The sequence below is a fragment of the Pseudoxanthomonas sacheonensis genome (assembly GCF_010093305.1).
GTDB classification, from domain to species: domain Bacteria; phylum Pseudomonadota; class Gammaproteobacteria; order Xanthomonadales; family Xanthomonadaceae; genus Pseudoxanthomonas_A; species Pseudoxanthomonas_A sacheonensis.
This window is the reverse complement of the sequence record NZ_PDWS01000006.1, coordinates 54,914-170,256: the sequence shown is the minus strand read 5'-3', so window position 1 is coordinate 170,256 and position 115,343 is coordinate 54,914. Positions and strand designations below refer to the sequence as shown.

Annotated in this window: 94 protein-coding genes and 3 pseudogenes (1 of these 97 cut by a window edge); 46 read left to right on the top strand and 51 right to left on the bottom strand. The window is 65.1% G+C overall.

What is annotated here, in order from left to right; all coding sequences use genetic code 11:
* Positions 1 to 99 precede the first annotated feature (99 nt).
* Both putA and CSC73_RS07725 read left to right on the top strand, forming a co-directional pair.
* Positions 100 to 3,399, top strand: a complete 3,300-nt coding sequence (gene putA, locus CSC73_RS18455) for a bifunctional proline dehydrogenase/L-glutamate gamma-semialdehyde dehydrogenase PutA (protein ID WP_246197422.1) — start codon at positions 100 to 102, stop codon at positions 3,397 to 3,399.
* Positions 3,400 to 3,494: 95 nt separating this feature from the next.
* Positions 3,495 to 4,655 (top strand): GGDEF domain-containing protein, encoded by a 1,161-nt coding sequence (locus CSC73_RS07725; protein ID WP_163839861.1) that lies wholly within the window; start codon positions 3,495 to 3,497, stop codon positions 4,653 to 4,655.
* A 214-nt stretch (positions 4,656 to 4,869) separates the two neighbouring features.
* Here CSC73_RS07725 and CSC73_RS07720 read toward each other — a convergent pair whose 3' ends face one another.
* Complete coding sequence (locus CSC73_RS07720) at positions 4,870 to 6,234, bottom strand: OmpP1/FadL family transporter (RefSeq protein WP_163839860.1); 1,365 nt, start codon at positions 6,232 to 6,234, stop codon at positions 4,870 to 4,872.
* A gap of 234 nt (positions 6,235 to 6,468) precedes the next feature.
* Here CSC73_RS07720 and CSC73_RS07715 point away from each other — a divergent pair, with 234 nt between their 5' ends.
* Together CSC73_RS07715 and CSC73_RS07710 are read left to right on the top strand one after the other, a co-directional pair.
* Positions 6,469 to 7,161 (top strand): rhomboid family intramembrane serine protease, encoded by a 693-nt coding sequence (locus CSC73_RS07715; RefSeq protein ID WP_093289802.1) that lies wholly within the window; start codon positions 6,469 to 6,471, stop codon positions 7,159 to 7,161.
* Positions 7,162 to 7,357: 196 nt separating this feature from the next.
* Positions 7,358 to 7,678, top strand: a complete 321-nt coding sequence (locus tag CSC73_RS07710; RefSeq protein WP_163839859.1) for a DUF1820 family protein — start codon at positions 7,358 to 7,360, stop codon at positions 7,676 to 7,678.
* A 94-nt stretch (positions 7,679 to 7,772) separates the two neighbouring features.
* Here CSC73_RS07710 and CSC73_RS07705 read toward each other — a convergent pair.
* The 3 genes and pseudogenes from CSC73_RS07705 to gpmI form a co-directional block, all read right to left on the bottom strand.
* A pseudogene (locus CSC73_RS07705) lies at positions 7,773 to 9,080 on the bottom strand (S41 family peptidase); the annotation flags it as partial.
* A gap of 252 nt (positions 9,081 to 9,332) precedes the next feature.
* Positions 9,333 to 10,595 (bottom strand): murein hydrolase activator EnvC family protein, encoded by a 1,263-nt coding sequence (locus CSC73_RS07700; protein WP_163839857.1) that lies wholly within the window; start codon positions 10,593 to 10,595, stop codon positions 9,333 to 9,335.
* Complete coding sequence (gene gpmI / locus CSC73_RS07695) at positions 10,592 to 12,136, bottom strand: 2,3-bisphosphoglycerate-independent phosphoglycerate mutase (protein ID WP_163839856.1); 1,545 nt, start codon at positions 12,134 to 12,136, stop codon at positions 10,592 to 10,594. Before gpmI ends, CSC73_RS07700 begins: the two co-directional genes overlap by 4 nt.
* Positions 12,137 to 12,329: 193 nt before the next feature.
* Here gpmI and CSC73_RS07690 point away from each other — a divergent pair, with 193 nt between their 5' ends.
* The 3 genes from CSC73_RS07690 (at position 12,330) to CSC73_RS07680 (ending at position 15,335) form a co-directional block, all read left to right on the top strand.
* Entirely contained in the window at positions 12,330 to 12,992 is a 663-nt protein-coding gene (locus CSC73_RS07690) for a DUF4097 family beta strand repeat-containing protein (protein WP_163839855.1), read from the top strand.
* A 102-nt stretch (positions 12,993 to 13,094) separates the two neighbouring features.
* On the top strand, positions 13,095 to 14,792 hold the full coding sequence (locus tag CSC73_RS07685; protein WP_163839854.1) for a M28 family metallopeptidase: 1,698 nt from the start codon (positions 13,095 to 13,097) through the stop codon (positions 14,790 to 14,792).
* Positions 14,793 to 14,945: 153 nt separating this feature from the next.
* Entirely contained in the window at positions 14,946 to 15,335 is a 390-nt protein-coding gene (locus CSC73_RS07680) for an MAPEG family protein (protein ID WP_163839853.1), read from the top strand.
* 77 nt (positions 15,336 to 15,412) lie between these two features.
* Here the strand turns inward: CSC73_RS07680 and CSC73_RS07675 are convergent.
* A pseudogene (locus CSC73_RS07675) lies at positions 15,413 to 16,087 on the bottom strand (pseudouridine synthase); the annotation flags it as partial.
* A gap of 155 nt (positions 16,088 to 16,242) precedes the next feature.
* On the opposite strand from CSC73_RS07675, the gene CSC73_RS07670 reads away from it, so the two are divergent.
* Positions 16,243 to 19,032: a M16 family metallopeptidase gene (locus tag CSC73_RS07670; protein WP_163839852.1), complete on the top strand. Its 2,790-nt coding sequence runs from the start codon at positions 16,243 to 16,245 to the stop codon at positions 19,030 to 19,032.
* A 67-nt stretch (positions 19,033 to 19,099) separates the two neighbouring features.
* Here CSC73_RS07670 and CSC73_RS07665 read toward each other — a convergent pair whose 3' ends face one another.
* The 12 genes from CSC73_RS07665 to CSC73_RS07610 all read right to left on the bottom strand — a co-directional run bounded on the left by CSC73_RS07665 (position 19,100) and on the right by CSC73_RS07610 (position 32,264).
* Positions 19,100 to 19,477 (bottom strand): hypothetical protein, encoded by a 378-nt coding sequence (locus CSC73_RS07665; protein WP_163839851.1) that lies wholly within the window; start codon positions 19,475 to 19,477, stop codon positions 19,100 to 19,102.
* A gap of 109 nt (positions 19,478 to 19,586) precedes the next feature.
* Positions 19,587 to 21,245 (bottom strand): ubiquinone biosynthesis regulatory protein kinase UbiB, encoded by a 1,659-nt coding sequence (gene ubiB / locus CSC73_RS07660; RefSeq protein WP_163839850.1) that lies wholly within the window; start codon positions 21,243 to 21,245, stop codon positions 19,587 to 19,589.
* Entirely contained in the window at positions 21,242 to 21,874 is a 633-nt protein-coding gene (locus tag CSC73_RS07655; protein ID WP_163839849.1) for a ubiquinone biosynthesis accessory factor UbiJ, read from the bottom strand. The genes ubiB and CSC73_RS07655 overlap by 4 nt, the downstream gene beginning before the upstream one ends.
* Positions 21,875 to 21,954: 80 nt before the next feature.
* The gene (locus tag CSC73_RS07650; protein WP_163839848.1) at positions 21,955 to 22,116 is read right to left on the bottom strand and encodes a DUF1328 domain-containing protein; all 162 of its coding nucleotides are present in this window, start codon (positions 22,114 to 22,116) and stop codon (positions 21,955 to 21,957) included.
* A gap of 77 nt (positions 22,117 to 22,193) precedes the next feature.
* Complete coding sequence (gene oleD, locus CSC73_RS07645; protein ID WP_163839847.1) at positions 22,194 to 23,183, bottom strand: 2-alkyl-3-oxoalkanoate reductase; 990 nt, start codon at positions 23,181 to 23,183, stop codon at positions 22,194 to 22,196.
* Positions 23,180 to 23,575, bottom strand: coding sequence for an endonuclease domain-containing protein (locus CSC73_RS07640; RefSeq protein ID WP_163839846.1), 396 nt, complete (start codon positions 23,573 to 23,575; stop codon positions 23,180 to 23,182). The genes oleD and CSC73_RS07640 overlap by 4 nt, the downstream gene beginning before the upstream one ends.
* 125 nt (positions 23,576 to 23,700) lie before the next feature.
* The gene (oleC, locus tag CSC73_RS07635; protein ID WP_163839845.1) at positions 23,701 to 25,350 is read right to left on the bottom strand and encodes an olefin beta-lactone synthetase; all 1,650 of its coding nucleotides are present in this window, start codon (positions 25,348 to 25,350) and stop codon (positions 23,701 to 23,703) included.
* 95 nt (positions 25,351 to 25,445) lie between these two features.
* Positions 25,446 to 26,369 (bottom strand): alpha/beta fold hydrolase, encoded by a 924-nt coding sequence (locus CSC73_RS07630; protein WP_246197416.1) that lies wholly within the window; start codon positions 26,367 to 26,369, stop codon positions 25,446 to 25,448.
* Positions 26,369 to 27,544, bottom strand: a complete 1,176-nt coding sequence (locus CSC73_RS07625) for a Fic family protein (protein WP_163839844.1) — start codon at positions 27,542 to 27,544, stop codon at positions 26,369 to 26,371. Before CSC73_RS07625 ends, CSC73_RS07630 begins: the two co-directional genes overlap by 1 nt.
* Positions 27,545 to 27,676: 132 nt before the next feature.
* Positions 27,677 to 28,693, bottom strand: a complete 1,017-nt coding sequence (locus CSC73_RS07620) for a 3-oxoacyl-ACP synthase III (RefSeq protein WP_163839843.1) — start codon at positions 28,691 to 28,693, stop codon at positions 27,677 to 27,679.
* 195 nt (positions 28,694 to 28,888) lie between these two features.
* Positions 28,889 to 29,209 (bottom strand): DUF4156 domain-containing protein, encoded by a 321-nt coding sequence (locus CSC73_RS07615; protein ID WP_163839842.1) that lies wholly within the window; start codon positions 29,207 to 29,209, stop codon positions 28,889 to 28,891.
* Positions 29,210 to 29,393: 184 nt separating this feature from the next.
* Complete coding sequence (locus tag CSC73_RS07610; protein ID WP_163839841.1) at positions 29,394 to 32,264, bottom strand: M16 family metallopeptidase; 2,871 nt, start codon at positions 32,262 to 32,264, stop codon at positions 29,394 to 29,396.
* Positions 32,265 to 32,369: 105 nt separating this feature from the next.
* On the opposite strand from CSC73_RS07610, the gene CSC73_RS07605 reads away from it, so the two are divergent.
* From CSC73_RS07605 to trmL, 3 genes are all read left to right on the top strand, one after another.
* Positions 32,370 to 33,101, top strand: a complete 732-nt coding sequence (locus tag CSC73_RS07605) for an SDR family oxidoreductase (protein WP_163839840.1) — start codon at positions 32,370 to 32,372, stop codon at positions 33,099 to 33,101.
* A 386-nt stretch (positions 33,102 to 33,487) separates the two neighbouring features.
* Complete coding sequence (locus CSC73_RS07600; RefSeq protein WP_163839839.1) at positions 33,488 to 33,865, top strand: hypothetical protein; 378 nt, start codon at positions 33,488 to 33,490, stop codon at positions 33,863 to 33,865.
* 107 nt (positions 33,866 to 33,972) lie between these two features.
* Positions 33,973 to 34,467, top strand: coding sequence for a tRNA (uridine(34)/cytosine(34)/5-carboxymethylaminomethyluridine(34)-2'-O)-methyltransferase TrmL (gene trmL, locus CSC73_RS07595; protein WP_163839838.1), 495 nt, complete (start codon positions 33,973 to 33,975; stop codon positions 34,465 to 34,467).
* A gap of 70 nt (positions 34,468 to 34,537) precedes the next feature.
* Here the strand turns inward: trmL and CSC73_RS07590 are convergent, their stop codons facing one another.
* Positions 34,538 to 35,521 (bottom strand): ornithine cyclodeaminase family protein, encoded by a 984-nt coding sequence (locus CSC73_RS07590; RefSeq protein WP_163839837.1) that lies wholly within the window; start codon positions 35,519 to 35,521, stop codon positions 34,538 to 34,540.
* The gene (locus CSC73_RS07585; protein ID WP_163839836.1) at positions 35,518 to 36,654 is read right to left on the bottom strand and encodes an aminotransferase class I/II-fold pyridoxal phosphate-dependent enzyme; all 1,137 of its coding nucleotides are present in this window, start codon (positions 36,652 to 36,654) and stop codon (positions 35,518 to 35,520) included. Before CSC73_RS07585 ends, CSC73_RS07590 begins: the two co-directional genes overlap by 4 nt.
* Positions 36,655 to 37,211: 557 nt before the next feature.
* On the opposite strand from CSC73_RS07585, the gene CSC73_RS07580 reads away from it, so the two are divergent.
* Positions 37,212 to 37,802: an outer membrane beta-barrel protein gene (locus tag CSC73_RS07580; RefSeq protein ID WP_163839835.1), complete on the top strand. Its 591-nt coding sequence runs from the start codon at positions 37,212 to 37,214 to the stop codon at positions 37,800 to 37,802.
* Positions 37,803 to 38,059: 257 nt separating this feature from the next.
* Here the strand turns inward: CSC73_RS07580 and CSC73_RS07575 are convergent, their stop codons facing one another.
* The 5 genes from CSC73_RS07575 to CSC73_RS07555 all read right to left on the bottom strand — a co-directional run bounded on the left by CSC73_RS07575 (position 38,060) and on the right by CSC73_RS07555 (position 41,309).
* Positions 38,060 to 39,085, bottom strand: coding sequence for an NAD(P)H-dependent glycerol-3-phosphate dehydrogenase (locus CSC73_RS07575; RefSeq protein WP_163839834.1), 1,026 nt, complete (start codon positions 39,083 to 39,085; stop codon positions 38,060 to 38,062).
* Positions 39,086 to 39,180: 95 nt separating this feature from the next.
* Positions 39,181 to 39,693 carry a protein-export chaperone SecB gene (gene secB / locus CSC73_RS07570; protein ID WP_163839833.1) on the bottom strand — a complete coding sequence of 171 codons (513 nt, stop codon included), beginning with the start codon at positions 39,691 to 39,693 and terminating at the stop codon, positions 39,181 to 39,183.
* A gap of 130 nt (positions 39,694 to 39,823) precedes the next feature.
* The gene (locus CSC73_RS07565; RefSeq protein WP_163839832.1) at positions 39,824 to 40,258 is read right to left on the bottom strand and encodes a rhodanese-like domain-containing protein; all 435 of its coding nucleotides are present in this window, start codon (positions 40,256 to 40,258) and stop codon (positions 39,824 to 39,826) included.
* Positions 40,259 to 40,369: 111 nt separating this feature from the next.
* Complete coding sequence (locus CSC73_RS07560) at positions 40,370 to 40,798, bottom strand: hypothetical protein (protein WP_163839831.1); 429 nt, start codon at positions 40,796 to 40,798, stop codon at positions 40,370 to 40,372.
* Between the two features lie 31 nt (positions 40,799 to 40,829).
* On the bottom strand, positions 40,830 to 41,309 hold the full coding sequence (locus tag CSC73_RS07555) for a YiiD C-terminal domain-containing protein (RefSeq protein ID WP_163839830.1): 480 nt from the start codon (positions 41,307 to 41,309) through the stop codon (positions 40,830 to 40,832).
* 16 nt (positions 41,310 to 41,325) lie between these two features.
* On the opposite strand from CSC73_RS07555, the gene CSC73_RS07550 reads away from it, so the two are divergent.
* The 3 genes from CSC73_RS07550 to CSC73_RS07540 are packed head-to-tail and all read left to right on the top strand — an operon-like array spanning position 41,326 to position 44,438.
* Positions 41,326 to 42,084: a uroporphyrinogen-III synthase gene (locus CSC73_RS07550; RefSeq protein ID WP_163839829.1), complete on the top strand. Its 759-nt coding sequence runs from the start codon at positions 41,326 to 41,328 to the stop codon at positions 42,082 to 42,084.
* 42 nt (positions 42,085 to 42,126) lie between these two features.
* Entirely contained in the window at positions 42,127 to 43,161 is a 1,035-nt protein-coding gene (locus CSC73_RS07545; protein WP_425502286.1) for a uroporphyrinogen-III C-methyltransferase, read from the top strand.
* Positions 43,158 to 44,438, top strand: a complete 1,281-nt coding sequence (locus CSC73_RS07540; RefSeq protein WP_163839828.1) for a heme biosynthesis HemY N-terminal domain-containing protein — start codon at positions 43,158 to 43,160, stop codon at positions 44,436 to 44,438. The genes CSC73_RS07545 and CSC73_RS07540 overlap by 4 nt, the downstream gene beginning before the upstream one ends.
* A 1-nt stretch (position 44,439) precedes the next feature.
* Here CSC73_RS07540 and CSC73_RS07535 read toward each other — a convergent pair whose 3' ends face one another.
* From CSC73_RS07535 to CSC73_RS07525, 3 genes are all read right to left on the bottom strand, one after another.
* Positions 44,440 to 45,141 (bottom strand): hypothetical protein, encoded by a 702-nt coding sequence (locus CSC73_RS07535; protein WP_163839827.1) that lies wholly within the window; start codon positions 45,139 to 45,141, stop codon positions 44,440 to 44,442.
* Positions 45,142 to 45,152: 11 nt separating this feature from the next.
* A complete protein-coding gene (locus CSC73_RS07530; protein ID WP_163839826.1) occupies positions 45,153 to 46,169 on the bottom strand; it encodes a DUF4349 domain-containing protein in 1,017 nt (338 codons plus the stop codon).
* A 124-nt stretch (positions 46,170 to 46,293) separates the two neighbouring features.
* Positions 46,294 to 47,574, bottom strand: a complete 1,281-nt coding sequence (locus CSC73_RS07525; RefSeq protein ID WP_163839825.1) for an acetyl-CoA C-acetyltransferase — start codon at positions 47,572 to 47,574, stop codon at positions 46,294 to 46,296.
* 101 nt (positions 47,575 to 47,675) lie between these two features.
* On the opposite strand from CSC73_RS07525, the gene CSC73_RS07520 reads away from it, so the two are divergent.
* On the top strand, positions 47,676 to 48,581 hold the full coding sequence (locus tag CSC73_RS07520) for a hypothetical protein (RefSeq protein WP_163839824.1): 906 nt from the start codon (positions 47,676 to 47,678) through the stop codon (positions 48,579 to 48,581).
* Positions 48,582 to 48,660: 79 nt separating this feature from the next.
* On the opposite strand, the gene CSC73_RS07515 is transcribed toward CSC73_RS07520, so the two are convergent.
* The 6 genes from CSC73_RS07515 to glnA form a co-directional block, all read right to left on the bottom strand.
* Complete coding sequence (locus CSC73_RS07515; protein ID WP_163839823.1) at positions 48,661 to 49,221, bottom strand: superoxide dismutase family protein; 561 nt, start codon at positions 49,219 to 49,221, stop codon at positions 48,661 to 48,663.
* A gap of 301 nt (positions 49,222 to 49,522) precedes the next feature.
* Positions 49,523 to 50,983 (bottom strand): nitrogen regulation protein NR(I), encoded by a 1,461-nt coding sequence (gene ntrC / locus CSC73_RS07510; RefSeq protein WP_163839822.1) that lies wholly within the window; start codon positions 50,981 to 50,983, stop codon positions 49,523 to 49,525.
* Positions 50,973 to 52,070, bottom strand: coding sequence for a two-component system sensor histidine kinase NtrB (locus CSC73_RS07505; protein ID WP_163839821.1), 1,098 nt, complete (start codon positions 52,068 to 52,070; stop codon positions 50,973 to 50,975). The genes ntrC and CSC73_RS07505 overlap by 11 nt, the downstream gene beginning before the upstream one ends.
* Before the next feature lie 37 nt (positions 52,071 to 52,107).
* Positions 52,108 to 53,655: an ammonium transporter gene (locus CSC73_RS07500; RefSeq protein WP_211840840.1), complete on the bottom strand. Its 1,548-nt coding sequence runs from the start codon at positions 53,653 to 53,655 to the stop codon at positions 52,108 to 52,110.
* Positions 53,656 to 53,674: 19 nt separating this feature from the next.
* Positions 53,675 to 54,013 (bottom strand): P-II family nitrogen regulator, encoded by a 339-nt coding sequence (locus tag CSC73_RS07495; protein WP_163839820.1) that lies wholly within the window; start codon positions 54,011 to 54,013, stop codon positions 53,675 to 53,677.
* A gap of 229 nt (positions 54,014 to 54,242) precedes the next feature.
* The gene (gene glnA / locus CSC73_RS07490) at positions 54,243 to 55,652 is read right to left on the bottom strand and encodes a type I glutamate--ammonia ligase (RefSeq protein WP_093289746.1); all 1,410 of its coding nucleotides are present in this window, start codon (positions 55,650 to 55,652) and stop codon (positions 54,243 to 54,245) included.
* Positions 55,653 to 56,080: 428 nt separating this feature from the next.
* Here glnA and CSC73_RS07485 point away from each other — a divergent pair, with 428 nt between their 5' ends.
* The gene (locus CSC73_RS07485; protein WP_170299059.1) at positions 56,081 to 56,935 is read left to right on the top strand and encodes an undecaprenyl-diphosphate phosphatase; all 855 of its coding nucleotides are present in this window, start codon (positions 56,081 to 56,083) and stop codon (positions 56,933 to 56,935) included.
* Between the two features lie 147 nt (positions 56,936 to 57,082).
* The gene (locus tag CSC73_RS07480; protein WP_163839819.1) at positions 57,083 to 57,901 is read left to right on the top strand and encodes an META and DUF4377 domain-containing protein; all 819 of its coding nucleotides are present in this window, start codon (positions 57,083 to 57,085) and stop codon (positions 57,899 to 57,901) included.
* Positions 57,902 to 58,003: 102 nt separating this feature from the next.
* On the opposite strand, the gene CSC73_RS07475 is transcribed toward CSC73_RS07480, so the two are convergent.
* The 9 genes from CSC73_RS07475 to CSC73_RS07435 all read right to left on the bottom strand — a co-directional run bounded on the left by CSC73_RS07475 (position 58,004) and on the right by CSC73_RS07435 (position 66,837).
* A complete protein-coding gene (locus CSC73_RS07475) occupies positions 58,004 to 58,618 on the bottom strand; it encodes a YbhB/YbcL family Raf kinase inhibitor-like protein (protein ID WP_163839818.1) in 615 nt (204 codons plus the stop codon).
* 20 nt (positions 58,619 to 58,638) lie between these two features.
* Positions 58,639 to 60,702, bottom strand: a complete 2,064-nt coding sequence (locus tag CSC73_RS07470; protein ID WP_163839817.1) for a tetratricopeptide repeat protein — start codon at positions 60,700 to 60,702, stop codon at positions 58,639 to 58,641.
* 48 nt (positions 60,703 to 60,750) lie between these two features.
* On the bottom strand, positions 60,751 to 61,743 hold the full coding sequence (locus tag CSC73_RS07465) for a YheT family hydrolase (RefSeq protein WP_163839877.1): 993 nt from the start codon (positions 61,741 to 61,743) through the stop codon (positions 60,751 to 60,753).
* 50 nt (positions 61,744 to 61,793) lie between these two features.
* Positions 61,794 to 62,594 carry a lysophospholipid acyltransferase family protein gene (locus CSC73_RS07460; RefSeq protein ID WP_163839816.1) on the bottom strand — a complete coding sequence of 267 codons (801 nt, stop codon included), beginning with the start codon at positions 62,592 to 62,594 and terminating at the stop codon, positions 61,794 to 61,796.
* A 136-nt stretch (positions 62,595 to 62,730) separates the two neighbouring features.
* A complete protein-coding gene (locus CSC73_RS07455; protein ID WP_163839815.1) occupies positions 62,731 to 63,156 on the bottom strand; it encodes a hotdog fold thioesterase in 426 nt (141 codons plus the stop codon).
* 13 nt (positions 63,157 to 63,169) lie between these two features.
* The gene (locus CSC73_RS07450) at positions 63,170 to 65,098 is read right to left on the bottom strand and encodes a phospholipase D family protein (RefSeq protein ID WP_163839814.1); all 1,929 of its coding nucleotides are present in this window, start codon (positions 65,096 to 65,098) and stop codon (positions 63,170 to 63,172) included.
* Positions 65,095 to 65,631, bottom strand: coding sequence for a YceI family protein (locus CSC73_RS07445; RefSeq protein ID WP_163839813.1), 537 nt, complete (start codon positions 65,629 to 65,631; stop codon positions 65,095 to 65,097). The genes CSC73_RS07450 and CSC73_RS07445 overlap by 4 nt, the downstream gene beginning before the upstream one ends.
* A gap of 44 nt (positions 65,632 to 65,675) precedes the next feature.
* On the bottom strand, positions 65,676 to 66,152 hold the full coding sequence (locus tag CSC73_RS07440) for a SixA phosphatase family protein (RefSeq protein WP_163839812.1): 477 nt from the start codon (positions 66,150 to 66,152) through the stop codon (positions 65,676 to 65,678).
* A gap of 52 nt (positions 66,153 to 66,204) precedes the next feature.
* Positions 66,205 to 66,837: a ParA family protein gene (locus CSC73_RS07435; RefSeq protein WP_163839811.1), complete on the bottom strand. Its 633-nt coding sequence runs from the start codon at positions 66,835 to 66,837 to the stop codon at positions 66,205 to 66,207.
* Positions 66,838 to 67,093: 256 nt separating this feature from the next.
* Between CSC73_RS07435 and CSC73_RS07430 the strand changes: the two genes are divergently transcribed.
* Entirely contained in the window at positions 67,094 to 68,596 is a 1,503-nt protein-coding gene (locus CSC73_RS07430) for an AAA family ATPase (RefSeq protein ID WP_163839810.1), read from the top strand.
* Positions 68,597 to 68,688: 92 nt separating this feature from the next.
* On the opposite strand, the gene ggt is transcribed toward CSC73_RS07430, so the two are convergent.
* The 3 genes from ggt to CSC73_RS07415 form a co-directional block, all read right to left on the bottom strand.
* A complete protein-coding gene (gene ggt, locus CSC73_RS07425; protein WP_163839809.1) occupies positions 68,689 to 70,392 on the bottom strand; it encodes a gamma-glutamyltransferase in 1,704 nt (567 codons plus the stop codon).
* A 66-nt stretch (positions 70,393 to 70,458) separates the two neighbouring features.
* Positions 70,459 to 71,157 (bottom strand): 2OG-Fe(II) oxygenase, encoded by a 699-nt coding sequence (locus CSC73_RS07420; protein WP_163839808.1) that lies wholly within the window; start codon positions 71,155 to 71,157, stop codon positions 70,459 to 70,461.
* A gap of 74 nt (positions 71,158 to 71,231) precedes the next feature.
* Positions 71,232 to 71,831 (bottom strand): tetratricopeptide repeat protein, encoded by a 600-nt coding sequence (locus tag CSC73_RS07415; protein ID WP_163839876.1) that lies wholly within the window; start codon positions 71,829 to 71,831, stop codon positions 71,232 to 71,234.
* A 194-nt stretch (positions 71,832 to 72,025) separates the two neighbouring features.
* On the opposite strand from CSC73_RS07415, the gene CSC73_RS07410 reads away from it, so the two are divergent.
* On the top strand, positions 72,026 to 75,733 hold the full coding sequence (locus CSC73_RS07410; RefSeq protein ID WP_163839807.1) for an indolepyruvate ferredoxin oxidoreductase family protein: 3,708 nt from the start codon (positions 72,026 to 72,028) through the stop codon (positions 75,731 to 75,733).
* A 145-nt stretch (positions 75,734 to 75,878) separates the two neighbouring features.
* On the opposite strand, the gene CSC73_RS07405 is transcribed toward CSC73_RS07410, so the two are convergent.
* Entirely contained in the window at positions 75,879 to 77,135 is a 1,257-nt protein-coding gene (locus tag CSC73_RS07405) for a lytic murein transglycosylase (RefSeq protein ID WP_163839806.1), read from the bottom strand.
* 168 nt (positions 77,136 to 77,303) lie between these two features.
* Positions 77,304 to 79,205 (bottom strand): M61 family metallopeptidase, encoded by a 1,902-nt coding sequence (locus tag CSC73_RS07400; RefSeq protein WP_163839805.1) that lies wholly within the window; start codon positions 79,203 to 79,205, stop codon positions 77,304 to 77,306.
* Between the two features lie 494 nt (positions 79,206 to 79,699).
* On the opposite strand from CSC73_RS07400, the gene CSC73_RS07395 reads away from it, so the two are divergent.
* Complete coding sequence (locus tag CSC73_RS07395; protein ID WP_163839804.1) at positions 79,700 to 80,467, top strand: hypothetical protein; 768 nt, start codon at positions 79,700 to 79,702, stop codon at positions 80,465 to 80,467.
* Positions 80,468 to 80,505: 38 nt separating this feature from the next.
* On the opposite strand, the gene CSC73_RS07390 is transcribed toward CSC73_RS07395, so the two are convergent.
* The 4 genes from CSC73_RS07390 to CSC73_RS07375 all read right to left on the bottom strand — a co-directional run bounded on the left by CSC73_RS07390 (position 80,506) and on the right by CSC73_RS07375 (position 84,254).
* Positions 80,506 to 80,715 (bottom strand): hypothetical protein, encoded by a 210-nt coding sequence (locus CSC73_RS07390; RefSeq protein WP_163839803.1) that lies wholly within the window; start codon positions 80,713 to 80,715, stop codon positions 80,506 to 80,508.
* 44 nt (positions 80,716 to 80,759) lie between these two features.
* A complete protein-coding gene (locus CSC73_RS07385; RefSeq protein ID WP_163839802.1) occupies positions 80,760 to 81,386 on the bottom strand; it encodes a DUF938 domain-containing protein in 627 nt (208 codons plus the stop codon).
* Positions 81,387 to 81,395: 9 nt separating this feature from the next.
* Positions 81,396 to 82,247: an NYN domain-containing protein gene (locus CSC73_RS07380; RefSeq protein WP_163839801.1), complete on the bottom strand. Its 852-nt coding sequence runs from the start codon at positions 82,245 to 82,247 to the stop codon at positions 81,396 to 81,398.
* A 240-nt stretch (positions 82,248 to 82,487) separates the two neighbouring features.
* Positions 82,488 to 84,254, bottom strand: coding sequence for an NAD(P)/FAD-dependent oxidoreductase (locus CSC73_RS07375; protein ID WP_163839800.1), 1,767 nt, complete (start codon positions 84,252 to 84,254; stop codon positions 82,488 to 82,490).
* Positions 84,255 to 84,344: 90 nt separating this feature from the next.
* On the opposite strand from CSC73_RS07375, the gene CSC73_RS07370 reads away from it, so the two are divergent.
* From CSC73_RS07370 to CSC73_RS07255, 25 genes and pseudogenes are all read left to right on the top strand, one after another.
* The gene (locus CSC73_RS07370) at positions 84,345 to 86,189 is read left to right on the top strand and encodes a family 43 glycosylhydrolase (RefSeq protein ID WP_163839799.1); all 1,845 of its coding nucleotides are present in this window, start codon (positions 84,345 to 84,347) and stop codon (positions 86,187 to 86,189) included.
* A 269-nt stretch (positions 86,190 to 86,458) separates the two neighbouring features.
* A complete protein-coding gene (locus CSC73_RS07365) occupies positions 86,459 to 88,093 on the top strand; it encodes a TldD/PmbA family protein (RefSeq protein WP_163839798.1) in 1,635 nt (544 codons plus the stop codon).
* A gap of 24 nt (positions 88,094 to 88,117) precedes the next feature.
* Entirely contained in the window at positions 88,118 to 89,452 is a 1,335-nt protein-coding gene (locus CSC73_RS07360) for a TldD/PmbA family protein (RefSeq protein WP_163839797.1), read from the top strand.
* Between the two features lie 46 nt (positions 89,453 to 89,498).
* Positions 89,499 to 90,206 carry a DUF4159 domain-containing protein gene (locus CSC73_RS07355; protein ID WP_163839796.1) on the top strand — a complete coding sequence of 236 codons (708 nt, stop codon included), beginning with the start codon at positions 89,499 to 89,501 and terminating at the stop codon, positions 90,204 to 90,206.
* A gap of 191 nt (positions 90,207 to 90,397) precedes the next feature.
* Entirely contained in the window at positions 90,398 to 91,396 is a 999-nt protein-coding gene (locus tag CSC73_RS07350) for an AAA family ATPase (protein ID WP_163839795.1), read from the top strand.
* Positions 91,397 to 91,409: 13 nt separating this feature from the next.
* Complete coding sequence (locus tag CSC73_RS07345; RefSeq protein WP_163839794.1) at positions 91,410 to 92,306, top strand: DUF58 domain-containing protein; 897 nt, start codon at positions 91,410 to 91,412, stop codon at positions 92,304 to 92,306.
* The gene (locus CSC73_RS07340; RefSeq protein ID WP_163839793.1) at positions 92,303 to 93,463 is read left to right on the top strand and encodes a BatA domain-containing protein; all 1,161 of its coding nucleotides are present in this window, start codon (positions 92,303 to 92,305) and stop codon (positions 93,461 to 93,463) included. Before CSC73_RS07345 ends, CSC73_RS07340 begins: the two co-directional genes overlap by 4 nt.
* Complete coding sequence (locus CSC73_RS07335) at positions 93,460 to 93,687, top strand: hypothetical protein (protein WP_163839792.1); 228 nt, start codon at positions 93,460 to 93,462, stop codon at positions 93,685 to 93,687. The genes CSC73_RS07340 and CSC73_RS07335 overlap by 4 nt, the downstream gene beginning before the upstream one ends.
* Positions 93,684 to 95,852, top strand: a complete 2,169-nt coding sequence (locus tag CSC73_RS07330) for a DUF4175 domain-containing protein (RefSeq protein WP_163839791.1) — start codon at positions 93,684 to 93,686, stop codon at positions 95,850 to 95,852. The genes CSC73_RS07335 and CSC73_RS07330 overlap by 4 nt, the downstream gene beginning before the upstream one ends.
* Positions 95,849 to 97,702 carry a carboxypeptidase regulatory-like domain-containing protein gene (locus tag CSC73_RS07325; RefSeq protein WP_163839790.1) on the top strand — a complete coding sequence of 618 codons (1,854 nt, stop codon included), beginning with the start codon at positions 95,849 to 95,851 and terminating at the stop codon, positions 97,700 to 97,702. The genes CSC73_RS07330 and CSC73_RS07325 overlap by 4 nt, the downstream gene beginning before the upstream one ends.
* Before the next feature lie 164 nt (positions 97,703 to 97,866).
* Positions 97,867 to 100,329, top strand: coding sequence for a DEAD/DEAH box helicase (locus CSC73_RS07320; RefSeq protein WP_163839789.1), 2,463 nt, complete (start codon positions 97,867 to 97,869; stop codon positions 100,327 to 100,329).
* Positions 100,330 to 100,599: 270 nt separating this feature from the next.
* Positions 100,600 to 101,532: pseudogene (locus CSC73_RS07315) on the top strand (ribonuclease H-like domain-containing protein); the annotation flags it as partial.
* 174 nt (positions 101,533 to 101,706) lie between these two features.
* Positions 101,707 to 102,066 carry an I78 family peptidase inhibitor gene (locus tag CSC73_RS07310; RefSeq protein ID WP_163839787.1) on the top strand — a complete coding sequence of 120 codons (360 nt, stop codon included), beginning with the start codon at positions 101,707 to 101,709 and terminating at the stop codon, positions 102,064 to 102,066.
* 28 nt (positions 102,067 to 102,094) lie between these two features.
* Positions 102,095 to 102,424, top strand: a complete 330-nt coding sequence (locus CSC73_RS07305) for an I78 family peptidase inhibitor (protein ID WP_163839786.1) — start codon at positions 102,095 to 102,097, stop codon at positions 102,422 to 102,424.
* A 201-nt stretch (positions 102,425 to 102,625) separates the two neighbouring features.
* A complete protein-coding gene (gene gltB, locus CSC73_RS07300; RefSeq protein WP_163839785.1) occupies positions 102,626 to 107,098 on the top strand; it encodes a glutamate synthase large subunit in 4,473 nt (1,490 codons plus the stop codon).
* Between the two features lie 142 nt (positions 107,099 to 107,240).
* Complete coding sequence (locus CSC73_RS07295) at positions 107,241 to 108,704, top strand: FAD-dependent oxidoreductase (RefSeq protein WP_163839784.1); 1,464 nt, start codon at positions 107,241 to 107,243, stop codon at positions 108,702 to 108,704.
* Positions 108,705 to 108,779: 75 nt separating this feature from the next.
* On the top strand, positions 108,780 to 109,835 hold the full coding sequence (locus CSC73_RS07290) for a glycoside hydrolase family 5 protein (protein ID WP_163839783.1): 1,056 nt from the start codon (positions 108,780 to 108,782) through the stop codon (positions 109,833 to 109,835).
* A gap of 260 nt (positions 109,836 to 110,095) precedes the next feature.
* Positions 110,096 to 110,554 carry a hypothetical protein gene (locus CSC73_RS07285; protein ID WP_163839782.1) on the top strand — a complete coding sequence of 153 codons (459 nt, stop codon included), beginning with the start codon at positions 110,096 to 110,098 and terminating at the stop codon, positions 110,552 to 110,554.
* A 274-nt stretch (positions 110,555 to 110,828) separates the two neighbouring features.
* Positions 110,829 to 111,485 carry a hypothetical protein gene (locus tag CSC73_RS07280; protein ID WP_163839781.1) on the top strand — a complete coding sequence of 219 codons (657 nt, stop codon included), beginning with the start codon at positions 110,829 to 110,831 and terminating at the stop codon, positions 111,483 to 111,485.
* Between the two features lie 158 nt (positions 111,486 to 111,643).
* Entirely contained in the window at positions 111,644 to 112,729 is a 1,086-nt protein-coding gene (locus tag CSC73_RS07275; protein ID WP_163839780.1) for a hypothetical protein, read from the top strand.
* 142 nt (positions 112,730 to 112,871) lie between these two features.
* Positions 112,872 to 113,360 carry a GNAT family N-acetyltransferase gene (locus tag CSC73_RS07270; protein WP_163839779.1) on the top strand — a complete coding sequence of 163 codons (489 nt, stop codon included), beginning with the start codon at positions 112,872 to 112,874 and terminating at the stop codon, positions 113,358 to 113,360.
* 59 nt (positions 113,361 to 113,419) lie between these two features.
* The gene (locus CSC73_RS07265; protein ID WP_163839778.1) at positions 113,420 to 113,743 is read left to right on the top strand and encodes a hypothetical protein; all 324 of its coding nucleotides are present in this window, start codon (positions 113,420 to 113,422) and stop codon (positions 113,741 to 113,743) included.
* Between the two features lie 5 nt (positions 113,744 to 113,748).
* Entirely contained in the window at positions 113,749 to 114,222 is a 474-nt protein-coding gene (locus tag CSC73_RS07260) for a hypothetical protein (RefSeq protein WP_163839777.1), read from the top strand.
* A 9-nt stretch (positions 114,223 to 114,231) separates the two neighbouring features.
* A complete protein-coding gene (locus tag CSC73_RS18650) occupies positions 114,232 to 114,348 on the top strand; it encodes a VOC family protein (protein WP_425502285.1) in 117 nt (38 codons plus the stop codon).
* 161 nt (positions 114,349 to 114,509) lie between these two features.
* Positions 114,510 to 115,343, top strand: the 5' portion of a protein-coding gene (locus CSC73_RS07255; RefSeq protein ID WP_163839776.1) for an Hsp70 family protein. It continues 534 nt past the right edge of the window; only the first 834 of its 1,368 coding nucleotides appear in the window; it begins with the start codon at positions 114,510 to 114,512; its stop codon lies beyond the right edge, outside the window.

Below are 115,343 nucleotides of genomic sequence, written 5' to 3'. Positions count from 1 at the left end.
ACTATCGGGCTCCCGAGGCATGCCTGACACCCTATGACCACCTTGCCCGCCGGTGCGGCCGTTGCGCCGCCTATCGCCGATGCCCTTCTATCACCGGAAATGCTGTCGCCGGAACTGCCTGCCGAAGCGGCCCCGCTACGCCGCGCCATCACCGCAGCGTGGATGCGCGACGAAGCTGAACATGTGCGCGAACTGCTGGAGCAGGCCCGCCTGCCCGCCGAAGACCAGGCCAGGGCCCAGGCGCTGGCCGCCGACCTGGTGAGCCGGGTCCGTGCCCGCGCGCAGGACCAGGGCGCCATCGAGGCCTTCATGCGCCAGTACGACCTGGGCAGCGAGGAAGGCGTCCTGCTGATGTGCGTGGCCGAGGCGCTGCTGCGCATCCCCGACCAGGACACCGCCGACAAGCTGATCCGCGACAAGCTGGGCGACGCGGACTGGAAGAAGCACATGGGCGAAAGCGACTCGGTGCTGGTCAACGCTTCCACCTGGGGCCTGATGCTGACCGGCAAGCTGGTCAGCCTGAACGACCTGACCCGCCACGACGTGCGCGGCGCCTTCAAGCGCCTGGTCGGCCGGGTGGGCGAACCGGTGATCCGTCTGGCCGTGCGCCAGGCCATGCGCATCATGGGCCACCAGTTCGTGATGGGCCGCACCATCGCCGAGGCGCTGGCCCGCAGCCGCAAGGGCGACAACGCCAACTACCGTTATTCGTTCGACATGCTGGGCGAAGGCGCGCTGACCTCCAAGGATGCGGCGCGTTACCTGGAAGCCTATCGCCAGGCCATCCACGCCATCGGCAAGACCGGTCCGTTCCCCGACGTCTTCGCAGCGCCCAGCATCTCCATCAAGCTGTCCGCCCTGCACCCGCGCTACGAGCACGCCAAACGCGCCCGCGTCATGGCCGAACTGGCTCCGGGCATTCTGGAACTGGCGCAGCTGGCCAAGTCCTACGGCATCGGCTTCACCATCGACGCGGAGGAAGCCGACCGCCTGGAGCTTTCGCTGGACTTGATCGAAGCGACCTTCTCGGACAAATCGCTCGATGGCTGGGAGGGCTACGGCCTGGCCGTGCAGGCCTACCAGAAGCGCACCCCGTACGTGATCGACTTCCTCGCCGACCTGGCCCGCCGCGTCGGCCGCCGCATGCCGGTGCGCCTGGTCAAGGGCGCGTACTGGGATGCGGAAGTGAAGCGCGCGCAGGTGGAAGGACACCCGGGCTATCCGGTGTTCACGCGCAAGCCCAATACCGATGTGTCGTACCTGGCTAATGCGCGGCGCATGTTCGCGAATATCGATGCGCTGTATCCGATGTTCGCTACGCATAATGCGCAGACTATTGCGGCGATCCATGCGCTCTCCCTTCTCCCTGCACGAGAAGGTGCCCGTAGGGCGGACGCCCCGAAGGAAGCGCCCTTGGGGCGTGAGGGTACGGAGCATCCGATTGCTGGCGCCCGCGCCGCACCCTCACCCCAACCCCTCTCCCGGAGGGAGAGGGGCTTCGAGTTCCAGAAACTCCACGGTATGGGCGACGACCTGTACGCCGAAGTGATTCCCGCCGACCGCCTGGGCGTGCCCTGCCGCGTGTACGCACCGGTCGGTTCGCATGAGGACCTGCTGCCGTACCTGGTGCGGCGCCTGCTGGAAAACGGCGCCAACTCCAGCTTCGTCAACCGTATCACCGACGAAAGCGTGGCCATCGAAGACCTGATTCGCGACCCGGTGGAAACCGTGTCCGCGTTCGACTCCATTCCGCACCCGCGCATCCCGCTGCCGGTGCGACTTTTCCAGAACCAGGCGCCAAGCCTGAGTACCGACAGGAAGAACTCCATGGGCGCCAACCTCGCCAACGATCAGGATCTGCGAGCGCTCGCCGAGCAGGTCAACGCCGCTTTCGCACAGGCCGGCCCGCACGGCTGGCGCGCCGCGCCGCTGGTGCCGGGCGCGGTGCTGTCCACGCGCGCGCTGCCAGTGACCAATCCCGCCGACCGCCGCCAGACCGTCGGCGAATGGCATGCGGCCGATGCCGCCATCGTCGAGAAAGCCCTGCAGAACGCAGTCGCCGCGCAGCCCGGCTGGGACCGCACGCCCGCTGCGGGCCGCGCGACGATCCTGGAGTACGCCGCCGGCTTGCTGGAAGCGCGCATGCCCGAGTACATCGCCCTGTGCGTCAAGGAAGCCGGCAAGACCATTCCCGATGGCGTGGCCGAAGTGCGCGAGGCGGTGGATTTCCTGCGCTACTACGCCGCCCAGGCGCGCGCGCAGTTCGGCGCGCCCGAACGCCTGCCCGGCCCCACCGGCGAGTCGAACGAACTGCAGCTGCACGGGCGCGGCGTGTTCGTGTGCATCAGCCCGTGGAATTTCCCGCTGGCCATTTTCCTTGGACAGGTCGCAGCCGCGCTCGCCGCTGGCAACAGCGTGATCGCCAAGCCGGCCGAACAGACCAATCTGATCGGCCATGCGGCGGTGAAGCTGCTGCACGAAGCCGGCGTGCCGGAGAACGTGGTGCAGTTCCTGCCCGGCGACGGCGCGGTGGTCGGTGCGGCACTGACCAGGGATCCGCGCGTGGCCGGGGTGGCCTTCACCGGCTCCACCGACACCGCGCGCGCCATCAACCGCGCGCTGGCCGCGCGCGACGCCGCCATCGGTGTGCTGATCGCAGAAACCGGCGGCCAGAACGCCTTCATCGCCGATTCCTCCGCGTTGCCGGAGCAGCTGGTCAAGGACGCCATCGGTTCGGCCTTCACCTCCGCCGGCCAGCGCTGTTCGGCCGCACGCGTGCTGTTCGTGCAGGAAGACATCGCCGACAAGGTGATCGGCATGCTGGCCGGCGCGATGGACGAATTGAAGGTGGGCGATCCCGGCCTGCTCTCCACCGACGTGGGCCCGGTGATCGACGCCGACGCGCTGAAGATCCTGCAGGACCATGCCGAACGCATGGATAAAGAAGCCAAGCCGATCAAGCGCGCGCATACGGACGCTTCCACCGCGCACGGCACCTACTTCGCGCCCGGCGCCTGGGAACTGCATTCGCTGGACCAGCTGCACAAGGAAGTCTTCGGCCCGGCGCTGCACGTGGTGCGCTGGAAGGGCGAGGAACTGGACAAGGTCATCGACGCCATCAACGCCACCGGCTACGGCCTGACCCTGGGCGTGCATTCGCGCATCGACGAGACCATCGACCGCATCGCCGCACGGGTCAAAGTGGGCAACGTCTACGTCAACCGCAACCAGATCGGCGCTGTGGTCGGCGTGCAGCCCTTCGGCGGCCAAGGCCTGTCCGGCACCGGCCCCAAGGCCGGCGGCCCGCACTACCTGCCCCGTTTCGCCACCGAGAAGACCGTCACCGTGAACACCACCGCGGCCGGCGGCAACGCTTCGCTGCTGACCCTGGGCGACTAACCAACGGGCTTCGCTTGGCCTCTTTGGGCGGCTTGCGGCCGAATACCGGCCGCTGCCGTGACGGTCGGCCATAACCGCCGATACTATCGGCGGCGATGACCACCGACTTCTACAACCTGCTGCTGAGCGATTGCGGCCTGGCGGTCGTACTGCTGGGCCTGTTCTGGTACCTGGAGCGCATTTCGCGCGGCCTGCGCGGCATCGCTCTGTGGGGCGCGGCCCACCTGGTGTATTCGCTGGGCGCCGCGATGCTCGACGGCACCACCCAGGAACTGGAGCGTTCGGGCGAATGGCATTCGGCGTACTGGACCGCGGGCCTCGGCGGTCTTCTGGCCTGTGCCGGACTGGTGGGCCTGGCCTGGTCGATGATGCGATTCGTGGGCCAGCGCCGGCTACGCATCTACGAATGGGCGTTGATGCCGGTGTGCGTAGGCCTGTCGTTGGCGGGCTGGTGGTTCTGGGGCACGGTGGATGCGCAGGGCGCGGCCATGAGCATCACCGAAGTGCTGGTGCTGTTGCTGGTGATCGCCCAACTGCGCCACCTCAATACCGCGCCCGACCGCGTGCCGGCGCGCATCATGATGCTGGGCTGCGCGGTGCTGCTGGTGTTGTACTCGCGGGACCTGCTGCACGCATTCACCGCCCAATACGGACCGAACGACGCCTGGGTCAACCTGGATCTGTCGATCTGGTTCCTGCTCAATTTCTGCATGCTCATGCTGACCAGTTTCCGCGCGAGCGAATCGCTGCGGCTCAGCGCGCTGTTCGACCCGCTGACCGGCGCGCTCAACCGGCGTGGCCTGAGCAGCGAATTGCGCACGCATGTGGATGCCGCGCCGGTCGGCAAAGGCCTGGCGGTGATCGTGATGGACCTGGACAACTTCAAGGTCATCAACGACGTCCACGGGCACGAAACCGGCGACGAAGTGCTGCAGGGTTTCTCCGACACCGTGCGCGCCTGCATCCGCAACGACGACCTGTTCGCGCGGATCGGCGGCGAGGAATTCGTGGTGGTGCTGCCCGACAGCAGCGCCGAAAGCGCGCGGCACATGGCCGAACGCATCCGCGCCGAAGTGGCGGCGCTGGAATTCGCCGCGCACGATTCGTCCGTTAAAGTGAAGGTGACGGTCAGCGCGGGCGTGGGCGCATCCCGCGAACCGCAAGTGTTTCCGGCTTTGATGCGGATCGCCGATCAGGCCCTGTACGAAGCCAAGCGGCTGGGGCGCAACCAGGTGCAGATGCGGCTGCATGCTTGAGGAAATCGTCGGTAGGAATAATGGGGCATCCGGATTCCAGCAAGAGATGCCGCTGTTGTTTCTCCTCTTCCCCTGTGGGGGAGGATGCCCGGAGGGCAGGAGAGGGGAGCGTGAGCGCAGCGAGCGTGCTTTCTTGCTTCCCTTCCGAAGCATCAAGTCGGACACATAAAAAACCCCGCCGAAGCGGGGTTTTCCTTAAGCGGAGAAACCGCGATCAGAAGCGGTACTGCGCGGAGATGCCGTACAGGTCGGCGCCGCCGTCGTATTCGCCCACCAGGCGCGCGCCGGTCGAAGAACCGATGTTCACTTCCGGCGTGTCGGCCAGGTCGATCTTCACGTAGCTGGCGCTCAGCTCGAAGTTCTCGGTCGCGTTCCAGGTCAGGCCCAGCGAGTACCACATGCGGTCCTGGTCGGGCATGCGCGGAGTGCGGTGCGGCAGGCTGATCGGTGAGTCGTCGCGGGCCACGCCGGCGCGGAAGGTGAAGCTGTCGCTGAACTTGTACTCGCCGCCCAGCGAATAGAACCAGCTGTCTTTCCACAGGTAGTTCTCGGCCGAATCCGGCTGGGCCGGGTTGTCGAAGGTGATGCGGATTTCTTCCAACGAATGCCAGTCGGTGCGCGCCACTTCGGCCATCACCGCGAAGCGGTCGGTGGCGTAGTAGGTGCCGCTGAAGGTATCCACGCTGGGCGTGGTCAGCTTGGCGCCGGCGCCGGTGTCGACGAAGCGGCCGCTGGCCATGAAGATCGGCGTGACGTTGGCCGGCACGGTGAAATCTGCGGAACCGCGGACCTCATGATCGATCTCGGAACGGTGCGAGTAGCCCAGCGACAGTTTGTCGGTGGGACGCCAGTTGAGGCCGACGATCCAACCGAGGCTGTTGTCGGTACCGTTGACCGACACCATACCGTCGTTCTGCTGCGGGCCGTAAGTGGGGCTGGCGCACAGAGCGGCGCTGGCCTGGCAGATCACGGTGCCCAGGTCGAGGGCATTGGACAGGGTGACGTCGGAGTGTTCGTAGATCACGCCGGCGCCGACCGAGAACGTATCGCTCAGTTCCAGCGAGGCCGCCAGGGTCAGGTCGATGATCTTCACATCGGAGTTCAACGCCTGGTAGCGGCCGACCCAGCCGTTGTCGTATTCGGTCTTCAGACCGAACGGCGCGCTGATCATGGCGCCCAGGGTGAGGTATTCGAAGTCGCCACTGAGCGGCAGCACGAACGAAGCAGCCGGTACGGCGGTCAAACCGCCCGCATCGCCGCCATTTCCGCCGGTCAGAGGCTGCGCCAGCGGACTACCCGCAGCGGCGCTGCCGCCACCGTCGAATTTGAACGAAAGATCGATGCCGGTGACGTCCGCCTGCACTGCCTTCTCGGTGAAGGTGGACATGACCGCCGGGTTGTTGGCGACGACCGAAGCGTCGCCCTTGGCCGAGGCCGCACCGGCCATCGCGCGGCCCTGCGCCTTGACGCTGTTTTCTTTCAGCTGGAAAGCCGAGGCCTGGGCCTGGCCACAGGCGAGGGCGCCGGCGATGCCGAGGGCCAATGCCGAGATGCGGGTTGCTTTGCTTACGAATTCCATGGTGTCTCTGCTCCGGAAGGACGTGGGAAAGGTTCACTGCGCCGCTCAGAGGACGATGTTTTGCCCTGCAACCACGTGCCGGAATCCCCTCCCGACATACGACGCCGTATGCAGTATACCTTCAGGGGATAACCAAAAGCTAACAACCCTCGGAAGCTCGGGTTAGTCCTGGGTTCATGATTGTGATGCAAGTCCCTGCCAGCGCTGGGTTTGCGGAACAGGTACATTTCCGCCATGTTCGTCTCGCTCCCCTCACGCAAAAAACCTTCCCTGCGCTGGGCAACTCCGGTTCTGTTCGCAGCGCTGTGGGTGGTCTTCCTGTGGGCGGCAACGCGGCCGGTGGCCGCTCACGACAGCTTGCTGCTGAATTGGGGCGCCTTGTCCGGCGGCTTGTCCACGCCCCAGGACTGGGTGGCCGCGGTGCGCGACGGCAGCGCGCTTCGCCTGTTCACTGCGCTGTTCCTGCATGCCGATTGGGCGCACCTGCTGGGCAATCTGGTGTTCCTGCTGATCTTCGGGCTGCCCGCCGAACGCACCATGGGTCCATGGCGGTTCCTGATCCTTTTCCTGCTGGGTGGCGCCTTCTCCAACCTGGCCGCCGTGCTGGCGATCGGTACGCCGGACCGGGTGATCATCGGCGCCAGCGGCGCGGTGTCGGCGGTGATCGGCGCTTATCTGGCGCTGTTCCCGCGGGCCAAACTGGGTGTGGTGGTGCCGTTGGGGTTGTTCCTGGAATTCGTGAAGGCGCCCGCGTCGCTGTTGATCGGCATCTGGGCGCTGCTGCAGGTGATCTTCGCCTACATCGGCCCGGCCTTCGGCGCGGTGGCCTGGTCGGCGCACATCGCGGGATTCCTGTTCGGCATCGTGTTCGCGCTGTTCGTGCGCGCGGCCATCGCGCGAAGATTGCGCAAGCGGCAAGGGTATTGATTCAAGCCAGGCAGCGGATTTATTGGATGTTTTTGGAACCGTTCGTGGTGAGCTTGTCGAACCACGCTCTTGGCGCAATATTGGGAAAGAGATTCCGAGCGAATGGTTCACGACACCACGAACGGGATACCGGACTCCGCATGAACGGAGTTTCTGTTCCGATCAGCTTCCATCGACCAGCTTCTATAATCGGTCCATGGCCAAGCCCCTCTACAAAATCACTTTCCTGAACCACGGCAAGATCTACCAGCTGTACGGCCGGCATGTCGCCGCCAGCAGCCTGTGGGGTTTCACCGAAGTGGGCGAACTGGTGTTCGATGTGCACGACGGCATCGTGGTGGACCCGACCGAGGAACGCCTGCGCGACGAATTCGCCGGCACCAAGGTGCTGCATCTGCCGATGCAGAGCATCGTTCGCATCGAGGAAGTGGAGCGCAAGGGCCAATCGGTGATCCGCGATGCGGAAAGCGGCGAACGGGTAGTGACTCCGTTTCCGCTGCCGTCCAAACCACGCTGAATTGCCCGGATTCCCTGCCGGGAAGCCTTGATGCACGATGCTTGAAGTACGGTGGGAGCGGCGTCCCGCCGCTCCCACGGATTGCAGTTCAGGGCTTTGTGGAGGCTGTCGGTGCTGCGACCGGAACTTTCTTCTTCAACTCGGCCAGCGCCGCATCGATCGGCTTGTCGCCTTCCAGCACATCGCCGGCGCTGTAGCCTTCGGCGCCTTCGTCGTCGCCGCGCAGATGGCCGGGCAAAGTGGCTTCGCTGTAATCGTAGGGCGACGCAGCTTCTTTGACAGCAGGCGCGTCGGGCTTGAGTACCACGTCCGGCACGATGCCGCTGGCCTGGATCGACTTGCCGCTGGGCGTGTAGTAACGCGCGGTGGTCAGTTTCACCGAATCGCCGTTATCCAGAGGCAGCACGGTCTGCACCGAACCCTTGCCGAAGGTACGGCTGCCGATCACCCGTGCCCGCTGGTTGTCGCGCAGAGCGCCGGCCAGCACTTCGGCGGCGCTGGCCGAACCCGCATCGACCAGTACGACCAGCGGGGCGCCCTGCAAGCGGTCGCCGGGAGTGGCGTCGAACTTGGAATCGCTGATCGCGATGCGTCCGCGAGTGCTGACGATGTTGCCTTTCTCCAACAGCTCGTCCGCCACCTGCACCGCCGAAATCAGCAGGCCGCCCGGATTGCTGCGCAGGTCCAGCACCAATCCCTTCAACTTTCCACTGGCCTGCAGCTTGTCCAGGTTGCGCTGGAAATCGGCGCCGGTGTCGGCCTGGAAGCTGTTGATGCGCACGTAGCCGTAGCCCGGCTCCAGCATCCGGCTGCTCACGCTGGCGATGCGGATGGTCTCGCGGGTCAGGGTGACGTCGAAAGGTTTGGGCTTGCCTTCGCGCGCGATGGTCAGGGTGAGTTTGGACCCTGGTTCGCCGCGCAAGGGTTCCATTCCGTCTTCGCCGCTGATCGGTTTGCCGTCGATGGCCACGATCACATCGCCCGACTTGATGCCGGCCTTGGCCGCCGGCGTGCCGTCGATGGGCGCGATCACGCGCAAGGTGTTGTCGGGCTGCTGCAGCAGTTCCACACCCACGCCGTCGTAGGCGCCGGTGGCCTGCTCGTCGAAGGCCTCGGCATCTTCCTTGTCGAAATAGGTGCTGTGCGGATCCAGGTCCAGCAACAGCCCGCGAATGGCCGAATGCATCAGCTTCTTGTCGTCCACCGGCTCGACATAGGCGTCCTTGACCGCGTTGTACACCGCCACGTAGCGGCGGATCTCGTCCAACGGCACTTTCGAGGGCGCGGTCTCGGCCGCATCGGGATCGTCGCTGGAAGCGACCAGCGGCGGCTCTTTTTCCGCCTCCTGGGCGAAGGCGGGCATGCAGCACAAAGCTAGAAACAGGACCAGGGGAAAACGCATGCAATCGCTCCGGGGAGGCTTCGAATGACCGACCTCGCACCGGGGTGCGAAGTTTCACCCGATTATGCGGGAAAGCCTGTTAACGATTTCCACAGTACGCGGCTATCGCTTCTGCCTCCCCCTTTGCAGCGCTTTTCAACAGCCGAACGGCTGGTCAAAAGGGGGATCGAGGGGGATTTGCTCTTGCTTCTCACCCAGCAAAGATCAAGAGCAAATCCCCCGTAGCCCCCTTTACAAAGGGGGCAAAGCGTCTCAGCGGCGCTGCAGCCAGGAGGAAGGATCGACCGGCTGGCCGTTGCGGCGCAGTTCGAAATACAGCGCCGGCGTGCCTTGGCCGCCGGACGTGCCGACCTTGGCCAGCGCATCGCCGCGCTTGACCCGGTCGCCCACATCGCGCAACAGGCTTTCGTTGTGCGCGTACAGGCTCATGTAGCCATTGCCGTGGTCGACGATCAGGATCAGGCCGTAGCCGGTCATCCATTCGGAAAACACCACACTGCCGTCGGCCACCGCGGTGACCGTGCTGCCGGCAGGCGCACCGATCAACACGCCGGAACTGGCGCGCCCATCGGGCATGCGGCCACCGAAGCGCGCCAGCAGGTTGCCCGACAGCGGCCAGCCCAGGCCGCCGACTTTCAGCGCCGGCGCATTGGCCACGGCAGGGCGCGCCGGCGTGCGCGCGGCGGCCGTTCTGTCGCCCGCGTTGCGCGGCGTGGCGGCGGCTCGTTTCTCGGCGGCTTCCTGCGCCGCCAGGCGCCGCGCCTCGGCACGGCGTTCCCTTTCTGCGCGCGCGACGGCGGCGCGCAGGTTGGCCAGCAGGCTTTCCAGCGAACGCGCATCCTGGCCCAGCGCTTTTTCGCGCGCGCTGCGGTCCTGGTAGCGCTGGTCGAGCTCGGCGGTCAAGGCGGCGCTGGTCTGGCGATCCTTGGCCAACGCAGCGACCTTGGCGCGCTGCTGGTTGCGGGTGGCGTCGAGCTGCGTGCGGCGCGCGGCGATCTCGCGCTCCACTTCGTCCAGCGCCTGCAGTTCGGTGGAGAGCGCGGCGATCCGCTGGGCGCGGTCGCGTTGCAGGTAGCGGTGGTAGGCCAGCGCGCGGTTGGCGTCGGCCACCTTGTCCTGCGACAGCAGCACCTTCAACGGCGCGTCGCCGCCCAATTGGTAGGAGGCGCGCACCAGCGCGGTCAATTGCCGGCGCTGCCGGTCCAGGCGCGAGCGCATGTCGTCGCGCTGCTTCTGCAATTGCGCGAGCGCGGCTTCTTCGCGCTCGAGCGCGGTTTCGGTGTCGTTGAGGGAGCGGCTGGATTCGCCGACCTGCTCGTCGGCCTCGCGCAGCTTGCGGGCCGCTTCGCCGCGCGCGTTCTCCAGCTTGCGGCGTTCCTGGGCGATGCTCTTCAGTTCGCCGCGCAGCTTCTGCAGTTTCTTCTCCGCTTCGCGCTGGCTCTGCGCGGGCGAAGGTGGGACGGCCAGCAGGCCGATCGCCAGCGCCAGGCAGGCAAGGACGAAGCGAGGCTTCATCCGGCTTTGTCGAACAGGCTGCGGCCGGTCATTTCCGCAGGCTGCGGCATGCCCAGCAGATCGAGCAACGTGGGCGATACGTCGCGCAAGGCGCCACCAGCACGCAGTGTCGCAGTGCGCTCGCCGACATACACCAGCGGCACCGGCCCCACGGTGTGGGCGGTATGCGGCTGTCCGGTATCCGGGTCGCGCATCATTTCCAGATTGCCGTGATCGGCGGTGATGATCAGCGCGCCGTGCTGCGCTCGCACCGCCGCGTCCACCGCGCCTATCGCAATGTCCACCGCCTGCGCGGCCAGGATCGCCGCCTGCAGGTCGCCGCTGTGGCCCACCATGTCCGGATTGGCGATGTTGCACACGATCACGTCGAAGCGCCCGGAACCGATGGCTTCCACCAGCTTGCCGGTGAGTTCGGGCAGGCTCATCGCCGGCTGCAGGTCGTAGGTGGCGACCTTGGGGCTGGGCACCAGGATGCGTTCTTCGCCAGCGAAGGGCTCCTCGCGGCCGCCGCTGAAGAAGAAGGTGACATGCGCGTATTTCTCGGTCTCGGCGATGCGCAGCTGGGTCAGGCCGGCCTCTGCCAGCAGTTCGCCCAGCGTATGGCGCAGATCGTCGGGCCCGAAGGCGACGGCCGCCGGCAGCTTGGCGTCGTATTCGGTCAGGCACACGAAGCGCGACAGTTCCGGCCGGCGTGCGTCGAATCCGTCGAAACCCGGAGATACGAACGCCGAAGTGATCTGGCGCGCGCGATCGGCGCGGAAATTCATGAACACCACCGCGTCGCCGTCGCGCATGGGCTGGGCGCCGTCGATCACCGTGGGCAGCACGAACTCGTCGTTCTCGCCACGTGCATAAGCGGCTTGCAGGGCGGACAGCGCATCGGGGGCATGATGCTCGCTCTTGGCTTCCACGATGGCGTCCCAGGCCAGGCGCAGGCGGTCCCAGCGCTTGTCGCGGTCCATGGCGTAATAGCGGCCGCTGACCGAAGCGATGCGCGCGTTGCCCAGCTTGTCGCACACCGATTGCAAAGCCTGCAGGCTGGCCTGGGCCGAGCGCGGCGGCGTGTCGCGGCCATCCAGAAAGGCATGCACGGCCACGCGGGCCACGCCACGACGCTTGGCCAGATCGAGCATGGCGAAAATATGGGTTTCGTGGCTATGCACCCCGCCCGGCGACAACAGCCCGAACACGTGCAAGGTGCGGCCGTCGGCCTTGGCGTCTTCGCAGGCGTCGACCAGTTCCGGATTCCCGAAGAAGCTGCCGTCCTCGATCGCCGCATCGACGCGGGTCAGATCCTGATAGACGATGCGGCCGGCGCCCAGATTCATGTGCCCGACCTCGGAATTGCCCATCTGCCCGTCCGGCAGGCCCACATGGCGGCCTTCGGTATGGATCAGCGTGTGCGGCGCGGTGGCCAGCAGACGCTGCCAGTTCGGCAAGGTGGCCTGGGCCAACGCATTGTCAGCGGGATCCTCTCTATGGCCCCAACCATCTAGGATCAACAGGACGACGGGCTTGGGACGCGCGGGGGAAGCGGACACGATAGAACTCCAGTGGCAGGCCAGTGACTTCGACCAGGCAAGGATTGTAGCGAAGCCCGACCTGCTGGACGCTGGCGGGATTCCCGCAATTCCGCCCTACTTCGCCCCGTCACGCGGAAATTACCGAACGGGCTTTAAACCCTGCCCGCGCCAAAAGCATCACAATCGTCATCACTCAGAAAGGAAATCCGTCATGTCCCCAACCCGCACCGCACTTTTCCTGACCTTGGCCCTGAGCATCGGCAGCGCAATGGCCGCCGAAGACGTCTCCAAGGTCAACGGCAGCATCACCGCCGAATCCGGCCAGACCTACGGCGACCTGGAAACGGTCAACGGCAGCATCCGCATCGGCGGCGGCGCGACCACCGATAACGCCGGCACGGTCAACGGCAGCATCGCGGTGGGCGACAAGGCCGTCACCGGCGACCTGGAAACCGTCAATGGCAGCATCAAGCTGGAACGCGAGGTCACCGTCAATGGCGGCGTGGAAACCGTCAATGGCAGCATCTTCATCGACCGTGGCGGCAAGCTGAAGGGCGGCGTGGAAACCGTGAATGGCGCGATCGGCCTGGTCGCCACGCAGGTGGGCGGCGACATCGAAACCGTGCGCGGCAACGTCACTGTCGGCATCGACTCGCATGTGCGTGGCGGCCTGGCCGTGCGCAAGTCGCAAGGCATGTTCAACATGGAGCCCAAGCGCGATCCGGTGATCATCATCGGCCCCAACGCCGTGGTGGAAGGCCCGCTGGTGTTCGAACGCCCGGTCACGCTGTACGTGCACAAGACCGCCAAGATCGGCACGGTGACCGGCGCCACCGCCAAAACCTTCGACGGCCCCACCGCGCCGAAGGAATGAACGACCGACGCGGGGACGGATCCTCCGGTCCGTCCCCATCGGCACCCGCGCGCCAGGACCGCAGGCGCTAGAATCGAAGGTTCCTGAAACGAGGAACCCTGAATGCGATCCCCTCTTCTGTTGTCCCTCGCCCTGCTGGCCGCTTTATCGGCCTGCAAGCGCGAGACGCCCACGACGGCGACGCCCGAACCGGCTGCGCCAGCGGCTCCCGCTGCGGCCGGGCATGCTTTCGCCGCCGATATCAACGCAGCCGATTTCTCCGAACTGGTGAAGACGCTGGCCTCCGACGAGTTCGAAGGCCGCGGCCCGGGCACTCCCGGCGAAGACAAGACCGTCGAATACATCAAGACGCAGATGGAGCGCATCGGCCTGAAGGCCGGCAACGGCGACAGTTACTTCCAGACCGTGCCGATGATGGAAACCACCGCCGACGAGAACACGGCGATGACCATCGATGTCAAAGGCAAGACGCACACGCTGAAGTTCGGCAGCGACATGGTCGTGGGCACGCGGACCGGCCAGCCTGAAGTGAAGGTGGAAGCCAGCGACATGGTGTTCGTCGGCTACGGTGTGGACGCGCCGGAGCAGAAGTGGAACGACTACGCCGGCCTGGACGTCAAGGGCAAGACCGTGGTGATGTTCGTCAACGACCCGGGCTTCCACGCCAAGGACGAATCCTTGTTCGAAGGCAAGCGCATGACCTACTACGGGCGCTGGACCTACAAGTTCGAGGAAGCCGCGCGCAAGGGCGCCGCCGCCGCGATCATCATCCACGACACCGAAGGCGCTTCCTACGGCTGGGACGTGGTGAAGAATTCCTGGTCCGGCACCCAGTACGACCTGCGCGCCGCCGACGATCCGGCGCCGCGCGTGCCGCTGCAGGGCTGGATCACCGGCGACCAGGCCAAGGCTTTGTTCGCCGACGCCGGGCTGGACCTGGACAAGCTGCGCGCCGACGCCAACAAGCGCGGCTTCAAGGCCGTGCCGCTGCCGGCGAAGATGAGCGTGGACCTGAAGAGCACCAGCACCGAGAAGCAGTCGCGCAACGTGATCGGCATCCTGCCCGGCAGCGAGAAGCCCGATGAAGCGGTGGTCTACATGGCGCATTGGGACCACCTGGGCAAGCACCCCGACGAAACCGGCGACAACATCTACAACGGCGCGGTGGACAACGCGACCGGCGTGGCCGGCATCCTGGAAATCGCCGAGCAGTTCGCCAAGCTCGGCAAGCCGAAGCGTTCGGTGGTGTTCCTGGCGGTGACGCTGGAGGAATCCGGCCTGCTGGGCTCCAAGTACTACGTCGCCCATCCGGTGGTGCCGCTGGACAAGACCGTGGCGGTGATCAACCTGGATGCGATGGGCGTGGCCGGCAAGACCCGCGACATGACCGTGGTCGGCATGGGCAGTTCGGAGCTGGAAGACATCCTCAAGCCCATCGCCGAGAAACAGGGCCGCACGCTGCATTCCGAATCGCGTCCTGAAGCCGGCAGCTATTTCCGCTCCGATCACTTCAACTTCGCCAAGGCCGGCGTGCCGGCGCTGTATGTGGACGCAGGCGACGATCTGGTCGACGGCGGCAAGGCCGCGGGCGACGCGGCGGCCAAGGACTACAACGAGAACCGCTACCACAAGCCCGGCGACCAGTTCGATGCGGCGACGTGGAAGCTGGACGGCACCATGGACGAACTGTCCGCGGTCTACGGCGTCGGCCTGGAAATCGCCAACGGCGATCGCTGGCCGAACTGGTATGCCGGCAATCCGTTCAAGAGCGCGCGCGATGCGATGTTGAAGGGCAAATGACCCTGTAGGAGCGGGCCCTGCCCGCGACGCTCTTGTTTTAAAAGCGTCGCGGGCAGGGCCCGCTCCTACAAAAAGACCGGACGGCGCCGCAAGGCGCCGTCTCTATTTGCGGGCGCTTCGGCTAGGCTATGGCGCATCCTTGAGGAGAAAGACATGTCCATCGCCTATTGGTGCATCCTGATCGCCGCTCTGTTGCCGTACCTTTGGGTGTCGGTCGCCAAGAAATCCGGCGAGCGCTACAACAACCGCGATCCGCGCGGCTGGCAGGCCAGGCAGACCAATCCCCGTTCCAATCGCGCGCATGCCGCCCATCTCAACGGCTTCGAATCCTTCCCGGCGTTCGTCGCCGGCGTGCTGATGGCGCAGCTGGCCGGCGTGTCGCCGACGACCGTCAACCTGCTGGCCATCGTCTTCGTCGTCGCACGCGTGCTGCACGGCGTGTTCTATGTGGCCAACATGCAGGCGCTGCGCAGCCTGGTGTGGCTGGTCGGCTTCGCCAGCGCCATCGCCCTGATCGTGATGGCCGCGCTGAAGATCGCCTGAGTGGATTCGTAGGAGCGACGCGAGTCGCGAAGCAGTGAGGCCCGCAAAAATCAAGGGCTTCGCGACTCGCGTCGCTCCTACAGGGTTTGTTCGTCCCAACCGAACAGGCCGTAGGCCTTGCGGAATTCGGCGTCCAGCGGCGCGGCGACTGCAATGCGTTCGCCGCTTCCGGGGTGAGTGAAGGACAACCGCGAGGCATGCAACAACATGCGATGCACGCCGCGCATGCGGAACTGCAGATTGTGGCGGCCATCGCCATGGCTGGTATCGCCGATCATGTGATGGAAGGCGTGCTTGAGGTGCCGGCGGATCTGCCGGAAGCGTCCGGTTTCCAGCTCACAACGCAACAAGGCGTAGCGCGAGGTCTCGAATCCGTTCGAGGGAACCGGCAGTTCGCCGGTCGCCAGACGGGTGAAATGCGTCACCGCCGGCTTCTTCTCCGGCTTGCCCGGCCCTCCATCCAGCGGATGGTCGATGGTGAAGGTTTCCTGGGGCCAGCCGCGACAAACTGCCAGGTATTCCTTGTCCACGTCCTGCGACATCAGCGTCTTGCCCAGGGCGCTGGCCGTTTCGCGATCGAACGCCAGCAGCAGGCAGCCGCTGGTGGCCCGGTCCAGCCGATGGATCAGGAAGATCGGTTTACCGAACTGCTCGCGCAGCCGGTCGGCGGCGAAATCGGTTTCGCCGCGCGCCAGCTTGCTGTCGTGGACCATCAGTCCGGCCGGTTTGTCGACTACGGCCAGCCATTCATCCACGAACAGCGTCGTCAGCCCTAATGTTTGTTGTTGCACAGTTTCTCCGTTCCAGGCTGCGGGCCGTTGAAATTTGAGACACTCGCGGGCGGCGCACGGAAGCGATGGACGCAACCGGCGCCTGTGTGTCCAAGAAGACCTCCAAGGAAACCCGCATGCAAACGCTTCGACCTATTCTCGCATTCGCCCTGGCATTGACGCTGGGATTGTCTGCGGCCGGCCCCGCCCATTCCCGTACCACCGTACCGCCCGCCAACGGGGGCATGGTCAGCGGCCCCAGCATCGAAGGCATCAGCGAATACAGGCTGGCCAACGGCCTGCGCGTGCTGCTGTTCCCGGACGCCAGCAAACCCACCGTTACCGTCAATCTGGTCTATGGCGTGGGTTCGGTGAACGAGAACTACGGCGAAACCGGCATGGCCCACCTGCTGGAGCACCTGCAGTTCAAGGGCACGCCCACGCAAAGCGACATCAGCGGCGAGATGAAGAAGCGCGGCATCGATTTCAACGCCACCACTTCGCTGGACCGCACCAATTATTTCTCCTCGTTCCCGGCCAACGACGACACCCTGACCTGGGTGCTGGGCATGGAAGCGGACCGCATGGTCCATTCCAACATCGCCAAGAAGGACCTGGACAGCGAGATGACCGTGGTGCGCAACGAACTGGAAAGCCGGGAGAACAATCCCGGCGGCGTGCTGTTCGAACGCGTGCGCTCCACCGCCTACCTGTGGCACAACTACGGCAAGAGCACCATCGGCGCGCGCTCGGACGTGGAAGGCGTGCCGATCGACCGTTTGCAGGCGTTCTACCGCCAGTGGTACCAGCCCGACAACGCCACTTTGATCGTCGCCGGCCGCATCGAACCGGAAAAGACCCTGCAGCTGATCGCCGAGCGTTTCGGCAAGATCGCCAAACCGTCGCGCGTGCTGCCGCGCTACTACACGGTCGAACCGACCCAGGACGGCGAACGCGAAGTGACCGTGCGGCGCGTCGGCGATCTGAGCCTGACCGCCGTCGCCTATCACGTTCCGGCCGTCGCCCATGCCGACAACGCTGCGCTGAGCGTGCTCAGCGACCTGCTGGGCCACACGCCCGGTGGACGCCTGCATAAGGCTCTGGTGGAAACCAAACTCGCCGCGGGTGCGGGCGCCTTCGTCGAATCCATGCGCGATCCGGGCCTGTTTGGTGCGTACGCTGTGGTACCCAAGGACGGCGACAGCGCCAAGGCGCAGGCCGAATTGTTGAAGCAAGTGGAGAAGCTTGCCGAACAACCGGTGACCCAGGCCGAAGTCGACGAATCGCGCCAGCGCATCGCCAACTCCTTCGATCTCTACTTCACCGATGTCAACGCGGTAGGCATGGGTCTGTCCGAGTACCTGGCCGCGGGCGACTGGCGCCTGTTGTTCACCACGCGCGATGCCGTCGACAAGGTCACCGCGGCCGACGTCAACCGCGTGGCCGCCGCATACCTGAAGTCGAGCAACCGCACGCTGGGACGTTTCGTGCCCACCGAGAAGCCGGACCGTGCCGAGATCCCGTCCGCACCGGATGCCGCCAAGTTGGTGGAAGGCTACAAAGGCCGTGCCGTCGTGGCCGCTGGCGAAAACTTCGACCCCTCGCCGCAGAACCTGCAGGCGCGCACCCGGACCTTCACTCTGGGCGATGGTCTGAAAGTATCGCTGCTTCCCAAGAAAACGCGCGGCGGGACCGTGGTGGTCGACGCGCAGTTCCGCTTCGGCGACGTGGCCTCGGTCACCGGTCGCCAGACCGCGGCCGGCATGGCGGGGGCCATGCTGATGCGCGGCAGCAGATCGATGACGCGCCAGCAGATCGACCAGCGCTTCGAAGCATTGAAGACCCAGGCCAACATCGGCGGCAATCTGCAAAGCGCAACGATCAACCTGCAGACGCGCACTGCGCAGCTGGCCGATGCGTTGGCGTTGGCTGCCGATGTGCTGCGCAACCCCGCTTTCCCGGAAAGCGAGTTCGAGCAATTGCGCCTGCAGGCCATCACCGGCATGGAGGCCTCGCGCAAAGAGCCGGGCAGCGTTGCCGGCATCGCGCTGGCGCAGCACTTCGATCCCTGGCCGGCCGGCCATCCGCTGCATGTGCAGACGCTGGACGAATCGCTGGCCGCGATGAAGGCGTTGAAGCTGGAAGAACTGGTCGCCTTCCACCGGGATTTCTACGGTACGGCCGAAGGCGAGATCGCCATCGTCGGCGACTTCGACCCCGTTACGGTCAAGAAGCAACTGGAAGGCCTGTTCGCGGGCTGGAAATCGCCGAAGCCGTACGCTCCCATCGACACCCGTTTCACCGAGGTGCCGGCCAAGCGCGAGCGCTTCGAGACTCCCGACAAACCCAATGCCGTGTTGCTCGCCCGGCACAACCTGCCGCTGAAGGTAACCGACGAGGACTATCCCGCTCTGATGGTGGCCAACCGCATATTCGGCGGCGGCGCGCTCAAATCGCGGCTGGGCGATCGCATCCGCCAGAAGGAAGGCTTGAGCTACGGCGTCGCCAGCGGCATCCGCGCCGACGACAGCCGCGACGGCAAGGACGACGACGGCAACCTCAGCATCCAGGCCATCGCCGCACCGCAGAACATGGACAAAGTGGAAGCGGCGATACGCGAAGAACTGGCCAGACTGGTCAAGGACGGCATCACCGCCGAAGAGCTTCGCGATGCGGTAGCCGGCACTTTGACCGAGCGCCAGCAGGGGCGCGCCGAGGACGGCAGCGTGGCCGGCATGCTGGCCGACCAGCTTCATTACGGCCGCGACATGAAGTTCACCGAGGCATTGGATGCGCGTTACCGCTCGCTGACCCTGGAGCAGGTGAATGCGGCCATCCGCAAGCATCTGAAACCCGAGGCGTTGAGCGTCTACAACGCAGGCGATTTCGCCAAGGCGGCGCAAGCCGCTCCGGCCCTCTCCAAGTAACGCTTTTCGTGTTGGCGACAACGGCCCGCATGCGGGCCGTTGTTGTTTTCGCGGTCGGTTCGATCGGCTAGCTCAGGCCGTGCCGCAACCACATGACCGCCTCCGCCTCGTCGGTGAACACGCGCGCGTGCATGCCGGCTTCCAGGGCGAATATTTCGCAGTACTCGATCCGTTCCAATCCCATCGGCTTGACGTGCGCGATCCGCAACCGTTCCAGCGGTCCACCCTTCATCATTTCGACCAGCTGCCGCCAGTGTTCCTCTGACAAGGGAGCGCCGGTCATCTCGTCTATCAGCAGCAGCCCGGCCGATGGCCGCTTGTCCAGTTCCGCCACGATGGCGTACCAATAGGCCACGGTACTCTCGAACGTGGCCTCGCCCCTGACCCGCGCCTTCAATCCGAACGGATGCGTGGAAAACACGATCTGGAAAGACGCCTGGGCCATCGCGACGATCCCCTAGGGCAAGGGGGGCAATGCTATACCGATATTCCGGGGCGGCGATGAATTTTCGTTGTCGGGAGAGAACGCCTCCGCAGCATGCCCCGGGAAGGAATCAGCGCCGCGGCCACGCCGCCAGCAGCGCCCACAGCCCACCCAGACCGGCGATCCACGAAGAGGCCGGAATCGCCAGAATGCTCGGCCCTCCCGCTTCGAAGCCGTACAGCACCGCCGCCACGATCAGCAGTCCGGTGCCGAGGATGGCGGCGACGATGCGCCGCTGCATGCCTTTCATGGTCTGCGAAAGTTCGTTGAGGTCGTGCGAGCGCATGGCCAGCTCATGCTTGCCTTCCACCTGCTGCTTCAGCCAGGCATGCACCAGGCGCGGCATGTCCGGCGCGTGGGTCATGATTTCCGGCAGCCGCTTTCGCAGTTCCTGCACCGCGCGCTGCGGACTGTAGCGTTCCAGCAATATGCGTTCCAGCACCGGCTTGGCCACGGCCCAGATGTCCAGCTGCGGATCCAGCTGGCGGCCGACGCCTTCGATGTTCAACAGCGTCTTCTGCAGCAGGATCAACTGAGGCTGCAGGGTGAGTTCGTACTTCTGCGCGACGCGGAACAGCTTCACCAGCACCTCGGCCAGGGAAATTTCCGACAGCGGGCGGGTGAAGTACGGCTCGCACACCGAGCGCGCGGCCGCTTCGAGTTCGTCGATGCGCACCGTGGCCGGCATCCAGCCCGCTTCCACGTGCAGCTCGGCGATGCGCCGGTAGTCCTTGTTGAAGATGGCCATGAAATTCTCGGCCAGGTAGTACTGATCTTCCTGCGACAGCTGGCCCATGATGCCGAAGTCCAGCGCGATGAAACGCGGATTGGACTTGCGCGCAGGATCGCTGTCGACCCAGATGTTGCCGGCGTGCGCATCGGCGTGGAAGAAATTGTCGCGGAACACCTGGGTGTAGAAAACGCGCACGCCCTTGGCCGCCAGCGCCTTGCGGTCGATGCCGGCGGCGTCGAGGGCGGCGATGTCGTCGGAGGGAATGCCGCGCACGCGTTCCATGGTCAGCGCGCGCTCGGCGGTGTGGCTCCAGATGATCTCGGGCACGTACAGATCGTCGGAATCCAGCCACATGCGCCGTATCACGCTGGCGTTGCCGCCCTCGCGCTGCAGGTCGAGCTCGGCGGCCAGCGTGGTTTCGATTTCGGCGACTATTTCGCGCGGCCGGATCTTGTCGGCACTGGGATGGGCGCGGTCGACCAGCGCGGCCACGGAGTTGAGCAGCGAGATGTCCGCGGCGATCTGCTTCTCGATTTTCGGGCGCAGCACTTTCACCACCACCTCGCGCCCGCCGGCCAGCGTGGCCGCGTGCACCTGGGCGATGGAAGCGGACGCCAGCGGCGTGGTGTCGAAGGATTCGAAGGCCTCGGTGACCGGCCTTCCCAACGCCTGCTCGACGATGGCGCGCGCGGTTTCTCCGTCGAAGGGCTTGACCCGGTCCTGCAACTGGGAGAGTTCGTCGGCCACGTCCGGCGGCACCAGGTCGCGGCGCGTGGACAGGATCTGGCCGAACTTGACGAAGATCGGGCCCAGTTCCTGCAGTGCCAGGCGTAAGCGCGCGCCGCGCGATTGCGCGGCGATGGCCGCGGACGCGCGCGGCACGAACGGACGCGCCAGTTTCAGCCAACGCTCGGCCGGCGTATCGTCGAACAGATCGTCCAACCGGTAGCGCAACAGCACTCGGCCGATCTTGCTGGCGCGCAACGCGGCCCTCATGCGGCATTCCCGCGTAGACGGTCGACCTTGGCCTGCAGACGCTCCACATCGTCTCGCAGGGCATCGACATCGTCGTGGAAGGCGTTGAGTTCCGCGCGGCCGACTACGTCGCGGGATTCCTCGGTGACGAACTCGGCGGCATTCCGGGCCAGGTTCCCGCCTGCGCTGCGCAACTGGCGCAACGCGCCGCGCGCGGCATTGGCGACCTGCACACCGACGATTTCGCCGAATATGGAAACGAACGGTTGCTGCCAGTCCGGGTCGAAACGCTCCGCCAGCGTCTGCAGGCGGCGGGCCAGTTCGGCGTCTCCGGAAACGCGCACGCGTCCGACTGGAGCGGCGTTGTCCTTGCGCAGGAACGGGATCTGTCCCAGTAGACCGCCCAAGGTGCTGAGGACCGCCAGGTCGGGTTCTTGCGAAGGTTCGGCCGGGCCTACTTCCAGGCGTTCGCCCGTCACGCCGATCCGCAAAGCCAGCGCAGGGGCCTCCAGCGACAGTTCTATCTTGCGGCCGTCCAGCGGCTTCAATGCCTCGCGCGTATCGGGGTCCAGCGCCAGGGCGCGGTTGAGCGCGGCTTCGAGCGCACGGCCCGCGAGCAGTTTGAGGGAATCGAAAGGAGAAGTCGCCATGCCGGCATTCTACCCGGCCGGCGCGGTTGGCCGTGGCGCGTCATCCAGCCGAACGCGCCACGACCGCCATGGCGAGCGGCTCAGGCGCGTTTGCGGAAGAACGAGACCGCCGCCAGGATCAGGAACACGACGAACAGGATCCAGGCGATGTCGCTGGCGGCGCCGGCGATGCCGCTGAAGCCGAGCACGGCGGCGATGAGCGCGAGGGCGAGGAAGATGGCGGCTAGCGCAGCAGGGGACACTCCATTGATCGACGCACCGGATTGGCGATGCGGTCATCGTCGGCAGGCGGAAGCTGTCTTCGGGTGAAGGAGGCGCCTTATTTCAACGCGCGCTTCATCCTTGCGAGGCCTTCGTCGAAACTCACCCGCGGCCGGTAACCGAAGTCGCGCGTGGCCGGCGCCATGTCGTACCAGTGCGCGGTGCTGAGCTGTTCGGCCAGGAAGCGCGTCATCGGTGGCTCGCCTTTCAGCGGCAGTATTTTCCACAGCGCCTCGCACACCGCGCCGATACGGTAGGCGGCCTTGAACGAGAGATGTTTTTCCACGCGCGGCGCGCCGGCGGCATCGAGCAATGCATTGAGCAATTCGCCCATCGGCTTGGGCTCGCCGTTGGAAATGAAATACGCGCGACCCGCGCACGCCGCACCGACGGCGAGATGCTCGAAGGCGTCGAAATGCGCCTGCGCGGCGTTGTCGATGTAAGTGGTGTCCACGCGGTTGCTGCCGTCGCCGACGATGCGCAGGCGGCCGGCATTGGCGCGTTCGATCAGGCGCGGCAGGATCTGCTGGTCGCCCGGACCCCAGATCAGGCGCGGGCGCAGGGCGATGGTGGCCAGCGCGGGGCCGTTGGCGGCGAGCACCGCTTTTTCCGCGATCGCCTTGGTTTCGGCATACGGCGCCTGGAAATCCTCGCCGTACGGCACCTCGTCCGCGGTGCCGCCCTCGACCGGATGGGTGGCGCGGTGGGTGACGCTGGGCGTGGAGGTGTAGACCAGTTTGCCTATGCCATGCGTGCGGCAGGCGTCGAGCACGTTCTGCGTGCCGGTCACGTTGGCCGAGTAGTAGCTTTTATAACTGCCCCAAGCGCCGGCCTTGGCCGCATTGTGGAAGATCGCCTCCACTCCATCGGCCGCATGGGTCAGCGCATGCGCATCGGCCAGATCGCCCTGCACCTGGCCGACGCCCAGATCGGCCAACACCGGATAGTGGCCACGATTGAAGCTGATGACTTTGTGGCCGCGTTCGATCAGGCCGCGGCATAGCGCCTGACCGAGGAAACCGCCGCCGCCGGTGACAAGGATTTTCATGGGTCGCGTCTGCCTTTGGCTCCCTCCCCTGCGAATGCAGGGGAGGGTTGGGGAGGGGTTAAGTCGGCCACTCGGATTATTTCCGAAAGGACCTGCTCTGTTCTCAGCAATACATCATCATTCCAGAAGCGCAGAACCTTGTAATCATTGCAGCCGAATCTTTCGGTCCGCTGTTGATCGTATTCGGTCTGCAGCAGGTGTTGCCCGCCGTCAAGCTCGATCACCAACCTGATGGAGGGTGCGGCGAAATCGGCGACGTACCCAGCAATCGGATACTGTCGCCTGAACTTGATTCCGTTGATCTGCCGGTTCCTCAAGTGCTGCCAGAGCTTGCGCTCGGCGTCGGTCGCATTCTTGCGCAACTCGCGCGAGTTATTCCATATGGGCTGCATCCCTGCGCTCCGGATTCACGTTGCCTCCAGGCTAACAGCGCGTTGTCATGCGGTCTGTCGGAAAACCACTCGGTGACGCCTCCACCCCCTCCCAACCTCCCCCTGACTTCGCAGGGGGAGGGGGCTTAGACCTGCGCTGCCGCCCACACCGCCAGCTTCTCCCGCCCGATCTTCGCGTTATGGCGGATGTCGACCGGGAAAGCCGGATGACATAGGAATCGTTCGATGCGCGCCGTGTGCGCATGAGCCGCCGCGATCGCCCGAAGCCCATCGACAACGCTGGCGCGGCGGATCGCCGGGACATTCGGCTGCAATTCGTAGCAGAGCACAGGTTCCTGGCTGCCTTGCGTGCCGACGCCGACCAAAGCGGTCCGTTTCACATCGGGATGCGTGTTGAAAATGGGTTCGACCTGCTCCGTGTACAGCGGGCCGTCCCTCGTTTCCACACGCTGCGTCTTGCGTCCGCAAAACCAAAGCCGCCCCTGCGCGTCGAAATAGCCGACATCGCCCATGCGGTGCACCACTCGCTCGCCGCCATCGGGAAGCAGCTCGCGCACCTTCGCCGCAAGCGTGGCCGCTTCGCGATTGAAGTAGCTGTCTGTAGCGGTGGGCCCGGCGACGGTGATTTCGCCGACCACGCCCTGCGCGACCGGCTTTGCCTCGGACCACTGCGCTATCGGCGCGTCGTCGATGGCGATGATGCGCACTTCATTGGGCGCGACCGGGCGGCCGACGCAGGTACCGGCGCCCTGCTCGGTCTGCGCGCGGGTGCTTTGCAGTTCGCGGCCTTCGATCACCGCCACCGGCAGGCATTCCGTAGCGCCGTAGGGCGTCCAGAACTGCGCGCCCTCGGGCAGCAGCGCGCGGATCTTCTCCACCACCTCCGGCGGCACCGGCGCACCGGCGGAGGTGATGCGCATTACACCGGAAAGCTTTTCGCCAGAGTCCGCCAGCACGCGCATGAGCGCGGGCGAGCCGAACAGCTGGGTCACGCCGAACGTGCGGATCGCGTGCAACAGCTTGCGCGGATCGGCGCTGGCCGGCCGGGTGGGATCCATGTCGGGAATGACCGAGGTCAGCCCCAGCGCAGGATCGAACAGGGCGAAAGGCGGAAACGTCGGCAGATCCACCCCGCCGGGCGACATGCCGAACGCGTTGCGGAGCAGTTCGATCTGGGCGACGAAATGGCGATGGCGGTACACCACCCCCTTGGGCACGCCGGTGGAGCCGCTGGTGAAGAGGATGCCGGCGATGTCGTCGGGCCGGGTATCGGCGAGTTGCGCGCCGGCGTCGGCGCCCAGACGTTCGACTTCAGTCAGCGTGGTTCCGCCCCAGCCGAAGCGCGAACCCACCGTGACCAGCTTCTTCGCGCTGCGCGCCCAGCCCAGGATCAGCCGCGCGATGTGCGCGAGCGGGATGCCGATGAAGGCCTCCGGCTGCGCTTCGTCCAGGCACTGCTTCAATGCGCGTCGGTCGATGCCAGGATCGACCAGCACCGGCACTGCGCCGGCCTTGAACAGCGCGAACATCAGCAGGAAAAACTCCGGCGACGGCCGCACCATGACCACCGTACGCGTACCGCGGACGATGCCATGCTTGGCCAGACCCGCGGCGATCGCATCGCTGCGCGCGTCGAGTTGGGCGTAGGTCAGGGCGACATCGTATTTTCCGAAACCGTCGCTACCGCGCGCACCGGGGCAGCGTATCGCGATCTGATCGGGGCGTTCGCGCGCAAGGCGCGGAAGCGTGGCGGCGATGTTGCAGGTTTCGGTCATGCGCTGATTGTAGTAGCTGCCCCTGTAGGAGCGGGCCCTGCCCGCGACGCTCTTACCACCACATCGAGAAAGAGCGTCGCGGGCAGGGCCCGCTCCTACAAAGGATTTGCGTCCAGGAACCGGCGGATCGCCGGCACCAGTTCGGCCTGCTTGTCTTCCAGCACGTAGTGGCCGGCGTCTTCGAATGCGGTCACCTGCGCGTTCGGCAAGGCTTTCCTGAAACCGGCGAGGAAGTGCTTGTCGAACACGAAATCCTTCAGCCCCCAACCGATGAAGGCCGGACGGTCGGCGAATTGCGGCAACCGCTGTCCGGCCGCCTCCACCAGCGCCCACGCCTTGTCGCCCGGATGCAGCGGAATGTCCTGCATGAAGCGCAGCGTGCTGATCCGATTGGCCCAGCTGTCGTACGGCGACACGTAGGCGCGGCGCACGTCGGCCGGCATTTTCGTTTCCACGCCCTGATAGGACGCGCCGCTGGAGAACGCATTGAAGGCGCGGATGATGAAGGCGCCGAATTTCGAATCGCGTCCCAGCGACAGCTGCCACGGCATCTTCTTGGCGGACGGCAACGGGAACGCGGCGGTGTTGGTGATCACCAGCCGTTTCACCTGCGCAGCGTGGGTCAGCGCCCAGCCGAAACCGATCATGCCGCCCCAGTCGTGCACGGCCAAGGTCACGGGGCCGGCGATGCCCAGATGACCGAGCAGCGCAGCGAGATCGTCGACGCGCGATTGCAGCGTGTAGTCGTAGTCGCGGTCGCCGGGCTTGTCGGAGAAACCCATGCCGATGTGGTCGGGAACGATGCAGCGGTAGCGCTTTGCAAGAGCCGGGTCGCTGAGCCCGGAAACCAGATTGCGCCAGTAATAGCTCCACGACGGATTGCCGTGCAGCATCACCACTACTTCGCCGTCGCGCGGGCCTTCGTCGAGATAGCTCATCGACAGTCCGGGACGCACTTCGAATTTGTTCGGCGTGAAGGGGTAACCGGGAAGGTTTATGGATTCTGTTAGCATGGTCATCAAAGTGGCTGCGCGCCCTCGCTGAGAATGTCGAGGTAGGTTTGGTAGGCGAATACCTTGTAGCGCTTCTTCCCGGTGATTTCCCGAAGCATGCCCAGCGACTGCATGGCGTCCAGCCCACGCATGATGGCCGGCTTCGATAGTCCGAGCTCCTTGCTCAGTTTTGGAATGGTGCGCAACGGGTGACGGGTGAAGCTGTCATGCAGTTGCAGTGCTGTGCCCGCAATACGTCCGGCGGCACGCAGTCGCTCGCGATCACCATTGAAAAGCTGCAGTAGGCGCTGTGCCGTATCGACCGCCTGACCCGAAGTGCTGGCGATTCCTTCAAAGAAGAAGCGTAGCCAGCCCTCCCAGTCGCCCTGCGTCCGCACCGCATCCAGGCGCTGATAGTACTCGTCACGCCGCGATTTGAAGAACAAACTGAGATAGAGGGATGGTTCGTCCAACAAGCCGGCATCGCAAAGCATGAGCACGATCAGCAGACGGCCCAGACGCCCGTTGCCGTCCAGGAAAGGATGTATGGTTTCAAACTGCACATGCGCCAGACCGGCGCGAGCGAGCGGCGAAATGCTGTCGTCGGTAGCGTGGAGAAATTTCTCAAGCGCATCCAAGCAAGGTTGGACATGATCGGCAGGCGGCGGTACGAACTGCGCCCGGTCTGGACTGGGGCCGCCAATCCAAACCGGTGTGCGACGAAATTCTCCCGGAGCTTTGCTGCTGCCACGTCCACGGCGCAATAGATGCTCATGCATTTCCCGCAACAGGCGCAGAGAAATCGGGAAACCGCCGCGCAGCCTCTGCAGTCCATGCTCCAAAGCATCCATGTAATTGGAAACTTCGCGCACATCATCCAGTGGTACGCCAGGCGCTTCGTCGAGTTCAAACATCAACAGATCGGATAGCGAAGATTGCGTGCCCTCTATCTGCGAAGAGAGCAGCGCCTCTTTACGCACGTATTGGTAGAGGAACAAGCGGGCATCGGGGAGGATGCGTGTAATGCCCTTAAGTTCCCCCAATGCCACCAATGCCCGGTCACGCAACGTGACCAACTCGTGATCGAGGTGCAGAGGAGGATCCGGCGGCAGCCGCGATGGAACGAACGCTTTATAAGGCTGTCCGTTCAGGTTGGAATTAATGTACGTGCCGGTAGCACGTAAGCTATGGTCGGCGCTCATCCTGAATTCGAACCCTGCAGAGATCGTATTACAAGGATAACGTTACTTAGAAGGAACGTCCAATTGCTAAGTAACTGCAGCGAATGTTGCGACACTAAATGCTGGCCTAAGTAACGAAAACCCCTATTTTCGTTACCAGACCACTTCGGCCATCGAGCAGTTCAGGCCCGAACCGATGCCCAGCAGCGCGATGCGGTCACCCTTCTTCAGGCGGCCCAGCTGCTTGAGCTTGCTCAGCACGATCGGCACGCTGGCCGGGCCGATGTTGCCGTGCTCGCCGAAGATGGTCAGCACTTTCTTGGGATCGATGCCGAAGGCCTTGATGAAGGCCTGGGTGTGCACCTGGCTGACCTGGTGGATGACGAACTGGTCCAGCTCGTCCACCACCCAGCCCATCGCGATCTTGGCGGCGGCGAAGGTTTTCTGCGCCAGCTTCATGCCTTCGATCAGCAGCATGCGGGTATCGGTGACCATGCGGTCCAGGTTGCCGCGGCACAGGGTGTTCCACTGGGTGGCGGCCTTGGTCACGCCGCCCTTGTAGCGGGGCGCGTCCGGGGTCAGCTCGCTGCGCGACATGACCATGGCCGCGGCGCCGCAACCCAGGGTCAGGGTGGCCAGTTCGTTGCGGAACTGTTCTTCGGTGACGTCGGGCGACTGCATGCGCTCAAGCGTCATCTTGTAGGCCAGGTTGGCGGTTTCGCCGTCCACGACCAGGGCGTAGTTGATCTCGCCGCGCTCCAGCATGCGGGCGGCGATGTCCATGCCGTTGATGAAGGCCAGGCAGGCGTTGGCGACGTCGAAGTTCTGGCAGTTCTCGCCCATGCCCAGGTTGCCGGACACGATGCTGGCGGTGGACGGCTCGAGGAAATCGCGGCTGACCGAGGTGTTGACCAGCAGGCCGATCTGGTCGGCGGTCACGCCGGCGTCTTCCAGCGCCAGGCGCGCGGCCAAGGTGGCCACGTCGGAGGCTTGCTGTTCGTCGTCCCACAGCCGGCGCGCATGGATGCCGGCGATGTCGCCCAGCACGTCGGTGCGGATGCCCAAACGGTCCATGGTGGGCTTCAACTGTTCGTTGATGGCTTTGGAAGTCAGGGTGTGCGGCGCATCGATATGCGCCAGTCCCGCGATGGAGACGTTCTGGAAGAGCATCTAGGTGAGCGCCGAGGCTGGTCGAAGGGGCGACAAGGGTACCGGCTTCCGTGCCTTATCGCACGTTTGGGCTTCTGGCGAGGAGACCGGGCCGCCCGTGTGCGGAGAAACAGGTAGGTCGGGGCTACGCCCCCGACGCGCTGGGAGTTCCAGTTCCCGTGCGTCGGGGGCGTAACCCCGACCTACGACGGATAATCAGCGGCTGGGGCAACGGTAGGCGGCGAAACGCTGTTCGCCGTTGGCCGGATCGGCCAGCGGCTGCACGGTGTTGGCCTGGATGCCGGGAGCTTCGTTGCGGGCCAGGGTCTCCAGCTCGTCGCGCACGCGCAGGGCGTTGCGCTCGTAGAAAGCCACGCTGTCCTTGACCGAAACCGAGACCTCGCCGCGCTTTTCGCAGCCGGCCGGGGCGGCGCCGGCGGCGATCACGCGCACGCCGCTGGCTTCCGGGGCCATCTTCACCCAGGTGCAGCCGGAAAGGGTCAGGACCAGGGAAGCGGCGATCAGGGGCAGACGCATGGGAAGAATCCTGTTTGCGGGGTGCGCGCTGGAGTATGTGGCGGGAGTCATGAACTTCGGAGGAAGCCTCCTCCCCTCTGGCAAGAAAAGAGCGGGAAGCAGGTCGGCCCTACGTGGCCGACGCGCGGGGAGTTCCAGTTCCCGTGCGTCGGGGGCGTAGCCCCGACCTACCAGGGCAGAAGCTTTACTTCCCAGCGACCGGCTTGCCGTCGGAGTCGAGCACGCTGACTTCGCCCAGGTTTAGGGCGCGCACCGGCGCTTCGATCTTGGACAGGTCGCCCACCACTACATACATCAGCGAAGCAGGCACCAGGGTCTTGGCCGCGGCGGTGACGTCGGCCACTGTCATCGCATCGTTGCGGGCCTTGTACTGGACGATGTAGTCGTCCGGGCGGCCGTAGCGCAGGTTGCTGCTGATCTGGCCCTGCACCGCCGAGGCGGTTTCGTAGCCGCCGGGCAGGCTGAGCGTGTTGCTGGCGCGGATCTTGGCGATCTCCGCGGCGGTGGCCGGTTTCTGGCCGCTGGCGAAGGCGGTGATTTCCGAACGCAGTTCCTTGATCGAGTCGGCGGTCTTGTCGGTCTGCACCGCGGCCGAGGCGAACCAAGGCCGCTGGCCCAAGGTGTTGCTGGCATTGCTGTAGGAACCGTAGGCCCAGTGTTTGTCTTCGCGCAGGTTGCTGTTGAGGCGGGAAGTGAATTCCCCGCCCAGCACACCGTTGGCGAAATCGAAGTCGATGGTGCCTGCATCGCCGGTGGGCGGAATCAGCTGGCCGACGTAGACGTTGGACTGGGTCGCGCCCGGCTGGTTGATCAGATAGACGTGGTTGGCTGCAGGTGCCGCGACCTTGGAAATAGCCGGCAGGGCCGGCGCGCCGGCAGGCGTTTTCCAGTCGCCGAAGCGTTTTTCCAGCAACGGCAGCACCTGCTGCAAGGTGGTATCGCCGACCACTACTATCCGGGCCTTGTCCGGCTGCAGCCAGTTGTCGTGGTAAGCGGCCAGATCATCGCGGGTCAGCGAGGCTATGGAAGCCTCGGTGCCGCTGCCGGTAAAGGGAATGGCATACGGATGGCCCTGGCCGTAAAGCAGCGGCGGCATGATGCGCATCGCCGCGGTCTGCGGCCGCGCCTTCTCCTGCTTGATGCCGGCGATCCAGGTCGCACGCACGCGCTCCACTTCTTCCGGGGCGAAGGTCGGACGGCGCAGCACGTCGGCCAGCAGGTCCAGCGACTCGGGCAGCTTGTCGCTCAGCGCGGACAGGCCGACGGACGAGTAGTCCAGGCCGGCGCCGACGCCGATCTGCGCGCCCAGGTCTTCCTGGCGCGCAGCCAGTTCCAGCGCGGTGTAATCGCCAGCGCCTTCGTCCAGCATCTGCATGGTGAAGTTGGCGGTGCCCAGCTTCTTGCCCAGATCGGCGGTGTAGCCGCCCGGGAATTCCACCGACAGCTGCACCACCGGCGTTTCATGGCGTTCGGCCAACACCACCTGCATGCCGTTGGAGAGCGTGGCGCGCTCCAGCGCCGGGAACTTCAGCGCGGGGAAACTGGTGGTCTTGGGTACGCCGGTGCTGCGGTCGATATCGGTCTTGACCGTCTTGAACTTCGGATCGACCGACGGAACCGCGGCCGGCTTGCTGGCGGGCGCTGCCTGCACGGTTTCCGGCAGCGAGGAGGCCGGTGTTTCGCTGGGCTGCACCACCAGGGTGTGCGAACCGGCGCCCAGCCACTTTTTGGCTACCGCCTGCACGCTGGCCGGAGTAGCCGCTTCGATGTCTGCCAAGTCGGTTTTGTAGCAGTCCGGCTTGCCGGTATAGACGGCGCACTGGGCCAGTACGTCGGACTTGCCGCCGAAGCCGCCGATGCGTTCGATGCCGCGCACGAAGCTGGCGCGCGTGGTGACCTTGGCGCGCTCCAGTTCTTCGGCGGTCGGGCCTTCGCTGATCAGGCGCTGCAGTTCCTCGTCCATCGTCTTCTCGACCTTGGCCGCGTCCACGCCGTCCTTGACCGTGGCCACCAGGAAGAAGGTGCCGCTCAGCTCGCTGCTCCAGGCGTAGGCGCTGGCGTTGTCGGCGATCTTGTCGTTGTGGACCAGCCGCGTATCGAAGCGCGAGGACGCGCTGCCGCCCAGCACCTGAGCGAACAGATCCAGCAGAGTGGCCTCCTTGCTGCCCAGTTCGGCCACCGGCCAGGCGCGGTAGATGCGCACCTGCGGCACGCGGTCGGGCACGGTTTCGCGGGTGTCCTGGACGCGCTTGGGAATATTGGTGGGCATGTCGGCCAGGGTGGCGCTGGCGGGGATGTCGCCGAAGTATTCGGCGACCTTCTGCTTGGCGGTTTTCAGGTCGATATCGCCGGCCAGCACCAGCACTGCGTTATTGGGGCCGTACCAGCTCTTGAACCAGGTCTTCACGTCGTCCAGCGTGGCCGCGTCCAGATCGGCCATGGAACCGATGGTCTGCCAGCTGTACGGATGCCCGGCCGGATACAACGCCTCGAAGATCTTGGCGCTGATGCGGCGACCGTAGGGCTGGTTCTCGCCCTGGCGCTTTTCGTTCTGGACCACGCCGCGCTGTTCGTCCAGCGACTTCTGGTCGATCGCGCCGAGCAGGTGGCCCATGCGGTCCGATTCCATCCACAGCGCCATGTCCAGCGCGGTGGTGGGCACGTTCTGGAAATAGTTGGTGCGGTCCTGGTTGGTGGTGCCGTTCTGGTCGGTCACGCCGACCAGCTCGAAGGGTTCGAAATATTCGGCCTTGTGGTTCTCGCTGCCCTGGAACATCAGATGCTCGAACAGATGGGCGAAACCGGTGCGGCCGGGCTGCTCGTTCTTGCTGCCCACGTGGTACCACAGGTTCACCGCCACCACCGGCGCCTTGCGGTCGGTATGCACGATCACGCGCAGGCCGTTGGGCAGGGTGAATTCGTCGTACTTGATCTCGACCTGCGCGCCGCCATCGGGCTTGGCCAGTGCGGCCTGCGGCGACGCCACCAGCCCGGCGAGAGCGGTCGAAAGGGCAACGGCAAGCAGGGCGGCACGCGGACGGCGGGAAAGGCGCATCGGGTATTCCTTTATTTAATGGTCTGCGGATCAGCCCGTGATGCTAGCGACCACGGCCGGTCATTACACTAGGCCACAAGGCATGGTCGTAAGGCAGGTGCTGGTATGGAAGGCAAGGCGGAAGCGCAACGCTGTCTGGTCACCGGGGCCAACCGCGGGCTGGGCCTGGAACTCTGCCGGCAACTGCTGGCGCGGGGCGACCGGGTGGTCGCTGCGTGCCGCCAACCGGGCAAGGCTACCGTGCTCAATACCTTGGCCGGCGAGCATCCCGGACGGTTGCACGTGACGCCCCTGGATGTGGCCGAACCCAAAAGCCATGCGGCGCTGGCGCGCGAATTGCCGCTGCTGACCGAGGGCGAGCCGCTGGATCTGCTGATCAACAACGCCGGCGTGCTGCGCGGCGGCGAGCGCTACGGCAGTGTGCAGGCCGCCGATCTGGAAACCAGTTTCCGCACCCATGCGCTGGGGCCGTTCCTGCTGGTGCAGACGCTGACCCCGCAGCTGGCCGATGGCGCTCGCGTGGCGAACATCTCTTCGGAAATCGGTTCGATCGGCCTGCGCCAGGCCGCCTTGCATCAAGACTTCCGCACGCCCAGCTATGCCATCGGTAAGGCCGCGCAAAACATGGCGACTTCATTGCTGGCGCAAGCGCTGGCGCCGCGCGGCATTCTGGTGGTGGCGTTGCACCCGGGCTGGGTGCGCACCGACATGGGCACCGACCGCGCCACGCTGAGCCCGCAGGAATCGGCGCGCGGCTTGTTGCAAGTGATCGGCCGGCTGCAAGCGCGCGACTCGGGCGCTTTCCTCGATTGGCAGGGGCAAACCCTGCCCTGGTGAAGCGGATCGGCGATCCGCGTTCAACCTTTTTCCCCTGAAGCGCATCACAACCACTGTCCAGAAAGCTGGCCGGGTGGCTTTCCTTCGCTCGTAAAGGGGAGTCACACGCGACGGGATCGAGCGTCATTGACAGCGATCCGGTCACCCACCGGACACCCGGGCGGACGGACGGACACCTTTATTACAGATACATTTGCAATTGAATCAATAACTTGAAGTTGGCACGGCGTCTGCATTGACTGCTCTGCAAGCACAGCCGATCCAACCAAACCTGACTGATAGCTGAATAAAAGAACTGCAAATGCAAGTTCTCCTTGACCGATCTGATTAGGTGTACTACTTTACTACCACACCACCCAACAACGACACTAAAGAGGCACAACACCATGAACACCAAGACCTTCCTGCCGCTGACCGCCGCCGCCCTGTTCGCCGTCTGCGCCGGCTCCATGCTGATCTCCAGCCAGTCCTATAGCGAAGCCAACGCCAAGGCCTCCGCCCCGGTTTCCAGCCACATCGTCGACATGCCGACCGTTACGGTTCGCCCGTCGCTCGAAGACGCGGTCTACTACCAGTCCCACAAGATCGTCGATCTGGCCGCTGTGACGGTACGCCCCGCCGCTGAAGACCTGGCCTACTTCCTGGCCGACAACACCGCACGCATCGTCGACATGCCGGTCGTGACCGTGCGCCCGTCGGCCGAAGACGTGCAGATCGTGGCAGTCGGCGCCGCTACCCTGGCCCAGCAGCTGGCTTCGCGTTGATCGCTTGAAGCGCAACACCCCGCGTTGATGCAATAACCCGCTTCAAGCATCGCCAAGAGCAGTACGGCAGCGCGCCGATAGAGCCAGCGCCCCGTAGAATCCGTGCGATGAGCGACAACGACACCGCACGCGCACTCGATCTGGACGTGCTGCTGTACCAGCCGGAGATTCCACCGAACACCGGCAACGCCATCCGCCTCTGCGCCAATACCGGCGCGCGGCTGCACCTCATCGAGCCCCTGGGCTTCGATTTGCAGGACAAGCAGCTTCGACGCGCCGGCCTGGATTACCACGAATACGCCACGCTGCAGGTCCACGCTTCGCTGGAAGCCGCCCTGGCCGCGATCGCACCGCAACGCCTGTTCGCCTTGAGCACCCGCGGTACCCAGCGTTACGACCAGCCGAGCTATCGCTCCGGCGACGCTTTGTTGTTCGGCCCCGAAACCCGCGGCCTGCCCGCCGACGTGCTGGAAAGCCTGCCGCCGGAACAACGCCTGCGCCTGCCGATGCGACCGGACAACCGCAGCCTCAATCTTTCCAACAGCATCGCCGTGGTGGTGTTCGAAGCCTGGCGCCAGATAGGTTTCGCCGGCGGAAACTGAGCCGTTGCTGGGCGAGCGATCAACCGGCGCAACGGAAGAATCGGACGCCGGGTACCGATGCCGTTCCCGGCTAACTCCGAACCGTCGAGCCATGCGCGCCGTCGATGACCGATAGCGCAAGCGAGGCAATGGCGACATCCTGGGCCGCCGTGCCGGTCAGGTCCGCAATCGTGATGTCGGCGGTAGAACGGGGATACGGCCGGTTCCCGGCGAGAACCGAACCCAGAACGATGGCCGCATCCGGGGCCAGGAGACTGCGCCTGACGGCATGCGACAGGTCGCCGTGATCGGCGCATTGGTCGCGATCGTCGACCATGACCGCGGCGGCCCTGGCGAAAAGCACCGGGTCCAGCTCCTGTTTTCCCGGACTATCGGCACCCAGCGCGACGATGTGCGTGCCGTCGCGGACCGCCCCGGCAGGCAGCAAGATGTCGTTCGACGGCGTGCAGGTGACCACCAGGCGGCTGCTTTCGCATAACGCGTCGATTGACGGAGCCACGCTGGCCGTCAATCCGATACGGCGCAGATCCTCCGCCAGCGCATCGGCGCGTTCGGCCGACCTGCCGAAAACCACGACGTTCCCGATATCCAGGTGCCGCGTCACCCACTCGGCCTGAAGTCGGGCTTGATGGCCGGTGCCGATGATGCCCAGAGTCCGCGCGCCAGCCGGCATCCCGGCTTCTGCGGCAAGCGCACCGGCTGCGGCGGTACGCCAGCTCGTCAGCCATCCGCGGTCGCGGATCATGGCCTGGGGCGAACCGGTCTTCGCATCGAAGACCAGTACGAGACCGTCATTGACGGGCAAGCCCCGCTCCGGATTCCCGTAGAAGCCCGTGGCGATCTTGACGACAAAACATTCCCCGTCGCGGAACCGGCCCGCCTTGATGTGGCAGTCGCCGGCGGGTTCGTCGAACAGCATCTGCATCGGCGGCGGCATCGAGACCTCGCCGCGCGCGTGGCGTATCAGCCCATTGCGTACCGCGGCGATGACCGCCGCGGGCGTCAGCGCGGCAAACAGCTCCTCCAGCTCGACGATGCGCAAAGCGCCGCTCATGCCGCCGTCCGCTGCAAGTGCTCGCGAAACGCGGCCAACCCTTCGGCCAATCCCGCGCGCCCGAATCCGATACGGAACCGGTCGTCCGGCGTCGGCCCCAGTTGCGACGAATAGATGCTGGATGGCAGCAGCAACACTCCGGACTGTTCGACCAGTCCGGTCGCGAACGTCTCGACCGAGCCGGGACCGGTATACCTGGGATAGCCCACGCAGCCGCCATCCGGACGGCTCCAGTCGAAATGATCGGGAAACTCCGCGAAGAACGCATCGAGCAGCGCGAGATTGTCGCGGACCAGGCCGTTGTTGCGCGCGAGAATCCGCTCGCGGTGTTTCAATGCGATAAGCGCAAGTTGCTCGCTCGGCCCCGAATTGCAGATCGACAGATAGTGCTTCATCCGTTCCATGCGGACGAGAAGGCCGTGGTCCTGGCAGGCGATCCATCCGATCCGGAGCCCCGGCAGGCCGTAGGCCTTCGACATCACGTTGAGCGACAGGCCGCGCTCGTAGAGGTCGGCCACCTGCGGCAAGTGCCGCTGCGGATCCGGCCCGAGCAAGCGGTACACCTCATCGCTGAACAGCCACAGACCATGGCGACGGCACAACGCCACCAGTCCGTCCAGGACTTCGCGTTCGAGTATTTTGCCGGTGGGATTGTGCGGGAAATTGATGGAAACCAGCCTGGTGTTCGGCTTGATCGCCGCAGCGACGCGCTCCAGATCCAGCCCCCAGTCCTGTTGCGGATCCAGCGGCACGCCGGTGGCTTCGCAGAGGGACAGCGGCACGGTCTCGGCGGCCTGATAGTTGGGCGTGACCACGATGGCGTGATCGCCTGGCTCCAGCAGCGCGTGATTGGCGATATACAACCCTTCTTCGGCGCCAGCGAAACAAAGGACGTTCTGCGCGCCCTGGCGGTCGTAGGTGGCGGCGATCGCATCGCGCAGTTCGGGAGCACCGAAGGTCTGCGTGTAACCGAGCCACAGCTTGTCGAATGCCTCGACATCGGCGGCGTCGCCCATGTCCAGCAACTCGCGCAATGTCAGGCTCTGCGCGTCGGATGCGGTGAGGTGGTAGCGGGCGTTGAATTCCCAGCGCGAGAAATAGGTTTCCAGTTTGAAATCGGGAAGCATCGGCATGGCGTTGGTTCCAGGCAGCAGCCGCGCTCAGGCCGGCGGCCGGAGCGGATGCGATGAGGGATGGTCGGCACCGATTATCGCAGCGTCCGGGCACACGCCAAGGTCGGATTTCGATTTCAGCGAATTTGTGAGACGAGTCTTCTTAGTCGGATCAAAGCGCTGTTGCACTGGGAAATTTGATCTCGGCGCACCGGTGTCGCCGACACGCGCTTTCTTTTTTTGCCATGGCATCGGCCGGCCTGCCCGTATGTCGATCCGTTGATCGTGCGGCTCCATCCCGATCATCAATCTCGTCGGTGGGCGCTGGAAGGACGTCGCTATTTCGTCGCCGCAAGCACCAATTGCTCGCTGACGCTTCGTACCTGTCTGCCGATCCGGCAGAAGCGCGCGCCGCAGACGTTGTCGATAAGTTCCTCACAGTTACCGCCAATTTATGTACCGCTCAGTTTGGTATTCAGGGGGCATTGCGGCGCTTTACGGATACTTCACACACCGGCTGCGAACGGCTTCCCGCCCCAGCGCTGGCTAATAACCATAAATCTCCGAGGTTCATTGCAATGAAGAAGTCCTTGCTTGCTCTTTCGCTCCTGTCCGCGCTCGCCTTGAGCGCCGCCGCTTCGGCCGCAGAGGGCGTGTCGTACAACTACGTCGAAGGCGGCTATACCGCCACCAATCTGAAGGATTCATCCGATTCCGATGGCTGGGGCCTCAACGGCTCGGTCGCCATCGCTCCCAACTTCCATGTCTTCGCCGGTTACAACAACCAGGATCTGAAGGATGTGAATTACGGCTACGACCAGTGGCGCGTGGGCCTGGGCTACAACCACGAGATTTCGCAGCGCATGGACCTGGTCACCCGCGTGGCCTACGAAAAGTTCAAGGGCGACGACTTCACCGTCGGCGACGTGCGCTTTCCAGGCGACGACCTGGATGGCTACAGCGCCGAAGTGGGCATCCGCGGCGCGATGACCCCGCACCTGGAAGGCTACGCCATGGCCGGCTACGAAGACGGCAGCGACTACGACGGCGATTTCTACGGCCGCCTGGGCGCACAAGTGAAGTTCAACCCCAACTGGGGCATCACCGGCGACGTGAAATTCGCCGACAACGATACCCAGTGGTTCGTCGGTCCGCGCTTCACCTGGTGAAGGCCGGCAGGCTTCCACTGTCTCCCGCGTAAGGCGACGCGTCCCTCTCTCCCCGCGTCGCACCCTGAGCCCGGCCTAGCGCCGGGCTTTTTTTGCCTCCCCCTTTTTCAAAGGGGGACCGAGGGGGATTTGCTTTTGGCGCGAAGAGCAAATCCCCCGTAGCCCCCTTTGCCAAAGGGGGCAAAGCAACAACCGGGCAAGTTCGGCCGTCAACAGACCGCATCGAATGCGGCGCGGAGCGATTGCGATTGCCGCGATCAATCCTTGAACAAAGTTTCCGGGTATTCCGGTTTCTGCTCGCGCGCCAGCAATTGCTGCAGACCCGCGGCAGGGGCCAGGTCGCCATGCAGCACAGCGCGCACCGCGCTGGAAATAGGCAGATCGATGCCATGGCGGTCGGCCTGGCGCATGACTTCGTCGGCGGTCTGCACCGATTCGACCACCTGGCCGATCTCGCGCACCGCATCGTCCAGTGTTTGGCCGCGGCCCAGGGCCAGGCCAAGGCGACGGTTGCGGGAAAGATCGCCCGTGCAGGTCAGCACCAGATCGCCCAGCCCGGCCAGGCCCATCAGGGTCTCGGGCTTGGCTCCGATCGCAGCGGACAGGCGCAGCATTTCATTGAGCCCGCGGGTGATCAGGCCGGCACGGGCGTTGAGGCCCAGCTGCATGCCGTCGGCCACGCCGGTGGCCACCGCCAGCACGTTCTTCATGGCGCCGCCCAGCTCGGCGCCGACCATGTCCTCGCCGGTGTAGGCGCGGAACGCCGGGCCATGCAGCACGTCGGCCACGCGCTGGGCGAATTCGGCGTTGCTGCCGTGCACGGTCACCGCCGTGGGCAGGCCCATCGCCACTTCCTTGGCGAAGGACGGGCCGGTGACCACGGCCAGCGGCACGGCCGGGCCCAGGATGTCTTCGGCCACTTCATGCAGGAAACGCCCCGAACCGGTCTCGAAGCCCTTGGTCGCCCAGGCCACGCCGGCAGCGGGCGGGCGCAGCGGCGCCAGCAGGCGCAGGGTTTCGGTGAACGCGTGCGAAGGCACCACCACCAGCACCAGATCCGCCTGGTGCAGGGCGGCGGCCAGATCGGTGGTGGCGCGCAGGGTCTCCGGCAGCGGAATGCCGGGAAGGTAGCGGACGTTTTCGTGGGTCTGGTCGATGACCGCGGCTGCCTGCGCATCGCGGCCCCACAGCACCACCTCATGACCATGCCGCGCCATCAGTGCGGCCAGCGCGGTGCCCCAGGAACCTGCGCCCAGTACCGCGATTTTCAAGGATTCGGCCAAGCTGTCGCTCCCTGGAAACAACGGCGGGCCGTTCACGGCCCGCCAGATCGCTGCTTACCGCAGCGATTCAACCACAGGATCGGGTCTTGCGAGGATCAGGCGTTGCCCGCCGGCTCGGTGTTGGCCAGTTCGCCATCGCCCTGGGCGGCGCGCTGGCGCAGGGTTTCCGCATACAGGCCGTCGAAGTTGATCGGCTGCAGGAAGAACGGCGGGAAACCGCCGGCCTGGATCAGGTCGCTGAGCAGCTGGCGGATGTACGGGAACAGGATGTTCGGGCACTGGGTGCCGAGCAGGCCGTCGACCGCCTGCGGTTCCAGGCCGACCAGGCCGAACACGCCGGCCTGCTGCACTTCGGCCACGTAGGCGATTTTGTCGCCGGCCTTGCAGGTCAGGGTCACGCCCAGCACGACTTCGAAAGCGTTCTCGTTCAGGCGCTGCACGCGCTGGTTGAGATTGAGCTGCAGCTCCGGCTGCACGTTCTCGCTGTAGATGGCGGGAGCGCCGGGTACTTCGAAGGACACGTCCTTGACGTAGATCTTCTCCACGGTGAAGGCAGGCGTATTGGCTTCGGCGGGCGCGATTGCGCCGTTGGTGGTTTCGTCGGACATGAACGTACTCCGTGGATCTGAATGGGAAATCTGGGTGGAAGAAGATGGGCGCGAAAGAGAGGAATTATCGCATGGGATGGCGACGCGCCGGTCCAGGTTCAAGGACCGGCCGACGAAACGGCCGCCGGAGTCAGCGGCCCTTGACCAGCGGCAGGTCGGCCTGCTGCCAGGCGGCGACGCCGCCATCCAGCCAATACACCTGCTCGAAACCGGCCTTCTTCAGGCGCTTGGCCGCTGCAGCCGAAGCCTGGCCGTTGCGGCATACCACCACCACCGGCAATTGCTTGGCCGCGGTCAGCAGCTTGTTCTCCGGGTCGAACTGGCTGGGAGCGATGTTGCGGCTACCGGCGATATGGCCTTTTTCGAAGTCGGCGCTGGCCGACAAGTCCACCACCAGGGCGTTGTCGCGGTTGATCAGGCCGGTCAGCTCGGCCGGGCGCAGCGCCTTGTAACCGCGGAACAGACGGGCGATCTCGGTGACGATGATGGCCAGGGTCAATCCGACCAGGGCCAGCGACAACAGGGGCGAGGAGCTGGCGAAAGCCTGCAGTTGTTCGAAGTTCACGGTATGGGCGGCTGTAAAACGGGCCGCGATTGTCGCACAAGCGGGGATTGGGGATTACGGATTGCGGGGCCGGTTTGGCTCTTGCGAATCCCCAACCCCCAATCCCTCAATTCATTCCCCGTCCCACAAATCGGGCAATCCCACCGCCAGCCACCAGCGCTTGGCTTCCGGGTCCCAGCGCCATTCTTCGCGATAGCGCAGGGTGCGTTCGGCCATGGTGTGCTTGTTGATCACCCGCAATTCCACGTTGCGCAGCACGTTGCCGTCTTCGGACACGGAACTGTTCTTGTCGGTATAGCCCGAAATCTGGACCTGCCGATAACGCTCGAAGGCCAGTTCGGTCATCGGATGCGCTTCGCGATAGGCCGGATCGACCAGTTGCCAGGCTTCCTCGAATTCGCCCCAACGGATAGCGGCGGCGTAAGCCATCTGCATCGCCTCGAGCTGGCCGCTCTTCTTGCGTTTGCCCTGGGCGCTGGCGGGCGCCACGACCATCAGCGCCAGCAGCAGCACCGCCAACAGATTGAGCCATTTGCGCATATCCAGCCTCTCCGGTCCCCAGCGCAGCATCCTAACCTTTCGCGATGGCCACGTAGCGGCCGCTCAGGTCGGCCATGACCTCGCCTTCAGGCAGGGCGATCCGCGCCTGCAACTGGATGCGGGCGCGGCCGCGCTGGACCAGCGTTTCCAGGAACGGCGCCCACGACTCTTCCGGCGCGAGCTCCGCCTCGGCCTGCAGGTCCGCGTACAGCGGCTTCCTGTAGCGCACCGTGCTGTCGGCGACGAATACATCCGCCTGCAGCCCCGCCTGGTGCAGCTGCAACGTCACCAAGCCCCAGCCGGCGTAGGTCATCAGCGAAGTCATGCTGCCGCCGAACGCGCTGCCCTTGTCGTTCATGTTGACCGCAAGCGGCGCATCCATGCGCAGACGCGAGCCGTCGTATCCGGCAACGCGTACCTGCATCGCAGCCAGCGGCACCAGTTCGCGGGTATAGGCGCGCAGCGCCTCCAGAGCCGATTCGCGCGTCGCATTCTTCAAAACCGCATCCATCTGAGATGATCCACCCATGGCTTTCGCCGAACCGCCCGGATGGTACGTCATCTCGCTGCGCCCGCAGGGCGGGCACGCAGCGTTGCGCCGCGCCGCCGCCGCCCAGGGCGCGCGATTGATCGCCTTGTCTCCGTGGCGCGTGGTTGCGCGCGGCGACGATCGAACGCGCCAGGCGCTGACGCGGGCCTTGTCGGCGCCGCGCATTCTCTTCACCAGTCCCAATGCCGTGCGGGCGGCGGCCGCGCTGTTGCCGCTGGCGCGCGAATCGGGCCAGACCTGGATCGCGGTCGGCAGCGGAACCGCGGCTGCGTTGCGCAAAGCGGGGATCGATGAGGTGGCTTTCCCCTCGCGCATGGACAGCGAGGGTTTGCTGGCGTTGCCTTCGTTGCAGGCGCTGGCGGGAACCCGGATCGGATTGGTGACCGCGCCCGAGGGTCGCGAAGCCCTGTCGCCCGCCCTGCGTCAACGCGGCGCCGAAGTCCTGCGCGCGGACGTGTATGCGCGCGAACCGATCGCGCTGTCGGCCAGGGCGCTGCGCAAGCTGCGCACGCTGGATGCGCCCGCCGCACTGGCGTTGAGCAGCGGCGGGGCGTTGAAACAGCTGCTGGACGGCGCACCGGCCGACACGCTCCGGTTGCTTCGAAACCTGCCGGTAGTAGCGGCCAGCGCGCGATTGCAACAGTTCGCCCGCGACGCCGGCTTTGCTGAAGTGGAGCTGGCGGAGGGTCCGTTGCCGGTGCAACTGATTGCCGCCATGGCGCGCCGCTTCCGTTAGCATTCGCATTGAATATGACTGCTTGTTGACAAGGACGCTGGTGTGACCGAAGAAACAATCTCCACCGCCCCCAAGCGCGGCCGCATCGGATCGATCGCGCTGTTGCTGGCCTTGCTGTTGCTGGTCCTGTTGGGTTGGCGCGGCTGGGCGATGTGGCAGGCGCGCGAAGCCCGTGCACAGGCCAGCGCGGCGGAGAACGAACAACGCATCGGCGCGCTGGAGCAACGCATCGACGCCCTGCGCCGCGACCAGCGTGCGCAGACCCAGCGCATCCTCGATGCCGCCGCCACCAATCGCGTGCTGCGCGATGAAGTGCTGGGCCTGAGCCAGCGCGGCGCGTTGCTGGAAGACAGCGTTTCCAAGCTCGCCGACCCCACCCGCCACGGTGCCCAGGCCCTGCGCCTGGACGAGGTCGAACTGCTGTTGAGCCAGGCCCAGCAGCGCCTGGCCATCGCCGACGACCTGGATGGCGCCCGCCGCGCCTATGCCCTGGCCGACGGTGCCTTGCGCGGAATCGACGATCCGCGCCTGCTCAACCTGCGCCAGGCGCTGGCGCAGGAGCGCGCCGCGCTGGACACGCTGGGCAACGGACCGCACGCCGCCGTCGCACGGCGACTGGATGCTTTCGCCGCCGGACTGGAGAAGCTTCCGGACCGTGCGCCCGCCGCGCAAGGCCAGCAAGCGGCCTGGCAACGCCTGCTTTCCCCGCTGGTGGACGTGCGGCGAACCGAAAGCAAGACCATCATCGCGCCGACCGAGCGCGCCGCCGGGCAAGCCGCCCTGCAGATCGAACTGAGCCTGGCGCGCGCGGCGCTGGAGCGCGACGATGCCGCCGGTTTCCGCGCCGCAATCGTGCGAATGGACCAATGGCTGACGCGGCTTTGGCCCGATTCGCCGGCCTTGCGGCAGCGCCGCGATGAATTGAAGGCGCTGCGCACCGCCGTACTGCAACCTTCGCTGCCGGTGTTGGGCAGTACCTTGCAGCAGCTGCGGCAATTGCGGAACTCCGGCCACTCGCTTCCGCTTACGCAACCCGTCGCGACGCCGTCGCCCTCCACTCCGAAGGTCGAACGATGAAAGTATTCCGCACCGCGATCGTCCTGCTGCTGTTGATCCTGTCGGGCGTGCTGGGCGCGCAATGGCTGGCGCGCGATGGCGCACGCGATCTGGGCGAGGTTCTGGTCCGCGCCGGCGGCTACGATTTCAACGCCACCCTGCCCGGCGCGCTGCTGGCGCTGGCGGCGGGCGCGTTGCTGTTGTGGGTTTGCTGGAAGCTGCTGACCCTGCCGTTCCGCGCCTGGGGCCGTTATCGTCGCAAGCAGGCGCGCGCGCGGCTGACCGAGGGCTTGGAGGCTCTGCATGGAGGACATTGGCAGCGTGCGGAAAAACTGCTGCAACTGGCGGCCGAAGACGATGAAGTAGGCACTATCGCCCGCACGGCGGCGGTGCGCGCGGCCGATGCGCGCGGCGACGAAGCCGCCGTGCAGGCGCACCTGTCCGCACTGGCCCAGCGCAGCGCCACCGCGCATGCGCTGGCGGCGGCCGACCGCGCGATGGCGCGGCGGCAACCGGCCGATGCATTGGCCGCGCTCGATGCGCCGGCCGCGCAACCCCTGCCGCCGCGCGGTCTGGCCTTGCGTGCGCAGGCGCTGGCCGACAGCGGCCGGGCCGGCGAGGCCTACGGCATGCTGGGGCCGCTGAAGCAGCAACAGGCGTTGTCCTTGAGCCGGTACGCGACGCTCGAAGCGGAACTCGCCGCGCAGGCCATCCGTGAAGCCGGCGACGCCAACATCCTGGCCGAACGCTGGGAAACCCTGCCCAAACCGCTGCGGGCCGACGTCGCCATCGTCGCCGCCTATGCCGAACGCGCGGCCGCCTTGCGCTGGGAGGACGCCGCCGCACGCAGCCTGGAGCAGGCCATCGATGCGCGCTGGGACGAATCGCTGGTGACGCTGTACGGCCGCCTGCCGATCGGCAAACTGGATTCGCGCCGCGCCAGCGCGCAGCGCTGGCTGCAGACGCATGCCGACAGCCCCGCCCTGCTGGTCGCATTGGCCCGATTGGCGCGCCTGCAGGGACAGTGGCCGCAGGCGCAGGAATTCCTGCATCGCGCCCTGGCCCAGGGCGCCAGCGCCGACGCCTGGGAAGAACTGGGCCATGGCTTCACCGCTGCGGGGCAGGAAGAACTGGCGCGCCGCAGCTACGCCAATGCGCTGAATGCCGCGCGCGGCGTGGCCGCCACCGAATTGCCGGGGCGCGACCTCAAACAGAAGATCTTCGATGAAGCCGTGGTCGAGGAGCGCGACGAACACGGTGTGCCGCGGTTGCGCAGCGATGCGCCGGGCACGCCGTAGCCTACTTGCGATCCAACTGCGTAACCAACCGCTCCGACAGCTGGGCGAAAGACTCCAGGGAAAACTGCCGGTACAGTAATTTTCCCTTGTCCTCGACCAGCAGTCCCAGGGTTTTTCCGTCATCGCTGACGACGTTGTCCAACACGCGCGATACCGGCTTTCCGAGTTCGGTGTAGCCATTCCCGTCGGTGCGCACCAGTGCCGGCACCACCCGGGAGGCGGCGCCGGTCTCTCCAGCCTTGCCGCGCGCGACTTCCAGGTAGATCGCGAGCACATCGCTCTCCTTGCCGTCCTCGCAAACGCAAAGCTTGCTCACCTTGCCTATGAACTGATCGTTGTCCGGGAACAACCAGCGCGCCACACCATTCCCGGCTTCGAGAAAAATCACATTGCGCGTGGTGAAAGCCGCGCCATAACCGCCCGATGAAAAGCCCACTTTATTACCGCCTTCATCCTCCGATTCGACCTTTATCAACTGGACGGCCGAACCCTTGATGGATTCCAGACCGTCGAAACGCAGCGTCTGCACCTGCTTCCGACCATTGCGTCCGGCCTGCTCGACTTCGACGGTGTTGCGTCCGCGCCATTGGCGGCTGCTGATCGATCCCGCTATCCAGACATAGGCGATCGCCAGCAACAAGCACAACCCCCCGATAGCCAGCAGACGGTAGACCCACCGGAAGAACGTGTTCTGCTCACTCATTGGTATTGCCCTCAAGCCTGTTTCTTCCTGAAACGGCGGTATCCCGCATAGCCGAACAATAGCAGCAGCCATAGCGGCCACAGCTTGATCGTCTGGATGAACGCCTCCAGCACGCCGTACCAGCCGATGCGCAGCGAGCTGCCCAGGCGCGTGAAGAAGCCGGGACCATTGGCTTCGAACACCGCTTCCACATCGGTCAGTTCGGTCTGCCGGATCTTCGACAGCTGGTACAGCGACAGATCGATGCTGGCGAAGGCGACCCGGTCCTCGAATTCCTTCTGCGCCACCAGCGCTTCGTCCCGGCTGGATTTCGCATCGCTGCGCGCGGCTATCGATTCCACCTTCTGGCCCAGCTTGCCGCCCTGCTGGGTGGCCTGCCCCAGTTCCTGCTGCGTTTCCTGGCTGCGCTGGTAGGCCAGCTGCTGCCGCAACATCGCGAACTGGGCGTCGGCTGCGTCGAAGTTGCGACGGTCCAGGAATTCCATCTGGTTGACGATGCTGCGCAGGAACGCCTGCGCCTTGTCGCTGGGCACGCGCACCGACAGGTTGCCGCGCACCGTGTATTCGGCGAGCTCGATCAGCTTGCCGTCGCCCTTGGGACGGCGCTGCACCTCCTGCACATCGGCGGCGATTTCGTTCCTGACTACGAATCCGCCCTGCGCCGCCACCGCATCCTCGATAGCCAGCGCGGATTGGTATACGTCCTTGACCCGGAAGCTGGCCTGCGCGGTGCGGATGAACTTTCGCTGCGCATCGGTGTAGGTGGCGGCACTGGAGCTGAGCTGCGCCTGGGTCGGCGGCGCCGTGGAAGGCGCGTCGGCGGAAGCGTCCTCGCGCAAGCGCCTTTCCGCCGGCGCGGGGGCGGCAGCGCCAACAGCGGCTTCCGTCACCATGGCAGGAGCGGCAGCGGGCGCGGATGCCGCCGAATCCATCGATGCCTCAGCGGCCTGTTCCCGTTTGGAGCAGGCGATCAGCAGGACAATCAGGGATGTGCACAGGGTGACGCGAAACAGATGGCGGGATCGCATGTCTCGTCCTCAAGGGGAATCGCCAGCATGGCGACGGCCGCGCACGGTGCGCGGCGTGATCCCTGACAACGGAACAGAGCAGGATTCGGGGTTAAGCAAACCCGGCACACCGCTCGCGCGGCGCTCAGCGCTCGACGATGGCCACCACACCCATGCCCCCAGCGGTGCAGATGGACACCAGCGCGCGGCCGCCGCCGCGCTGCTTCAGTTCCTTGGCCACGGTGGCGATGATGCGCGCGCCGGTAGCGGCGAAGGGATGGCCGGTGGCCAGCGAGGAACCGTTGGGATTCATCTTGGCCGGATCGATCTTGCCCATCGGCGCGTCCAGGCCCAGGCGGTTCTTGCAGTACTCCTCGCTCTCCCAGGCGCGCAACGTGCACAGCACCTGGGCGGCGAAGGCCTCGTGGATTTCGTAGATGTCGAAATCCTGCAAGGTCAGGCCGTGGCGCTTGAGCATTTCCGGCACGGCGATGGTCGGGGCCATCAGCAGGCCTTCGCCGTGTACGAAATCCACCGCCGCTACCTGCGCATCGCGCAGGTACGCCATCGGCTCATGGCCGTGCGCCCTGGCCCACTCTTCCGAGGCCAGCAATACTGCGGCGGCGCCGTCGGTGAGCGGGGTGGAATTGGCGGCGGTCAGCGTGCCGCGGCCGGAAGTCTTGTCGAAGGCCGGCTTCAACGTGGCGAGTTTTTCCAGCGAAGTATCGGCGCGCAGGATGTTGTCGCGTTCCAGGCCGCGGAACGGCGCGATCAGGTCCGCGAAGAAACCGCGCTCGTACGCCGCCGCCAGCTTGTGGTGCGAAGCGACCGCCAGTTCGTCCTGCGAATCGCGCGAGATGCTCCACTGCTTGGCCATGTCCTCGCAGTGGTCGCCCATGCTCTTGCCGGTGCGCGGCTCGGCCACGCCGGGGAATTCGGGCTTGAGCTCGGCGAACTTGAAGCCTTTGGCCAGCGTCTTGAGCTTGTCGCCGGTGGTCTTGGCGCGGTTGGCGGCCAACAGGCGCGCGCGCAGCTTCTTGCCGTAGACGATCGGCACTTCGGAAGTGGTGTCGGAACCGCCGCCGATACCCGACTCGATCTGCCCCAGGGCGATCTTGTTGCCGACGGTGATGATGGAATCCAGGCTGGTGCCGCAGGCGCGCTGCAGGGTGATGCCGGGCGTCAGCGGCGACAGGCCGGAGGAGAGCGCGGCTTCGCGGCCCAGGTTCCAGTCGCTGGAGTGCTTGATGACCGCGCCCATCGCCACTTCGCCCAGCTGCTGGCCGTGCAGGCCGAAGCGTTCCACCAGCGCACCCAGCGTCCGCACCGACATGCCCAGGTTGCCGACATCCGCGTAGGCCGTGTTCTGCCTGCAGAACGGAATACGGACGCCGCCCAGGATCGCGACGGGACGGGCTGCTGGCATGGAGAACCTCGCGGGAATGAAGTCGGGACAAGCGGCCCGTTAACGCGCAGCGGGCATAATGCGAAAGTGTAATGCCGCTACGGCACTGGGCCAACCTGACGATGACTCAATCCGACTTCGGTGTTCATGTGATGGACGCATCCGTGATGGGAGTGTTCGCGCTCGAACTCGCTGGCGGCAGCTCGCCGGCCATTGCGGCCTTGCCGCAGGCCCAGGCCGGCCGGCTGGCCGAACTGCTGGCGCGCGACCTGAGCAAGCTGGTGCCGGGTGCGAACGCGCTGGAGCTGAGCTTCGCGGCCGCCCATTTCGACCCGGCCGAAGTGCTGCGTCCGGGCTGGCCGCTGCACCGGCGGCTGGACGAATTGCGCCAGCGCGCCCCCGGACAGGGGCAAGGGCCGCGGCTGATCGCCTTCGGCGCCGACGGCGAAGGCAAGGTGCCGCTGCCGTTCGCCGCCGAGGCCGGGTTGCAGGGTGGGCAGATGCGCGTGTTGCCGTTCCTGCTCAGCGGCGCGCCGGAAGCAGTGCGAGCCTTGCGGGAAGATTTCGAGGAAGTGCTGCTGGATCGCGGCATGGCGGGGGCCGATACCGCCTTGCTAGCGCAGGAGGGTTTCGGCGCGCAGATCGAACACGCGCGCTACCTGACCGCGCACGATCTGGCCGCGATCATGGCCATGCAGTACCAGAACCAGGGCCTGCAGCGTCTTTGGCCGATCATCGAGACGGCGTTGCTGGATCCGGGCGGCGAAGATTGGCTGGACCAACCGCCGGAACCGCTGTTGCGGTATGCGGGCGGCGAGGTGCAGATAGCGTTGCTGGACCCCGCCGCATGGCGGCAGCGCCATGCCGATCACGTCCCGGACGACGACCCCGCGCGGTTGGAACGGGCCTACGAATATTTCCAGGCCCGCCAGCGGCAGATCGCCGCGGTGCTGGAAGCGCATGGGATTCCGGTGACGTTTGCCTACTGCTCGGGCAACGAAGAGGCACGGAAAACCCTGGAAAGCTGACGCTCCGTTGTTTGTAGGAGCGGGCCCTGCCCGCGACACGCTCTCTACTGGAAAAATCCGTCGTGGGCAGGGCCCGCTCCTACAAGGTCACCTTGATCACGCCGCAAGCCACGCGCGCACCGGCATTGCCTGCGGGTTGGCTGGTGTAATCGTCGGGCGCGGCATGCACCACCAGCGCGCGGCCGGCGATGTCGTTGACGGCGCCGCCGCCCAGGGTGACGCCGGTTAGGTGCATGTCCAGCTTGACCACGCCTTCGTTGTTGGCGACCACGTTGTCCATGTCGCCGGCATGGTGCGCGCCCGATTCGGCCTTGCCGTGCGCGGCGGCGAAAGGATTGAAATGCGGACCGGCGCTACTGGCGTCGGCGGCGCTGCAATCGCCCTTTTCATGGATATGGAACCCATGCGTGCTGTTGGGCGGCAAGCCGCCGACGATGCCGGTGATATGCACGCCGCCGCTCATCGGGGTCAACGTGGCCTTGCCGCTGACCAGGCTGCCGGAGGCCGAGGCCAGATTCGCCACCGCCTGCTTGGCGGTGCTCAGGGTCGGTACTTCGACCTTGGCGGGCTTGGGCGGCGGAGCGGTGCCGCAGGCGGTGAGGAATACGGCGGTAGCGGCGGCCATCAGGGCTATGCGCATGGGAAGGCTCCTTGGATTGTTGCCGCCACCGTAAAGGCCATGCTGTTTACCAGCGATGAAACAGCTATCGATCAATCGATCAAAGGCAATCGCGGGAGCGGCGCGTGGAAGCGGTGCGTGGGAGCGGCGGGACGCCGCGAGCTCTTCAGCTCAGGCGAGCCCAAACCGGCGAGTCCAAACCATTCCGGATCCAGTGCCCGGGGCGTGAAGCAAAAAGCTCGCGGCGGGACGCCGCTCCCACGCACTTCCACGATTCCTTTCTTCCGCTTGCGCTGTGTCCACTTGTTCTACGTGGTCTGGTTCAACGCCGCTTGCGGCCCGGCCCCAGCTTGCGCGTCACCGTATTGCGGCCTACGCCCAGTTTGCTGGCCGCTTCGGCGCGGCGGCCGTGGGTGAACCGCAGCGCTACTTCCAGCAAGGTGCGATCGAAAAGTTCGCGGGCTTCGGCATGCAAGCCTTCGGCGCCTTCGTCCAGGCGCGCATGCGCCCACGCCGCGAGCGCCTGATCCCACTCCATCGCCTGCGGCGCGGAAACGGCGACGTTGGCCGACAGCGCACCCTGCAGATCGAAGGCGGTGATGGTTTCGCCCGGTGCCATCGCCGCCAGGCGCCAGCACACGTTTTCCAGTTCGCGCACGTTGCCGGGCCAGCCGTAGGCGCGCAACGCTTCCAATGCGGGGGCGGCGAAACGCTTGGCCGGCGCGCCGAGTTTGCGCGCGGCGATGGCCAGGAAATTCTCCGCCAGCTGGGCGACATCGTCGCGGCGCTCGCGCAGCGGCGGAAGCTGCAGACGCACTACGTCGAGCCGATGCAGCAGATCGGCGCGGAAACGGCCTTCGGCCACCAGCGCTTCCAGATTCTGGTGGGTAGCGGCGACCACACGCACGTCGACCCGGATCAGTTCGCGGCCGCCGACGCGGAAGAACTCGCCTTCGGCCAGCACGCGCAGCAAGCGGGTCTGCAAAGGCAGCGGCATGTCGCCGATCTCGTCCAGGAACAGGGTGCCGCCATCGGCCTGTTCGAAACGTCCGATGTGGCGACGCTGGGCGCCGGTGAAAGCGCCCGCTTCATGGCCGAACAGTTCGCTTTCCAGCAGCTCGGCGGGAATGGCCGCCGTGTTGAGCGCGATGAACGGCTTGCGCGCGCGCGGCGACTCGCGGTGCAGCGCGTTGGCCACCAGCTCCTTGCCGGTGCCGGTCTCGCCGGTGATCAACACGGACAACGGCGCCTGCGCGAGCCGCCCGATCGCGCGGAACAGGGCGCGCATCGCTGGCGTATCGCCGATCAGTTCGGTACTGCCGGTGCCGGAGACCGGGGCTTCGGAAACCGGCTCCGGCGCAGAGTTCGCGGCGAAATCGGGCAAGGTGCGTGCGGCGAGCGCAACGGCGTCGTCCAGATCGAAAGGCTTGGAAAGGAATTCGTGCGCGCCGCCGCGGAAGGCGCCGGCGGTGCTGGCGATGTCCGTGTAAGCCGACATCACGATGACCGGCAGTTGCGGATGCGCAAGCTTCAGCTTGTCCAGCAGCGCCAGGCCGTCGTCGCCGGGCATGCGTACATCGGTGAAAATCAGATCGGGAGCCGACGCGCCGCGGGCATTCAACGCCTGCAAAGCGGAGGCCGCGCTGTCGAAGCCATCGACCGCATAGCCGGCATCGCGCAAGGCGGTGGCCAGCACGAAGCGCACCGAGCGATCATCGTCCACCACCCAGATGCGCTGCGCGTTCGGCGCAGCGGGCGCGAAGGAAGCCGGGTCAATGGACATTGCGCTGCTCCTCTAGGCGCTGCCCTTCCATGCGATGGTCTTCCGGCTGCGGCAGCAGCAGGGTGAACACGGTATGCCCCGGGCGCGAACGGTAGGTCAGCGATCCGCGGTGTTCGCGCGCCACCTGCTGTGCCAGCGCCAGCCCCAGGCCGCTGCCTTCGGCACGGCCGCTGACCAGCGGCAGGAACAGGTGCTCGGCCAGTTCTTCCGGCACGCCTTTGCCGTCGTCGATGATTTCCACGCGCAGGGCCATCGCGTGCAGGTGGTCGTGGATGCGCACGCCATGCTCGACCCGGGTGCGCAGGGTGACGCTGGCGGCGCCGGCCTGGATCGCGTTGCGCACCAGGTTCCAGATCGCCTGGGTCATGCGGTCGGCGTCGCCGGGGAATTCGGGAATGCTGGGGTCGTAGTCGCGTTGCACGCGCACCGACCAGCCGCCCTCGGTTTCAGCCAGGCGCAGCACGCGTTCCAGCACCACGTGGATGTTGAGTGCGGTATGCGGGCGCTGCGGAGCGGGAGAAAGCAATTGATCGAGCAAGCCGTTGAGGCGCTCGACTTCCGATTCGATCAGGCCGATCAGCTCGCGCTCGTCCTCGTTGTCGTCGCGGTGCAACGCGCGCCGCGCCAGCAGCTGCGCGGCGCCCTTGAGGCCGGCGAGCGGATTGCGCAGTTCGTGGGCCAGGCCCTTCAAGGCCGCGCCCAGTGCGCTGGGCAGCACTTGTGCCGGATCCAGCGCCGGGAATTCGTCCAGCGGATGCGCCTCCAGCAACCAGCCGCCGTCGTCGAGCCGCGACAGCCAGCCTTCGGCGAAACGCTGCGATTCGCCCGGCAGGCCCAGGGCCATGCGGTGCAGGCGCAGCACATCGCGATCTGTGTTTTCCAGGAAACGCGCCATGGCATCGCCATCCATTTCCAATGCCGCAAGGGGTTGGCCGAGCAGGCGTCGTGCGCTGACGCCCATCCAGCGCGCAAAGGCCGGGTTGACGCCGAGGATCGAACCCCCGGCGTCGGCCCAGGCCACCGCCGTGCTCAGCACGTCGGCGACGGGTCCGTCTGTCAGCACTTTTTTAGAGGCCAGGGGCGGCATTGCACCAGTTTAGTGCAATGCCGCCCCCAGAACGCCATCAGGCCTCGTACGCCGCTTCGCCGTGCGAGGAGATGTCCAGACCTTCACGTTCGGCTTCTTCGCTGACGCGCAAGCCGACGGTGTACTTGACCAGCAGGAAGGCCACCAGCGAGACCACGCCCGACACCACGATGGTGGTCAGCACGCCCTGGGCCTGGATCCAGACCTGGGTGCCGATGGAGTAATCCGGCAGCGCGGTCTCGGTCACGTAGTCCCAGATGCCGGCGCCACCCAAGGAGGGGGCCGCGAACACGCCGGTCAGCAGCGCGCCGGTGATGCCGCCGACGCCATGTACGCCGAACACATCCAGGCTGTCGTCCGCGCCCAGCAGCTTCTTCAGTCCGGTCACGCCCCACAGGCACATCAGGCCGGCAATCGCGCCGATGGCCAAAGCGCCGAGGATGCCGACGTAGCCGGCCGCCGGAGTGATGGCCACCAGCCCGGCCACCGCGCCCGAGGCGCCGCCCAGCATCGAAGGTTTGCCCTTGCCGATCCACTCGGCGAAGGTCCAGGTCAGCACCGCCGCTGCCGTCGCCAGGAAGGTATTGACGAAAGCCAGCGCAGCCACGCCATTGGCTTCGAGCGCGGATCCGGCGTTGAAACCGAACCAGCCGAACCACAGGATCGAGGCGCCCACCATGGTCTGGGTGAGGTTGTGCGGCTTGATCGCCTCACGCTTGTAGCCCACGCGCTTGCCTATCACATAGGCGCCGACCAGACCGGCCACGGCCGCATTGATATGCACCACGGTGCCGCCGGCGAAATCCAGCGCGCCCTTGGCCCACAGCCAGCCGGACTTGGCCAGCACGCCTTCCACCGCGCCCGTATCGGTAAAGGCATCCGGACCGGGGAAGAACCACACCATGTGCGCCATCGGCGTGTAGGCGAAGGTGAACCAGATCACCGTGAACAACAACACGCCGGCGAACTTCACTCGCTCGGCGAACGCGCCGATGATCAGTGCGCAGGTGATGCAGGCGAACGCGCCCTGGAACACGAAGAACGCCAGTTCCGGCACATACACTTTCTTTGTGAAGGTAGCCGCCAGCGTACCGTTGATGCCTTCGGCCCACAGCCGGTCCCAGCCGCCGATAAACGGCGAGCCTTCGGTGAAGGCCAGGCTGTAGCCGTACAGTGCCCACAGCACCGCCACCAGCGAGAACACCACCAGGGATTGCATCAAGATCGACAGTACGTTCTTGCTGCGCACCAGTCCGCCGTAGAACAGGGCCAAGCCTGGCAGGGTCATGAAAATGACCAGGGCCGAGCACACCAGCAACCAGGCGGTATCGCCTTTGTCGGCGGTGGGCGCGGGGGCCTCTTCGGCCGCGGCAGGTTCGGGCGCCGCGGCTTCGGCGGCGGCAGGAGCGGGAACGGCTTCGGCAGGGGCCGTAGCAGTGGCTTCGGGGGTGGTTACCGCTTCGGCGGCGGGCGCCGCGGTTTCCTGCGCCATCGCGCCGAATCCGCTACCCAGCGCCACGCAGCATACTGCCGCGAGCATCACTACTTGCAGTCGGGTTTTCCACCCGGAGAAACGAGTCTTCATAAGGGGGCTCCGAGTTTGGTTAGAGTGCGTCCGCGCCGACTTCGCCGGTGCGGATGCGGATGACCTGGTCGACGGCGGTGACGAAGATCTTGCCGTCGCCGATCTTGCCGGTGCCCGCCGCCTGCTGGATGGCCTCGATCACCGCGTCCAGGCGTTCGTCCGTGACCACGGTTTCGATCTTGATCTTGGGCAGGAAATCGACGACGTACTCGGCGCCGCGGTACAACTCGGTGTGGCCCTTCTGCCGTCCGAAGCCTTTGACTTCGGTGACGGTGATGCCCGACACGCCCGCTTGCGACAAGGATTCTCGAACCTCGTCTAGCTTGAACGGCCGGATGATGGCGGTGATCAGTTTCATGCGCATTCCCCGTGGGTGGATGGAAACCGGCCTCGCAAAGCGACCGGGGGTTTCGTACACAAAACAGAAACCGCATTCGACGTGGGAGAGGGAGCTGCGGCTTGCTGTTTCTTTGCTTCTTTCTTATTTATTGCTTGAGAGTGGAGTTGCGAAGGGAAAACGCGGCGATAGCGACGGGTGGGAGGGGTATTCCGTCGCTATCGCCGCTAAAAACTCGGCGAAAGCGGACTCAGTTGCCGTAGTACAGCTGGTATTCGAGCGGATGGGTGGCCGCGCGGAACTTGGTCACTTCCTGCATCTTCAGCGCGATGTAGCCGTCGATGAAGTCGTCGCTCATCACGCCGCCGGCCTTGAGGAACTCGCGGTCGGCATCCAGCGCTTCCAAAGCCTGGTCCAGGCTGGAGCAGACCTGCGGGATGTTCTTCTCTTCTTCCGGCGGCAGGTCGTACAGATCCTTGTCGGAGGGCTCGCCCGGATCGATCTGGTTCTTGATGCCGTCCAGGCCGGCCATCATCAGCGCGGTGAAGGTCAGGTAGCCGGTCTGCAACGGATCGGGGAAGCGCATCTCGATGCGGCGCGCCTTCGGGTTGGACACCCACGGAATGCGGCACGAGGCCGAGCGGTTGCGCGCGGAATACGCCAGCATCACCGGCGCTTCGAAGCCCGGCACCAGGCGCTTGTAGCTGTTGGTGCCCGAGTTGGAGAACGCGTTGATGGCCTTGGCGTGCTTGAAGATGCCGCCGATGTACCACAGCGCCAGCTGCGACAGGCCGCCGTAGCCGTCGCCGGTGAACAGATTGGTGCCGCCCTTGGCCAGCGACTGGTGCACGTGCATGCCGCTGCCGTTGTCGCCGACGATGGGCTTGGGCATGAAGGTGGCGGTCTTGCCGTTGCGGAAGGCCACGTTCTTGACGATGTACTTCATGGTCAGAAGTTCGTCGGCCTTCTTCACCAGCGAGTTGAACTTGGTGCCGATCTCGCACTGGCCGGCGGTGGCCACTTCGTGGTGGTGCACTTCGACTTCGATGCCGACCTGCTCGAGCGTCTTGCACATCTCGGCACGGATGTCGTGCAGGGTGTCGGCCGGAGCGACCGGGAAATAACCACCCTTCACACCCGGGCGATAGCCGCTGTTGCCGCCTTCGTACTTGGTGCCGCTGTTCCAGGCCGCTTCCTCGGATTCGATCTTGAAGAAGGTGTTGCCCATGTCGTTGGCGTAGCGCACGGAATCGAAGATGAAGAATTCCGGTTCCGGGCCGAAGAACGCCTGTTCGGCGATGCCGCTGGACTTGAGGAAGGCTTCGGCGCGCTTGGCGATGCCGCGCGGGCAGCGCGAATAGCCCTGCATGGTGGCCGGGTCCAGCACGTCGCAGGTCAGCACCACGGTGGGATCGGCGGTGAACGGGTCCAGGTAGGCGGTGCTGGCGTCGGGCAGCAGGACCATGTCCGATTCGTTGATGCCCTTCCAGCCGCTGATGGAGCTGCCGTCGAACATGCGGCCGTCCTCGAACAGCGAGTCGTCGACGATGTTGGCCGGGAAGGTCACATGGTGCTGGATGCCGCGCACATCGGCGAAGCGCAGGTCGACGAATTCGACCTTGTTGTCCTTGATCAGCTTTTCGACTTTGTCCGCAGACATCTTTGGAACCTCGGGTTTGGAATTGAGTGAGGTACCTATTGCAAGGCGCATGCCAAGCTTTCATGCACGGTAAGTGGTTGATTTATATGGTGCAACGCGTCACAGATGAAAGAAATTTGCACTGTTTTGGGGATTTATAAAAGGTAATGCACCAAATTAGAGCTTTACAAATCTACTATTCTTGGACGTCGCACCGAACTCGGCGATTCAAGGACCGTCGTCATCCCAGCTAATGCTGGGATCCATTTTGACTTTGCCTTTGCTGTACCACCCAGGCGAAAAGCAAGATCAAGATGGATCCCAGCTTGACCAGCCATTCGGCTGTTAAACACCGCTGGGATGACGATCATTTGAGGCGGTTGCCGTCTTGAGGCGGTCAGGCCCTTTCGGCTGCCCGAAGCCATTACCCCCACCCCAGACTCCAATCCATGATCGATCTGCTCAAAGCCCTGCTCCTCGGCGTCATCGAAGGCATCACCGAATTCCTGCCCATCTCCAGCACCGGGCACCTGCTGATCGCCGAACGCTGGCTGGGCCACCGCAGCGATCTGTTCAACATCGGCATCCAGGCCGGCGCGATCCTGGCCGTGGTGCTGATCTACCGGCAGCGGCTGTGGGACCTGGCGATGGGATTCTTCGGCCGCAGCGCGCCCGCCGGCCACGACCCGGCCGGCATGGCGCTGAGCCCGGCGCAGGCGCGCACCTACACGCTGAAACTGGCGGCCGCTTTCGGCGTCACCGCCGTCCTCGGCGTGCTGGTGAAGAAGCTGGGCTTCAAGCTGCCGGAGGAGGTCACGCCCATCGCCTGGGCGCTGATCCTGGGCGGCATCTGGATGGTCGCCGCCGAATATTTCGCCGCCAAGCGCGCGCGGGTCCTGGGCGAGCGCAGCGAGATCGGCTGGACCGTCGCGGTTCTGGTCGGCATCGCGCAGGTAGTGGCGGGCGTGTTTCCCGGGACCTCCCGCTCCTCGGCCACCATCTTCGTAGCCCTGCTCGCCGGCACCACCAACCGCCCCGCGGCTACCGAGTTCGCTTTCCTGGTCGGCATTCCCACCATGTTCGCGGCCACCGGTTACGAGCTGGTCGACGTGCTGCGCTCGGGCCAGGCGGCGAACGAGGACTGGGCGGCATTCGCGGTGGCTTTCGTCGCTTCGGCCATCACTGCCTTCATCGCCGTGAAATGGTTGCTGAGCTATATCCAGAGCCATCGTTTCACCGCGTTCGCGATCTATCGTTTCGTGCTGGGCGTGGCATTGCTGTTGATGATGCCTGCCGGCAGTTGATCAGGCTTGTGGGAGTGACGTAGGAGCGACGTGAGTCGCGAAACAACCCGTCAATCGCGACTCACGTCGCTCCTACGAAGATTCGGGGGCCTTAACCCCATTCATTGCGTCGATGCGTTTGCCTGAGTCCATCAACTGGAGAATCAAATGAAACGCTGCCTGATCCTGATGCTGCCACTCGCACTGGCCGCCTGCGCCAAGACCCCTCATGGCGAGCCGGCCACGCCGCCGGCAGCGAGCGCTCCCGCCGCAACACAACCCGCTTCGGCCGATACGACCGCTCTTCTATCCGCCTATCACTGGCGGTTGAACGATGCCAAGGACCCCAGCGGAAAACGCATCGAAGCGCTTTTCGTCAGCGTGGACAAACCGCTGCAACTCGATTTCAAAGATGGGCGCGTCAGCATCGGCAACACCTGCAACCGCATGGGCGGTGCGTATTCGGTCGCAGGCGACAAGCTGAAGTTCGACCGCTTGGCGTCGACCCTGATGGCCTGCACCGACGCCAAACTGATGGCGCTGGATCAGGAGATCGGCAAGCGCCTGGAAACGGAATCGACATTCGCGCTGCGGGCGGGCGATGCGCCGTCGTTGACGCTGACCGGCGCCAACGGCGACACGCTGACGTTCGAAGGCGAACCTACCGCCGAAACCCGCTACGGCGGTCCGGGCGAAACCGCCTTCCTCGAAGTCGCTGCGCAAACCAGACCCTGCAGCCATCCCCTGATCCCCGACATGCAGTGCCTGCAGGTACGCGAGATCAAGTACGACGCGCAGGGCGTCAAGACCGGCACGGACGGCGAGTTCCAGAACTTCTACGGCAGCATCGAGGGATACGACCACGAGCCCGGCATCCGCAACGTACTGCGGGTGAAGCGCTACGCCATCAAGAACCCACCGGCCGATGGCGGTTCGCTGGCGTATGAGCTGGACATGGTGGTCGAGTCGGAGACGGCGAAACCGTAACGCAGACGCCTTTGCAGGAGCCGCGCCGGCCGCGACCGGAAACCATCCGGATAGAGAGCCGCATTACCGCGGTCGCAGCTGACGCAGCTCCTACGGGGATTCTCAGCCGTCGGCTTTTGCGTTCAGAGAATAGGTGCCATGCACCAGCGCCTCGCCGAGCACATGCCCATGCATGGCCCGGAACACATCGGCGGCGGTAAAACGTTCCGGAACCTGCAGTTTCTCCACATCCAGCGCGAACAAGCGGAAGAAATACCGGTGCGTGCGCAGGTCGTTGAAGGGTGGGTAAGGGCCGTCGTAACCGTAGTAGTCGCCGCCCATCTGCGCATCGCCGGCGAACCAACCGGTGTAGTCGTTCAATCCCTGGCGCGCACCCGGCGGACCCGGCGGATTGCGCTTGCCCTTCGGCGTGATGCCGTCGCTGCAGCCGCCTGCTTCGATCAGGCGAGCATCGGCGGCGATGTCGATCATCGCCCAGTGGACGAAATCCGCGCGCGGTTGCTCCACCGGGATTTCGAGATCGTCGCGACCGACGGTTTCGGGCACCGTGGGCGCATCCGGATCGATGCACAGCAGCGCGAACGAACGGGTGCCTGCGGGTACCTCGTCCCAAGCCAGGTGGGGGTTGCGGTTGCCTGCGAAGCCGTCGGCTTTGCCCATGGCGTATTCGGCGGGGATCGGCTTGCCGTTGGCGAAACTATCGCTATGGATGCGCATTTTTAAACTCCTGTGGCCAATCAGGTTTCCGGGTAACCCATGCGCTGCGCGATCGGCGCGAGCACGGCGAACGCGTCGCCCAGCGCCTGGCGGTAATGGCGCCAGTGGCCGGCCGGAAAGTGCGCCGGGCCCACCGAAGCGGGCGCGGGCATCTGCATCCGCAGCACTTCGCCCATCTGGTCGGCCGCGGCACGTGGATCATTGCCGATGGCATCGGTACGGATCACGCGATTGGGATACCACTGGTTCTCGAATAACGCCGCAACCTGGCTAAGCGAACCCGCCAGCCAAGCCGCGGCTGCGGGCACCGACGGCATCGCAAACGGAGCCGCCGAACCGAAGGCCAGCCAATCCAGCAGCATGTCGCGCGGATCGCGAATGGCCATCACAAGCATACCCTCGCGCACGTACGGCCGCAGCGCGATTAACAGCGCGTTGTCCCACCAGGGCAGCCAATCGAAGATATCGCCGGAAGTCAGCTGGCGCGACGGCAGCGCTTGGCGCCAGCGCTCGGCGACTTCCTCTCCCGAAACGGAGCCGGAGAGCAGACCGTCGATGACGGAGTAAGACTGGAAACCATCCTGGGGTGGTTGCGGACCAAAACGATCGGAACGGAATGGATCGCCTACAGCGCCCATCACCGCCGCCAGACGCTCAACTCCGGAACCTGGCGCCCCCCATAGGAACATGACCTTGGGAGCGTCCTCAGTTTGCGGCGCCAGTTCCGGCCATGCCATGCGCGGTGCGCTCAGCGGTGGCAAGGGCACCAATTGCGGTACCAATTCCGCCTGCATCCTCGTCCAGGCCGCCACCGCCTTGGCGGGCGCGCCAGCCTGCTCGTGGCTCAGGCCGAGCAGGCCCAGCAGGAACCGGCGTTCGGAGCTATCAACGGCGGTCAGCAGCCAGGTTTCGATTTGTGCTATCGCCACTCCAGGATCCTGATCCATCAGACCATCTAGGATCTGCAACCGGGCTTCAGCGTGGCTGGGATCCAGCCGCAATACACGCGCCGCAGTCGCGGCTGCGGCAGGATCGCCGGCCTGCTGCTGTTGCTTAAGCAATATTTCCAGCGGCAGCATGGATTGCGGCATAGCCGCGGTCCAACGCTCGATCACCGCACGCCGAGACTCGGCGTCTGGCGCGAACGCCAGACGCGCGCGCCACAGGTCGGCAGCGTCAGTGGTGGTGCCCAATGCGGCTTCCAGCGATGCGCGAGCGTCGTTCTCCAGCCCCAGCGCGCGCCAAGCGGCTACCAGCCCTTGCAAGGTCGGCAGATCGGCGGGTCGGGCAGCGAATGCGCCACGCAGCAAGGGCAATGCCTGCTCAGCCTGGCCTGCCCTCATGTGCAGCAGACCGGCGGCACGCTTAACGGCAGGCGTGGCCGTCGCCGGGTCGGCCAACAACGGGGCGAGTTCCGCGGCCGCTTCGGCCGGCCGGCCTTGGCGGTTGACCAGGTCGGCGATCAATGCGCGAAGGTTGCGGGCGTCCGGTAGCTGGTCGACCACGCCACGGAACGCCTGTTCGGCGAAGGCCCAGAGCTGCTTGCGCAGGTACAGGAAACCAAGCACGTAACGCAGCTGCACATCCTCCGGCGCCTGCTGCAATGCGGCCGAGACCCGCTTCAACCCGGCATCCACGTTGCCGCGCTGCAAGGCCAGCATGCCCTCGACCACCGCCAGCTGCGGGTGGTCCGGGGCTACTCGCGACGCCAGACGGTTCAGGCGCTCGGCTTCGTCCAGGTCGCCGCGGCCCAGGGCCAGCTGGGCCTGCATCAGATAGGCGCCCAACTGGTTTGGGTTGAGGTTGCTGGCCTTGCTCAGCGCCGCGTTCGCCTCCTCCCACTGCCTCCCCGCGATCAGCAGGTTGGCGCGCACCAGTTGCAGGGCATCGTTCTCCGGCGCCAGTTCGATGGCCCGCTCGATGCTGCGCAATGCGTCGGAGTGGTCGCCACGCTGCTGCGAGGCCACCGCCAGCCAGCGATGCGCCTGGGCATCGTCCGGACTCTGATGGATCCATTCGCGTGCGTAGGTAACGGCTTCTTCCGCTGCGTTGCTGCGCAGGGCCTGGATGATCTTTTCTTGCATGGAATCCGGCACTTCAGGACAAACCCCTATTCTAGCCGGCCGGGCTGCTTATCCCGGATCGTAGTCCCGCAGCAACCGCGCGGTCACCCAGCGTTCGCCGAAGCCGTCGCAGGCCGCGTTTTCGATGAAACCGCAGTGCCCGCCCCAGCGCGCGGTCTCCAGATGGGCCAGCGCCGGCAATTGCCAGGCCTGGAAATGGGCGAAAGGAATCACCGGGTCGTCCTCGGCCATGAGGATGTCGGCCGGCACCGTCAGCCCGCCAAGGCGGTCGCCGGCGATGGAATAGCCTTCGAAATAGTCGTCGATGGTGCCGAAGTCGGTATGCCGTTCGACCATCCACTGGGTCAGCTCGCGCACGCTCTTGGCCAGGGTTTCGTCGTCGTAGTTGTGGCGCTCGGGAAACAGCTCGCGCTTGCGCTCCAGCGAGTGTCGCCACTTGCGCTGGAAATACCAGTGGTACAGCGGCAAACCTTCTTCCATGCCCATCAGCGATGCGGAAGGGTCCAGCACTGGGCAGACCGACGCCACCCGCGCCAGCGGCAGGCCCGCCTGGGGGGCGCGCAAGGCCAGGCGCAGCACGAAATTTCCGCCCAGCGAATAACCGGCCGCCACGAACCTGCTGTGCGGGAAGCGCCGGGCCACGTCGCCGGCCGCATTGACCACCTCATCCAGCCGGTTGGAATGGAAGATCTCTTCGTTGAGATGGTGGGTGCCGCCGTGGTCGCGGAAGTTCAGGCGCACCACTTCGAAACCGGCTTCGAGCAGGCGCGCGGCGGTCATGCGCATGTAGCTGGATTCGGTGCTGCCCTCCCAGCCGTGCAGCAGCAGCGCCAGGCCGCTGGAGGTCTTGCCGGGCACCGCGCTGTGCCAGCCCTGCAGGCGCACGCCGTCGCCGCCGTCGAAGATATGTTCGGTGGTCACCGCACCGGTGGCGTTGAGCGCGCGCAGGCCGCGGCGGCGGCGCAGGCCGCTGGAACTCAGCACCGATTGCAGGTGCGGATTGTGCAGCCATTTGGGCGGATGGTAGTCGTCGGCGGTCAGCATCGGGCCGAGCATGCCCGCGTTGTTTGGAGCATTGCCTCCAAATGCGTTCACCGGTCCGATTCCATCGCCGCGACGATGCGCTCGCGCGCCAGTTCGGCGATCTTGCTGCGGCCTTCCAGCTCGCCCGCCGCGATGGGGGTGAGGAAACAGATATCCGCGCTGCGTGGCGGTTCGCCCAGCAGACGCATGAAATTGGCGAAGAAACTCTCCCCGGCGCCGAACGCCACCACCGTCTGCGCGCTGCCGCGCGGGCCGTAGCGCAGGGCGACCGGTTGCACCGGCACCGCCGCCTCCACCGCCGGCTGGAAAATGCGCGCATGGAACGGGCCCACTTCGGAACCGTCGCGGGTGCGCCCTTCGGGAAACACCCCGACCGGCCGGCCGTCCCGCAGGCGCGCCAGCATGGCGTGCATCACCCCGCCCATCGATTCCTGGCTGCCGCGCTGGTGGAAGATGGTTTCGCCGCGGGCCGTCAGCCAGCCCACCACCGGCCAGCCGCGGATTTCCTGCTTGGCCACGAAACCCATCATGCGCTGGCTGTGCAGCATCTCGATATCGACCCAGCTGACATGGTTGGCGACGAACATCGCCGGATCCGGCAACGGCGTGCCTATGCGGCGCAGCCGGAAACCGAAGATGCGCATCAGCCCTGCCGACCACAGCTTGATCGCCAGATGCTCCACCCGCAGTCCGCCCACGCGCACGCCCGACCACAGCGGCACCATGCTCAGCAGCACCAGCGGCAACAGCACCAGGATGTGGATCAGCAGCAGGGGAACGCGGTATAGGTAGCGGAGCGCGCGCCCCAGTCCGCCGCCGGAAGAGGCGTGGGGTTGGGGGGAAATCATCCCGTCACAATACCGGATGGGTCTGGAGTTCGGCTACTAAGCGCTGGACCGTAGGTCGGGGCTACGCCCCCGGCGCGCGCGGCGCATGGTCTGCGAGGGCCATCGAGACAACGCGAGTCGGGGGCGTAGCCCCGACCTACGCGGCGGCCGGAATCACCGCCAGGGTGATCCGCGAAACGCAGACCGGCTTGCCGGCTTCGTTCTCGATGCGGATCTCCCAGACGTGCGTGCTGCGTCCGACATGCAGGGCGCGGGCAGTGCCGGTGACCGTGCCCTCGCGGACCGCGCGCAGGTGGTTGGCGTTGATCTCCAGACCCACGACCGCTTCCCGCGTCATGTCCACGCACAGCCCACCGGCCATGCTGCCCAGCGTTTCGGCCAGCGCGACCGAGGCGCCGCCATGCAGCAATCCATAGGGCTGCCTGGTGCGCGCGTCCACCGGCATGGTACCGCGCAGCCAGTCGTCGCCGGCCTCGGTGACGACTATGCCCAGAGTCTCGACCATGGAGCCGCGCGCACGCGCGTTGAGGGCATCGATATCGACAGGATTGCGGAAGGCCATATGCGGCTCCTCTTCAGAGAATGGGGACCAGACCGGCGCCGAACGCCGTCAGCAGACGCGTATACAGCCATTTCGGCCCGACGTTGACTTCGGGAAAATCGCCGACGGCTTCATAGCAGCGATGGAACGCCGGATCGTTCGACGGCACCGGCACCGGACAGTCCGGGCCGGGCTTGAACTGGTAGCTGGTGGCGTAGCGCCACGGCCACAGGTCGAACAGAGGCAAGGCTTCGGACACTTTGCCCAGGCTGTAATCCAAGCCCGACAGCACCGGCGGCTTGGCGCGCGGTGCGATCACCCAGGAATTCTCCGGCGAGGTATCGCGGCGGATGCTCGCGGCCAGCGCCTGCGCGAAGGCGGCATCGTCTATGACCACCGCGCTCTCGGTGTTGTAGTTCTCCGAACGCGGATCGAAGTTGTGGGTGCCGATCACACCGATGCGGTTGTCTATCACCATCGATTTGGCGTGCAGCCCGAGGCGTACGCCCGCGCGCTTCAAGGGCAGCGGCTCGCTCGCCGCGCCGCTGCTGAGGAAGGAGGGGCGCGATTCGGTGCGTTGCAGCCGGCGGGTGGTCTCGCCTGCACCGGTCGATCCGTAAGACGGACCGATCGAACCGGACGGGCCGCGGAAACGTTCCCGGATTTCGATCGGCGGCCCATCCGGCATCAGTGCTGCGTAGTCCACCGGAGCGTCTTCGGGAAACGGTTTGTACTCGTAGATGCGGAAACCGAACTCGCGCAGATAACGGCGCTTGTACTTGAACGACATCGAATAGACCACCGCGTTGTCGGTGGCGGCCAGGCTGTTGGTGGATACGGTCACCTGCGGCGGCGGCTTGCGCTGGCGCAGTTCCCGGAACAGATCCTGGGCCGCGTCGGACATCACCAGGTAAGGCGTCTGTATCAGCACTTCCGATCGCGCGCCGGCGATCAGCGTTTTCAATTCCGGCACCGCCGGCGCCGCATTCGCAGGACGTTCGCGGCGGTGCTTCTGCGGCAGATCGGCGATGTATTTCACCGCGCCCACCGGCATCGCCGCCTGCGCCAGGCGCTCGCGCACCTGCGCCTGGTCGCTGGCTTCGGCCGACAGCGCCGCCACCCGGTCGGGGCGCAGGAAAGCGTCCGGCGGCATCGCCGGCACGCCCTCCTTCAGCAATTTGCGGCCGACATCGTTCAGGCGCTCCACCGGGATGCTGCGGCGCGCAGTCCAGAACGTCTCGAAATTGGCCGCCATCTCGCGCGCAGCCGGCCCCGCCACCAGCACGTCGCGGTCGCGGAAGTTGTACTCGGCGTCCCAGTCGAAATAGTCGTCCTGGTAATTGCGTCCGCCGGTGATGCCGACGGCGGCGTCCACCAGTATCAACTTGGTGTGCATGCGCTGGTTGAAGCGGCGGAAACAGCACAGCACGCTGCCGGCATAGTCGAAGTAGTTGAGCTTGGCCTTGCGGAAACTGGGGTTGTAGATGCGGATCTCGAAATTCATGTGCGAGCCCGACAGGGCTGCCAGGATGCCCAGATCCGGAATCGCGGATAGCTGGTCGATCAGCAGCCGCACCTTCACCCCGCGGCGCGATGCGGCCAGCAGTTCGTCCAGCACCAGCCGCGCGCTATCGTCCTTGTCGAAGATGTAGGTCTGTACGTCGATGCGGCTGCGCGCGCTGCGGATCAGGTTGATGCGCGCCAGCAGCGCATCGCTGCCGCGATCCAGGATCAGCGCGTAATGACGCGGCGCTTGCGTGGTGGATTCGGCGACGGCGCGGTCGCTGAGTTCGCGCAACGGCGAAGGCTGGGCGCATGCATTGGGCGCGCTGCAGTCCACCACGTGCGAGCGCGCCGCCACGGCGATCGAAGCGGCGCGGTTGCGCTGGGTCTCGGACAGGCTGACGCAGGCCGCGCACGACAGCGCCAGCCACACCACCAGGCCGCGGAAGAGCGGGTTCATGGCGCAACCTCCGCCTTCAGCCGCGCGCGCAGCACGAACACCACCCGGTCGCTGACCGCCATCATCCAATCGTCCATGTCGTAATCGCTGCGCCGCACCGCGCCGGTGGCGACCACGTCGCAATCCCGCGCCGGGCGCGAGCAGGAGGAAGGCGCCACCGTCAGCGTCTTGGGCCGGGTGATGCCGCGGATGCTCAAGTCGCCGGCCAAATCGCCGCCATGCTTCAGCAACTGCTCGTCGTAGGGTTTGGAGACGAACACCACCACAGGATAGCGCTCGGCCTCGAAGAACTGGCGGCCGCGGGTCCACTCGGAATAGCGTGGATGGCCGAGGATCTCCACCGAATCGGTGAACATGCGCAGCACCACCTGGTGGCGGCCGTCGTGCAGGCGCTTCACTTCGCCTTCGTAGCGTTTGAACTCCCCTTCCAGCTTCATGCCCCAGCGCGTGCGCAGCTCGAAGCCGAAACGCGACGCGGCCGGATCGAAGCCTTCGGCCCTCGCCGCGAGCGCGGGCCACAGGCACAGCACCATCAAGCCACACCATCCCCAGCGCTTGCGGCCGAACATTGGGACCGTCACGGCCACCAGAAGGCGGAGAGGGTCGCGACTCCCGGTTCGATGCCGGCGTCCGCCGGCAGCTTCAGCACCACCACCGACGCAACCGGCATGCCGCGGTAGTCGCCGGACTGGCCGCTGTGCATCAGCGCGGCCAGCCGTTCCAGCCCCGGGTTGTGGCCCACCAGCAACAGGCGCTCGGCTTCGCGGTTGGCGTCGGCCAGTTCGGCCAGGGTGCCGGCGGTGGCTTCGTAGATGCGCTCGTCCAGACGCTGCTCGACGTAGCCGATGGTCTCCAGCACCGCCTCCAGGGTTTCGCGCGCGCGCCGCGCCGGCGAGCACAGCACCCGGTCCGGCACCAGGCCCTGTTCGGCCAGCCAGCGGCCCGCCGCGGCGGCCTCGGCCAGTCCGTCCGGCGACAGCGGCCGGTCGAGATCGGACTGCCCGGCGGCGACGGGTTCGGCATGCGCATGGCGCAGGAGTATCAGTTCACGCATGGCATCCCTTTCGGTTGGAGCGCGCTTGGAGGAATCCAGTCTGGAACCCGGTTCAGGCCTTCTTGACCCATTTCAGCAAGGGATCCCAGTCGGCCTGATGGTCGCGCACCTGTGCTGACCGGTAATCGAACAGACTGCGGCCCAGGCCGGCCAGGACCACATAGGCCTGGGTATCGCGCAGCTGCGCGACCACCGGATAGGGCCAGGTCTTGAGCATCTCCACCGCCTGCTGCGAGGTGTTCGTCCACGGCTTGCTGCGGTTGACCACCAGACCTACCGGCAACTTGCGCTTGTGCACGCGCGGCACTTTGGACAACGAGTTCAGGAACCCCACGGTGGCCTCGATGTCCATCGCCGACGGCAGCACCGGAACCACGATGGCGTCGGCATGCTCGATGAATTGCTGCAGGTCGTCGGCCATGGATCCGGCCGGGGCGTCGATGACCACCCGTTCGGCGTCTTCGGGCAGCCAGCTGCGCCAGGGGCGCTTGCCGCTGGCGTCGATGGGAAGTACGGCGGTTTCCAGCTCGGCGCGGCGTTCGGCCCAGCGGGTGGAGGAGTGCTGGGGGTCGGCGTCCACCAGTACGGTGCGTTTGCCGTCCAGCGCGAAATGCGCGGCCAGGTTGGTGGCCAATGTGCTCTTGCCCGCGCCACCCTTGGAGCTGGCGACCAGAATCGTCTTCATGCGCACGCCTCGTTACCGGGAAGCCGCAGGGTACACCGGCCACGGTAAGCCGGGAACAGGCCGCCAAGCCTCCCCCTTTTGAAAAAGGGGGATTGAGGGGGATTTGCTCTTGATTCTTTACCTGCACACAGCAAGAGCAAGAGCAAATCCCCCGTAGCCCCCTTTTCCAAAGGGGGCAAAGCATAAAAGCGCAATTGCTTCGGTCATCCCGTTTTCCCTTTGCTATCGTGCGCGCTGCCATGGACCCGGACCGATCGTGAGCGAACTGCAGGACCTGACGGCGCTGATCCGCGCCAATACCCCTTTGATCGTCATCGAGACCCAGGACGAAGGCCGCGTGGTGGAACTGTTCCGCCAGGCCCTGTCCCAGGTCTGGCGCGCGCTGTACCGATGGTCGATCACCGAAGGCCTGCGCCGCATCGACATGGACCGCGAGGACGAGCCCGAAGGCCCGCCCGACGCCAGCGCAGCCTTGCAGGCGATGAAGCTGGCCGAGCAGCGCGGCATCTACCTGCTGCTCGATTTCCATCCCTACCTGGGTTACGCCAGCAGCCAGCGCCAATTGCGCGACCTGGTCCAGCGCCGCAACTGCCAGCCGCACGTGGTGGTGCTGGTGGGCGGGAAAGTGGAACTGCCGCCGGAACTGGAAGCGGCGGCGGTGCGCTTCAACCCGCGCCTGCCAGATGCCAACGCCCTGTTGAAGATGGTGCGCGAGGAGGCCGTCCACTACGCCCGCGAGAACGGCGGCCGCCGGGTCGAAGCCGATGGCGAGGCGGTACAGCAGATCGTGCGCAATCTGCAGGGCCTCAGTCTGCCCGACGCGCGCCGCATCGCCCGCCAGCTGATCTACGACGACGGCGCGCTCAGCGCCGCCGACCTGCCGCAGTTGTCCAAGCTGAAGTTCGAACTGCTCAATCGCAGCGGGCACCTGCACTACGAATACGACACCGCCCGCTTCGCCGAGGTGGCCGGTGCGCGCCGGCTGAAGCGCTGGATCGAGCAGCGCCGGGCGGTATTCGTGTCCGGTAACGCGCCGCCGGGGCTGGACGCGCCCAAGGGCGTGCTGTTGCTCGGCGTGCAAGGCTGCGGCAAATCGATGCTGGCCAAGGCCACCGCCGGCGGTTTCGGCGTGCCGCTGCTACGGCTGGATTTCGGCACCCTGTACGACAAGTTCCATGGCGAGACCGAAAAGAACCTGCGCAGCGCGCTGGCCTCGGCCGAACAACTGGCGCCCTGCGTGCTGTGGATAGACGAGATAGAGAAAGGCCTGGCCGGCGGCAGCGGCGAGGGCGATGGCGGCGTCTCGCGGCGGGTACTGGGTTATCTGCTGACCTGGATGGCCGAACGCAAGAGTTCGGCCGCTGGCGGCGGCGTGTTCATCGTCGCCACCGCCAATCAGGTCAGCGAACTGCCCCCTGAACTGCTGCGCAAGGGCCGCTTCGACGAAATCTTCTTCGTCGACCTGCCCGATCCCGATACGCGCGTGGAAGTGCTGCGCCTGCATCTGACCCGCCGCAAGCTGGAACCCGAGAACTTCGCATTGCCCGCACTGGCCGCGGCCAGCAACGGCTTCTCGGGCGCGGAGATCGAACAGGCCATCGTCGCCGCGCTCTACACCGCCCACGCGGAACAGAAGGCGCTGGATACCGACCTGTTGATGCAGGAAATACGCAACACGCGGCCGCTGTCGGTGATCATGGCCGAACAGGTGTCGGCGCTGCGCGCGTGGGCCGGTGAACGCACCGTGCCAGCCGACTGATCGCGCAAGAGATGTAGGAGCGGGCCCTGCCCGCGACGCTTTTCCGAGAGATCGTTCAGGAGCGTCGCGGGCAAGACCCGCTCCTACAACGATCAATAGCCCGCCGCCTGTCCGTCCTTGCGGCTTTCCGATGCTCCGAAATACACGCCGGTCTGCGGATCGCGACGGATCGCCTGGTAACCGCCATAAGGTCCCAGCGCCCATTCCAGATGGTGGCCCTTGTCCATCAATGCGCGCACGGTTTCGTAAGGAAATCCGCTTTCCAGCTGCACCACCCCGCCATCGCCCATCGCCGTGTTCTGGCCGGTGGGTTCGGTGTCGTTCTCGTGCTGGATGCGCGGGGCGTCGCCGGCTTCCTGCAGATTCATGCCGAAATCGATGAGATTCATCACGATCTGCACGTGCCCCTGCGGCTGCATCGCGCCACCCATCAGGCCGAAGCTGATCAAGGGCTTGCCGTCCTTGGTGACGAACGCGGGAATGATGGTCTGGAAGGGACGCTTGCCGGGTTCGTAAGTGTTGGGATGGCCGGGCTTGAGCACGAACATCTCGCCGCGGTCCTGCAGGATGAAGCCCAGGCCCGGCGGCGCCATGCCGCTGCCCATGCCGCGGTAGTTGGACTGGATCAGCGACACCATCATGCCGTCGGCGTCTGCCGCAGTCAGGTAGATGGTGTCGCCTTCGTCCAGTTCGGCCGGCGTACCGGGCTGCACTTCGCGCAGCGGCTTGTCGGGCGAGATCAGCTTGCGGCGCTGGTTCGCATACGCTTTGGAGATCAATTTGGCCACCGGCGCCGGCTGGAACGCGGGATCGGCGTACCAGCGCGCGCGGTCGGCGAAGGCGAGTTTCTTGGCTTCCACGAACAGATGCACGTGTTCGGCGCTGCCGTAGGGAATCTTCGAGAAGTCGTAGCCTTCCAGCACGTTGAGCATCTGCAGCGCGGCGATGCCCTGGCCGTTGGGCGGCAATTCCCAGACGTCGTAGCCGCGGTAGTTGGTGCTGACCGGCTCCACCCATTCGCCCTGGTGCGCGGCCAGGTCCTCGTAACTCAGGAAACCGCCGTTGGCCTTGAAGTAGTCGCCGATGGTGCGGGCGATGTCGCCCTTGTAGAACGCATCGCGGCCGCCGTCGGAAATTTTCTGCAGGGTGTCGGCCAGGTTGGGGTTCTTCCACAGCTCGCCGGTACGCGGAGCGCGCCCGCCGACAGTGAACTGTTCACGGAAGCCCGGATACTTGGACAAGCGCGGCACCGAACGGGCCCAGTAATAGGCGATGGTTTCGGCGACCGGATGACCTTCGCGCGCATAGCGGATCGCCGGCGCCAGCACGTCCTTCATCGGCACCTTACCGAAGCGGCCGTGCAAGGCGAACCAGCCATCCACCGCGCCCGGCACGCTGACCGGCAAGGGACCCAGCGGCGGGATGTCGGTCAGGCCCTGCTTCTGGAAATAATCGAGCGTCAGCGATTTGGGCGAACGGCCCGAACCGTTATAGCCGTAAAGCTTCTTGGTCTTCGGATCCCACACGATGGCGAACAGGTCGCCGCCCACCCCGTTGCCGGTGGGCTCCATCAATCCCAGCGCGGCATTGGCGGCGATGGCCGCATCGACCGCGCTGCCGCCCTGCTTCATCACCTCCAGCGCGATCTGCGTAGCCAAAGGGTGCGAGGTTGCCGCCATCGCGTGCGGCGCGATGACTTCCGAGCGGGTGGCGAAATCGCGGCCGGTGATGCGGTCGGCGGCGTGGGCGGACAAAGCCGTCGGCAACGTCAGCAGAAGCAATATCGCGATGCGCATCGTCGTTCTCCGCAAATCGGTTTTCAGGTGTCGGACATGCCGGCGTGCTGCACGCGAGGTTATCAGCTAGCTGCGCCTGAACCAGCCGGTGATGCTATAGCGGTCGTCCTTCGCCCATGGCGCCACAAGGCTGACCTGATGCGCCTGAGGTACGCGGAACAGGCTGAGCGAATTCCAGTGCGGGGTGAAGGTTTCGATCACGTTCTGTCCTTCATCGAGGAACTGCAGCAAGCCGCCCCAGTCGGCCTGCCACCCTTGGCTGAGGTTGATCACATAGGCAAAGGCCCGGTCCTCGTCGCCAGCCTTGTCATTATGCAGCTTGAGGAAATGGCCGGACCGGTAGCGCGCGGCGATGGCGCTGACCATGCGGATGGCGTTGTCACCGGTCAATTCGCGCGCGAATTCCAAAAATGGCGGGCTATTGAGGAAATCGACCACCACGTGCAGTACCAAGCCAGGATCGAGTCCATCGCGCCGGGCTTCGATCATCCGGTAGCGATCGAACACGAATTCGAAATCATCGCGGGCGCGCTGGTAAATTGCCTGAAGCAATTCGCGATGCATGGCCTCTGACGATATTGCGGCTTCCGCGCCCGCGGGCACGGGCCGATCGGTGCGCAATGCCGGTTGCCAGGGCACTTCATCCCTCAGGCACTGGCGCAGGCGCTCAGCAGAGGCCTCTTGCAGGAAACCCGGTATCTGCACCCGGCCCTGACTGAGCAGGCGCTGGCGGTAGGGTGCGATCTCCAACTCGTTGCTGATCATCCTGCGGCCCGCAGCGCGGTCATGGCGTGGACCGGATTCGCCACGATGCGGATTCTGGCATGGAGGGGCAGGCCTCAGGGCCAAGCCGGCGGTGCGGCCTGCCAGGCGGTATAGACTTCGGCCAAGCGCTGACGGTCCTGCTCACGCCAGTTCGGCAGCAGCATCGCGTAATTCGCCGGATCGCTCCATAGGGTGGGCTCGGTGCGCACCGCCGCGGCGTACCACTGCACCGCCTCGGCCTTGCGATCCAGGCTCCACAACGACAAGGCCATCGTCGGCGGCAGCCACGCCGGGTTGCCGAAACCGGCGGCCAGCTCGCTCCACAGGCCGTAGGCCTGCGCGTAGTCCTCATTGCAGTACAGATCCCAAGCATAGTTCCAGCGCACTGAACGACCAATGCTGCTGGTCGACGCGGTGCCGTTGACAGCCTGCTCGTATAGCGACTTGCCCAGCTCGGCCCGCTTGTCGGACATGGCTACGTGCGCCAGCTGCGCAGTCGCCTCGATCACTCGCCTGCCGCGTTCGCGCGCCTTGACCAGGCCCGCCGCCAGGGCCTCGCCCTCGCCCTCGACGACCACGATCTTGCGCGCCGTGGTCGCGTCGGCGTCGAAATAGAATTCCTTGGGCTTGATAGGCGTCTGCGCTTGTACGGCGGACGCGAGCATGGCCAGCATGGCAGCCAGAAAAATTCGAAATGGATTCACGCGACTTCCCCTAACCACAAAACGACCTCCCCGAGCCATCCTACCCGTTGCAGCGCACAACAGGTGAGTGAAATCGGTCACATATTACCGCGCTGATACAATTCCGCACCCTGCGCCGGGCCATAGCCGGCGCCGCCAGCCGCCTCCAATTCCCCGGGCCAGCCATGACCAGCACCGCCGAACTCACCTCGCCGTCTTCCGCCAACACCCCGGCGATCGACACGCTGGACAACGACTACACGCTCGAACACAAATACACCCGCACCGACGGCCGCATCTACCTGAGCGGGGTGCAGGCGCTGGTCCGGCTGCCGCTGATGCAGCGCCTGCGCGACCAGGCCGCGGGGCTGAACACGGCCGGCTTCATCAGCGGCTACCGCGGCTCGCCGCTGGGCGGCTTCGACCTGGAACTGTGGCGGGCCAAGAAGCATTTGGCCGAAGCGCAAGTGAAGTTCATCCCCGGCCTCAACGAGGACCTGGGTGCGACCATGGTCTGGGGCACGCAGCAGACCAACCTGTTCCCCGGCGCCAAGGTCGAGGGCGTGTACTCGATGTGGTACGGCAAGGGCCCCGGCGTGGACCGTTGCGGCGATGTGTTCAAGCACGGCAATGCCGCCGGCACCTCCAAACACGGCGGCGTGCTGGCGATGGCCGCCGACGACCACAACTGCCGCAGCTCCACCCTGCCGCATGGTTCGGAAGACGAGTTCGTCAGCGCGATGATGCCGGTGCTGAATCCGGCCGGCGTGCAGGACATCCTGGACCTGGGCCTGGTCGGCTGGGCCATGAGCCGCTACACCGGGCGCTGGATCGGCTTCAAGACCATTGCCGAGACGGTGGAATCGTCCGCCTCGGTGGAAGTGAATCCGTTCGCGCGGCGCATCGTGCTGCCGGAAGATTTCGAAATGCCCGTCGGCGGCTTGAACATCCGCTGGCCCGACCCGCCGCTGGACCAGGAAATGCGCCTGCACCGTTATGCGGTCAAGGCCGCGCAGGCCTTCGCCCGCGCCAACGGCGTGGACCGCATCGTGCTGGATTCGCCGCGCGCGCGCCTGGGCATCGTCACCACCGGCAAGAGCTACCTGGACGTCCTGCAGGCGCTGGAGTACCTGGGCCTGGACGAGCGCGCCTGCGCCGACATCGGCATCCGCGTGTACAAGGTCGGCATGACCTGGCCATTGGAACCGGTGGGCATCGCCAACTTCGCCCACGGTTTGGAAGACATCGTCGTCGTCGAGGAGAAGCGCGCCTTCATCGAGCGGCAGATGAAGGAACAGTTCTACAACTGGCCGGCCAGCGCGGGTCCGCGTCCTTCCATCGTCGGCAAGTACGACGAAGCCGGCGAATGGATCCTGCCGTCCACAGGCGAACTGACGCCCGCCACCATCGCAGGTGTGATCGGTCGCCGCATCCAGCGTTTTTTCACGACCGAATCCATCGAACAGCGTTTGCGCTGGATGGAAGAGAAGGAAGCGGAAATGGCGCTGCCGCGCGCCAACTTCCCGCGCGTGCCGCACTACTGCAGCGGCTGCCCGCACAACACGTCTACCGTGGTGCCGGAAGGTTCGCGCGCGCTGGGCGGCATCGGCTGCCACTACATGGTGACGTGGATGGACCGCGACACCGACACCTTCACCCACATGGGCGGCGAAGGCGTCACCTGGTCGGGGCAGGCGCCGTTCACCGAAACCGAGCACGTGTTCCAGAATCTGGGCGACGGCACCTTCTTCCATTCCGGCTCGCTGGCGGTGCGCCAGTCGGTGGCCACCGGCGTCAACATCACCTACAAGATCCTCTACAACGATGCGGTGGCGATGACCGGCGGCCAGCCGGTGGACGGAACGCTGAGTGTGCCGCAGATCGCGCACATGATGCGTGCCGAGGGCGTGCAGACGATCGTCGTGGTCAGCGATGAGATCGGCAAGTGGAACAAACCGGAGATCTTCCCGTCCGGCGTGGAATTCTTCGACCGCAAACGGCTGGACGACGTGCAGAAACAACTGCGCGAAGTGAAGGGCGTGTCCATCCTGATCTACGACCAGGTCTGCGCCACCGAGAAGCGCCGCCGCCGCAAGCGCGGCAAGCTGGCCGATCCGCAGAAGCGGGTGATGGTCAACACGCTGGTCTGCGAAGGCTGCGGCGACTGCGGCGTGAAAAGCTTCTGCGTGTCGGTGCTGCCGAAGGAAACCGAGTTCGGGCGCAAGCGCGAGATCGACCAGTCCAACTGCAACAAGGACTACAGCTGCGTCAACGGCTTCTGCCCCAGCTTCGTCACCGTGCACGGCGGCGGCCCGCGCAAGGGCAAGAAAAAAGATCCCACCGAGTTGCTGGCCAACCTGCCCGCGCCGGTATTCAAGGCCGATTTCCAGCAACCCTGGAATATCCTCATCACCGGCGTCGGCGGTACCGGCGTGGTCACCATCGGCGCGCTGCTGGGCATGGCCGGACACCTGGAAGGCAAGGGCGCCAGCGTGCTGGACCAGACCGGCCTGGCGCAGAAAGGCGGCGCGGTCACCACCCACATCCGCATCGCGCGCACGCCCGAACACATCCACGCCGTGCGCATCGCCGCCGGCGAAGCCGACGTGGTGCTGGGTTGCGACATGGTGGTGGTCAACGACTACTGGGTACTGTCGAAAGTGCGCGGCGAACGCTCGCAGGTGGTGCTGAACACCTACCAGGCCATGCCCGGCACCTTCACCACGCGTCCGGACATGGAATTTCCGGCGGCCGGCATTCTTTCCGCGGTCACCCAAGCGCTGGGCGGACGTGCGCCGCTGCAGGTCGATGCCACGGTACTGGCCACCGCGCTGATGGGCGACGCGATCGCAGCCAACCTGTTCATGCTGGGCTATGCCTGGCAGCAGGGCCTGGTGCCAATCTCCTACGAAGCGATCATGCGCGCGGTGGAATTGAACGGCGCGGCGGTGGAGATGAATCGCCAGGCCTTCGCCTGGGGCCGTCTGGCCGTGGTCAATCCAGCCGCGGTCGCCGAAGCGGCCGGCGTGATCCACAACGCGCAGACCGAATCCGAACGTACCCCGCACAACCTGCAGGTCCTGCCGCCTGGCGAATGGGAAACCAGCGAGTGGGCCAGCCCCAGCGCGCCGCGCACGCCGGACAACGAACACGAAGTGCGCGGCCTGCAGGACGCCGGCAACCACGACGGCAACGTCGCCTTCCTGCCGCTGGACGACCTGCGCCTGTCGCGTTCGCTGGACGAACTGGTGCAGCGCCGCGTCGCTTTCCTCACCGAATACCAGAACGCCGCCTACGCCAACCGTTACAGCGCGCTGGTCGACAAGGTGCGCGACGCCGAACACGTGCGCGCGCCGGGCTCCACCGCGCTCAGCGAAGCGGTGGCGCGCTACTTCTTCAAGCTGATGGCCTACAAGGACGAATACGAAGTGGCGCGGCTGTACACCAGCGGCGATTTCAAGCGCAAGCTGGAGCAGCAGTTCGACGGCGACTACAAACTGCACTTCCATCTGGCGCCGCCGCTGCTGGCCAAAAAGGACGCGCAGGGCCGGCTGATCAAGCAGGAATTCGGTCCGTGGGTGTTCAGCGCGTTCAAGCTGATGGCGAAGTTCAGGTTCCTGCGTGGCGGCATGTTCGACATCTTCGGCTATACCGAAGAGCGCAAGGGCGAACGCAAGCTGATCGGCGACTACGAAAAGACGGTCGGCGGGCTATTGGCTTCGCTCAACGCCGGCAATCTTCCGCTTGCCGCGGAAATCGCCAGCATTCCCGAGCACATCCGCGGCTACGGACACGTCAAGGAAGCGCATTTGCATAAGGCCAAGGCGCGGGAAGCGGCGCTGCTGGACAAGTGGAACAATCCGCGGGAGATCCCGATCGTGCAGGCGGCGTAGGACGCGGCCCACCACCTGCGACACGTGGGAGTGGGAGCGGCGTCCCGCCGCGAGCTCTTGGCCTACGCTCGAAATCGCTCAGGAGCTCGCGGCGGGACGCCGCTCCCACAGTCTTCGAGGTTGGGCGTTCGGAGAGGCTTTTTCCTCAATCTGTCGGCTTCGATTCGAGCGGTGACTGCGGCACCGTCGCGGGCGGCGTGACCGGCAGCGGCGCCTCGGTCCGCAACGCATCGAGAATCTTCTTCCCCGCGCGCCCATCCTGCGGCTGCAGTCCCAGCCGCTGCTGTTCGGCCACGATAGCGCGGCGGGTGAGCGTGCCTATCATGCCGTCCGCTTCGCCGATGGCGTGCCCGCGCGCCAGCAGCAGTTGCTGCAGCTGCCTGCGTTCGCCACGACCAAGTCCCGGATCGTCGGTCGGCCACGGCGTAACCAGCGCACCGCCGCCGCGCAGGCGGTCGGACAAGGTGGCGATGGCCAGCGCATAACTTTCCGCCGCGTTGTACGAATAGATCGCGTCGAAGTTGCGGAACACGAGAAAGGCGGGACCGGTCGCGCCGGCGGGCAGCAGCACGGCCGCTTGCGCATCGGTCGCCAGAAGCGGTGTGCCGTCGGTACGCGCGACCCCGCGTGCGATCCAGTCGGACAAAGGCCGCTTGTTCTTCCTTCCCGCAAGAGCGGCATCGAAACCCGCAGGCAATTTCACTTCATAGCCCCACGGTTCGCCCGTGCGCCAGCCGGCCTGTTTGAGGTAATTGGCGGTCGAAGCCAGCGCGTCCGCAATGCTGGCGACCAGATCGCGGCGCCCGTCGCCATCCCCGTCGACCGCGATGCGCTGGTAAGTGGTGGGCATGAACTGGGTGTGGCCGAAAGCGCCGGCCCAGGAGCCCGTCAAACCTTCGGGCTTCAGGTCGCCGGCTTGCAGCAGCTTGAGCGTGGCGAATAATTCGCCGCGGAAGAACTCCTGGCGGCGGCCGAAGCAGGACAGCGTTGCCAGCGAGACCAGCAGCGGCCGCTTGCCGAAGGTCTTGCCGTAGTCGCTTTCCACGCCCCATACCGCCACCACGGTCTGCGGATCCACGCCGTACTCCTGCGAAACCCGCGCCAGGGTCGCGGCATTGGCCTGCAACATGGCCTGGCCATCGCTGATGCGCTGATCATCGACCAGCGCGGCCAGATAATCCCAGATCGGCGTGGTGAACTCCGGCTGGGCATCCAGCAGCTCCAGCACGCCCATGTCCGGAACCAGGCCGCGGGTGCTGGAATCGAAGGTGGTTCGTTCCACGCCCGCCGCTTCGGCTTTTGTGCGCAGCCCCGCCAGACAGTCGTTGAAGACGAACTCGTCGGCGCGCGCTGTGTTCGACCATAGTGCTAGCGCCAACGAAGTGCACAGTAGCGTTTTCATGGCCATCTTCCCTCTCGTTTCGGCGGACCGGGTCCTTGTTCCCCGGAGTATCGCGCATGCTTCCGCAACGCTGGATGACGAGGGAACCCGTTGCGACGGGGTTTGCGCATTCGCGCATACGATTCCTTTGGGATCCCATGCACTAACGAACGACCCCATCTGCAACCATCACTTTCTCGGCGCGAGCAGTTGACTCAGGCGATCCGGCGTTCCCGCGATGCGCTGCAGATGCGGATACCGCAGCCCCTGGCGATACTCCACTCGTAAAGTGCGATAGGCATCTCCCTGCCTCACCAGCAGTTCGATCGCGGATTCCGTTGTTTTGGCGGCGGTGATCGCCCGCTTCAGGCGGTCGGCGTCGTAGGCCATGCCCGATACCGCCACGACCACCATGTCTTTCGCCAGACCGGCCAGATAGGCCGGGCTGTTCCACAGCACTGCGTCGACCTTTCCGTCGGCGCTGGCGATTTTCAATCCCAACGAGTAGCTGAAATCGTCGAACTCCTGGTCGCCTTCTGCTTCTGCGATGGCGGCATTGGGTTGCTCGTTGTAGACCAGCTTCCATCCTGCGCGTGCCAGGCCTTCCATCGGCGCGCCCGGACCATGGCCGTCCACGCGCTGGCGCAGGAACGCAGCCCAATCATGGGGCTGAACTGTCTGCAGCGCTCCGACCACGTCGTCGACCGCATAAGTGCGCGTTTCGATGCGGCCCGTACCGCCGCCGAAGAAACCGCGCGCGAAATCGTCCAGCGAGCGTTTGCCGCCGGACAGTTCCCGCAGCTTGGTGTCCACATCCAGCCACACCAGCGTGCCTTCGTCGTAGAAATCGTAGCCGCGCTGCCAGCTCTCCCACGCCTGCGGCGCATCGTTGAAATCGACGATGCCCTGATAGACGGTGTCCTGCAGGCTGCGCCACCCACGGCCGGCGCGATGGTCGAACAGGGCCGCACTGGCGGCCAGCACTTCCTGCGCCTGTTGCGGCGTGTACAACCCGGCGCGCGCGGCCAGTACCCAGGCCCAGAACTCGGTCTGGCCTTCGTAGACCCATAGCAGATCGTTCTGCATCGGCGTGTTGTAGTGCGGTGTCCACAGCAGCGCCGGACGCATGAACTTGCCGTTCCAGCTGTGCGTGTATTCATGCGGCAATAAGTAATTGTCGGTGAAGGGCGCCTCGCCGGTCAGATAACCCGGAAAGGTGCCGTTCTCGCTCGACTGATGGTGTTCCAGACCGATGCCGCTGAACTGGTCCGACAGCGCCAGCAGGAAATCGTAGTGCGCGAACGGGCGCGGGCCGAACACGAGGTCGGCCTGCTTCACCAGCGCACGGTGCGCGGCGAGGATTTCCGGCTTGGCATCGAGCAGCTCCGGCGCGTCGGCGATCACATTGAGGCGCACCGGTATTGCCGCGCCGGGATCCAGGTCGAACCGCTTGAAGTAGCGGCCCGCATAGACGGGGGAATCGACCAGATCGACGAGAGCGAGCGTCTGAAAGCGGTTCACGCCGCCATCGGTACCGGCCGTTTCAAGCGCGCTGCCGAATTGCCAGCCTTCCGGCAAGCGCAGGCTGGGTTCGAAACGGAGGCGGCGTGCATCGTAGCCGGCCGGATACAGCAACAGGCGCGACCACTGCACCGACATCAGCTCGGTGGTCATCGCTACCCGGCCCTGGTCGTCGGCGGTGGGCGAAAGCGATTGGAATTCGACATCGAGCGCAGCGACGCCCATCGGCACCTGCAGATGGAACGCGTAGACGTCCAACGGGTCCCGCCGCCATTCGATGCGCTGGCCGTTGCCGGATATCGACAGGCCCGCGAACTGGTTGATCGGGCCGGTGGCCGCATGGTTGCCGGGTATCCACTGCGGATACCAGAGCTTCAATGGACCCGGTTGGACCGGGATGCGTTCGCGCACCCGGTAGATGCGGCGCGACACGTCGGTGGCATCGACCGCAAGCGATATCACTCCAGGGTAATCGCGGTCGGAAACCGCGGACGCGGCGGCCGGCGCCTGTGCCCGCACGGAAAACGACAGCCCCAGCAAACAGGACAACAGGATCACGAGCCGCGCCATGCAGGTTCCAGTTCCGTGGGAAAGCGGCATTCTGGGCATGTCGGGCGAGGAACGACAAGCTTGCTGCCGGAATCGACCTGGCGGACGGAATCGTCGACCAGTTCCCTGAGGCACGCGGGACGACCGCGGGCTTCACGCGCTATGCGCGGCGGGATTTCCGAGTCTGTGCATGGAAAGCTGATCGAGTTGGACGACCTGATGCGCTGGAGACATCACTTTGCCGACGCAGTATTTCGACTTCACTCAATCTTTTTGTCTGTCTCCGGATCCTTCCAAGATAACTTCCGTCCCAATGCTCGGTGGCATAAGCGTCACGCAGTTATCACCTCCGTTAATGGCGGCTGGAGGAGAAATGAATCCGTTGCGTTTTTCTCGCTGAATACGCCGCAAAAAAATTGCAAAGTCTTCAATTACACAAGCAGTATATGACGCCTTTATGACAGCCCCTCCGCCGAGTTCGCGGACGGCGCTAAGTCATCCGCTTGGAGGGTCATATGCACGTCGCCACCGGCTACCAATCCCATTCCATCGCATACCTTGTCCCTCGCGGCCTGCGGCTCACACGGGATTTTTTGATCCTGCCGGATCGAGCGCATCGATGGTCCGTTGCAGCCGTGACCGGTACGATTTCGATTCTGATTGCCTGCTTCATAAGGTATGCGTATGTGGAGAGGTACCATCTGACGGGCAGCTTCTTCTATGGCCGCCTTCGGTTTTCCTTTATCGACAGGGGCTATCCCGAAATCTTCGGCTACGGCCTGGAACTGGCCGCCTGCGCACTGTTTGCCATGTCAGCCCGTGCGTATGGCAAGAAACAGTGGTATGCGTTCGCGGCGATCCTGTCGGTAACGTTTCTGGACGATGCGTTCGAACTGCATGAAGCGATCGGGCACATGTTCAATGCCGGACTGGGTCTGTCTCCGGTCGTTGGCGATCTGATCGGATTTTCCACGACGGGATTGTTGTCGGTCGTGTTCTGGCTCGCCGGCACGCGCCTGATTCGAGGGGAGGACGATTGGCTTTCCTATCTGGTCTTCACGGCCTACTTCGCGGTCTTGATCTTCTTCGGTGTCGGCGTGGATGCAGTACACGGGATGCTGGGAAGGAATGTGTCGCAGACCTTGTCGGCCCTGATCGAAGACGGCGGCGAACTGGTGATGACCGCCGTCATCAGCCTGTCCGCATTCGGCATGTGGCTGCGGCAAAGGCGCGCTGCGGTCGCCGGCAGCGTGCCGATGGATCCCGCATTTCCGAATCCTTGAACGCCCGGGCAGCAATCCCCCGCCGGATGGCATGCGGGCTACACCCGCCGCCCGCTCTCGCGCATCAGCGCATCGAAGCGGTCCCAGCGCATCCGCCGCCGGTACACCTTGTTGGTCGGACGCCATTCCACCGCGCCTTTGGACACCAGCAGCGTGCCGAAGCGCACGCCGTCCTTTTCCACTACGAACTCGACGTCTTCGCGTCCGAGCGTGCGCTCGGGAACGCTGAAGGTGACCTTGTGCGCCATGGCGGCATTCCCTGGTTGCACGGGCTCTTGCCCGTGTGCGCAATTTAACGCGGCGATGTAAATGCGGCGCCAACGCCACGACGCCACACCCGGCAGCGGTTGTTGGCCGGCATGGCGAAATCGTCGACCAACCGCAATCCGATCGTCCGCGCCAGCTCGTCCACGGCTTCGGCATCGCGGATGCCCATCCGTTCATCGCGCGCTTTCAGCGAGGCGTCGAACATGCGATTGCTGTCGCTGGTGAATTGCCCGCCGTAGTTGAAAGGCCCGTACACCGCCAATACCGCGTCGGCGGCCAGCGTTCTGTCCAGGCCCGCGAAGCAGGCTTCGACTTCGGACCATCCCATGATGTGCAAAGTGTTCGCGCTGAACGCGGCATCGAAGCGCCGTGCCGGCCAAGGCCCCTGTGCGACGTCCAGTTCCACCGGCGGCGGCGTATTCGGCAATGCCGCTTCGTCCAGCCATGCGCGGATACCCGGCAGATAGTCGGCACGGTCGGAGCATTGCCAGCCCAGCCACGGCATGGCCGCGGCGAAATGCACCGCGTGCTGGCCGGTGCCGCTGCCGATCTCCAGCACCTCGCGTACGTGCGCGAAGTGCTCGCGCAAGACTTCCAGGATCGGATCGCGGTTGCGCTCGCTGGCCGGCGAGAACGGTTTTCCGGTCGTCACGGCGGTCGCTCAGCCCAGCGAACGGACGTAGATCATCTTGTTGGAGCCGCTGGCGCCGCGCTCTTCGATGGCGAAGTACTTGGGCTGGTGCTTCAGCAAGTCGCTCAACTTGCGGTGCCCGTACAGGCGCGGATCGAAGTCGGGCTGGATCTTGTTGAGATAGCTGCCGACCGCGCCCAGGAACGCCCAGCCGTTGTCGTCGGAGGCTTCTTCAATAGCCTGACGGATCAAAGCCAGCGGCAGAGGCTCGGCGGATTTGTCTTTCGCTTCCGTCGCCGCCACGGCTTGGGTAGGCGCCACAGTCGATGCCGGTTGCGCCGGTGCGGACTTCGATACCGTCTTCTTCGCAGGCTTGGCCGTTGCCGGCTTCGCCGGCGCGCTGGCCGCGGCCTCCTTGCGCAGCACCTCGGTGTAGACGAACTTGTCGCAGGCGCGCACGAACGCATCGGGCGTCTTCTTTTCGCCGAAGCCGTACACGGTCAGGCCCTCCTCGCGCAGGCGCTGGGCCAGGCGGGTGAAGTCGCTGTCGCTCGAAACCAGACAGAAGCCGTCGAAGCGCTGCGTGTACAGCAGGTCCATCGCATCGATGATCATCGAACTGTCGGTGGCGTTCTTGCCGCTGGTGTAGGCGAACTGCTGGGCCGGGCTGATCGAGTGCCTGAGCAGCGCCGCCTTCCACTGGGTCATGCGCGGGCTGGTGAAATCGCCGTAGATGCGCTTGACGCTGGCCACGCCGTACTTGGCCACCTCGGCCAGCAGGCCTTCGATCACCGAGGGCTGGGCGTTGTCGGCGTCGATCAATACAGCCAGCCGCGGCTGGTCGTCGTCGTTGTCGGACTTGGCGTTGTTTCTGGGCTTCATGGATTAGTCCCTGGGAAGTTGGTGCGCCGATGCGAACCATACTCCCCTCATTCTCCCTACGATGGGACAAGCCCCCTCCCTTGCGAAGCAGGGGAGGGTTGGGGAGGGGTGCTTTTGGCGCGATAGTCGGTGATCGTTTGAAGCTGAATGCCTGAGTCGTTTGAGGAGAGATCATGACCTCCTCATTTCACCGCGAAGAGCACCCCTCCCTGGCCCTCCCCTGCTTCGCAAGGGAGGGGACTAAAACGGCACCGCTCGCGCTGTTCCTTCGGCGATCATCTGCATTGCCACCGCTTCAGCCGCCTTGATCCCATCCACACCCGCAGAGAGGATCCCACCCGCATACCCCGCCCCTTCGCCCGCAGGAAACAACCCGCGCGTATTGAGGCTCTGCCCATCCGCCCCGCGCGTCATCCGCACCGGCGAAGAAGTGCGCGTCTCCACCCCGGTCAGGATCGCATCGTCCATCGCGAAGCCCTTGATCTGCCGGTCGAAGGCCGGCAACGCCTCGCGGATCGCGTCGACGGCGTAACGCGGCAATGCGCTGGACAGATCACCCAGCGTCACGCCCGGCGTGTACGAAGGCAGCACGGCGCCGAATTCGCGCGAGGCGCGTTTGCGCAGGAAGTCGCCGACCAGCTGGCCCGGCGCGCTGTAGTCCTCGCCGCCTTGCCGGAAGGCCTGTTCTTCCCAATGCCGCTGCAGGGCGATGCCGGCCAGCGGACTGCCGCTGGGATCGAACTCGGCGTAATCCTCCGGCGCGATGCCGACCACGATGGCGGCGTTGGCGTTGCGCTCGTTGCGCGAGTACTGGCTCATGCCGTTGGTGACCACGCGGCCGGGTTCGCTGGCGGCGGCGACCACGGTACCGCCCGGGCACATGCAGAAGCTGTACACCGAGCGCCCGTTGCGGCAGTGGTGCACGAGCTTGTAGTCGGCCGCGCCGAGGATCGGATGGCCGGCCTGCGGACCGAAGCGCGCCCGGTCGATCAGCGATTGCGGATGTTCGATGCGGAAGCCGATGGAGAAGGGTTTGGCTTCCAGGAACACACCGCGCTCGTGCAGCATGAAAAAAGTGTCGCGCGCGCTGTGGCCAAGCGCCATCACCACATGGTCGGCACGGATCTGCCCGCCATCGGCCAACACCACCCCGCGCACTTTGCGCGCACCGGTAGCATCGGTTTCCACCAGCAGGTCGTCGACGCGGTGCGAGAAGCGGATCTCGCCCCCCAGGGCTTCGATGTCCGCGCGCATGTTCTCCACCATCGACACCAGGCGGAAGGTGCCGATATGCGGCTTGCTGACGTAGAGGATTTCCTCCGGCGCGCCGGCCTTGACGAATTCGGTCAGCACCTTGCGCCCGTAGTGGCGCTTGTCGCTGATCTGGCTGTACAGCTTGCCGTCGGAGAACGTGCCTGCGCCGCCTTCGCCGAACTGCACGTTGGATTCGGGATTGAGGATCTTCTTCCGCCACAGCCCGAACGTGTCCACGGTGCGCTCGCGCACGTTCTTGCCGCGCTCCAGGATGATCGGCCGCAAGCCCATCTGCGCCAGGATCAGGCCGGCGAACAGGCCGCAGGGGCCCATGCCGATGACCAGGGGCCGTAGCGCCGCTGGGTGCGGAGAAACCTGGACGGTTTTTTCGACGACGGTCGCCACCCCGCGCGCCTCTTCGGACGCGACCGAAAGCGGTACGCGCACGGGTGTTCCGGCCTGCAACGGCTGCGCGACCGGTTTGTAGGTGGTGTCCGGCGTGGGAGCGATCTTGCCGTCGGCCGCTTCCTCGTCCATCTGCAGCCGCTGCAAGATGTCCGCTTCGCGCGTGGTCTCCACGTCCACCGCGTAGATCAGCACGATCGCTCCGCGCTTGCGCGCGTCGTAGCTGCGCTTGGCGATAGCGAAGCCGGCAAGTTCGGCGGCGTCGATGCCCAGGCGCGCGACGATCGCCGCGGGAAGCGCGGCTTCGTCATGGTCCAAGGGAAGCTTGAGGTCGGTGAGTCGCAGCATGGGCAAGGCCGGAGAGGTACGCCAGTTTAACTGCCGCCGCTGCGGAGCGCGGTAAGGTAGCGGCCGAAAACGGCACTGGGAGAAACCATCATGAAGCGCGTTCCGTCGTTGCCGCGAGGCGCATTCCTGTTGCTGTCGATCCTTGCGAGCACCGCGCTGCCGGCAGCCGAAGCGCCCGGCCGACGCACCTACGCCAACCCCGTCGACCTGGACTACCGCTACAACTTCGAGCAGCTCAACGAAGGCATCTCCTACCGCACCGGCGCCGATCCGGTGATCGTGCGGCACAAGGATGCCTACTACCTGTTCCAGACCCTGGCCGATGGCTACTGGCGCTCCACCAATCTGCTGGACTGGCGCTTCGTCACGCCCAGCCGCTGGCCTTCGGAAAGCATCGTGGCCCCGGCCGTGGTTTCCGACGGCGATCGCCTGGTCATCATGCAATCGGCGTTCGGCCCGCGCGCGTTGTTGCAGTCCACCGATCCGGCCAGCGGCAAGATCGACTACCTCACCCGCCTGCTGCCGCGTATTCCCACCGCCGTGCCGCCGGGCCAGGACCTGCTGCCGCTGCCGGCCGGCAAGACCCCGCCGGGGCCCTGGGACCCGGATATCTTCATCGACGACGACGGCCGCTGGTACCTCTACTGGGGTTCGTCGGACACCTATCCGCTGTACGGCATCGAGATGGAAAAAGCGCCGCGCGGATTCGTTTTCCGTGGCGAGCCCAAAGTGATGCTGGCGCTGGATCCGGCCAAGCATGGTTGGGAACGCTTCGGCCCCGATCACCGCGGCATGAATTTCCCCAACGGCAAACCGGTCGGCAACTACATGGAAGGCGCGTGGATGACCAAGGTACGCGGCCGCTATTACCTGCAGTACGGCGCGCCCGGCACCGAGTACAACGCCTACGCCAACGGCACCTATGTCAGCGACAGTCCGCTGGGTCCGTTCGAATACGCGCCTTACAACCCGGTGGCCTACAAGCCCGGCGGTTTCGTGCAGGGCGCCGGCCACGGCTCCACCTTCCAGGACGAATACGGCAACTGGTGGAACACCGGTACGCCGTGGATCGGCTACAACTGGACCTTCGAACGGCGCATCGCGATGTTCCCCGCCGCCTTCACCGACGACGGACAGATGAGCGTGTCCGCGCGCTTCGGCGATTTCCCGCACTGGATGCCGGAAGGCAAGGTCGCCGATCCGGAATCGCTGTTCACCGGCTGGATGCTGCTGTCCTATCGCAAGAAGGCGACGGCTTCGTCCACGCAGGGCGAGTTCGCCGCCGACCGCATTACCGATGAGAATCCGCGCACCTTCTGGGTCGCCGGCAGCAACAAACCGGGCGAAACGCTGACCGTCGATCTGGGCGCGGACAAGACGGTGCGCGCGGTGCAGGTCAATTACGCCGACTACCAGTCCGGGCGTTACGCCGATGCGCCGGATATCTATACCTCCTTCCAGCTGCAGCACTCGCGCGACGGCAAGCGGTGGACTCCGCTGGCCGGGGTCGGCGATGGACCGGACCGGCGCGACCGCCCCAATGCGTACCTGCAACTGCCGGAGCCGGTGCGCACGCGCTATGTCCGCTACGTGCATGGCCACGTGGGCGCCGCGAACCTGGCCATCAGCGACCTGCGCGTGTTCGGCAACGCCGATGGAAAGCCGCCGGCCGCACCGACCCGGGTAAGCGCCAAGCGCGACCAGGATCGCCGCAATGCGGTGGTGGCCTGGAAAGCCGTTGCCGGTGCGGTGGGATACAACGTGCGCTGGGGCTTGCGCGCGGACCGGTTGAACCTGAGTTATCAGGTGTTCGCCGACAGGGGCACGACGCTGGAGCTGCGTGCGCTGAACGTCGATCAGCCGTATGCGATTGCAGTGGAAGCCTTCAACGAAAACGGCGTTTCCGGGTTGAGCGCGGTCGTGCAAGCGGACTAGCCGCACTCGGCGACTGCTGGAGGCTTCCGCCCTCTTGACCCTTGTTGGTGGAATGCGAGGCGGTACCGGCAAGAGACGCCGCGTTTCCGGGATTTGCGAAGCGAATGTCGAAACGCAATGCTTCGTCTATGCCAAAAGTCATTTGACGGCGTATGCCCCGGCGGCAATGATCGCTGGCGGCATGGCGATGCGCCGCGCGCACGCCATGATCGTCCGCTTCAGTCCCCGTCCCGCGCCGCGCGCGCGGGCTCTACCGATGGAGAGCAGCCTTGCACAGACGCGACTTCCTGGCCGTTACCGGCCTCAGCCTCGGCGGCCTGATGGTGCCGTCCTTCCTCGGCAGGGCGATCGCCGCCGAACAATTGCAGACCACGCTGGACGTCGGCTTCAAGAAAGGCCTGGCCGATGCCGCGCTGGCCGCCGCCACCGACGCTGGCGCCAGCTATTGCGACGTGCGCGTGGGCCGCTACCTGCGCCAGTTCGTGATCACCCGCGAAGACAAGGTGCAGAACGTGGTGAACACCGAATCCACCGGCGCCGGCATCCGCGTCATCGCCGACGGCGCCTGGGGTTTCGCCGCCACCAACGACCTGACCACCAACGGCGTGGCCCGGGCCGCGCGCCAGGCCGCGGCCATCGCCAAGGCCAACGCCAAGATCCAGACCGCCAAGGTGCAGTTGGCGCCGGTCAAAGGCGTGGGCGAGGTGGCGTGGAAGACGCCGATCGTGAAGAACGCGATGAACGTGCCGATCAAGGACAAGGTGGACCTATTGCTGGGCGTGAATGCAGCAGCGACCAATGCCGGCGCCGATTTCGTCAATTCCATGCTGTTCCTGGTCAACGAGCAGAAGTATTTCGCCAGCACCGACGGTTCCTATATCGACCAGGACGTGCACCGCATCTGGGCGCCGATGACGGTCACCGCCATCGACAAGGCCAGCGGCAAGTTCCGCACCCGCGACGGCCTGTCCTCGCCGATGGGGATGGGCTTCGAATACCTGGACGGCGCGGGTTCGGGCAAGTTCGTGTCGCCCAACGGCGTGGTCAACTACGGCCTGTCCTACGACATGAAGGAAGACGCCATCGCCGGCGCCAAGCAGGCGCGCGAGAAATTGAAGGCGCCTTCGGTCAAGCCCGGCAAGTACGACCTGGTGCTGGATCCTTCGCACACCTGGCTGACCATCCACGAGTCGGTCGGCCATCCGCTGGAACTGGATCGCGTGCTGGGCTACGAGGCCAACTACGCCGGCACCAGCTTCGCCACCCTGGACAAGCGCGAAGCCAAGTTCCAGTACGGCAGCGACAAGGTCAATATCGTCGCCGACAAGACCCAGACCGGCAGCCTGGGCGCGGTGGGCTACGACGACGAGGGCGTCAAGACCAAGCAGTGGGACCTGATCAGCGGCGGCAAGCTGGTCGACTACCAGACCATCCGCGACCAGGCCCACATCCTGGGCAAGAAGGAATCGGACGGCTGCTGCTACGCCGATTCGTGGTCCAGCGTGCAGTTCCAGCGCATGGCCAACGTATCGCTGCAGGCAGGCAAGGACAAGCTGAGCGTGGCCGACATGGTCAAGGACGTGGAGAACGGCATCTACATCATCGGCGATGGTTCGTTCTCCATCGACCAGCAGCGCTACAACGCCCAGTTCGGCGGCCAGCTGTTCTACGAAATCAAGAACGGCAAGATCGGCGCGATGATCGAGGACGTGGCCTACCAGATCCGCACGCCCGAGTTCTGGAACGCCTGCGCCGCGATCTGCGACGAAAGCGACTACCGCATGGGCGGCTCGTTCTTCGACGGCAAGGGCCAGCCCGGCCAAGTGTCGGCGGTCTCGCACGGTTCCAGCACCGCGCGCTTCAACGGCATCAACGTCATCAACACCGCCCGCTCGCTCGGCTGATCGCATCCAGGAGACCACTAGAACATGAGCATCTTCACCGAAGAGCAAGCCAAGGCCATCCTCGACAAGGTCATCGCCCTGTCCAAGGCCGACGAATGCACCGCGTCGCTATCCGGTTCCATTTCCGGCAACATCCGTTTCGCCCTGAATAATGTCTCCACCAGCGGCATCGTCGACAATGCCGATCTGGCCGTGCAGGTGGCTTTCGGCAAGCGCGTGGGCGTGGCCACCATCAACGAGTTCGACGACGCCGCGCTGGAACGCGTGGTGCGCAGGGCCGAAGACCTGGCCCGGCTGGCGCCGGAAAATCCGGAGTTCGTTCCGGCCGTGGAAAAGCAGACCTACAAGGCCAGCCCGACCTTCAGCGAAGCCACCGCCGCCATCACCCCGGAATACCGCGCCCAGGCGGCGGCCGATTCCATCGGCCCGTGCCGCGCGGAGAAATTGATCGCAGCGGGTTTCCTTGAAGACGGCCAGAGTTTCGTCGCCTTCGCCAACAGCAAGGGCAACTTCGGCTACCAGAAAGCCACCAACCTGGACTACACCTGCACCGTGCGCACCGAAGACGGTCGCGGTTCGGGCTGGGTCGGCCGCAATCTGCAGGACGCCACCCCGTTCAAGGCCGGCCAGGACGTCCGCGTCGCCATGCGCAAGGCCAGCGATTCGGCCGCGGCCAAGGCGCTGGAGCCGGGCAAATACACGGTGATCCTGGAACCGGCCGCGGCGGCCGGGCTGATCTCTTTCATGATGAATTTCTTCGATGCGCGCCAGGCCGACGAAGGCCGCAGCTTCCTGTCCAAGAAAGGCGGCGGCAACAAGATCGGCGAACAGGTCTACGACCCGCGGGTGAATATCTCCGCCGATCCCTGGCACCCGGAAGCGCCGGTGATGCCGTGGGACGACGAGGGACTGCCACGCGAGAAGACCGCGGTGGTGGAGAACGGCAAGGTCGTCAACCTGGAGTATTCGCGCTACTGGGCGCAGAAACAGGGCAAGCGCGCGACCGGCGCGGCCGGCAATCTGCTGATGTCCGGCGGCACCAAGTCCACCGCCGAGCTGGTCAAGAGCACGCAGAAAGGCATCCTGGTCACGCGCACCTGGTACATCCGCATGGTCGATCCGCAAACCGTGCTGCTGACCGGCCTGACCCGCGACGGCACCTTCTACATCGAGAACGGCGAGATCAAGTACCCGGTGAAGAATTTCCGCTTCAACGAATCGCCGGTGATCATGCTCAACAACATCGAAGAACTGGGCAAGCCGGTGCGCGTGGCCGGCGACGAGTCTTCGTTCGTGATGATGATCCCGCCGATGAAGCTGCGCGACTTCACCTTCACCTCCTTGTCGGATGCGGTCTGATCGATGAAGCGGATGCAGTGCGATCGATGAAGCTGCGCGACGGCGCATGAATCGCGCGCAGTTCCTGCGATTGATGGCCGGCGGCCTGGCCGGCGCCTTGCTGGCCGGGCCGCTGCGCAGCGCAAGCGCGGCGGTTTCCAGCTACGACTTCTGGTTCACCCGCCTGAAGTACGACTCCGGCGACTGGGACGTGGACCAGCGCATGCCCGCCAATCTCATCACCTCGCTGATCGACTACACCAACCTGCGCGTGGACCCGAAGGAACACGTGCTGGCCCTGGCCGATCCGAAGATGCTGACTGCGCCGTTCTGCTACCTGGCCGGACACAAGCTGGTGGAGTTCAACCCGGCCGAGCGCCGCAACTTCGAGCGCTACGTGCGCAACGGCGGCTTCGTGCTGGTGGACGACTGCAACCACGACATCGACGGCCTGTTCGCCAAGTCGTTCGAAGCGCAGATGGCTTCTATCTTCGGCGCCAAGGCGATGAAGAAGCTGCCCAACAACCACCCGATCTACCGCAGCTTCTTCAAGTTCGACGGCCCGCCGGCCACCGGTTTCGAACTCAACGGCTGGGGCGACGATCTGGTGCACGAGTACCTACAGGGCATCGAGATCGACGGTCGCCTGGGCCTGCTCTACAGCAACAAGGACTATGGTTGCGAGTGGGACTACGACTGGCGCAACAAGCGTTTCCTGGCCGAGGACAACACCAGGTTCGCGGTGAATATCGTCATGTATGCGTTGACGGCGTGAGTGCGTCCCGGCACACCGGAATATTTCCGACGTCATCCCAGCGAAAGCTGGGATCCATCTTGATCTTCGCGATGGGTCCGCAGCGAGATGTAAAGCCAAAGCAAAGCAAGATCAAGATGGATCCCAGCTTTCGCTGGGATGACGATTCATTATTTTGCAACCGGCCGCATTGAAGTCAGCAAGGAACAAAGATGAGTAACCCCCTCACCGAATCCGACCTCCAATCCCAACTCGCGCGGCTGGGCCAATTGCGCCAGGCCATCGCCCAGGCCATCGTCGGCCAGGAGGAAGTGGTCGAACAGTTGCTGATCGGCCTGCTGGTCGGCGGCCACTGCCTGCTGGAAGGCGTGCCGGGACTGGGCAAGACCCTGCTGGTGCGTTCGCTGGGGCAGGCGCTGGAACTGCAGTTCCGGCGCGTCCAGTTCACCCCCGATCTGATGCCCAGCGACATCCTGGGCACCGAGCTGCTGGAAGAAGACCACGGCACCGGTCACCGCCATTTCCGCTTCCAGCCCGGCCCGGTGTTCACCAACCTGCTGCTGGCCGACGAGCTCAACCGCACCCCGCCCAAGACCCAGGCCGCGCTGTTGGAAGCGATGCAGGAACGCACCGTCAGCTATGCCGGCGTCACCCATGCGCTGCCGGCGCCGTTTTTCGTTTTGGCCACGCAGAATCCGCTGGAACAGGCCGGCACCTACCCGTTGCCCGAGGCGCAGCTGGACCGCTTCCTGCTGCATATCCGCGTGGACTACCCCAGCGAGCGCGAAGAGCACGACATCCTGGCGCAGACCACCGGCAGCCGTGGCAGCGAAGTGCCGCAGGTGATGCATGGCGAGGAAGTGCTGAAGCTGCAATCGCTGGTGCGCGAAGTGCATCTGGGCGAAGACCTGCTGGCGTGGATCACGAAACTGGTGCGTGCGAGCAGACCCGGCGAAGGCGGATTGGAAGACGTGCGCAAGTACGTCCGCTGGGGCGCTGGTCCGCGCGCCGGGCAATCGCTGGTGCTGGCGGCCAAAGCGCGTGCATTGCTGCACGGGCGCCTGGCTGCGACGCGTGAAGATATCGTCGCATTGGCGGCGCCGGTCATGCGCCACCGTCTGTTGTTGTCGTTCGCCGCCGAAGCCGAACAGAAAAGCGCCGACGACGTGATCGCCGCGCTGCTGCGCAGCGTGCCGTTGCCGACCGCCTGACAGGCCGCACGCGGTGTCGTACGAACTGATCCCGCCCCAGGTCCGCAGCCGGTTGAAAGAGCTGCGGCTGACTTCGCGGCGCGCGGTCGGCTTGCACGGCATCGGCCTGCACCACAGCCGCAGCCGCGGTGCGGGCCTGGAGTTCGCCCAGTACCGCGCCTACGAACCCGGCGACGAACTGCGCCAGATCGACTGGAAACTCTACGCGCGCTCGGACCGTTTCTTCGTGCGCGAAGCCGAGCGCGAAAGCCCGCTGGCGGTGTGGATACTGATCGACGCCAGCGCCTCGATGGCGCAGGAAGACGCGGCGCGTCCCGGCTGGTCGCGGTTGGATGCGGCCAAGGCGCTGGCGGCCTGCATCGGCGAGTTGGCGATGCGCCAGGCCGACCGCTTCGGTTGGGTGGCGTTGCGCCACGACGGTCTGCAACTGGTCGCGCCTGCGGCAGGCGCTCGCCAGCGCGACCGTTTGTTGCTCGAGATGCACGGATTGTCGGCGGGCGGCGGATTCCCCCGCGTCGAGCAATTGACGCCGTTGTGGGACCGCGTCGGCGCGCAGGATCTGGTGATCGTGCTCAGCGACTGCTTCGACCCGGCTTGCCTGGAATTGATGCAAAAGCTATCGGCGGCGCGGCGCGAGGTGCTGGCGATCCAGTTGCTGACCGTCGAAGAACGCGATTTCCCGTTCCGCGGCGGTTACCGCTTCCGCGATCCGGAAACCGGCGAGGAGCTGCTGGGCGATGGCGTGGCGCTGCGGGCCGATTTCCTGCGCCGCTTCGGCGAAGCGCGCGACTTGCTGCACGCGCAGCTCGATGCCAGCGGCATCCGCCATGCCGGCTATGTGCTGGATGAAGAGCTGGACGTGCCGCTGCGGCGTCTGTTCGGCTCGCGCGACGCGGCGGAATACGCATGACTCCGGCCTTGCTGTTGCCGGCCGCACTGGCAGCGCTCGCCGCGCTGCTGCTGCCGCTGCTGATCCATCTGGCCCGCCGCAGCGAACAGCGCCCCACCGATTTCGCCGCGCTGCGCTGGTTGCGGCAAAAGCCCAAGCCGCGCCATCGGGTGCGCTTCGACGAATGGCCGCTGCTGATCGCGCGGTTGCTGCTGCTCGCCTTGCTGGCGGTGTGGCTGGCGCGGCCGGTGCTGTTCGGCAGCGCCAGCGAAGCGCCGTGGGTGGCGGTGATGCCGGGCATCGACGCCGCGCAGGCGCGCGCAGCCATCGACGACGACAAAGCGCGCCTGTATAGGCTGGCGCCCGGTTTCCCCGCTTTGGACCAGCCGCCACCTGCACCCGCTGCGTTGCCGTTCGCCAGCCTGTTGCGTCAGCTCGATTCCGAGCTTCCCGCTGCGGTGAAGTTGAGCGTGCTGGTTCCCGAACAGTTGCAAGGCGCGGATGCGCAACGACCGCGGCTGTCGCGCATGGTCGAATGGAAGGTGCTTGCGGGTGCGATGCCGGCACCCAGGCCCGTCGTTGTCGGCGCGCCGGCGCTCGCTGTCCGCTACGCGCAGGATCGCGAAGACGGATTGCGTTACCTGCGTGCGGCGGCGAGCGCGTGGCAGTCATCGACAACGGCTACTTTCGCGGCCGCGCCGACGACCCAGGCGCTCCCAGCCGATACGCGGCATCTGGTCTGGCTTGCGCCCGGCCCTCTGCCTGCCGCAGTCGACGACTGGATCCGGCGGGGCGGAACCGCACTGCTGCCGGTGGACACCGAATACAAGTTTCCTACCCCAACCACCGTCTACTGGCGCGATGAAGTCGGCACGCCGCTGGTCGAAGGCGCGGCGCTGGGACGCGGCCGGGTGCTTCGCTTCACCCGCACTCTCGCTCCTGCGACGATGCCGCAATTGCTGCAACCCGATTTCCCGCGCAATTTGCGCAACCTGTTCGCAATACCGGGGCCCGCACCAGCGCGAGTGGCCGCGCGCGACTACGCGCCTATCACGGGAGGAGCGTCGTACGCGCAGCCGCCGCGCGACCTGCAGCCGTGGTTGGCGCTGCTGATCGCAGCGTTGCTGCTGGCGGAGCGCTGGCTGGCGACGCGGCGCAGCCGGGGAGTCTCGCCATGAATCCGCATGCGTTGTTCTTACGGCCCGTCCACGAGCAGGTCGCAACCGCGCATGGCCGTTGCTTTGCCCCCTTTGAAAAAGGGGGCTACGGGGGATTTGCTTTTGCTCTTGCTCTTGATCGTGCTCCAGAGCAAGAGCAAATCCCCCTCAATCCCCCTTTTTCAAAGGGGGAGGCAGAAGCGCTGCTGCATAGGGCTGATGTGTGCGGGAAGGTCGCGTCATGACCGCGAACAAATTCCCACAGCTGTCGCAGCCGGCACGCAAGCGTAGCGTTGCCGACGATCTGCTGCTCTGGTCGCCACTGCCGTTGCTGTTGACCGCTGCAGCCTGGCGCTGGCATGGCGCGCTGGCCGCCTCGCTGGTCGGAGTCGCCGGTTTTTTCCTGTTGACGATATTCGCGTGGCGGCGCGCGCGCCGCTTCGATCGGCAGTGGCTGATCCGGCAGCTCGATGCGCAACGCGCCGACATGGAAGACAGCGCGGATCTGCTGTTCGCCGAAGATGCGCGGTTGAATCCGCTGCAACGACTGCAGCGCGCACGATTGCAACAGCGCCTGGCCGGACACCGCACGCCCGATCTTCGCCCGGCATGGTCGTCATCGCGCATCGCCGCTAGCTGGATCGCGGGCGCGCTGGCCATTGCGACACTCGTTTTCTGGCCGGCCCGGCAAACGACGACGGTCCTGGCGCCCAGCACGGAGAATCTGCCGGTGGTGGCCGGCGTGCCGCGACTGGTGGCGCAACGGCTGCGCATAGTTCCCCCCGCCTACACCGGGCTGCCGGTGCGCGACGAAGCCAGCCTGGATGCGAAGGCGCCACAGGGCTCGCGCCTGCAGTGGACGCTGCATTTCGAGCCGCAACCGGCCGCAGCCGACCTGGTCTTCCATGACGGCACGCGTGTCGCATTGATCCGCGATGGCGAAGACTGGGGCGTAATCCGCAGCCTGGACAAATCGGCGTTGTACCGCGTCTCGCCGAGCGGAGCGGAGAAGCAGCCCGCGCCGCCCCTGCATAGACTCGATGCGCTAAGCGATGCGCCTCCGCAAGTGAAAGTGCTGGTTCCCGAGCGCAGCCTAAGCCTGGTCGCGCCGGGTCAGCGCAGCTGGCCGCTGGCTTTCGAAGTCAGCGACGACTACGGCGTGGCGCCGAACGCGCGGCTGCGCATCACCCTGGCCCAGGGCGAAGGCGAGAACATCACTTTCCGCGAACGCACCCTCGACGTGCGCGGCACCGGAAACGGCAAGTTGAAACGCTTCTCGCCGCAGCTGGACATGGCCGCGCTGGGATTCTCGACCGGCGACGATCTGATCGCGCAGCTCACCGTCGCCGACAACCGCGCGCCGCGGCCGCAAGCGGTGCGCAGCCCCAGCCTGATCCTGCGCTGGCCCTCCGACTTGGGTGCCGAGAGCACCGGCCTGGAAGGCATGGTCAAGAAGGTGATGCCCGCGTACTTCCGCAGCCAGCGCCAGATCATCATCGACGCCGAGGCCCTGCTGAAGGAACAACGCAAACTCGATACCGAACGCTTCGTCGCCCGTTCCGACGGCATCGGCGTGGACCAGCGCATCCTGCGCCTGCGCTACGGTCAGTTCCTGGGCGAGGAAGCCGAAGGCGGCGCCAAGCCTCCGCCGACCAACGACGCCGAAACGCACGACGACGATCATGCGCAGACGCAGACGGAGGCAGCAACGCAGGACGAGCATGACCACGCGCCCGCCAGCGAGGAGGCGAAACCGGCCTTCGGTGCGGACGCCGACGTACTTGCGGAATTCGGCCACACCCACGACCACGCCGAAGCGGCCACCCTGCTGGATCCGGAAACCCGCGCCACCTTGAAGCGGGCGCTGGACCAGATGTGGCAATCGGAATTGCATCTACGCCAGGGCCATCCGCGGCAAGCCTTGCCTTATGCGTACAAGGCGTTGGGTTTTATCAAGCAGGTGCAGCAGGCCACGCGGATTTTTCTGGCCCGCGTCGGTCCCGAACTTCCACCCATCGATGAAGCGCGGCGAATGACCGGCGACCGTGCCGGGCTGGCGCGCCGCGAACTGCCGCTGGCGGCGAAGGACACAGGCGTCGATGCCGCGCCTGCCGAGGTATGGCGCGCACTTGCCGATTCTCCGGATGCGGGCAAGACGACCGAACTACCACTGGATGCGCTGGAACGCTGGCTGCACGCCAACGAAGCGCGCGTTCCCGATCCGCTCGCCTTCGTCAGCGCTATCGATGCGGTGCGGCGCGATCCGTCCTGCATCGAATGCCGGCGCGACTTGCGTGGATTGTTGTGGACGATGCTGCCGCGGCCGCCGGCGAACGTCTTGCGGCGCAGCGACGAAGGCGCCGATGGGCGCCGTTATCTGGAGGCGTTGCGCCAGGAGACCCGGCCATGAACCTGTCGTTGTGGCTGGCGGTATTGCTGGCGCTGGCGGTTGTGCTCGCCTGGCTGCGCCTTTGGCTCTGGCAACGAAACGCACCGGACGCCTCGCGATCGCGCGGCTGGCGGCTGGTGGCGTTGTGGCTGCTGCAGCCGCTATGCGCGGCGCTGCTCTACTTCACGCTGTTGCCGCCCACCTTGCCCACGGAAGCGGGAACGCTGGTGGTCGCCACCGCAGGCGCGACGCGTACTGGCGCGCAGGCGGCAGGCGATCGTCTGATCGCGCTGCCCGAAGCGCCGATTCTGACCGGCGCCGAACGCGTGCCCGACCTGGCCACCGCGTTGCGTCGTTATCCCGGTATGCAACGCCTGCGCATCGTCGGCGCCGGGCTGGAGCCGCGCGACCGCGAGGCCGCGCAGACTCTGCCCCTGACCTTCGATGCGCCGGCCTTGCCGCGCGGCGTGGTGCGTCTGGACGGACCAGGACAGGTAGCGGCCGGCGCCGCGTTCCAGATCGGCGGACAGGTCAATGGCGTAGACAAAGGATCGGTGGAACTGATCGATCCGGCCGGCCAGCGCGTGGATGCGCTTGCGCTGCCGGCCAGCGGCGAATTCATCGTCACCGGCACCACCCGCGTGCCCGGGCAGGCGATCTTCACTTTGCGCGTGCGCGATGCGCAGCGAAAAACGGTGGAAGAAGTGCAGGTGCCGTTGTGGACGACGGCCGATCCTGCGCCGCGCATGCTGTTGCTGGCGGGCGCACCCTCGCCCGAACTGAAGTATCTGCGCCGCTGGGCCGCCGATGCCGGACTTTACTTGCACACCCAGATCGGCGTCGGTGGCGGCATGCAGCTGGGCGATGCGCCGCTGCGCGTGGATGCGGCGACCTTGCAACGTTTCGATCTTGTGGTGCTGGACGAACGCAGCTGGGCCACCCTGGGCGCGAACGAACGCGCGGCGTTGATCGAGGCGGTTCGCCAGGGGCTCGGCCTGGTGCTGCGGATCACCGGGCCATTGCCCGACACGACACGGCGCCAGTGGCAGGCATTGGGCTTCTCGCTCGGCACCAGCGGCGATATCGCCACCGTTCGCCTGCCTGCCGAATCGATCGACGAGGAAGCGTTGCGCGCGCGACGCGGACCGGGCACGGCCGACACGGCCACTGCGCCGAATGGCGCGCAGGACGACAACCCCGCGCTTACCCGTCGCGCGCTGAAGCTGGGCGGTGCCGACGCCACTCCCCTGCTGCGCGATGCCGATGGCGCCGTGCTCGCGGTCTGGCGCGCGGAACAGCGCGGACGCATCGCGGTGTGGAGCGTGACCGACAGCTTCGCGCTGGTGCTGTCCGGACAAAGCGCACGCCACGCCGAATTGTGGAGCAGCGCCTTCGCAACCCTGGCCCGCGCACGGACTGGTTCCGCTCCACGCATCGACCCGCAACCGCGCGAACAGCAGCGCATGGCCTTGTGCGCGCTCAGCGGCAAACCGAGCGTTGTCGCGCCGGACGGACGAACCACCATGCTATTGCCCGACCCGGGTGCCGGCGACTCCACTTGCGCTGCGTACTGGCCACGACAGACTGGCTGGCATTCGCTGCTGCAGATCGATGCCAAAGCACGCGAAAGCTCCTGGCCGTTCTTCGTCTACGCGCACGATGCGGCGCCGGGTCTGCGCGCAGCCGAATTGCGCGATTCGACATTGCGCTTGCAAGCCCTTCCGGTCAGCGTCGCCGGAAAGTCCGACGGCCATGAAGCATCCAGGCGGAGCGGATCCTCCTGGCCCTGGCTCCTCGCCTGGCTGATTGGTATTGGACTGTTGTGGTGGCTAGAGCGCGCGCGCACGGGGCGTACCAACATCGCAGCCTGAAGAAAACGCAACCCGTGGGAGCGGCGTCTCGCCGCGAGCTCTTGAGTAGCTTGGATGAGAGCGAAGAGCTCGCGGCGAGACGCCGCTCCCACCACCCAATGGGCAATCTCAGCAGGTGAGAAAGCAGCGCGGTGAACTGTGGCCCCTTCCCCACAGCCTCCGCCATGCCGCCTGCCCAGGCCCTAGCCAAACGTACTGAAGACGACGAACACCGTCTTTCCACTCTCCCCGACGGGCAGTTGAGCCGCGATGGCAGGCTGCTGACCGAGCGCTTGTCCAAGCGCTATGCCGACCGCATCACCGGCAACTTCATGATTCCCGGACGCGAAGGGCGGTACGCGCCGATTCCCGATGACGTGCCGGAAGCATTGAAGACCGCCTTGCGGGCGCGCGGCATCGAACGGCTGTACAGCCATCAGGCCGAAGCATGGAAAGCGGCGCAGGATGGCGAGCACGTGGCCATCGTCACGCCGACGGCGTCGGGCAAATCGCTTTGCTACACGCTGCCGGTGGTGGCCGCGGCCATGACCTGCAATGCCAAGGCGCTATACCTGTTCCCGACCAAGGCGCTGGCGCAGGACCAGGTGGCCGAATTGCTGGAGCTCAATCGCGCCGGCGAACTGGGAGTGAAGGCTTTCACTTTCGACGGCGATACGCCCGGCGACGCGCGGCAAGCGATCCGCCTGCATGGCGACATCGTGGTCAGCAATCCGGACATGCTGCACCAGGCCATCCTGCCCCACCACACCAAGTGGGCGCAGTTCTTCGAGAACCTGCGCTACGTGGTCATCGACGAGGTGCACACCTATCGCGGCGTGTTCGGCAGCCACGTCGCCAACGTGCTGCGCCGGCTCAAGCGCATCTGCGCCTTCTACGGCGTGCGGCCGCAGTTCATCCTGTGCTCGGCGACCATCGGCAATCCACAGGCGCATTGCGAGGCGCTGATCGAGGACCGCGTGCACGCGATCACCGAATCCGGCGCGCCCACCGGCGACAAGCATGTGCTGCTGTGGAACCCGCCGGTGGTCAACGCCGACCTGGGCCTGCGCGCCTCGGCGCGTTCGCAGAGCAACCGCATCGCCCGCATTGCCATCAAGTCCGGATTGAAGACACTGGTGTTCGCACAGACGCGGTTGATGGTGGAGGTGCTGACCAAATACCTGAAGGACGTGTTCGACCACGATCCGCGCAAGTCGCCGCGCATCCGCGCCTACCGGGGCGGCTACCTGCCGACCGAACGCCGCGCCGCCGAGCGCGACATGCGCGCCGGCAGCATCGACGGCATCATCGCCACCTCCGCGCTGGAACTGGGCGTGGATATCGGCAGCCTGGACGTGGTGGTGTTGAACGGTTATCCCGGTTCGGTGGCGGCCACTTGGCAACGCTTCGGCCGCGCCGGGCGACGACAGCAACCGTCGCTGGGCGTATTGGTGGCCAGTTCGCAGCCGCTGGACCAGTACGTGGTGCGGCATCCGGATTTCTTCGCCGATGCGCCGCCGGAACACGCACGCATCGCCCCGGACCAGCCGCTGATCCTGTTCGACCACATCCGCTGCGGTTCCTTCGAACTGCCGTTCCTGGTCGGCGAGGCATACGGTCCTATCGATCCATCCGTGTACCTGGAAGCGTTGGCGGAAACCGAAGTGGTGCACCGCGAAGGCGAACGCTGGGAATGGATCGCCGACAGCTATCCGGCGCAAGCGGTGAGTTTGCGCTCGGTGGCCGACGGCAACTTCGTGGTCGTGGACAAGACCGACGGACGGCAAACGATCCTTTGCGAAGTGGATTACTCAGCCGCCGCGCTGACCCTGTACGAAGGCGCCATCCATATGGTGCAGAGCACGCCGTACCAGGTGGAGCGGCTGGACTGGGAAGGCCGCAAGGCCTACGTCACCCGCACCTTCGTCGACTACTACACCGACAGCATCGACTTCACCAGGTTGAAAGTGCTGGAGCGCTTCGAGGATTGCGAAGCCGGCAGCGGCGACAGCGTCCACGGCGAGGTGCACGTGGTCCGGCGCGTGGCCGGCTACAAGAAGATCCGCTACTACACACACGAGAACATCGGCTATGGACCGGTGAATTTGCCGGACCAGGAATTGCACACCACCGCAGTCTGGTGGCAACTGCCGCAGGCGGCGCTGCTGAAGGCGTTCGCATCCAGGCAGGATGCCCTGGATGGTTTCCTGGGCGCCGCCTATGCATTGCACGTGGTGGCGACGGTGGCGGTGATGGCCGATGCGCGCGACCTGCAGCAATCGGTCGGCAACGGCGATGGGGCGTGGTTCGCGACCCAGGACGGCAAGGGCAACGGCCGCGCGCAGGATGATGAGGGGAAAGCGGTGCCGATGGTGGAAAACTCATCGGCGGACGTGCAGCAGTTCGTACCGACCGTGTATCTGTACGACAACTTCCCCGGCGGCGTGGGCCTGAGCGAACCGTTGTGGCGGCGGCAGGCCGAACTGGTGCAGCGTGCGCGCGAACTGGTAGCCCATTGCGATTGCGTTGCAGGTTGCCCGGCGTGCGTGGGGCCGGTGCTGGCGATCAGCGAAGGCAAGCAATCGGCGACGCCGAAGTCGCTGGCGCTGGAAGTGCTTGGACTATTGGGAAGTGAAATCGATGCGTGATGCCAGTAGGAGCGACGTGAGTCGCGAAGGACATTTTGTTCGCTGCGATATGCCGAATCGTTTCTCAGGGAGGAAGACGTCGCGACCCACGTCGCTCCTACGCATGGCATTCGGGATCGCCGCGTGAGTGTATCGCTGGAAAAGCTGCGGGCGTTGAAGCGGGAGGCTGGCGCTCTTGCTCCCTCCCTTTGCGAAGCAAGAGGAGCTCGAAGCCGCGACGAGCGGCTCAGGGGGAGGGGTGCTCTCGGCGCGAAGTCGTCCGGAGACTTTACGTCGAGTGATGGGAAAAGCAACAACAAGGTCAAGAACACCCCTCCTCAATCCTCCCCTGCGCTTCGCGCAAGGGAGGAGGCTGGCCCGTCGCTCGCGGATGCATTGCGTATCTCTGCGGCGCGGCCTGCTTCGCAATCCATCGATAAGTTGCGAAAGCTGCTGGGCCTCCGCGAAAAGAACTCCGCTTCGCCGCGCTCACACAAATCCACCGACCGCGAAGTCCCGGGAGAAGAAATCTCCCCAGGCCTGCGCCTGATCGAAACCCACTTGCCCATGCCCGCGCCGGACTACGATCTCCCATTGGCGTTCGCCAAGCGCCACGACCAATCGGTGAACCCGCGCAACCTGCTGTTCTTCGACACCGAGACCACCGGCCTGGCCGGCGGCACCGGCACCCGCGCCTTCATGATCGGCGCCGCGGATTGGCATATCGACGGCCGGCATGGCGACGGCTTGCGCGTGCGCCAGCTGCTGATGACCACGATGGCGGCCGAATCGGCGATGCTGGAGGCGTTCGCCGGCTGGCTGCAGGAAAAGGACACCGTGCTTTCCAGCTACAACGGCCGCTGCTACGACTCGCCCTTGCTGAAGACGCGTTACCGTCTGGCGCGCAAGGGCGATCCGATCACACCGCTGGACCATGTGGACCTGCTGTTCCCTACACGCCGTAGATATAGAGGCACTTGGGAGAACTGCCGCCTGGCGACGATCGAGCGCGAACTGCTGCGCATCGTGCGCGAGGACGATCTGCCGGGTTCGGAAGCGCCCGCGGCCTGGCTGAATTACCTGCGCGGCGGATCGGCGCGCAACCTGCGGCGCGTCGCCGCGCACAACCACCAGGATGTGGTGACGCTGGCGTTGCTGATGCTGCGGCTGGTGGAGGTGGAAGCTGTGGGTGAGGAGATCGTGGCTATCGCCGAGGCGCCTTGATTTCTCCCTTCTCCTCCGGCGGCGCCTGCAGGGTGCGTAAGGAGAACGTTGGGTCAACGTGCCCTGGCCTTGGTTGGGTCCGGCCGTCGTGAAGGGGGAAGCCTCCGGTTAACGCCTTGCGAACGCCGGATGCAGGATGCTTGAATCAGCCCATCCTCTTCTCCGGAGCCACGCATGTCCCGACTTCTGCTGCCAGCCGCCGCCTTGCTGACCCTGTGCCTCGCCGCCTGCACGCCCAAACCCGACGAACAGGAGCAGGCTCTGGCCCAGTCCGAGGAACGCGCCGAGGAAGCCGCACAACCGGCGCCGCCGACACCGCCGGCGGCGGCCACGGCCTGCGACGATTCGCAGGCGCAGTGGGCGGTCGGCAAGAAAGTCACCGAGGCCGAGGTGGAACAGGCGCGCAAGGACAGCGGCGCCGGGACCGTGCGCACGCTCAAGCCCAACCAGGCGGTGACGATGGAATTCAACGCCAACCGGCTCAACCTGGACCTGGACGACGCCGGCACGGTGACCGCGATCCGCTGCGGCTGACAACCGCAGCCTTGCTGTGGAGTACGCCATGACAAAACCAGAACCTTTCCTTGTCGCTCCAGTCCTGACCCTGGCGCTGTCCGCGTGCGCGCAGGTTCCCGCGCCGGACAGCGCGGCTCCGCCGCCGGCACCGGCCGTGGACGCTACCTCTTCCGCGCATTGCGACGCAGGCAAAGTCGCCGACGCGGTCGGCCTGCTGCCCACGCCGGAAACGCAGGAGCGCGCGCGCACCGACGCCGGCGCCGAAATTGTGCGCGTGCTCAGGCACAACCAGCCCATCACCAAGGAATTCAGGATGGGCAGGCTGAATCTGGTGCTGGATGCCGAAGGCAAGATCGCCAGCGTCAACTGCAGTTGATTCCAGTCCGGCAACGCCCGGAGAAAAAGTTGCCGATGTAACTAACAGGGCCGCATCCCGCTCGTGTTGCGGCACCGCAACATCTATGTTCTAGTCGGGTTTCCGGAGACATTCAGTAGCGCCGCTTGCGCAGGGCGCGGTGTCGCCGTCACTTCGCTGATCGGCACGCGCCGGCCAGCCTTTATCCGGTTGAGAAAAACGATGGCCCCCAGCCACAGCCAGGGACTCTACGATCCGAACGACGAACGCGACGCCTGCGGTTTCGGCATGGTCGCGCAGCTCGATGACCAGCCATCGCGTTCGCTGGTGGATACCGCCATTTCCGCGCTCTCGCGCATGACCCACCGCGGCGGCGTCGCCGCCGATGGCCTCACCGGCGACGGCTGCGGCCTGCTGATCCGCAAACCCGATGCGTTCCTGCGCGCGCTGGCGAAGGAAGCCGGCCTGAGCGTCGGCCAGCGCTACGCGGCCGGACTCGTGTTCTTGCCGCGCGATATCGAACAGTCCGCGCAATGCCGCGCCGTTCTTGCGGAAGAATTCCAGCGCGCCGGCGTCAAGCTGCAAGGCTGGCGGGTGCTGCCCACCGACGACTCGGTGTGCGGGCAACTGGCCAAGGACACGTTGCCGAATATCGAGCAGGTCTTCGTCGACGCCGGCGAAGGCCACAACGACGACGCCTTCGCGCTTGCGCTGTTCCTGGCCCGCCGCCGCGCCGAACAGCGCCTGCGCGAGTCGCTACAGGGCGACGGCGCCGCCGACTTCTACGTGGTCACGCTCAGCCCGCACGCCATCGGCTACAAGGGCATGGTGCTGCCGGACAAACTGTCCACCTTCTTCCCCGACCTGCAGCGCAACGACCTGGCCGCCAGCGCGGTCGTGTTCCACCAGCGCTTCTCCACCAACACCTTGCCGCGCTGGCCATTGGCGCATCCGTTCCGCCTGCTCGCCCACAACGGCGAAATCAACACCATCGAAGGCAACCGCCGCTGGGCGCAGGCGCGCAGCAAGGTGTGGAAGACGCCGCGTTTCGACATCGCCGAATTCGACCCGGTCATCTCCATGCACGGCTCCGATTCGCAGAGCCTGGACAACATGCTGGAGCTGATGATCGCCGGCGGCATGGACCTGCTGCAGGCGCTGCGCATCCTGGTTCCGCCGGCCACCCAGTCGCTGGAATTCAAGGACCCCGACCTGGCCGCGTTCTACGAGTTCTACGGCCTGAATACCGAGCCGTGGGACGGCCCGGCCGGCATAGTCGCCTGCGATGCCCGCTACGCGGCCTGCATGCTGGACCGCAACGGCCTGCGCCCGGCGCGCTGGCTGTTGACCTCCGACCGCCATTTCCTGGTCGCTTCCGAAGCCGGCGTGTGGGAACTGCCGGCCGAGCGCATCACCCGCAAGGGCAAGCTGGGCCCGGGCGAAATGATGGCCATCGATCTCAAGCGCGGCGATCTGCTGGACAGCGAGGCCATCGACCGCATCAACCGCGGCCGCGCGCCGTACAAGCAGTGGCTGCAGCACGGCGTGACCTATCTGCAGACCGAACTGATCGACCCTTCGCTGGTCGAGGAGCCGTTCGACGAGAAGACCCTGCGCAGCTACCACAAGCTGTTCCAGCTCACCAACGAGGAAATCGAGTTCGTACTGCGGCCGCTGGCCGAGACCGAGCAGGAAGCCACCGGCTCGATGGGCGACGACACGCCGATGGCGGTGCTGAGCCGGCAGACGCGCCCGCTGTACGACTACTTCCGCCAGGCCTTCGCCCAGGTCACCAATCCGCCGATCGATCCGCTGCGCGAAGACTGCGTGATGTCGTTGACCACGCAACTGGGCAAGGAAACCAACATCTTCCACGCGGGCCCGGAAACGGTGAACCACGTGATCCTCAATTCGCCGGTGCTGTCGCAACGCAAGTTGCGCCAGCTGCTGAAGATGCAGCCGTACGACGAGAAGAACGCGCTGATCGACCTGTCCTATTCGCACGAAGAAGGATTGAAGGCCGGCATCGAACGCATCTGCGCCCAGGCCGAGCAGGCCGCGCGCGACGGCATGGTGATGCTGCTGCTGAGCGACCGCTACCCGGTGGCCGAACGGCCGATGGTGCACGCCCTGCTCGCCACCGGCGCGGTGCACCACCACCTGGCCCGCGTCGGCCTGCGCTGCGACGTCAATCTGATCATCGAAACCGGTACCGCGCGCGACCCGCACCACATCGCCTGCCTGCTGGGTTTCGGCGCCACTGCGGTGTATCCGTACCTGGCCTACCAGACGCTGTTCGATCTGGGCCGCCGCGGCATCCTACACCTGAAGAAGGGCGGCGAGCAGGCGCAGATCGGCCGCAGCTACCGCAAGGGCATCTACAAGGGCCTGTCCAAGATCATCTCCAAGATGGGCATTGCCACCATCGCCAGCTACCGCGCCGCGCAGCTGTTCGAGATCGTGGGCCTGCAGCCGGACGTGATCGATCTGTGTTTCCCGGACACCGCCTCGCGCGTGGGCGGCGTGGATCTGGCGCGGCTGGACGTGGAGGCGCGCCAGCTGACCCGCAACGCCTGGAACGACCTGCACAAACAGGAGATCGGCGGCCTGCTCAAGTACGTGCACGGCGGCGAGTACCACATGTACAACCCGGACGTGGTGATGTCACTGCAACACGCCACGCGCACCGGCGAACCCGCCGACTGGCAGAAATACGCCGACTTCGTGCATGCGCGCCCGCCTTCGGCCTTGCGCGATCTGCTGCAACTGAAAAAAGCCGACGCACCGACGCCGTTGGATCAGGTCGCCGACGCCAGCGACCTGTTGCGCCGCTTCGACACCGCCGCGATCAGCCTGGGCGCGTTGTCGCCCGAAGCGCACGAAGCGCTGGCCATCGCCATGAACCGCCTGGGCGGCCGCAGCAATTCCGGCGAAGGCGGCGAAGACCCCGCGCGCTACGGCACCGCCAAGCGCAGCAAGATCAAGCAGGTGGCCTCAGGCCGTTTCGGCGTCACTCCCGAATACCTGGTCAATGCCGAAGTGCTGCAGATCAAGGTCGCGCAGGGCGCCAAGCCCGGCGAAGGCGGCCAGCTGCCGGGACACAAGGTCAACGAGATGATCGCGCGGCTGCGCTACGCCAAGCCGGGCATCGGTTTGATCTCGCCGCCGCCGCACCACGACATCTATTCCATCGAGGATCTGGCCCAGCTGATTTTCGACCTGCGCCAGGTGAATCCTTCCGCGCTGATTTCGGTGAAGCTGGTGTCGCATGCCGGCGTCGGCACGATCGCGGCGGGCGTGGTGAAAGCGGGCGCGGACCTGATCACCATTTCCGGCCACGACGGCGGCACCGGCGCCAGCCCGTTGAGTTCGATCCGTTACGCGGGCGTGCCGTGGGAACTGGGCGTGGCCGAATCGCACCAGGCGCTGGTCGCCAATCAATTGCGCGACCGCACCGTGCTGCAGACCGACGGCGGCTTCAAGACCGGCCTCGACGTAGTGAAGGCTGCGCTTCTGGGCGCGGACAGTTTCGGTTTCGGCACCGCGCCGATGATCGTGCTGGGCTGCAAATACCTGCGCATCTGCCATCTGAACAACTGCGCCACCGGCGTGGCCACCCAGGACGAGCATCTGCGCGCCAAGCACTTCACCGGCCTGCCGGAACGGGTGGAGAATTTCTTCCGCCTGCTCAGCGAGGAAGTGCGGCAGTGGCTGTCGTATCTGGGCGCGCGTTCGCTGGACGAAATCGTCGGCCGCACCGACCTGCTGCAGCAACTGGACGTGTCGCCGCGGCCCGGCGTGCATGTGGATCTGTCGCGGCTGCTCAAGCACGTGCATCAGGACAGCGGCCACTGCGCCGCGCAGCGTCTGTACGAATCGCCGGACAGCCTGGCCACGCAGCTCGACGGCCTGATGGCCAAGCCCATCGCCGACAAGTCGGGCGGCGACCAGCGCTTTCTGATCCACAACACCGACCGCTCCATCGGCACGCGCCTGTCCGGCGCCATCGCCCGCGCGCACGGCAACCTTGGCATGAGCGACGCGCCGTTGCAGCTGCGTTTCCGCGGCACGGCGGGGCAGAGCTTCGGCGCGTTCAACGCCGGCGGCCTGTTGATGGAGCTGGAAGGCGAAGCCAACGACTACGTGGGCAAGGGCATGGCTGGCGGCCGTCTGGTGGTGCGTCCGCCGCGCGGCGCGCGTTTCGAGGCGCGCAATACCGCCATCCTGGGCAACACCTGCCTGTACGGCGCGACCGGTGGCGAGCTGTTCGCCGCAGGCCGCGCGGGCGAACGTTTCGCGGTGCGCAACTCCGGCGCGCTGGCAGTGATCGAAGGCGCCGGCGACCACTGCTGCGAATACATGACCGACGGCATCGTCATGGTGCTGGGCAGGGTGGGCCTGAATTTCGGCGCCGGCTTCACCGGCGGCCTGGCCTACGTGCTGGACCTGGACCGCGATTTCGTCGACCGCTACAACCACGAGCTGATCGACATACACCGCATCTCGCCGGAAGGTTTCGAAAGCCACCGCCAGCATCTGCACACGCTGGTCACGCGGCATCGCGAACTCACCGGCAGCATCTGGGCGCAGCAGATCCTGGACGAGTTCCGCGACTACGTGGGCAAGTTCTGGCTGGTCAAGCCGAAGGCGGCGAGTCTGGAGTCGTTGACGGAGTCGTTGAGGAGAGCGGCGTGATGTGCGATCCCCTCTCCCGCTTGCGGGAGAGGGTTAGGGTGAGGGGCTTTTCGCGAAAGGCTCCCTCATCCGCCCTTCGGGCACCTTCTCCCGCAGGCGGGAGAAGGGTTATTTCAAAGTTTTCTGTGGTATCGGAATTTCAATGAGCCGCAAACAAGTCTTCCAATTCGTAGAACTCCCCCGCCAGATGCCCCAGCGCATCCCGCTGGAATTGCGCACCAATGGCGACTGGGGCGAGATGTACGGCAAATTCGCCCTGCCCGAGGCGCAGCACCAGGCCGGGCGCTGCCTGGACTGCGGCAATCCGTACTGCAGCTGGAAATGCCCGGTGCACAACGCCATCCCGCAGTGGCTGCAGCTGGTGCAGGAAAACCGCATCGACGAAGCCGCCGCGCTCTGCCACACCACCAATCCGCTGCCGGAAATGTGCGGCCGCGTGTGTCCACAGGATCGCCTGTGCGAGGGCAGCTGCACGCTGGAGGACGGCTTCGGTGCGGTCACCATCGGCGCAGTGGAGAAATACATCGTCGATGCGGCGCTGGAAAAGGGCTGGCGCCCGGACCTGAGCGCGGTGGTGGCCACCGGCAAGCGCGTGGCGGTGATCGGCGCCGGTCCCGCGGGGCTGGCCTGCGCCGATGTGCTGGCGCGCAACGGCATCCACGCCGTGGTATTCGACCGCTACGAACAGATCGGCGGGCTGATGCAGTTCGGCATTCCCAGTTTCAAGCTGGAGAAGAGCGTGATCGCGCGTCGCCGCCAGGTGCTGGAAGGCATGGGCGTGGAGTTCCGCCTGGGCGTGGAGATCGGCAAGGATCTGGGCATAGAGGAACTGCTGGCCGATTACGACGCGGTTTTCCTGGGCACCGGCGCCTACCGCTACACCGATGGCGGATTGCCCGGGCAGGACCTGAAGAACGTGCTGCCGGCATTGCCGTTCCTGGTGCAGAACGGGCGTATCGTCGGCGGCAACGATCCCTGGGGCCGGCCTATCGCCGGTTGGGAAGACACCATGCAGCTGCCGGACATGAGCGGCAAGCGCGTGGTGGTGCTGGGCGGCGGCGACACCGGCATGGATTGCGTGCGCAGCGCCATCCGCCTGGGCGCGGCCAAGGTGACCTGCGCGTACCGGCGCGATGAAGCCAACATGCCCGGCTCGGCGCGCGAGGTGGCCAATGCGCGCGAGGAAGGCGTGCGTTTCCTGTTCAACCGCCAGCCGCTGCTGATCGAAAGCGATGGCGACGACCGCGTGGCCGGCGTGCGGGTGGTGGAAACGAAACTCGGCGAACCCGATGAGCGCGGGCGCCGCAATGCGGTGCCGATCGAAGGCAGCGAATCGTTGCTGGAAGCGGACATCGTCATCATCGCTTTCGGTTTTTCGGCCACGGTGCCGGAGTGGCTGGCCGCGCAGGGCGTGGAAGGCAGTCCGAACGGACGTATCGTGGTCGGTGGCGGCATCGCCGACGGGAGCGGACGCCTGCCGTTCCAGACCACCAATCCGAAACTGTTCGCCGGCGGCGACGCGGTTCGCGGCGCGGACCTGGTGGTCACGGCGGTGGCCGAAGGTCGCGATGCGGCCGGAAGCATCGCGAGCATGCTGCTTTCCTGAACTTTGCGACGGGCTCCACTGCCCGTCGCAGTCCACGATGCTAAGGTCGTTGCGTCGTGAACGGAGAAATCGATCATGCGCTTGCATGCTCTTCCTCATTGCCGGATCGCCATCGTCGCTTGCCTGCTCCTGCTGTCGGCCAACCTGAGTCCGGCTTCGGCGCAAACCACACGTGTATTGGAATACGCCGGAGTCAATCTGGCCGGCGCCGAATTCAATTCGTCGAAAAAACCCGGCGTGCTCTACAAGGACTACACCTACCCCAGCGAGTCGGACTACGCCTACTACGCTTCCAAGGGCATGAACGTGATCCGCCTGCCGTTCCTGTGGGAACGGCTGCAGCCGCAGGCCAACGGCGCGCTGGACAGCCAGCAGCTGTCCTATCTGCAGACCGCAGTGAAGCGGGCCAAGGCGCAGAATCTGCGCGTGGTGCTGGACGTGCACAATTACGCCAGGTATTACGGCAGCCGGATCGGCACGGCGGAAACTCCGGTCGCGGTCTTCGCGGATTTCTGGAGTAGGCTGGCCGCCGAATTCAAGGACGACGACTCGGTGATCTTCGGCCTGATGAACGAGCCCAACGGCATCGACGCCAAGAGCTGGGCCGATGCCGCGCAAGCCGGCTTGAATGCTATCCGCGCTGCCGGCGCGAACAATCTGGTACTGGTGCCGGGCACCGCCTACAGCGGCGCCCACAGCTGGAACGGCGCCTGGTACGGAGGCACGTCCAATGGCGAGGCGCTGCTGGTGATCACCGACCCCGCCAACCGCATCGCGTTCGAGGCGCATCAGTATCTGGACGCGGATTATTCGGGTACTTCCGGCCAATGCCAGAGCGAGCAGATCGGTGTGCAGAAGCTGCAGGGTTTCACTGCCTGGCTACGCGAGCACCACAAGGCAGGTTTTCTGGGCGAGTTCGCCGCTGGCAGCGATCCGGTGTGCATGGCTGCGCTGGAGTCGATGCTGGAGTACATCGAAACCAACGCCGATGTGTGGCTGGGTTGGACTTACTGGGCCGGTGGCGCGTGGTGGAAGCCGGACTATCCGTTCAATGTGCAGCCGGACAAGGAAGGCAACGAGAAGCCGCAGATGACGGTGCTTTCGAAGAAGGCGCATCAGGTTACGGATTGATTCGGGAAGTCCGAAACGCCCCGTGATGCTGTACAGATATCGCCGCAGAGCTGCGGTGATATCTCAAATGTCCGCAGTTCAATCCATCTTTCTCAAATCATCTTCCTGGCTTTCACGTCTCGGAAGACGGGAAAGTATTGGCCATGCTACGCAATTTATTGATATTGACCGTGAGTGTCGTCAACGCAGATCATCTGATCCCGCCTCATATTGGGGGCCAATATAGTGTTGGGACTTACACCCATCACTCAGGAAGACTGATGAGTATCTTTGATATTTTCCGCAGAAAACCGAAAATGCCCGCCTCACTTGAAGAGGGCATGGCGTCCCAAGCAAATGATTTCATCGAAGCATTTCGCGGAGATGGCTCCCCAATTGACGCGGATAAACTCGACTTTGGTAGAGAATCTATAACGTTGGTTGATAAGGTTCTTCAGGATTTCTACTCGCAGAAGGCGCCGCTTCCAGAAGACCTTCATTTTCTGGCCTCAGCCTATGTATTTGAGTGTGCCAGAAGACAGTATGGCGGGAGGTACTTAAGAGGCGACGAGCAGAATCCATTCGTTCTCGTCATTGGGGAGCCAGATTGTCAGATTGGATTCTGTGCCATGGGAAAAGTACATGGGCGTGCCACCAATGGTCCGGAAGACAATTTGCAATTTTTCTTCGATGGAATTGAAGATCTGTTTCGCAAGAAGCTTGATGCGACCTTGATTTAGTCGCATAAGATCTACTAGATAGTTCAATCCAAGGCCGCTTCGCGGCTTCTAACTATTTTTTAGGTTAGACCTCATGTCAGAGTGACGTAGCCTGGGTAGAGCGCAGCGGCTTTCAACGGCGAATCTGGTCAAGCCGGGGCTTTTGATCTGACATACAGATGCCCCATGTAGCCAGTCCACTTCGATAGACAACTCTGGAACGGCGGTGTTCCGATATCGGCGTCCCTACAGAGTTCTCGCAAGCACGACAGTTTATTAGATAGGGTCTAAAGTAATGTTACGAAAGAAGCGGCCCAGTGAGGGGGTGCTGCGCGAAGACGCAGACCAGGTAGACGCCGAAGGGTTTGTTGCGCCCACAATTGGAGCACTTGAACATGCGCTCTATTTTACCAATGCGGCGTCTGTCTCTGAAAAAGCGAATCAAGTACTTAACAGTGGTCGGCTGCTACTTCCCGGCGTGGTAGTCGTCTGGGACGAGACCAGCGGACGTCGAAAAGGTGCGAAAGCTATACCAAAGGCTTGGTGGGCTACGCATGGATCACTCACAGTAGCATTCGCCTTTGCCGTTGGTACCATCGTCGATTCTCACGACGAACTTACTCGCGCAGCCGCAGCTGTGATTAGGGTTCTCAGTTCATTCCAGCCGCGACTTCAGGTTAGCTTCTGCGCGCCAAACGCCCTGGAGATAGCTGGCAAAAGGGTTGGACGAATCAGTATGGAGTCAAACTCCCACGCTGATTTGATAGTTGTTCAACTGAACTGCGTGACGGATTTTTCTAAAGCGCCGGCTACGATTAGCTCATCAGCTTGTCGGCTAGTTGATTTTATCGATGTAAAACAGCTTCCCCTGCAGGAATCTGGAACTTTGCCCAACACTGTGTTAACACGACTTATGGCTGAAATTCCCAACGAGTTTGGCTTGGACGACTAAGTTACGCAGCCTGGCTAGAGCGAGCGCAGTGACGTAGCCCGGGTAGAACGCAGCAGCTTTCAAGAGTTCCCCATGCACATTTTCCAAATTCTGGTTTCTGAACCAGCGGTTCTTGACCGCCCACTCGCGGATGAGTCGTTCGCAGACGGAGCTTCCTGATGGATACCATGACCAACCGCCTCGATCTAAGAACAGAGATAGTAAAGACGATCCCGCTGGACCATGGACTGATCAGCACGATGCGGATCGAGCACTTCGACAGCGAGAGACTTGCCGTGATCGGTCAGCTCACGGCAGATCCGTATTCGCCGGCCATATACACGCTTGATCGAAGCGGCAAAATAATCGACGCTCCCCTCATCGCCGAGTTGGAGCATTCGACTTACAGCTACCCATGGTTTCGCTGGACAACCGGCGTGGCGATCTTCGATTCCCATCTTTGCCACCACTGGCCCGATTGGCGTTCTGACCGCAAGAAAACGTATCGAGTCCGCAATTGGGAGATTTTGCGGGATGATCAAAAGATCATAAAAAACGACGGCAAGTTTCGACGGATGCCGGCCATCCTTTCTGTTCACCAACTGTCCGGCAGTCAATTTTTGGTGAAACTCTCTGATTCTGGTTTCGTACGAGTAGGGCGGTATTTCACCATCCTTGAGTTCGATGGACAGGACTTCTTTTGGAACTCTCCTCTCTGCGAGTTGGAAGACCGAAAAATTCTGGATGCAATGGGCGGAAATCTTCCTCCGCTTGTGAGTTTCCTGAACCTCCGTGGATTGACTCTCATCGGGGACCAGATAATTGCCAATACGATAGGGGGTGAGTCGACAAAGGCGACCCTTGCAAGAGGTGACGCCAACTACATCGTCCGGTATGGCATCAAGCAAGATCATAAAACGTGGGTCGGCCCTGTTCCCGGCAAAGAGCAGGAAGAAGCACCGTCAGTCAGCCGATTCGAGGCCGAGTCGGTGGTGTCCTTGCCGCATGGCGCATTGCAGGTCAGTCACTGCAATCAGTACTGTGCGATAAGACCTCCAAAAGGAAATGGAATTATTCTTTGCCGCCTTGATAACGGGGAGCCATTCGCTGAGTTTTCGTTGACGGCGAAGCAGAATCTGTCCGGTCTGGATGAGAAGAAGGTTGACGTGCTGTTCAATGGCGCCGACGTGATTGCCTATAGCTCAAGTGCAATCAATTGGTGCAGCATCTTGGCTCCCAAGAATGCATCGCTTCCATTTTCTTGAAGACCGGGCGCGCGTGGACCAGCAGCGGGCTACGGTGCTTCGATCCGCCGGGGCCTGCATGAGGTAAAGTCTGGAAATTCATTCAAACCGAACCCACTTTCTCGACTCGGCTTGGTCCAGGTAGGTTCGCAAAGGCGCGTCAATGGCACTCACCGTACAACAGGGCTATGTGCCCGGCTGCATCGGGCGCATTACCGAACTCCACGCCGACTACTACAGCCGACTTGTCGGGTTTGGCCTTCCCTTCGAGGCGAAGGTCGCCGGCGGGTTGGTCGCTTTCTTTGAGCAGTACCAGGCCGGGCGCGATGGAATCTGGCTGGCCGTGGAAGGAAACAGAATACAAGGATCCATCGCCATAGACGGGTCGCGCGCCGAGGAAGAAGGCGCGCACCTTCGCTGGTTTATCGCGTCCGAGGAAACGCGCGGGACAGGAATCGGAAGCAGACTGATGGACCACGCCATGGAACATTGCATTGCGCAAGGCTTCCGCCGCGTGTATCTGTGGACCTTCGAGGGCCTGGAGACCGCCAGGCATCTCTATGAAAGGCACGGCTTTCGGCTTGTTCACCAGCAAGCCGGCGATCAATGGGGGAAGCTGGTCAATGAGCAGCGTTTCGAAAGGCATGCCTGATAATCCATTCAAGCCCAAGCCGCTTCGCGGCCCGGATCAATTCAGTCCTTAGGCCCTGCATGAAGCTCCTCTACACGACAAGCAGTCTTTCTTTTACCCAGCTCATCTGCCTCACCTTCGACCGCGAGGAGATTCCCTACTACTCCTCGGACACAGATCCGGCCACTTCCGGACTCGGGTCGCCACTCATGATTCGCCAATGCCGCATCTACCTGTTGCGCGATGAGGATTGGGATCGCGCAGTCGATCTTCTGCACGAGCTGGGGGCTTTCTCCGAGGAAGAGCTCTCTGCGCCACCGCCTGCAAAGAAAGCGCCAATGTGGGTTATGGTTCTGATTGGCGTCGTCGCAGCCTTGTTTCTAGGGGCCGCGCTAGGCGACTGAAGGCAGTGCCTGACCATTCCCCCCAAGCCGATCGCTTCGCCGACTGGCTTGACCCGGATAGCAAGGCTCCAAACGGATCATCACCGATGCCTCGAAAAAGCAGAATGAGCTATGCGCTTCCGGCGGTGATCTACATCCTGCTCATCGGCACCGTATTCTCGCCGGACGTGCAGCCCGTGCTTGCCAAAGCTTTCGGCCGTGAACCGTTCGGGTTTCCGGTGGCGTGGGTGGTCGCAGCCGTCCAGGCCATTGTTCTGTTTCCTTTCGTGTTCGCCGTGCACCACTTCATGCTGATTGCCGGGCAGGCCGCCGCTGACGGCCGCAGCATCGGAAAGGTCGGTCTGCTGGTGTACGCCGCAAGCGTCGGAAAACTCCACCCGCAGTTACGGCGGTCGCAGATAATTTCCGTGGCCGGCCTGGTCTATTTCGTTCTGATCTGCGGCGCTTGGATCGCCTACGCCGACGCCAAAGGCATTTAGGCCGGCGCCGTGATCGTAAAGCCCGCCCATGACACGCCCTGGGGCGGTTACGCAGGATACTTCCAAGATCCCGACCAGCATTTGTGGGAAGTCTTGTGGAATCCGCAGCTGCTGCCCGAGGATTGAGGTCCAGAACTCTTTCAAGCCGAACCCGCGGAGCGGGCCGGCCCGATTCGCGCGTTGATGCCGCCCTCTCCCAGTCTCATGCCTGGATTGCGATCTCCTCGCGACGCGCACGTCCGTACCGCGTAGAATCGCCGGCCCCCGCGCGCAAGCCCCCATCCCCCATGAGAATCGGCATCGACTTCGGCACCAGCTACTCGGCTGCGGCAGCGCGCATTGGCGGGCGGCTGGAGCACATCCGCTTCGGCGGACTGCCGCAGTTCCGTACCGCGGTGTTCTTCCCCACCACTTTGCCAGACCCGGCCGATTTCCGTCTGACCACCGCGCTGGAAGGCGAAGTCGCGGCGCTGGTGCGGGCGGCCAAGGCCGAGCAGACGCGCAGCGGCGTGATACCGCGCAGCGATGCGCAGCTGCACCGCGATGCCGTGCAGATAGTACGTCGGCAATGGCTGGAGGCGCAGAGGCAGGAAGCCGAGGGCGCGGCGGCGGATCTGGACGATGCGGTATTCGGCGAGGACGCCATCGACCGTTACCTGGAAGAAGGCAGCGGCCACCTTGTGCAGTCGCCAAAATCGATGCTGGGTTACGACCTGCTGCCGCGCGCGCGGAAGACCATCACCGGCATCGCCGCGCAGATTCTTGAACATATTCGCCTGACCGCCGGCGGGCAGCTGGGCACCGAGGTGCGCCTGGCCACGATCGGGCGGCCGGTGCGCTTCCGCAGTTCGCTGGGTCCTGCAGGCGGCGAGCAGGCGCTGGATATCCTGGCCGAAGCCGCGCAGATCGCCGGTTTCGAGGCGGTGGACTTCCTGGAAGAAACCGCCGCCGCCGCGCTGCATTACCACACTGGCAGCGATACCCGGCATTCCACGCTGGTGGTGGATGTCGGCGGCGGCACCACCGATATCGCCCATGCGCAGGTCGGCGGCAGCCAGGCGCCGGTGATCCATCGCGCCTGGGGCCTGCCCAATGGCGGCACCGACGTGGACCTGGCCCTG

What these genes read in the sequence shown, in the direction of transcription:
- putA (WP_246197422.1), top strand. Translation starts at nt 100, where the DNA reads ATGCTGTCGCCGGAACTGCCTGCCGAAGCGGCCCCGCTACGCCGCGCC.
- CSC73_RS07725 (WP_163839861.1), top strand. Translation starts at nt 3,495, where the DNA reads ATGACCACCGACTTCTACAACCTGCTGCTGAGCGATTGCGGCCTGGCG.
- CSC73_RS07720 (WP_163839860.1), bottom strand. Translation starts at nt 6,234, where the DNA reads ATGGAATTCGTAAGCAAAGCAACCCGCATCTCGGCATTGGCCCTCGGC.
- CSC73_RS07715 (WP_093289802.1), top strand. Translation starts at nt 6,469, where the DNA reads ATGTTCGTCTCGCTCCCCTCACGCAAAAAACCTTCCCTGCGCTGGGCA.
- CSC73_RS07710 (WP_163839859.1), top strand. Translation starts at nt 7,358, where the DNA reads ATGGCCAAGCCCCTCTACAAAATCACTTTCCTGAACCACGGCAAGATC.
- CSC73_RS07700 (WP_163839857.1), bottom strand. Translation starts at nt 10,595, where the DNA reads ATGAAGCCTCGCTTCGTCCTTGCCTGCCTGGCGCTGGCGATCGGCCTG.
- CSC73_RS07690 (WP_163839855.1), top strand. Translation starts at nt 12,330, where the DNA reads ATGTCCCCAACCCGCACCGCACTTTTCCTGACCTTGGCCCTGAGCATC.
- CSC73_RS07685 (WP_163839854.1), top strand. Translation starts at nt 13,095, where the DNA reads ATGCGATCCCCTCTTCTGTTGTCCCTCGCCCTGCTGGCCGCTTTATCG.
- CSC73_RS07680 (WP_163839853.1), top strand. Translation starts at nt 14,946, where the DNA reads ATGTCCATCGCCTATTGGTGCATCCTGATCGCCGCTCTGTTGCCGTAC.
- CSC73_RS07670 (WP_163839852.1), top strand. Translation starts at nt 16,243, where the DNA reads ATGCAAACGCTTCGACCTATTCTCGCATTCGCCCTGGCATTGACGCTG.
- CSC73_RS07665 (WP_163839851.1), bottom strand. Translation starts at nt 19,477, where the DNA reads ATGGCCCAGGCGTCTTTCCAGATCGTGTTTTCCACGCATCCGTTCGGA.
- ubiB (WP_163839850.1), bottom strand. Translation starts at nt 21,245, where the DNA reads ATGAGGGCCGCGTTGCGCGCCAGCAAGATCGGCCGAGTGCTGTTGCGC.
- CSC73_RS07655 (WP_163839849.1), bottom strand. Translation starts at nt 21,874, where the DNA reads ATGGCGACTTCTCCTTTCGATTCCCTCAAACTGCTCGCGGGCCGTGCG.
- oleD (WP_163839847.1), bottom strand. Translation starts at nt 23,183, where the DNA reads ATGAAAATCCTTGTCACCGGCGGCGGCGGTTTCCTCGGTCAGGCGCTA.
- CSC73_RS07640 (WP_163839846.1), bottom strand. Translation starts at nt 23,575, where the DNA reads ATGCAGCCCATATGGAATAACTCGCGCGAGTTGCGCAAGAATGCGACC.
- oleC (WP_163839845.1), bottom strand. Translation starts at nt 25,350, where the DNA reads ATGACCGAAACCTGCAACATCGCCGCCACGCTTCCGCGCCTTGCGCGC.
- CSC73_RS07630 (WP_246197416.1), bottom strand. Translation starts at nt 26,369, where the DNA reads ATGACCATGCTAACAGAATCCATAAACCTTCCCGGTTACCCCTTCACG.
- CSC73_RS07625 (WP_163839844.1), bottom strand. Translation starts at nt 27,544, where the DNA reads ATGAGCGCCGACCATAGCTTACGTGCTACCGGCACGTACATTAATTCC.
- CSC73_RS07620 (WP_163839843.1), bottom strand. Translation starts at nt 28,693, where the DNA reads ATGCTCTTCCAGAACGTCTCCATCGCGGGACTGGCGCATATCGATGCG.
- CSC73_RS07615 (WP_163839842.1), bottom strand. Translation starts at nt 29,209, where the DNA reads ATGCGTCTGCCCCTGATCGCCGCTTCCCTGGTCCTGACCCTTTCCGGC.
- CSC73_RS07610 (WP_163839841.1), bottom strand. Translation starts at nt 32,264, where the DNA reads ATGCGCCTTTCCCGCCGTCCGCGTGCCGCCCTGCTTGCCGTTGCCCTT.
- CSC73_RS07605 (WP_163839840.1), top strand. Translation starts at nt 32,370, where the DNA reads ATGGAAGGCAAGGCGGAAGCGCAACGCTGTCTGGTCACCGGGGCCAAC.
- CSC73_RS07600 (WP_163839839.1), top strand. Translation starts at nt 33,488, where the DNA reads ATGAACACCAAGACCTTCCTGCCGCTGACCGCCGCCGCCCTGTTCGCC.
- trmL (WP_163839838.1), top strand. Translation starts at nt 33,973, where the DNA reads ATGAGCGACAACGACACCGCACGCGCACTCGATCTGGACGTGCTGCTG.
- CSC73_RS07590 (WP_163839837.1), bottom strand. Translation starts at nt 35,521, where the DNA reads ATGAGCGGCGCTTTGCGCATCGTCGAGCTGGAGGAGCTGTTTGCCGCG.
- CSC73_RS07585 (WP_163839836.1), bottom strand. Translation starts at nt 36,654, where the DNA reads ATGCCGATGCTTCCCGATTTCAAACTGGAAACCTATTTCTCGCGCTGG.
- CSC73_RS07580 (WP_163839835.1), top strand. Translation starts at nt 37,212, where the DNA reads ATGAAGAAGTCCTTGCTTGCTCTTTCGCTCCTGTCCGCGCTCGCCTTG.
- secB (WP_163839833.1), bottom strand. Translation starts at nt 39,693, where the DNA reads ATGTCCGACGAAACCACCAACGGCGCAATCGCGCCCGCCGAAGCCAAT.
- CSC73_RS07560 (WP_163839831.1), bottom strand. Translation starts at nt 40,798, where the DNA reads ATGCGCAAATGGCTCAATCTGTTGGCGGTGCTGCTGCTGGCGCTGATG.
- CSC73_RS07555 (WP_163839830.1), bottom strand. Translation starts at nt 41,309, where the DNA reads ATGGATGCGGTTTTGAAGAATGCGACGCGCGAATCGGCTCTGGAGGCG.
- CSC73_RS07550 (WP_163839829.1), top strand. Translation starts at nt 41,326, where the DNA reads ATGGCTTTCGCCGAACCGCCCGGATGGTACGTCATCTCGCTGCGCCCG.
- CSC73_RS07540 (WP_163839828.1), top strand. Translation starts at nt 43,158, where the DNA reads ATGAAAGTATTCCGCACCGCGATCGTCCTGCTGCTGTTGATCCTGTCG.
- CSC73_RS07535 (WP_163839827.1), bottom strand. Translation starts at nt 45,141, where the DNA reads ATGAGTGAGCAGAACACGTTCTTCCGGTGGGTCTACCGTCTGCTGGCT.
- CSC73_RS07530 (WP_163839826.1), bottom strand. Translation starts at nt 46,169, where the DNA reads ATGCGATCCCGCCATCTGTTTCGCGTCACCCTGTGCACATCCCTGATT.
- CSC73_RS07525 (WP_163839825.1), bottom strand. Translation starts at nt 47,574, where the DNA reads ATGCCAGCAGCCCGTCCCGTCGCGATCCTGGGCGGCGTCCGTATTCCG.
- CSC73_RS07520 (WP_163839824.1), top strand. Translation starts at nt 47,676, where the DNA reads ATGACTCAATCCGACTTCGGTGTTCATGTGATGGACGCATCCGTGATG.
- CSC73_RS07515 (WP_163839823.1), bottom strand. Translation starts at nt 49,221, where the DNA reads ATGCGCATAGCCCTGATGGCCGCCGCTACCGCCGTATTCCTCACCGCC.
- ntrC (WP_163839822.1), bottom strand. Translation starts at nt 50,983, where the DNA reads ATGTCCATTGACCCGGCTTCCTTCGCGCCCGCTGCGCCGAACGCGCAG.
- CSC73_RS07505 (WP_163839821.1), bottom strand. Translation starts at nt 52,070, where the DNA reads ATGCCGCCCCTGGCCTCTAAAAAAGTGCTGACAGACGGACCCGTCGCC.
- CSC73_RS07500 (WP_211840840.1), bottom strand. Translation starts at nt 53,655, where the DNA reads ATGAAGACTCGTTTCTCCGGGTGGAAAACCCGACTGCAAGTAGTGATG.
- CSC73_RS07495 (WP_163839820.1), bottom strand. Translation starts at nt 54,013, where the DNA reads ATGAAACTGATCACCGCCATCATCCGGCCGTTCAAGCTAGACGAGGTT.
- glnA (WP_093289746.1), bottom strand. Translation starts at nt 55,652, where the DNA reads ATGTCTGCGGACAAAGTCGAAAAGCTGATCAAGGACAACAAGGTCGAA.
- CSC73_RS07485 (WP_170299059.1), top strand. Translation starts at nt 56,081, where the DNA reads ATGATCGATCTGCTCAAAGCCCTGCTCCTCGGCGTCATCGAAGGCATC.
- CSC73_RS07480 (WP_163839819.1), top strand. Translation starts at nt 57,083, where the DNA reads ATGAAACGCTGCCTGATCCTGATGCTGCCACTCGCACTGGCCGCCTGC.
- CSC73_RS07475 (WP_163839818.1), bottom strand. Translation starts at nt 58,618, where the DNA reads ATGCGCATCCATAGCGATAGTTTCGCCAACGGCAAGCCGATCCCCGCC.
- CSC73_RS07470 (WP_163839817.1), bottom strand. Translation starts at nt 60,702, where the DNA reads ATGCAAGAAAAGATCATCCAGGCCCTGCGCAGCAACGCAGCGGAAGAA.
- CSC73_RS07460 (WP_163839816.1), bottom strand. Translation starts at nt 62,594, where the DNA reads ATGATTTCCCCCCAACCCCACGCCTCTTCCGGCGGCGGACTGGGGCGC.
- CSC73_RS07455 (WP_163839815.1), bottom strand. Translation starts at nt 63,156, where the DNA reads ATGGCCTTCCGCAATCCTGTCGATATCGATGCCCTCAACGCGCGTGCG.
- CSC73_RS07450 (WP_163839814.1), bottom strand. Translation starts at nt 65,098, where the DNA reads ATGAACCCGCTCTTCCGCGGCCTGGTGGTGTGGCTGGCGCTGTCGTGC.
- CSC73_RS07445 (WP_163839813.1), bottom strand. Translation starts at nt 65,631, where the DNA reads ATGGTGCTGTGCCTGTGGCCCGCGCTCGCGGCGAGGGCCGAAGGCTTC.
- CSC73_RS07440 (WP_163839812.1), bottom strand. Translation starts at nt 66,152, where the DNA reads ATGCGTGAACTGATACTCCTGCGCCATGCGCATGCCGAACCCGTCGCC.
- CSC73_RS07435 (WP_163839811.1), bottom strand. Translation starts at nt 66,837, where the DNA reads ATGAAGACGATTCTGGTCGCCAGCTCCAAGGGTGGCGCGGGCAAGAGC.
- ggt (WP_163839809.1), bottom strand. Translation starts at nt 70,392, where the DNA reads ATGCGCATCGCGATATTGCTTCTGCTGACGTTGCCGACGGCTTTGTCC.
- CSC73_RS07420 (WP_163839808.1), bottom strand. Translation starts at nt 71,157, where the DNA reads ATGATCAGCAACGAGTTGGAGATCGCACCCTACCGCCAGCGCCTGCTC.
- CSC73_RS07415 (WP_163839876.1), bottom strand. Translation starts at nt 71,831, where the DNA reads ATGCTGGCCATGCTCGCGTCCGCCGTACAAGCGCAGACGCCTATCAAG.
- CSC73_RS07410 (WP_163839807.1), top strand. Translation starts at nt 72,026, where the DNA reads ATGACCAGCACCGCCGAACTCACCTCGCCGTCTTCCGCCAACACCCCG.
- CSC73_RS07405 (WP_163839806.1), bottom strand. Translation starts at nt 77,135, where the DNA reads ATGAAAACGCTACTGTGCACTTCGTTGGCGCTAGCACTATGGTCGAAC.
- CSC73_RS07400 (WP_163839805.1), bottom strand. Translation starts at nt 79,205, where the DNA reads ATGGCGCGGCTCGTGATCCTGTTGTCCTGTTTGCTGGGGCTGTCGTTT.
- CSC73_RS07395 (WP_163839804.1), top strand. Translation starts at nt 79,700, where the DNA reads ATGCACGTCGCCACCGGCTACCAATCCCATTCCATCGCATACCTTGTC.
- CSC73_RS07390 (WP_163839803.1), bottom strand. Translation starts at nt 80,715, where the DNA reads ATGGCGCACAAGGTCACCTTCAGCGTTCCCGAGCGCACGCTCGGACGC.
- CSC73_RS07380 (WP_163839801.1), bottom strand. Translation starts at nt 82,247, where the DNA reads ATGAAGCCCAGAAACAACGCCAAGTCCGACAACGACGACGACCAGCCG.
- CSC73_RS07375 (WP_163839800.1), bottom strand. Translation starts at nt 84,254, where the DNA reads ATGCTGCGACTCACCGACCTCAAGCTTCCCTTGGACCATGACGAAGCC.
- CSC73_RS07370 (WP_163839799.1), top strand. Translation starts at nt 84,345, where the DNA reads ATGAAGCGCGTTCCGTCGTTGCCGCGAGGCGCATTCCTGTTGCTGTCG.
- CSC73_RS07360 (WP_163839797.1), top strand. Translation starts at nt 88,118, where the DNA reads ATGAGCATCTTCACCGAAGAGCAAGCCAAGGCCATCCTCGACAAGGTC.
- CSC73_RS07355 (WP_163839796.1), top strand. Translation starts at nt 89,499, where the DNA reads ATGAATCGCGCGCAGTTCCTGCGATTGATGGCCGGCGGCCTGGCCGGC.
- CSC73_RS07350 (WP_163839795.1), top strand. Translation starts at nt 90,398, where the DNA reads ATGAGTAACCCCCTCACCGAATCCGACCTCCAATCCCAACTCGCGCGG.
- CSC73_RS07340 (WP_163839793.1), top strand. Translation starts at nt 92,303, where the DNA reads ATGACTCCGGCCTTGCTGTTGCCGGCCGCACTGGCAGCGCTCGCCGCG.
- CSC73_RS07335 (WP_163839792.1), top strand. Translation starts at nt 93,460, where the DNA reads ATGAATCCGCATGCGTTGTTCTTACGGCCCGTCCACGAGCAGGTCGCA.
- CSC73_RS07330 (WP_163839791.1), top strand. Translation starts at nt 93,684, where the DNA reads ATGACCGCGAACAAATTCCCACAGCTGTCGCAGCCGGCACGCAAGCGT.
- CSC73_RS07325 (WP_163839790.1), top strand. Translation starts at nt 95,849, where the DNA reads ATGAACCTGTCGTTGTGGCTGGCGGTATTGCTGGCGCTGGCGGTTGTG.
- CSC73_RS07320 (WP_163839789.1), top strand. Translation starts at nt 97,867, where the DNA reads ATGCCGCCTGCCCAGGCCCTAGCCAAACGTACTGAAGACGACGAACAC.
- CSC73_RS07310 (WP_163839787.1), top strand. Translation starts at nt 101,707, where the DNA reads ATGTCCCGACTTCTGCTGCCAGCCGCCGCCTTGCTGACCCTGTGCCTC.
- CSC73_RS07305 (WP_163839786.1), top strand. Translation starts at nt 102,095, where the DNA reads ATGACAAAACCAGAACCTTTCCTTGTCGCTCCAGTCCTGACCCTGGCG.
- gltB (WP_163839785.1), top strand. Translation starts at nt 102,626, where the DNA reads ATGGCCCCCAGCCACAGCCAGGGACTCTACGATCCGAACGACGAACGC.
- CSC73_RS07295 (WP_163839784.1), top strand. Translation starts at nt 107,241, where the DNA reads ATGAGCCGCAAACAAGTCTTCCAATTCGTAGAACTCCCCCGCCAGATG.
- CSC73_RS07290 (WP_163839783.1), top strand. Translation starts at nt 108,780, where the DNA reads ATGCGCTTGCATGCTCTTCCTCATTGCCGGATCGCCATCGTCGCTTGC.
- CSC73_RS07285 (WP_163839782.1), top strand. Translation starts at nt 110,096, where the DNA reads ATGAGTATCTTTGATATTTTCCGCAGAAAACCGAAAATGCCCGCCTCA.
- CSC73_RS07280 (WP_163839781.1), top strand. Translation starts at nt 110,829, where the DNA reads ATGTTACGAAAGAAGCGGCCCAGTGAGGGGGTGCTGCGCGAAGACGCA.
- CSC73_RS07275 (WP_163839780.1), top strand. Translation starts at nt 111,644, where the DNA reads ATGGATACCATGACCAACCGCCTCGATCTAAGAACAGAGATAGTAAAG.
- CSC73_RS07270 (WP_163839779.1), top strand. Translation starts at nt 112,872, where the DNA reads ATGGCACTCACCGTACAACAGGGCTATGTGCCCGGCTGCATCGGGCGC.
- CSC73_RS07265 (WP_163839778.1), top strand. Translation starts at nt 113,420, where the DNA reads ATGAAGCTCCTCTACACGACAAGCAGTCTTTCTTTTACCCAGCTCATC.